This window comes from Methylomonas sp. Uni0009 (assembly GCF_054188105.3).
The window spans coordinates 1,037,043-1,152,385 of sequence record NZ_JBTAFN010000001.1; the positions used below are offsets into that span (position 1 = coordinate 1,037,043).

Below are 115,343 nucleotides of genomic sequence, written 5' to 3' on the forward strand. Positions count from 1 at the left end.
GATGTGCGCACCGGTTTTGCTGTCCAGATTACCGGTCGGTTCGTCAGCAAACAGGATGGTAGGCCGGGTGACAAAGGCCCGCGCTAAAGCCACCCTCTGCTGCTCGCCGCCCGACAATTGCTTGGGGGTATGCGTCAAGCGCTGCGACAAGCCCACTCTATCCAGCAAGGCCCGGGCAGCGGTCGCCGCTTGAGCATGTCCGCTGAGTTCCAGCGGCAGCATCACGTTTTCCAGAGCCGTCAACCCCGGCAGCAGTTGAAAGGACTGAAACACGAAACCGACTAATTCGTTGCGCAAAAGGGCGCGGCCGTCTTCGTCGAGCTTGGTCAGATCGCGACCATTGACGACCACTCGACCGATACTGGGCGTATCCAATCCAGCCAGCAAACTGAGCAGGGTGGATTTACCGGAACCGGACTCGCCGACAATGGCCAGACTCTCGCCCGAATTGATGATTAAATTCACTGAGGACAAGATGTGTAAAATGCCCTCGGAAGTTGGCACCGATTTGCCGAGCTGTTCGGTAACGATAATCGGGGAACTGGTCTTATCAATATGAGTATTCAACATGTATAGCGTGGTCCTTGCCGTAATTCTGGGTTTACTACCAATCAGCGCCATGGCGAAATCGATAGTGGTATTGGGTGACAGTATTAGTGCCGGTTACGGCATCGAAGTTCAGCTTGGCTGGGTGGCTTTGTTGCAAAACAAGCTGACCGACCTGCATAGCGACTATGTTATCAGTAACGAAAGCATCAGCGGCGATACTTCCGCTGGCGGCCTGGCGCGACTGGAGCAAATTTTATCGCGGCATAAACCGGATATTGTGTTGGTGGAATTGGGCGCCAACGATGGCTTACGCGGTTTATCGCCGGCGGAAATGAAAAATAATCTGACCGAAATCACCCGGCGTTCGCAAAACGTCGGCGCCAAAGTGATGCTGCTGGGGATGAAGATTCCGCCCAATTACGGCAAGCGTTATGTCGAGATGTTTTACGAGGTTTTTCCGCAGCTATCCGCGGAATTGAAGATCCCTTACGTGCCGTTTATCCTCGAAGAGGTAGCATTAAACCCGGAGATGATGCAGGCCGACAGCCTGCACCCGAATGAGCTGGCACAACCGGTGATTGCCGAAAAGATTTGGGGATATTTACAAGCGTTGCTGAAATAATAGCCAACAGTCTGCGTTTTAGATAACCAAATTATCAACTTTAGCTATTTACATTGTCCGCGCTTTTCCATTGACCGGACAAATACAATTGCAGATTTTTCTTGAAAGGTTCTACTTTCTCATATTCCCAATAACCATGCAGTTGGCCGAGATTATTGCAAAAGCTACGGATCATGACGATAAGTGGAACATACCAATACAGACCAGGCGCAACTAAACCATCGCCTTGCAGCCTTTTAATAACCGGAGCGATCAAACTTGTGTACATGAAAGTCAGCAAACTCACTGTCGCCAGCCAAAACCAAGGAACGATAAATCCCAATAGAAAAGTCAACATCCAGAGCGCGTGGTTACGCAAATGATAGAAAACGGCTTTTAAATCCGCGTTACCTATCCGCCCGGTTCCTCGTCCATACAAATAGTATTGCTTGGCAAGTTTTTTAAAATTAGGCCTAGGACGCCAGGACACCACAGCATTTTGCGCCAATCCGACCCTACATCCAAGTGCTTTAGCTCTCTGCGCGAACAGCGTATCTTCTGCGGTGTAAAGCCATTCCGGGTAACCGCCTGTCGCTGTCCAAACACTTTTTCGAAATGCCGAATTTCTACCATGAAACACCCGATGTTCTTCATCGGCCGAATTTCCAGAGGTCGATAACGCCCCAGCGAAATATTCGAAAGGATTAATATGTTCGACCTTACGCACACCGGATACCGCACCAAAATCAGGATTTTCCAGTAGCGGTTTTACCAACTCCTCAAGCCAAACGGGATCAGGATGGCAACCTCCGTCGGTCACTGCGATAATGTCAGCACTGGAACGCGCAATTGCCAGATTGCGTCCTCGAGCAATATTGACACCTTTCTCGACAAAAAACTTTATGTTGGAATTCTGATCAGCATATTGTTGCAGAAGCTCCAGAGTCCCGTCAGACGAACCCCCATCAACTATTACGATTTCATCGGGCCGACGGGTCTGAGTTAAAAAAGAATCCAGCAGACTTTTAATACTGCCGCGTTCGTTTAGGACCGTGGAGATGATGCTTACAGTGGTGTTTCGCATGTTATTAAGATCGCCAAATATGAACGTTACAGTTTTAGAAACAACGGGGCAACATCATAGCGGATGATCAAAATAATCGCCATCGATCCCGCTTCGGTACCAATTTTGCAAAATGTTGTCGGCTAGCGGCGGCTCGCGATAGATCCGATAGCGGTTGCCGCGAGACGGCACCGCTTCATAGCCAAGACTGCGGAACAAACTGGTCAATGACGGCGAGGCGACTTCCAGACTGCCCCAACTAATCCCGTTCTCCCGCCAATAAGCAAATAGGTAATACAGCAGTGTTTTCAAGGCCGGCTCATCGTCCAAGGGATAAAACACGTCACGCAATACCGCCATGCTGATAGCGTCCCCAAAGCTTTGCTGATGCCAGATGGCATAAGCGCGCAATTTGCCGGCAGCATCACGCAACGCGAAAAGTCTTAACGGACAGGTCGGAAAATCGAATAAACGCCAATTCAAGTAGCGGCTGCTACGTTCCAGACAAGAGGTGTAGCCGGCTTTGGCTCGCTCCCACAACGCATCAAACTCAGTGTCGCAATGCCAAACCTCCGCGAAGGTAAAACCGCCGCTACGCAATTTGACATTCCGTAAGCGCAAGTTGATGTCAAATAGGCTGCCCAACAAATAACCCAACGGTTTGCCGGCGCGTTTCTCCCAGGAGCCGCGATAACCGACGCGCAAACGATAAAAATCGTTATCGCTGCCGCCGATTTCGGAAAATCCTAATTTTTTATAGGCCTTTTGGGTAATGTTACCGGCAGTGACACTGCCGGTAATCTCGGCAAATTGCCGGCTATGATCGATCAATGCGGTCGCAAGGCCCTTGCCTCTAAAGCTGGAATCGACGCTAGTATTCGCGCAAAAAGCGATAACAGTGGACTGACCATTCAACCACCACGGCTGGGCAAACATTGCCCGAAAGCCAATGGGCCGGCCATCCAAACTAACTCCAACGCCAATTCCCGGCAATCCGGTTTGCCAAGGATTATTGACGATACGCTGTTCGAACCAAAGCGAAACGTATTCCGGATGCTCCTGAAACTCATCGAAATTTTCGACAACGATCCTGATGCAATCGGGAATATCGGCCAGTTGGATAAAGCCGAACTTAAAACGCTCCGTAAAGTCGGACATAAACTTCTCTCGACAAGAATGCTGAAATTATTGGCTAGGCCGAAAACCTATAGCCAAGGCTCACCAGAAATCAGCAGCTATTATCGGCGCAAACATGCTCTAACTCCAAACTACGACGCAGCACTAAATTTAGAGCGCTTGAACCACAGATGAGAACGGTAGCCCGACACGCCTTGGGTCCAGGGCAACTATCCGCAAACCTTAGGAAATGCGATAGCCGCCCAAACCCACGCGATGTCGGGAACGGAACTTAAGAGTTTACAGATTCAAAATTGGCTTTGGTATCCAGCAAATTGCTGCGTTTTTTCAAGCCCAGAACACCCAACATGCCGCTGAGAAAAAACCAGGCCGCCGTAGGTAAGGCGGCTTTCAATTCAGCTGTTTTGCTTTCGTCTATCACTGGCTGGAAAACCGTGCCAAGCAGGCCAAGTAAACCCATTTGCGAAACCATGTCGCCAAGCCCTGCTATGTCGGACAATGCCTGCTGAAATGTTACGACCGCACGGGTCTTGACCCGTGTAAACAGTGTGAGCGCATAGTCCTGCAAGGGCTTATCCGCTAGTGGATTCAATGGTTGCTCCTGATAAGCGCTTGGCAAATCCGGCAAAATCGTTTGGAAGGATTCGAGCGGGTTTAACGTATTTTCGGTCGTAGCTGCTTGCGCAAGCTGTATCCCCCAAAACGATAGACCAATAAAAAATAACGCGGAAAGTAACGGCTTGTTTGTGTCCATATTAAAACCCCAGAATTAATCAATTAGTTAAGAGGTGAAACCCTATTCGCACAAACCGGACCGATTACGGCTGGCAACGGCTTATGGTATAGGCATCCATACACAGGAGGATAGCACTATGCGTGCCAATTGCAAGAGGCTGTTTTATATCAACATTTCCCATCCACCCTTTAAACTTGTTGGTATAGAGGCCACAAAAAGCCAATTAAATGCTGCTAACACAACAACTTAGCGGCTAGCGACTTCATCAAAGTTGCCGTAGCCAATATCGCGAAATTTGCCGGCTTATTCTGTTCGAATCCAGTGGCCGGCAACACCGCCACCACCCAAGCTAAAGGCTAAGCTTCCATCGGCAAGCGGCGGTTTTCCTGTTGAAAGATAGCCATAAATTGTTAGAGTAGTAGACAAGTGACTAAACACTACGACTCGGGAGCATCATGTTACGCAAAATACTGATCGCCAATCGCGGCGAAATTGCTGTCCGAATCATTCGGGCCTGCGCGGAAATGGGCATTCGTTCAGCGGCTATTTATTCGGAAGCCGACCGCTTTGCCTTACACGTCAAAAAAGCTGACGAATCGCATTACATAGGCAGCGAGCCGCTGGCCGGCTATTTAAACATCTACGGCTTGGTGGATTTAGCCTTGCGCACCGGCTGCGACGCCATTCATCCCGGCTACGGTTTCCTGTCAGAAAACGCCCAGTTCGCCAAAGCCTGCCAGGAACGCGGCTTGGTGTTTATCGGCCCCTCCGCCGAAGTGATTCAGCGCATGGGCGACAAAACCGAAGCCCGCAGCGCGATGATAGCCGCCGGCTTACCCGTCACGCCGGGCTCGGACGGTAACCTGGGTAGCGTCGAGCATGCCTTGCAGGTGGCCGAACAAATCGGTTATCCAATCATGCTGAAAGCCACCTCCGGCGGCGGTGGTCGCGGCATCCGGCGTTGCGATAATCCCAACGAATTGCGGCAAAATTATCAGCGGGTGATTTCGGAAGCCACCAAGGCCTTCGGCAGCGCCGATGTGTTTTTGGAAAAATGCGTCGTCAATCCGATTCACATTGAGGTACAGGTACTGGCCGACCACTTCGGCAACACCATCCATCTCTATGAACGCGATTGCTCGGTGCAGCGCCGCAACCAAAAACTGATCGAAATCGCCCCGTCGCCGCAATTGGATGAAGCGCAACGCCAGTATCTGGGCGGCTTGGCAGTGATGGCTGCCAAGGCTGTCGGCTACACCAATGCCGGCACCGTCGAGTTTTTGCTGGATAGCAACGGCCGCTTCTATTTCATGGAAATGAACACCCGGGTGCAAGTCGAGCACACCATCACCGAAACCATCACCGGCGTCGATATTGTTGAGGAACAAATCCGCGTCGCAGCCGGTTTACCGCTGCGTTTCAAACAAGAAGAGATTGTTCGTCGCGGTTACGCCATTCAATTCCGCGTCAATGCCGAAGACCCAAAAAACAATTTCCTGCCAAGCTTCGGCCACATCTCTCGTTATTACGCCCCCGGCGGCCCCGGCGTGCGCACCGACACGGCGATTTATACCGGCTACGAAGTACCGCCCTTTTACGATTCGATGCTGGCTAAAGTGATCGTCAGTGCGATGACCTGGGAGGATGCTATCAATCGCGGCGAGCGAGCCTTGAAAGACATGGGCTTGTTCGGTATCAAAACCACGATCCCTTACTATTTAAAAATTCTCGGTCATCCGGATTTTCGCCGCGGTCGGTTCAACACCGGCTTTGTCGAAGCTAATCCCGACCTGATCAATTATTCCAACAAGCCGCGACCGGAAATTCTGGCCAGCGTGCTGGCGGCGGTTGTCGCCTCTCATACTGGCCTGTAAACCCAAGGAAACCCCATGAGCAAAGTTTACGTAACCGACGTTATCCTCCGCGACGCCCACCAATCACTCATCGCCACCCGCATGCGCACCGAAGACATGCTGCCAGCCTGCGCCATGCTGGACGACATCGGCTATTGGTCTCTGGAATGCTGGGGCGGCGCCACCTTCGACGCCTGTCTGCGCTTTTTAAAGGAAGATCCCTGGGAACGGCTGAGCAAGCTGAAAGCCGCTCTACCCAATACCCGCCTGCAAATGCTGTTGCGAGGCCAAAACCTGCTGGGCTATCGGCATTATTCCGACGATGTGGTGCGCAAGTTTGTCGAAACGGCCGCGCGCAACGGCATGGACGTGTTCCGAATCTTTGATGCACTAAACGACATCCGCAACCTGGAAACCGCTATCGAGGCCACCAAAGCCGCCGGCAAACATGCGCAAGGCACGATTTGTTACACCACCAGTCCGGTGCATGACATCGCCAGTTTCATCACATTGGGTAAAGGCCTAGCCGACTTAGGCTGCGATTCGATTGCCATCAAAGATATGGCCGGTCTGTTGACGCCTTACGTCGCCGGCGAATTGGTCAAAGCGCTGAAAGATGCCGTCGATTTGCCGCTGCACCTGCATTGCCACGCCACCGCCGGCTTGGCGGAAATGTGCCAGCTCAAGGCTATTGAAGCCGGCTGCGAACATGTCGATACGGCTTTATCCTCCTGGGCAGGCGGCACCAGCCATCCACCGACAGAATCCTTGGTTACTGCCTTGCGCGGAACCGAATACGACAGCGGCCTGGACTTGGACAAACTGCAAGCAGTGAATCAATATTTCCTGGACGTTCGAAAAAAATACCGCCGCTTCGAAAGCGAATTTACCGGCATCGACACCCGCGTTCACATCTTTCAAGTACCTGGCGGCATGATCTCCAACCTCGCCAATCAGCTTAAAGAACGCAATGCTCTGGATCGCATGGCCGAGGTATATAAGGAAATTCCCGAAGTCCGCAAGGACCTGGGATATCCGCCGCTGGTCACCCCCACCTCGCAAATTGTCGGCACACAGGCAGTATTGAACGTGCTGACCGGAAAGCGTTATGAAACCATCAGCAACGAGGTAAAACGCTACCTGCACGGCGGTTACGGCAAAGCCCCCGCCCCGGTAAATCCGCAATTGCAGGCCAAAGCGGTAGGCAAGGAGGAAGTCATCGAGTGTCGCCCTGCGGACTTGCTCAAACCGGAATTCGAACATCTGCGTAACGAAATCGCCCATCTGGCCACGAACGACGAAGACGTGTTGAGCTTCGCGATGTTCCCGGAAATCGGCAAACAATTTTTGGAGCTACGCTCCACCGACAGCTTAGTCGCCGAACCCTTGGAGCTGGACGAAGCCCCAGCCTCCGCCGAAGTGAAAAAAGCCCCCACCGAATTCAACGTGGCGCTGCACGGCGAGTCCTATCACGTCAAAGTCACCGGCGCTGGCCCAAAAAACCAGAGCTTGCGGCATTTTTACTTCACCGTGGACGGCATGCCGGAAGAGATCGTCATCGAAACCCTGGACGAAATCGTCTTGGACGGTGGCGCGCAAGGTGCGGTGCAAAGCGCCATCGCCAGCAAGCGCCGCCGGCCTAGCGAGCCCGGCGATGTGGTCACCAGCATGCCCTGCAATATCATTGATGTGTTGGTCAAGGAAGGTCAAAAAGTCAATGCCGGTCAATCTTTGCTGGTGACCGAAGCCATGAAAATGGAAACCGAAATCACAGCGCCGATAGCCGGCATCGTCAAAGCCATTTATGTGGCAAAAGGTGATGCTGTTAATCCTAATGAAGTCCTGGTCGAAATTAATTAGGAGAAAAGCCTAAAGGCGAAAGGTAAAATGGCGCGTTTGCCGTGAGGATGGCTTCCATATATTTGTAGCTGTTTACTTTGGCAAATGAATTCGCCACTACAATTATGCCGGCTGCTCGTCTTTTTAGATTTTTATCTTTCGCCTGATTACTTTGAATCCTAAACCCGTCACCGAAGAATCCATCCGCCACGCCGTCGAGCTATTACGGCAGGGGCAATTGGTCGCCTTTCCGACCGAGACCGTTTACGGACTGGGCGCGGATGCCGCCAATCCCGATGCGGTTGCCAAAATATTTGCCGCGAAAGGCCGGCCGGCCGATCATCCCCTGATCGTGCATATCGCCAGCGCCGCGCAAATCAACGATTGGGCGGAAGCCGTGCCGGAGGCGGCACTAAGGTTGGCCGAACACTTCTGGCCCGGCCCGCTGACCATGATATTGAATAAAAAATCGACCGTACCTGCCGCCGTTACCGGCGGTCAGGATACGGTGGGTTTGCGGGTGCCGGCCAATCCGGTCGCACTGCAATTATTGCAAGCCTTCGGCGGCGGCATCGCGGCGCCGTCGGCCAATCGCTTCGGCCATATCAGCCCCACCCAAGCCGAACATGTCGCGGAAGAACTGGGCGACAGCGTGGGTTGCATTCTGGACGGCGGACCTTGTTCGGTGGGCGTGGAATCGACCATTATCGACCTCAGCGACGGTGTTCCCGCCATCCTCAGACCCGGCCGGATTACCCGCAGCCAACTAAAAGCCGTGCTGCATACCGACATTCGGCTGTCGTCGCAAAGCAAAATTCGGGCGCCGGGCATGATGGCGGTACATTACGCACCTAATACCATGGCCTTGCTGTGCCCGGCCGATACCCTGATCACGATGACAGACGACTTGTGCGCACAAGGCAAACACATCGGCATCCTGGCCTTCAGCACGGAAATCGCCGAAATTCCCTGCCTGCATTTACTCAGATTACCGGCCGATGCCGAGCTTTACGAACCGGCGTTGTACAGCTCGTTACGCGCGTTGGATAATCTGCAGCTCGATACCATCTTGATCGAGCAACCGCCCGACAACGAAGCCTGGGCAGCGGTCAACGACCGCCTGAATAAAGCCACGGTTTAACATGACCGACGAGGAATGGCTGCGCCATGCCATCCGTCTGGCGCAGCGCGCCGAAAGCCAAGACGAAGTGCCGGTCGGCGCGGTGCTGGTTTATGAAGGCCGCTGCATCGCCGAAGGCTGGAACCAACCCATCCAAAGCAACGATCCCACCGCCCACGCGGAAATGGTCGCGCTACGCAAGGCCGGCCAAGTCTTAAACAACTACCGACTGATTGACACCACTCTTTACGTCACCTTGGAACCCTGCGTGATGTGCATGGGCGCCATCGCCCACGCCCGCGTCAAACGTCTGGTATTCGGCGCTTACGATCCCAAACGCGGCGCGGTCTGCCATGCGCTGCAACTCAGCGACGCGGCGTTCTTAAATCATCGCGTGGAATGGACCGGGGGGATTCTGGAGGCGGATTGCGCGGAACTGCTCAGCGATTTTTTCAAGGCCAGACGCCAGCAATCGAAAAACCAATAATACATCCGACCCGAACAATTTGTTCTATTGGCCTATCCGCTAGCGTGTCGAATAGCTGCCTGCCGATTGCCTGGATCCGCTTGCAGTTATTGATGCGTAAAGTACCTTGACAACAACCCTCTTAACTCTTTTATGCTTTGGCGAGCAGGCTTTTTTATTGATTATGCCTGCCTAAACTGTCTTCAACTCTCAATTACACAGCCTGTTTACTTTATTTGCGTCGATTCTGAATGTCTATTCTCAGGCTCTTCGGCTACATTATCCAAATGCCGATGAAACATAAAACGTTGTAGCGTACCGGTATACGTCACACCCGAGTGGTAATCGTAAAGCTCCACTTCAGATTCTTCCTCGGTTTGCAATGGCGCTTTGAGCGTGGCATTTTCATGATGTTCCGCAATAGCGGCACCTGTTAATCCCATACCCAAAACAGCAAATATGGCGAGTTTTATCGTGTTTTTAACTCGTTTCATGATGATCACTCCTATCCAGTAGCAAACGATCCAGGCGTTTTCGAGACTTTGCGATTTGACGATAGTTCCTAAATCCACTGTTGATTAAAAACACACGTAACTGACTCGCTTGAAATTTGCTAAACGCGCTCCCATTTTGCCGACGTAGCGGCTCAGTGGAATTGAATATCCCGCGCTGCCGCCGTTTAAAACAGCATTAATCCGTTCGCACGATTCTGGGTAGGAACCAACAAACCGGAGGCCGACATGCAACATCCCAATCATCCCGATTCGCCCGATGTATTCATTAAACGTGTATTCGCCGCCGGTGCAGTCGCCGCAGCGCTGATAGTGCTTTGGCATTGGCAGCCGGGAGCACCGGCGACCGAACCCGCCCCAGTCAGAACCGTCGCCGCGCGCGGCGACTTGGCAGCGGACGAAAAAAGCACCATCGAATTGTTCGAAAAATCGCGAGATTCGGTGGTTTACATCAGCACCGCCGCGCTGGTACGCAATGTCTGGACTCGCGACGTATTTTCAGTGCCGAAGGGTACCGGTTCCGGATTTATCTGGGACGAAGCCGGCCACGTGGTGACCAATTTCCACGTCATCGCCGGCGCCAATGAAGCCACGGTAAAACTGGCCGACGGCCGCGATTACAAAGCCGCGCTGGTCGGCGCCAGCCAGGTGCATGACATTGCGGTGTTGAAGATCGGCGTCGGCTTCAAACGGCCGCCGCCGGTACCGGTCGGCACCAGCCGCGATCTGAAAGTCGGGCAGAAAGTGTTTGCGATCGGTAACCCATTTGGTTTGGACTGGACTTTGACCGGCGGTATCGTCTCCGCGCTGGACCGCTCCCTGGGCGGTCAGGAAGGTCCGGCCGTCGAACATTTAATTCAAACCGACGCCGCGATTAATCCCGGCAACTCCGGTGGCCCACTACTCGATTCCGCTGGTAGGCTGATCGGCATCAATACGGCAATCTACAGCCCGAGCGGCGCCTCGGCAGGCATCGGCTTCGCGGTGCCGGTGGATACGGTGATGCGGGTGGTGCCGGAACTGATTAAACAAGGCAAATACATCCGCCCGGCCCTGGGTATCGAAATAGACCAACAGATGAACGAGCAATTGGCGGCTTTGACCGGCACGGCCGGCGTCGCGGTATTGCGAGTGCAACCCGGTTCGGCGGCCGAGAAAGCCGGTTTACAAGGCGTATCGATAACTGCCAACGGGATGGTGCCGGGCGACATCATCGTCGCCATTAACGGTAAGGACGTCGATACGCTCTCAAAACTGTTCGCCCGCCTGGACGACCAGAAGGTTGGCGATGTCGTGAAAATCCAGGTCGTCAATAACGGCAATAAGCGGGAAGTCGAAGTAACCTTACAGCCAGGAAATTGATTCTTCGGCATGGCGCCGATCTCGCCATTTCGGGATCGGCTGGTATGCTCGGAAGCTATATTCCTTAAGCAGACCAAGCCATGCCGACCGCCAAATCACCCAGGCTGAACCCGAACAAATTACTGCTCAGCAAATGGACCGCCGTTGCACCGCAACACAAAGAAAAACACTTTATCGTCAGTAAATTACTGCTGCCGGACGACCCTGACGCGCCGTTGGAAATGATCGAACTGGAGGCAGTGTTTAGCAAAAGGGTGCAAATCATGCCGTGGCGGGATTTACGCGACACCAACAGCTGGCGCCAGGGCTGGCATTAAGCGATGAGCTACAACCTGGTCTGGTTCAAGCGCGATCTGCGGGTACACGACCATGCACCGCTGCTTTACGCCAGCCGCAACGCGCCGGTGCTGTGTTTGTTTATGATCGAACCCAATTTGTGGGCGGCCGACGACGTTGCCACGCAACACTACCAATTTTTACGCGAAAGCCTGCTTGATTTGGAACTTGCCTTGCGCAAACGCGGCGGCGGCTTACGTATCGAAGTGGGCGAAGCAGTGCCGGTTTTGCAGCGGCTCTGGCAGGAGGCGCCCTTCCTGGCTTTGTATTCGCATCAGGAAACCGGCAACTGGCTGAGCTTTCAGCGAGACTTGGCGGTGCATCGCTGGTGCCGGTCGCACGGCTTAAAGTGGCATGAGTTTGCGCAATTCGGTGTGGTGCGGCGCTTGCAAAATCGAGACTTGTGGAAAGCGGATTGGGAAGCGCTGATGGCGGAACCCGGCCTGGAACCTCCCGTTTGCGATTGGATAGCGCTACCTGAACCTTTCACCTGGCCCGAGCCCAAATCCCTGGGCTTACTTCAGCCCGACCTGCCGCTGCGACAACTGGGTGGCCGCCGCCAAGGCATCGAAACCTTGCGTGACTTCCTGTTCGACCGTAGCGCTGCCTATCGCGGCGGCATCTCCTCGCCCTTATCCGCACCGACGGCCTGTTCGCGGCTTTCTGCTTATCTGGCCTTCGGCTGTTTGAGTTTGCGGGAGGTCGTGCAAGCCACCCGCCGCCAGTTGGCTGCTTTACCGCGCGGCGATGCCCGTCGTGCCGGTTTGACGGCCTTCATCAGCCGCTTTTATTGGCATTGCCACTTCATGCAAAAGCTGGAAAGCGAACCGGAACTGGAATTTACCAATCTGCATCGCGGCTATGACGGCTTGCGCGAAGCAGATTGGAATCAGGCGCATTTTCAGGCCTTAAGCGCAGGCCAAACGGGTTGGCCGCTGGTCGATGCCTGCGTGGCGATGTTGAATCAAACCGGCTGGCTGAATTTCCGGATGCGGGCGATGCTGGTATCGGTAGCCAGTTATCCTTTGTGGCTGCATTGGCAACCGGTTGGCGCTTGGCTGGCCCGGCAATTTCTGGATTATGAACCGGGCATCCACTGGAGCCAGATGCAAATGCAGGCCGGCACCACCGGCATTAACACCACGCGGGTGTATAACCCGATCAAACAGGCCCGCGACCATGATCCGCACGGCCATTTTGTCAGACATTGGCTACCGGCCTTACGCCGCGTGCCCAAGGAATGGCTGTTCGAACCCTGGCGCATGCCGCTGAAACTGCAACAACAATGCGGCGTGAGGGTCGGAGTGGATATTGCCGAACCGCTGGTCGATCTGGAATCAGCTACCCGGCAGGCTAAAGCCCGACTTTACCAAGTGCGTGGCCGCGCCGACGTGAAAGCCGCCAAGGCTGCTATCGTCGAGAAACACGGCTCGCGAAAGCGGCCAACCCGCCGCCGACCAACCCAAACCGCAGCCGGCGACTGGGTACAAACCCAGCTGGATTTTTAATGCACCAAAAAGCCTTGCTGCCTGCCAAGCTCTGCGCCGTCTGCGGTCGCCCCTTTGTGTGGCGTAAAAAATGGGCAAAAGACTGGGATGCGGTGAAATATTGCTCAGAGCGTTGCCGCCGGCAACGCGGCACGGCCAAAACCGCATGACGACCTTGCGCCTGATTCTGGGCGACCAATTAAATCCGCTGCACAGCTGGTTCGCACAAACCGATGACGAAACGGTTTATACGCTGATGGAAATCCGCCAAGAAACCGATTACGTCTTGCATCATGCACAAAAAATCATCGGTATTTTCGCGGCGATGCGCGATTTTGCTCAGCATTTGTCGGCCCAAGGCCATCGCGTGCATTACCTGCCAATTGACGATAGCGGCAACCGCCAGTCGCTGACTGCCAATTTGGATGCGTTGATTACGCAGTATCGGGTTCAGCATTTGGAATACCAACTCCCCGACGAATGGCGTTTGGATCAACGATTACGCACCTATTGCCAACAGTTGCCCATCAGCAACCGAGCTTGCGACAGCGAGCATTTCTATAGCCAGCGTGCGGAAGCGGCACAACTGTTTGGCACCAAAGCGCATTGGCTGATGGAAATGTTCTATCGGCGCATGCGCGTCAAACACCGGGTGTTACTTGCAGACAATCAGCGCCCGGCCGGTGGGCAATGGAATTACGACCACGACAACCGCAAAGCCTGGCCCGGCACGCCGCAGATACCCACTGACACTAGGCCCCGCCACTACCACACAGCGATTTGGCAAAGCATCGTCGCTGCGGGCGTGAACAGTTTCGGCGCAGCGGACGCCGAGGATTTCCGCTGGTCGCTGAATCGCAACGAAGCCTTGCAGCAACTCGAAGCCTTTATCGCCGAAGGCTTGCCAAGGTTCGGCGATTTTCAGGATGCGATGAGCCGGCGCAGTTGGCGGCTGTTTCATTCGCTGCTGTCGTTTGCTCTAAACACCAAAATGCTCAATCCGCGTGAAGTGGTCGAACGCGCCGAACAGGCGTACCGCCAAGGCCATGCGCCGCTGGCGGCGGCGGAAGGCTTCATCCGGCAGATTCTCGGTTGGCGCGAGTACGTGCGCGGCGTGTATTGGGCAAAGATGCCGGACTATGCCACGCACAATTATTTCGGCCATGACCGACCTTTACCCGCCTGGTTCTGGACCGGCGAAACCCGGATGAATTGCCTGGCGGCTGCCATCGGCCAATCGCTGCAATACGCTTATGCCCATCACATCCAGCGGCTGATGGTAATCGGCAATTTCGCCCTGCTGGCGGGACTGGCGCCGGAAGCCGTGCATCGTTGGTATCTGGGCGTGTATATCGACGCCTTTGAATGGGTGGAATTACCCAACACGCTGGGCATGAGCCAGTTTGCCGACGGCGGCTTACTGGCCACCAAACCTTATGTATCCAGCGCCGCGTACATCGACCGGATGAGCGACTATTGCAAGGGTTGCCACTACGACAAAAAAGCCCGCACTGGCGAGCGAGCCTGTCCATTCAATGCGCTGTACTGGGATTTTTTTATCCGCCATCGCGACAAGCTAAGCCGCAATCCGCGCCTGAGTATGGTCTATCGCAATCTGGATCGGTTTGCGGTTGCTGAGCTTGAGGCGATAGCCCGGCGCGCGGAAACAGTGTTAGAGGATTTGGAAAGGCTTTGAAAACAAAGACTATACCCGATTGCCGCCGCTCGGTTATTCATCGCTATAGGCGTGATATAAACTCTCCTTCTCCCTCCGGGAGAAGGCTAGGATGAGGGGAAAACCATCAATGATCGTTCGAATCCTCTGCGTTGATTAAACCTGCTGGATACTGTTTTTGCAAACTTACCGAATACTTGGAATGATGAATTTAACAATTAAACCGGCCAATCCTCAGGGAAAGGGAGCTGTTGCTGTATTGGACAGTTTGCAGCAAGCCAAAAAGCAGCTGATTGCCCCGGCCAAAAACATTCAGCAAATCAGCAGCGATTTATTTACCTCTCTGTTTGTTCTCAATAGCCAAATTCGGTTTAAACCGACCACGGGACAAGCATATTGGCTGTATTTTAAAGATGAGCAATATCGCCTATCGTTGATTGCCCCGGAACAATGGCTGTCAAGCCAGTCCGGCCGATTCATAGGCACTTGCGAATTACAGCCGGATTTAACCTGGACTTTGGCCTTATCCGAGGCTTGCGCCAATGACGGTGCGTTTATCCAAGAGATTGCGGATCAGCGCCGGCAACTGGAACAGACACTGCAACAAGCCGAAAAAATCGACGATGTATTGCCGGTCTATATGGAAACCCTGCCTTACTATTCCCGAGTACTTGCCGCGACGCTGGCCTATTCGCTGAAGCAATCCATGCAAAAATCGGGTATTTTGGGCTTGAGTTTTCGGCAAGCGGAAAAGTTACTGATAAACCGTATCGATTAAATAATCTCGCAGACGATTCGATCAAAAGATCGTTGATTTTGAGAAGTTAAAGTGGTAAGCGACCCGTTAAGTTAGCTTTATGAATGACAACATTTGAACTCATAACCGCCCGTCAGCGAAGTTAGAAAGATGCAATTCTCACCTCAGCGCCAATTATGTTAATGAAATCTCCGAGAAAAGCCGTATTCAATATCATCAATCAATTCGTTTATAGTTCGATAAATTCTATCCAAAACAGGACTGTCTTCTGAAAGACATTTATGGCTGCTTTTATCAAAGTTTTTTAGAGTAATTGAACGACGAAGGCTCTTAGTTGCCTCACCGAGATCTTCGTCAGATAAAACCTTAAGCCGGGAAATTATCTGCGACAATCGTTGCATTTCACGAACAATATCTTTCGACTTGCTAGAATCAAATTCAGAGCAGTGAAATGTAATAGCGGTCTGTTCCAATTTCTCCAAACGCTCTTTTAATTCTTCTATAGTAGAGCGAGTTTCCTTACGCAGTTCGCGATGATTGTTTTGCCTATTGACAATGAACCAACCGCATATAACAGTAAGCCAAGTAATAGTTTGAAATATGCCATTTATGACGGGAATGTACCACCAAGGTTGTTGTTCAGCCATGGATCTTATTCCCCTCTTTAATCAGTTGCGCCATCTGAACCATGGGTAATATATTCGTTCACTTCTTCGACGATACTGGGATCTGACGAATGAAGTTCGAAAGCCGATTGGACTTGGTCTTCCGTATAACCCTGTCTGACTAATCCACCAAAGGCCTCTTCCAAAAATGAAGAGCCATACCCTCTGGTACCATCCATTTCAATGATGGCCTTTTCTCCATCTTTTAAAATAGGAATCAACCACTCATCTCTAAACCGGGCACCACTAAAAGGCCCATCTTCTGGAACCCTTCCGGCTGGATATCGAGAAAATTGTATTGCTATGTTAATCGTTCGCATAATGATTACCTTACAATTTGGTAATTGGTATTTGCCAAGCAATTAGCGTACCCAAAATTGAATCTTTATAATTTTGTTGAAACTCAAGGCCTGACTGGTAACGATAACACCCACGGTTACTGAGAACAGTGAGAATCCCTTTTTCTGATGCGCTGATAACCTCAAGTAACTGTTTAAGTCCTTTACCACGGTAGCTTTTTCCTGTTCGAGACTTACTATCCGCTATTGCTTCTAAAATGGCTTGACCATCCGTAACTTGTCCAAACATAGTCATAAGTTTTTGCCAAAGATGAGGTTTCTTTATCGGTAAAGTAGCGGGTATGCCAATTCCCAAATCACAAAACACAACAGTTAACATGTCATCTTTTTCTTGAGAAAACATCCACCAATCTGTTGGCTCATCGAAAATATGCAGCCCGTCTTGACGGGGTTCAATATAAGCATGTTGCCTACTATTTGTCATGGCCTCTGTAAGGCCATGGTAAAAACCTTTTGCAATTCCATCGGTCAATTTTCCGTCATAATGCTGCAAAATAGTGTCGTATTCTTCACCAAGAACCTTATTTCCCCAGGCAAACCTCCAATGCACCACGTCACCGTCAGTAGGAATTACTCGTTTTCTACATTTCAGCAGTTCTAGAACACCGATTTGCTCCAGAACCTGCCAAGCTTTTGTGTTTCTCGGTGGTAAACAGCGAATTGGAATTTTATTATTCGTCAACCTAATGATACGTCGTAGCTCGGCTACGAACAACAATGTACCGCCGGTAGACATCGTTTTTGTAGACGAAAAGTCGATCAACACTGGTTGATGTTTCAACAATACAAACGATCTCAATTCGCGTAAAAAGGCGAGGAAAATTGTACGGATTGCTGGTTCGAAAATATTGAACGCGGCAGGAGCAACTAGCCTTTGTGCAGAAAGAGGTATTTTCGTGGGAAAAAGTCTACGAATCGATTCGTTTTTTCGTTTTGCTCTACGTCTTTTCCGCTTCAAAATAAGCTGATGATAGCGTCGAATGAATCGGTACCGCTCCTTGGATAATTTCTTCATACATAGATCAGCCAGCGATGAGTTGGGTTTTGATATTTCTATTCTAACAGTTCGTGACTCAATACTATCAACCCGTTAACTGAAGTTGGTGTCCTTTAAGACCGCTTGATCCATACAGAGCAAGTAGATACTGTTATCCAAGACCAACTCCGGCCGTGCAGTCATAAACGCTATCAGCGTGGCTACCCATTCCACGGCGGGCACTGAAGCCAAAGCACGATGTTGAGCAAATGGGCAACAGCCCCCACACCCCCGGAAAACTCACCCCTCGGACCGCTCCTAACAGCAAGTCGCATTATTGATTTAGCGCTTCTGTCAGCCGCACGTTTTGGATAGCAATTGAGGCTAGGCGGGGCCGCCATGCTCGGTCGAAGACGGCCCACTTGCCCAATTCACCTTAGGCTCCGCCGCTGCCCTGCAATGGCGACCGGTGCAATTCCGCCATCGACTCAAACACGTAAGCCAATAGCGGCTGGTCGATAAACGTGCCAAAGAACAGATAAGGTTCGGCCTGGTTGGCGGCGCGAATTTTGGCATGGGTTTCCGGGTTATCGCCGGCGTAGGCGCGGAACAATTCCAGCCAAGTTCGGGCCAGCTGCTGCATACGCGGATCGCTCGGCGGCGTACCGTCTTCCCTGTGTTGACGTATCGCAGCGATCAGCGGTGGCCACTCGTCGGCGCGCTTGCCATAGTTTTCGCGCATAAAGCTGAATTCATCGGCAGCGAGGTATTTTTCGTAGATCGTCAATTTGGTCTCGATGAACGCGCTTTGAATGTAAGCAACGAGTTCCGGGGTCACGCCGGTTTTGGCTTGCATCGTCGGTTCGCCGACCATCATGGCGTTGAGTTTGACGAGTAGCCGAGGATCGCCTTGGGTGTCGCGTTCCAGCATGCTGATCCATTGCCTTGCCAATTCCTGGGCCTCGGCACTCTCGGGCGCGACCCCGGCCTGCATCGCTTCGTGCACCGCTTGAACCAGTGCCGCCCATTCGCCGGCGGTGGAGGTCTCGTCTATATCCAGTAGCGGCAAGCGCTTCAGGTCGTTGGCGGAAAAATATTTATCGTACATGGTCATCATCTCCAAAGTGGTTAGCCAATAGGCAAGCTCCGGTTCTTCTCCGCGCGCCAATTGCAGTCGCAGACCAGACAAACGCTCGCGCAAGGCTTGGCTTTGCGCGATTTGCCGGTCCAAGGCTTCAATCTGCCGCTCGACGATAGTCGCGAGATTCAGTCCGGAGTTTGCCAAAATGTTTCCGATGTCGGCCAGCGCCAAACCAAATCGCCGTAAGGCTTGAATTTGATGCAATCTGGAAATGTCCGCCCGGTTATACAGCCGGTAGCCGCTATCGGAACGCGCGGAAGGCTTAAGCAATCCAATGCTGTCGTAGTGATGCAGGGTACGGACCGTCAGTCCACAGCGTTTGGCAAGATCGCCCACTTTAAGCAACATGGATTGGCTCCTTCGTTATGCGTGTCGCCAGCATAGAGCGTGACGTTGCGTCAGGGTCAAGCGCCATGGTTAAAATAAAACGATTGGCGCTGGGTTATTGAAATGTTGATGGACGCTTCCGGGGCCTCAAGCCATCACATCCAGTTTCGGCGGCAAGGCCATGCCGTCGAGACGTTTAACGTTGCTCAACACTTTTTCCAGAAAAGCGGTGTCTTCGTGACGGCTTTTCTGAAATTCGATCTGCGCTTCGATCTGGCCCAAATAATCCACCTTCACGTCGCCGGCATCCCCAGCGCCGGAGGAGTTGATGGTGGCGGTGGGAATATAAGGCACGACATCCAGCAAACCGTCCACGCCGGATTTGATCAAGGCGTTGATTTCATTGAGCGAGACCTGGCGCATATTGACGGTCCGCGGCGCTTGGCTTTGATCGGCTACCTCGGTAACTTTAGCGATTATCGGAGACGGCAAAGTTTTTCCGCTGACTGCGCGGCTAGCGGCAAGGTTGGGTCCTACGTTCGAAATATTCATCGCAAACTCCTGGTTTTAAGGTGACTGTCCATCGCACCCAGCAAAATAGGCGCCATTTGTTGAGGATTGGGACTATCGAATTGGCGTCTTTTTACGAGTAACCGTTGTTGGCCGCCGGCAAGAGCCGGCTCAGCAGGGCATGTAACGCCACGGGGTCCAAGGGCTTATGCAGCACCAAGTAACCCTCCTGCTCGGCTTGCGCCAAAGCCGGGGAATTGAATTCGCCGCTGACCATCGCCCCGGCTGCATCCGGGCAGCGTTCCAGCAAGGCTTGCAGCAACTCGAAACCGCTTTCGCCGGAGCGCAGGCGCTGGTCGCAAAAGATGGCCTGCGGTTCGAAGCCGGCATCGAGCAAGGCCAATGCATCGTTGGCGGAGGCGGCGCAAGCCGTTTCCACGCCCCACGAATTCAATAAGGCTTGCCAGGCGTTACGTACTTGCGGTTCGTCGTCGATCACCAGGCAGCGGCCGCTCAGCGCTGCGGCTTGCTCGACCAGTGCGACGGGCTGATCAGCCGCCATAGCCCACCGCTCGTGGCTGGGAGCGGCGGCCGGCAGTCGCAACCAGAAGCGTGAACCGCGGCCTTCCCGCGAACTCAAGCCCTGGCTGGCGCCCATCAAATCGGCGCAACGCGCCACCACCGCCAAGCCTAAGCCGTGACCGGCGTTGTCGATGCGCCAGGCATGTTCGGGACGGAAGAATGGCGAGTAAATCCGTTGTTGGTCATCTTCGGCGATGCCGACCCCGGTATCCCAGACCTCGAACTGCCAGCAAGCACTGCGCGGCCGCACTGCCATCAATACCCCACCGCTTTGGGTATAGCGCAAGGCATTTTGCATCAGGTTGATCATGGACTGGCGCAACAACATGGCATCGGCGGTAACTAAGGCCCGGCCGCCGCTCAACCGCACTCTAAGATCGATTTGCCGTGAGCGGGCTTCTTCCCGGAACAACGTAGCGACATCGTTCATCAGCGGGTCCAGCGCCACGGTTTGCAGATTGACCGGCTGGGCGCCCAGCTCGATCCTGGACAAGTCCAGCAACGAATTGAACATCTGTGTAATCGATTGCACGCTTTGTTGCAGATCTTGCAATGCAGGCTGCAAACTCGGTTCCTGATTGCGGCGAGAAATCGATTCTATTAAAAAGCCCATGGCATGCACCGGCTGGCGCAAGTCGTGGCTGGCCGTGGTCAGGAACTGGTTTTTGGCGCGTAAGGCGGCTTCGGCTTCCTCCTTGGCGCGCCGATAATTCTCGGCCAACTTGGCGCTATCTTCTTCCAACTTTATTTGCTGCAGGAAAAAGCCATGGGCAATTGAGGAGTGCCGGTGTATCGACAAGACGTAACTGACGCACAGAGGCATGATTAAATGCCAATGCTCGGGAAACGCCCATGGGGTCAACAGTGTGCAACCGCCCCAAGCGGCACCGAAAAACCGCTGAAACGCACTGAATACCGGTGATTGGTGGGTGGCGTTAGCCGCCATGATTGCCGCCAAACTCATGTAAAGCAGCAAGGTATATTCGAACGGGACCCGACCGGCGATGATAAGCACCAGCGCCGCCAAGCCGAGCCCATGCGCCAAGGCCATGCGCAGAATGATGGGTAGCCAATGGGCGACTGCCGCATGCGGATCGAGGCTGGCCCTGTCACGCAAGTATTGCCGCTGTTGCAGGCGCACGGCAAGCACGACCAGAAAATACGACACCGTCCACGCCAGCAATCCCAAGACGTCTTGATCGAGTTGATGCTTCCAATACACGAAGGGCAAGCCTACAAACGGGATAATGGTGATCCCGTACACCAACCGGTTATGCGTCATGTCCAGCAATCGAGCTTGGCCGGCCGGGCTGATGTCGGCAAAGCGCAGCGGCATGCTGTCCGTTGAATCGGCCAGTGTGGTTTGCATCAGGAGCCTTCCAGCTTTTTGCCGCGCAGCATGGTAATCACCTCGATCCGGTTGCGGGCCCCCAGCCGCTCCAGAATACCGGTGACGTGCTCCTTGACGGTTTGTTCGGACAGCGACAGGTTCAAAGCGATGCGTTTGTTGGGCAAGCCTTTCAGCATCATCGCCAGCACCTGGCCTTGGCGGGCGGTCAAACCCAGCTCGGCGGCGGTGACCGGCAGTTCCTTGAGCGGCTGATTGCTGCCTGTCACGGCAAATGGACCGCTGTGAAACCAAGTGTCGCCCCGTAACAACGCGGCCACGGCACGGCCGAAAATCTCCGGCGCTTCCTGCTTGTGCAGAAAGCCGTCGGCGCCGGCCTCACGCGCCTTGTCCGACACGGCCGAATTGTCGTCCGCGCTGATTGCCAGCAAACGTGTCGCCGGGTACTGGAGTTTCATTTGCACTAACAACGGCAGCGATGCACCTTCCGGCAGCCAAAAATCCACCACGGCCAACGACGGCGGCTGCGCGGCATCGAGAATCGCCCAAAACTCGGCGATGCTGGATACCGGCCGAGCCTGAACGAAGCCGCAATGCGATAGCAAAAAATCGGCGATACCGCTCGCCGACAGCGGATGGTCGTCGATAACCAACGCGCTAGCCGAATTTGTCACACTCAACTCTCCCTAATGGTCGATAGCCTGGTTCGGCATTTTGCGTCGAACCAGGCTATCGCTAAAACATGCAAAATAATTACATCTTAACAAACCGCCGATGCGCCCCAATACCCTACTACGGTAGGGTTACGCCGCCGCACTGCGCTTCCGATAATGCTGCCCAGGCTCGTCGCCGTTCATCAGGGTTCCGGGCTTTTTCATCCCTGCAAAACGGCTGTTTGGAGAACGCTTTTTGATCTCACTGATTTATTAATCAATAAAAGCAGCCCATGACGAAGATACGGCAAATGGCGAATTTTATAAGGCATTCGATGCCGTTACATCAACCTTAGATTTATCAATTAAAAAGAGGCGACGCTATGAAAACGTACTTTCCATTGTTACTGGTTATGGTTGTTTTAACCCTTGGTGGGCGTGCTTTACGTTTGTGCGGCAATGACAAGGCGAATCCATGAAAAATGTTATGACAATGATTGCCACGTCCATGCTCTGTTCATGCGGTTTTATGACGCCAGCCAAGCAGTATGCGGGCGACACGCTTAGCGCTGACGAGATTGCGGTAATCCAAAGTGTTGTGGGCACCCCTTTTGCCGATGCCTATCACGCGACTATCATCGGCTATACGAAGATCGAAGCCAACGGCGCGGGCGAACAAAAGGAATTTGGCTGGCCGGGTTTTACGGACTACCCCAGCGAGATTCATGTCTTGCCTGGAGAGTACGACATTCAAGTCTATTGCTTTAAAGGATTTTCGAGTCATAGACCCAAGAAAACCCTGGTTTTACAAGCAGGCCAAACCTATTTGCTCAAATGCGATGTCCGAAGCGATCAGGCGTTTATCGGGGTGAGCTCGCGAGCCAACTAGCCAGTTAGGGCGGTTGGATTTTACCCGCCATGGTTAACTCGATCTATTGTTCTTGCCCAGTCGAAACCCATCCTCCGAGACCAACGCGCCGTTTAGCAACACGTTACAAGAATGGCAATAGCTGATGTCAATGATCAAATCGGCGCCACGCAGATTTGCCTTATGCCTGATCGTCTCTCTGTCGATACATCTTGGGATAGTGTTGACGTTGACCGATATAGACCGGCCGAGAAAATCGGCGGACCGTTTGACAGCGCTATCGGTGGAATTCAAGATCCTACGCTTAACGGAACAAGGCAGGCAAAATCAGTTGCCGCTAAGCCCGCCGCCCAGGTTGGCTGGAGGCAGATCAAGGACGCCACCAAAGCCGGCGCCGATTTTGCCGGATCATGGCGACTCTTCGGCGCGGCAAACGAACAACACCGCGCCGCGGAGCGACAAGTCAACGGATCCCGTACATCCGGAGCCTGCCAAACTTGACCTATCCAAGGTACTGGACGATATGCGCCAAGTCGCCCGAGAATCGGCCGAACTTGCAGGGGGGAATAAGTTTGATCGCCGTAAATTGGCGGTTGCCCCGGAAAATCTCAGGGCGCCGGATAGCGGGCCCGTACAAGAATCGGAAACCTATACGCTTCCCAACGGTTACCAGCGCCGATGCGTCGTCAACGCGGATGGCGTAAAGCAATGTATGAGTAAAGAGGCGGATGATGGAAGTATTTGGAACGCTAAGATTTATTTACCGGACTCGCTGCCAGCCGACGCTAAATCCATCGAATTCGCTCGACGTCTACAGCAGGCTGTCGGCAAACATTAGCGCCATCGGTCGGCTCGATGAAGTTGCATGATTTTAGGCATTGAGGGCTAAGCCACTAAGTGCACCCGAGCTAGATGTCGGTTGCATCGCTTGCTTTATCGACCGCCTGACGCGGGACTTTTTTCCGCTTGCGCCTTTTATTCGGTCACCTTGCCATTGCAATACGGTCAATGTAGAGGCGGGCCAATTGCACAGCGCTCGCTAACGTCAACCAGCCGAACAACACGCTTTCTGCAATGCGTTGAATCAGGCCCCTGTAGTCCGCCAGAAAAGGGATGGCCAGCAACACCAGAACCGTCAGTACCAGCACGCCGGAAATTTTCAAAGGGATGGCGATGCGGGAGCCGGGAATACGCCCAAACAGCAGCAAGCCATAACCGCCTCCCAGATATTCAAGCGCACCGAACAGGTTATGAATTTGCTGGCGCCAGGAGCCCATCAGCGGAGAGCCGGGATCGCACGGGAATAGCGCGCAAAAGACATAAGCCGTTCCCACCCAGGAAAACGCCAGTAAGCCCCGGCTTAGCGTGGGGCTCTGCTTGAGCGTGCGGTACTGGCAGGCCAGCGCCAGCCATTGCATCAAGCCCACCGGCAGGAAAAGTCCGTAATTGATTTCGTCCGCCAATGGCGTTCCGAACGCAGCCAATTCGCTAATGGTCTGACGCACGGCGTCGTAGTTGGGGAGCGTTTGGGCGTAGTGCCAGTTACCCCAAGCCAACAGGCCCGAGGAAGCCAGCCCCAGCCATCCGGCAAGACTATTGTTAGGCGATTTCATTTTTCTTGGTTATCCCTGTTAGCGGATTGGATGGCAATAGCCGGCTCAGCAAGGCGTACAAGGCCTCCGGGTCCAAGGGCTTATGCAGTACCAGGTAACCTTCCTGCTCGGCTTGGGCCAGGGCCGGGGAATTGAACTCGCCGCTGATCATCGCCCCGGCGGCGTCCGGGCAGCGTTCCAGCAAGGCTTGCAACAACTCGAAGCCGCTTTCGCCGGCGCGCAGGCGCTGGTCGCAAAAAATGGCCTGAGGTTCGAAGCCGGCATCGAGCAAGGTCAACGCCTCGTTGGCGGACGCGGCGCAAGCCGTTTCCACGCCCCACGAATTCAACAAGGCTTGCCAGGCGTTGCGCACTTGCGGTTCGTCGTCGATCACCAGGCAACGGCCGCTCAGCGTTTCGCCACGGCCGGTCGGCGCAAAATCCCGGTCGCGCGCCACCGCGCGCCGCTCCTCGATGCGCGCGGACGGCAGCCGCAGCCAAAACCGCGAGCCTCGGCCTTCCCGGGAACTCAAACCCTGGCTGGCGCCCATCAAATCCGCGCAGCGCGCCACCACCGCCAAGCCCAAGCCGTGGCCGGCGTTGTCGATGCGCCAGGCATGTTCGGGGCGGAAGAAGGGCGAGTAAATCCGCTGTTGGTCATCTTCGGCGATGCCGACCCCGGTATCCCAGACCTCGAACTGCCAGCCGTCGCGGCAGCGGCGAGCCGCCATCAGTACCCCACCGCTTTGGGTATAACGCAAGGCATTCTGCATCAGGTTGATCATCGACTGGCGCAGCAATAGCGGGTCGGCGCGCACCAAGGCTTTACCGGCGCTGGTGCGCACGCGGAGCTGGATTTGGCGGACGCGGGCTTCTTCCCTGAACAGCGTCGCGACATCGTTCATCAACGGGTCCAAGGCCACGGTTTGTAGATTGACCGGCTGGGCGCCCAGCTCGATCCTGGACAAATCCAACAGCGAGTTGAACATCTGCGTCACCGACTGCACGCTTTGCCGCAAATCCTGCAAGGCGGGACCCAACAGTAAATCCCGGTTGCGGCGGGAAATGGATTCGATCAAAAAGCCCATGGCATGCACCGGCTGGCGCAAGTCGTGGCTGGCCGTGGTCAGGAACTGGTTCTTGGCGCGCAACGCGGCTTCGGCTAGATCCTTGGCGGCGCGGTAGCCTTCTTCCAGGAATATCTGTTGTAAAAAAAACCGGTGCACGAGCACTGCGTGTTTGTAAATCGACAGAATGTAGAGCGCAGTCAGCGGCATCACGTAGGGCCAATGAGCGGGAAATACCCACGGCATTAGCAATGTCGAGACGCCCCAACTGGCAGCGAAGAAACGTTGGAAAGCACTCAGGATAGGCGACTGGTGGGTGGCGTTGCCCGCCACTATCGACGCGCAGGTGACCAGAAACAGCATCGCAAACTCAAAGGGATAGTCGCCGCTGCACATAATCATCACCGGTACCGACAGGCTGAATCCGTAAAGCAGCGCCAACGCATGCACCTTGCGCAGCCAATGGTGCATGGCCCGTTCGGCGCCCAATTGTGCGCAGTCGCGCCGATAGCGGCGGAACAACAGACGGACGGCCAGCGCCACGAATGTAAACACACCTGCCCAAGCCCAAAAGGCGCGAGCGTCCCGGTCGATTTGATGCAGCCAGACAATAAACGGTGCGGCGACCACGGGGATCAAGCCAAAACCGAAGGCGATACGCCCGAAACTCAAGTCCAGTAGGCGTAGTTGACCGTTTGGACTGATGTCCGAGAAGCAAACCGCCCCGTCTTGGCGGGGACAAGAAAAAAGTTTTTCCATTTTGCTCTTCCGATTCTGTTGCCGCCCAGCCTTGGCGCGGTTAGTCAGGTTTTCGTGTCCGGATACTCCTTCGTTAACACGCGGCTTTATAACCTTCCACTAGCCATCGGCACTGCGGCAAAGGAGCACGGAGCGTCGCCTTGAGCTCCGTGTCGCGTATTACTTCAGCATTTGCCCGCCGCCTGCAGCAAAGCGTTGCAACTTGCTTTGTTGGTTTTGCCTACGTCGCTCGATCCCTTGGTGAAATCGGTGCACATGGCGTCCGCTCCGCTTGCCATGCCCCAGGTCGCGAATTTACCAAACCCCGACGGCTCTAAAATCTCACATTTAAAGGTCGCACCGTCGTCAGTTTTAACGGTGTACTGCATGCCGTTATAACCGGCGGGGGCTTCGGTTGCCTGTGAATGGGTGATTTTGAAGTTGCCCATTTCACGGCCAATCGCCATTGATATTTTGCCTTCCGCTTTGTTGCTTCCCTGGGCGGGAGGGTTACTGGCCGTTGTGGCACAGCCGGAAAGGATCAAGAAGAAAGTTACCGTTACAAGTTTTTGCAGCATTTTGATTCTCCAGCGCTCCGATTGATAGAAGCGCTGGGCACAGGAGCGAAAAATATGCCTAACGCAGGTAAGCAAAGGCGCTTTGGTGGCTTCCAGAGGCCAAAGCGCTCAAGATTAACGCGGTGTTATGGGTTGTTTTTTGCAGGCGCAGCCAATTGTCGCGTCTTCAGAATCCCGGCAACCTTGCTACATCCGGGTAACGAGCTGCTTGTCCAAGTTGCAGCTAAGCGTTAGCTCCACAACCGCCATGCGCTTTCAGATTCGAGCCCGCAGGCGCAGCGGAACCAAACCGAGTAAAGCAGAACCAAACAACCAGATGGCGGCGGGTATGGGCACAGCAGCAATCGGATTTAATAGAAAGGCCCGTTGCACGCCATTCGCGGCAATCCCCACCCCAACGATTTGTCCACTATTGTTGACATCGTAAGCGGTCATCAGCGTCCAACCGATATTGGCTGCAATCAGTGTGTTCAAGTCTGTCATGACGCCATTGAGTGTAACGAACGCACGTTTGGATCCACCAAAATTGTCGCCGAAATATCCCACGGCTTGTCCGGCATTATTGATACCCAATGCCTCGCTGCTATAGCCCGACAAACCTATATCAACCATGTGGTCATCAAGCGTTGTAATGAAAGCGTGCTTTTCATTGTTGGTGACATGGGATGTGCCGGCCACCTGGCCGAGGTCGTTGATGGCATAACCTCTGCTGACACCCCAGGCAAAAGCGCCCAGATCCACCATTTGGCCATTACGGGTAATAAAAGCGTGACCTCCATTAGGCGTTTGACTCTCGCCAGTGACCTGACCACTATTGTTGATCGCATTCCCCGCACTCCATTGGCCACCATTCAAAGTTCCCAGATCAGTCAAGCTGCCGTTACCGGCAATAGTGGCTCGTTGGTTGCCCTCGGCATTCCATGCACTGCCGACTATTTGCCCGGCGTCATTGATGCCGTAGGCCACACTGGAATAAGGACTGCCGCTGAAACCACCGATTATTTGCGTGACACCATTACTGTACACAATCCCGCGCCCGGCAGAATTGCCCACCACCACACCGCTTGAATTGATCCCGGTAGGGTTTGCATATCTGGGTACGGACAGCCAGCTCACACTATTGTTTTTGTAAACAAAGCTTTCACCATCCCCCGTAAAACCCAGAACATGCCCGGCATCGCTGATAGCGCGCGCGCCCGAATTGACTAACGGGCTCTCCGGCATTAGATCCACCAACGTATACAAAACACTGGCGTGTGCCGGTAATACCGGCAGCATTAAGCCCAGGGCAAGGCATTTCAGACTGCGTTTCATTGTAAATTCCTCTTGAAATTATCGCTCTAATAGTTGAATTAAAAATACATGTTAACAAAACTTCCTAACGCGCCAACACCCTACTCCGGTAGGGTTCCCTGGCTACACGCACCTTCCGATAATGCTCCTTAAGCTCGGTGCCGCTAGGCAGGTTTACGAGTATTTACATGTCTTCGATAACTAACTTTTTGGAAAAAATAATGAAACATAAAGCTATATGCGCCGGGTTATCCGCGCTCTGCACGCTAGCGACCGGTAGCGCCGAAGCCCAGCTGTTCGACCGCGGCGGCGGCCTGATCTACGATAGTGCGCAAAACGTTACCTGGCTGGCGGACGCCAATTACGCCAAAACCAGCGGCTTCGACGCCGAAGGCAAGATGAGCTGGCAAAACGCCGTGGCCTGGGTGGACGGTCTCAGCTACTCGGACAGCGTGCGCGGCACCACCTACAGCGATTGGCGTTTGCCGACCTTCAACGACCTGGGCGTGCCCGGTTGCGACTATGGATACAGCGGTAGCGATTGCGGATTCAACGTCTCCACGGCCAGTTCGGAGCTCGCGCATCTCTATTACGGCGACTTCGGTAACAAAGGCTCCCTCGATTCGCGTGGCGGGCCGCAATCCGGCTACGGCATCGTCGACGATCCGGCGACGGCCGACGACGAAAGTCTGTTTAGTCATATTCAATCCTTTGGTTACTGGTTAGGCACCAGTTACGGTGGCGACGCCAGCAAAGCCTGGTACCTGAGCACCGCAACCGGCATGCAAAACTACATCAGCAAAGGCACCAATTATTACGTCTGGGCGGTGCGCGACGGCGATGTCGCCGCGGTACCGTTGCCCGGCGCCGCTTGGCTGTTCGGCGCGGGGCTGGCCGGTTTGCTGGCTCGCGGCAAGCGTCGGCAAAATCATCGCCCCCTGTAATTTCCCCAGGAATAACCATCGTGAAACACACCCAGCGCTAATTCAACTGACAGAGGAAGCGGCCAATGAAATTTAGACCATCAATAACGGTCATTTTTCTGCTATGGCTAATCGCGCTAAGCGGCTGCTCCGCCACCATCCCCGCCATAACAACGGCAGAAGTCGCCGGCCGGCAGGTGGAATTTGCACTTAGCAAACACCAGACTGTACCGGTCATCTTCGAAAACGGACTGGGCGGGACTATCGAAGGGTGGGCAGAAATTTATCCCACGATAGCGCGCGATACCACAGCCTTGGTTTACAACCGCGCCGGCTACGGGAATAGCGAAGAGGCTGCCACTGCGAGGGACGGCCGGCATATCGTCGAAGAGTTGCGCGGATTGCTTGTCAACCAAGGCCTAACGCCGCCTTATGTGCTGGTGGGGCATTCGCTGGGCGGGTTGTATATGCAATGGTATGCCCGGCATCATCCAGATGAAGTGGCGGCCTTGATTCTGGTTGATTCCACTCATCCTGCTCAACTCAAAGGCGCCGGGGCAATCGAAAACTGGCCGCTCTGGGTGCGCTGGCTGTTAGATTTGATGACATCGGCAACTGCCAAACAAGAGCTAGCCGCCCTGGACCTGACCGGTGACGAAGTATTGGCTGCCCCGCCCTACAGCGGCGGACCGATCATAGTGCTGAGCGCTGAGCAACCTCTGGAGGATACCTCTGAGCTGGCGCTCGATGCCAATCAAAAACGCAAGGATATTGCACGGCTATATCCGGGGGCAATTCAACGCTGGGTAGATAGCGGTCACGTCATTCCGCTGGAGAAGCCGGAGTCCGTCATTTCCGTAATCCACGAAGTCTTGTTGAGCACACAGCCGAATGACACCAAGCCCAATGCGATACCCTAAGCGGGATTATGCTCAGTAGTCACTCAGCATAGCTTTTGTTTTTTGAATCAATTTGTGCGCCTGTGAGGGGCGCGAACCGGAAGGTTAACCAGACAAAGCATGCTTGAATGGGTTAAGACACCTGAAGGCTGCGAAAATATGCTGCAACCTTCAGGTTTAGAAAACGGCTTGCCTACCAAACACAGAATGCTCGTTTTCTAAAACAGCCTATTGTCTAAGCTTATTTACGCAGGCGCTTATAAGCGTTGATCAAGCCATTGGTGGAGCTGTCGTGGTCTGTGACCATCTCGTCGTTTTTCAGCTGCGGCAGAATCGCCCGCGCTAACACTTTTCCCAATTCCACACCCATTTGATCAAAGGAATTGATATTCCAGATCACGCCTTGTACGAAGATTTTGTGTTCGTAAAACGCGATTAAGGTACCCAAGGTTCTGGGGGTCAGCTTTTTGAATAAAAACGAGTTGGACGGTTTGTTGCCTTCGAAGATTTTGGAGGCAATCAGGGCGTCATCCAGATTAGGTTCATGGCTTAAATCCTCCCTAACCTCCGCCTCGGTTTTACCGCGCATCAGCGCTTCGGCTTGGGCCAGAAAGTTGGAAATCAGAATATCGTGGTGGTCGGGTAAGTCGTATTGGCTTTGCGCGGCCGCCAAGAAATCGCCGGGAATCAGCTTGGTGCCCTGATGGATCAATTGGAAAAAGGCATGCTGACCATTTGTACCGGGTTGGCCCCAGATAATCGGACCGGTGTTGTAATCGACTTTTTCACCGTTGATGGTAGCGCTTTTGCCGTTACTTTCCATGTCGCCCTGCTGGAAATAATCGGCAAAATATTTCAAGGACTGCGCGTACGGCAGAATCGCGTAGGTTTCCGCTTCGAAGAAGTTGTTGTACCAGATGCCCAGCAAGCCCATGATGACCGGGATGTTTTTTTCGAATGGCGCACTGCGGAAATGTTCGTCGGCGATATGCGCGCCCATCAGCAATTCTTCGAAATTGTCCATGCCTATGTATAGGGCAATGGACATGCCGATCACGGACCACAGGGAATAACGGCCACCGACCCAATCCCAAAACTCGAACATGTTCTCCGGGTCTATGCCGAACTCCTTAACCTTTTCGACATTAGTCGAGATCGCCACGAAATGTTTGGAAATATTGGCCGGGTCAACCGCCGCTTTTAAAAACCAGTTACGCGCCGACCGGGCGTTGGTCATCGTTTCCTGAGTCGTAAATGTTTTTGACGAGATCAAAAATAAGGTAGTCTCGGGGTTGAGCGGTTTCAGGGTTTCCACGATGTCGGTTTGATCAACATTCGAAACGAAGTGGGCTTTCAAACCATCTTTACCGTAAGGCGCCAATGCAGTATCGACCATTTTCGGCCCCAAATCGGAACCGCCGATGCCAATGTTGACGATGTCGGTAATAGTCTTGCCGGTGTAGCCGGTCCAGGCGCCGGAACGGACTTGTTCCGTAAATACCCGCATTTTCGCCAACACTTTATTAATTTCCGGCATCACGTCCTTACCGCGAAACAATACCGGCTTGTTGCTGCGATTGCGCAAAGCGGTATGCAAGACAGCGCGTTTTTCCGTGGTATTAATAATGGAACCGGAAAACATGGCTTCGGTCTTGGCGGAAAGCTCCGCGCGGCTTGCCAATTCAATCAACAAAGGCAAAGTTTCTTCGGTAATTAGATTTTTAGAGAAATCGAACAGCAAATCGCCAAATGTCACGGAAAACTTGTCGAAGCGTTGCGGATCTTTATCGAACGCATCCTTCATGCAAAATTTGCCGGCAATCTCGCGGTGATGTTGCTTAACGGCATTCCATTCGGCAGAGTTTATTAATTTGGACATATTGTTGTTATTTAATTAACCGGATAGGGGGATATTTCAGTAGACCTGAACAGGCAGAGGCAATTTAAAGGGATGATTCATAACCCCATTATAAGGATTGTCTTTGATTGCTGACAAAAAAAATTACAGCTTGAATCGATCATCTCAACTACGGCACGATAGCCTTTCTTTGGCTAGGGCGATGTGCTAGAGTTAAGCGCTGTTTTGATCGAAATCAGGCAGTTACGTTCGCCAATGATTTAAACATGTTCATGTATAACCACATGAAAAATAATAAAAACTACAGCATTTATTAACACGGGAAGGGTATTTATGAGAAGCTCTCGCATATTAAGAAACGGTTTACTGGGCTTGTTGGGCCTGATTTTTTCATCATCAGTATTGGCACACGGTGGCGCCGCGGGTACTGATACTGACCAATGTAAGTTCGAACTGGAAAAAGATCACTGGATCCATTACACCGCCTACCAGCCAAACGCATACCCGGCTGAAGAGTTCTGCGGCAATATTCCCGATATCAACACATTGACTCAATTGGTCTTCGACTATCAAGACCAACGCTATCGCGGCATGGCTATCGAATTTGAAGTGACCAAAGAGCCTGAAGGCAAACGGGTTTTCTTCCAAGCAGCCGAAAAACATAAATCAGGCACCGTCATTCTGAACCTGCCACAAGGCGTGCCAGAAGCCGGCAAACATTTGATTCACATCACGCTACTGCAAGATAATGGCGAAAGATTGGATGCACACATGAGCTTTAAAGCCGGTGCGGGTCAACCGACCAGCAAAGGTAGTTATGCCTTGTATGCATTGGTGTTGTTCGCTGGCTTGTACGTCCTTTATCTGTCTAACGCCGGTTTCAAACGCAAAGTTGACGGCATAATTGGTAAAGCGAAAGAAATCTAAGAATTACCCCGCAAGAACCGTTATTCCGCCTATGCTGCGCGGCGGAATAACGTCATTTCCGGCAGCCTTGTCAATCGGAACTATCGCGGCATAATCGACGCTATACACGAAGCCCCTTTGAGGTAATGCAATAATGTTCAAATTCGTATCACTTGCCACACTGGTCTGTGCCTTATCTGTTACTGCGGTGTCCGCAAAAGAAATGCAGGATCACAATCAGATGATGAACCACGGCGACGGTCATTTGATGGATATGGATGGCGGCATGGTCATGGGCCAAAACACCGACACCTTGCCCGGCGGCTGCGACAAAATTGCCGAGACCAAGGAGATTACCGTGCATGCCGGGCACAAATATTCCGAGAAATTCCCCGGCACCATGTTTGCGTTCGATCAGCAGGAGTTTCAATTCGAACCTTGCACCAAACTGACTGTTCATTTCGTCAATGAAGATGAAATCCGTCATCAATGGATGATGCACGGCTTACCCAAATATTTGTACCCCAAAGGCATGTTCCATTTGGAAGTCAGCGGTCCCGGCAAAGTATCCGGCACGCTAATCCTACCGCCGGGCGACAAAACCTACTTAGTGCATTGCGACATTGCGCAGCACATGGAAAAAGGTATGAAAGCCCAATTAAAGGTCGGCAAAGGCAGCGAGGACTTGCCCAGCATTCCTGGGGTAACCGCGGCGATTTTCCCGGATGATTACAGCGGTAGACCCTACGATCCTAAACTCGACGCGCCAGCCCCCAGCACACCCGTGGCAGCCCCAGTAGTGGCAGCGGCACCTGTGCCTGTTGCCGCAGTCGATGATTCGATTGTTTCCGGCACCACCGTAGTCGGTTTGGCTATCGGTTTTATTGCCGCACCTTGGCTGGCAAAACGCTTTAAAGGCATGAGCGCCGGCGAAATTGTTGCTACCGTACTGGAGCAAGTCGCTCACGCTGTTGGCTATGTCATGCAACTGATCGGCAAGCTGATCAAAATGTTATCCGGCAAAAACGTCATCGCCTTACCGGACAAATAAAGACTAAGCAAAAAGCCCCTGAAACAGCTGTTTCAGGGGCTTTTTTATGGGCTAAACAAATGCAGTTAGAATCGCTCGGCCCTCTGGGATTATTTATCAGTGCTTTCATTTCGTCCACCGTCGCCCCCGGCGGTTCGGAAGCGGTACTGGCCTATCTGGTTAACAGCCAACAACATTCCGTCAGCCAGTTAGTAGCCATCGCCACTATCGGCAACACCTTGGGTGCCATGACCACCTGGTGGCTGGGCCTATGGGCTGCCAAAAAATATCCTGCCGAAGCTTTAGCCAAGCAACATCAAAAATCGCTAAATACCGTGCGTCGCTGGGGCAGTTGGGCCTTGCTGTTTTCCTGGCTGCCGCTGGTGGGCGATGGCCTGTGTTTTGCCGGCGGCTGGCTGCGCCTTTCGATACTATCCTCGCTGTTGGCGATTTTTTTAGGTAAAGTGTTGCGCTATATCGCCGTTGCCTACGCTTTTGTCTAAGTCATGAGTTTCTTTTCCTTACCGCACTTCCCCGCCGCCAATACAGTCGCTGAGCACAATAAACGCGATTATCAGATTGCCGCATTTACCTTTGTCACCACCACCATCTGTTTGACGATGGATGGCTTCGCGCCGCAATTCATGCAATATGTGCTGGCGTTTTTCGGCTGGCTGTTTTTGATAGCTTGGTTGCGCGGCGAATGCAAATATGTGCGCACCCAGGTGGCCGTGGCGGTAACCTTTGCGGTGATCGGCGAGTATTTCGCGTCCGTGTACATGAAAGGCTATATCTACCGCTTCGGCAATGTTCCGGCTTACGTACCGGCCGGGCACGGACTGGTGTATCTCACCGCCGTCGCATTGGGCCGCTCCGGACTATTTCAGCAACACGCCCGCCGCATTGCGGTTTTGGTTGTGGCGGCTTGCAGCACCTGGGTGGCATGGGGGTTGAGCGGCCTCGGGCGATTGGACATCATCGGCGCGGTGCTGTTTGTGGTGTTCTTGGGCTACTTGTTCAAAGGCCGCTCGCCGATGGTTTATCTGGGTGCGTTCTTCATCACCTCCTGGCTGGAAATCGTCGGCACCAGCGCCGGGACCTGGGCCTGGGCCGAGATTGATCCCGCCTCGCACCTGCCGCAAGGCAACCCGCCTAGCGGTGTAGCGGCTTGGTATTGCTTAGTCGATGCGGTGGCTATTGCCGGGGCGGGGCCGGTACTGCAGGCCTTCACCAAAACAGCAATGGTGTTGCAGCGGCAAAGGGCTTGACCGTTGCAGGCTGAGTCGAGCGAAACGATACCCCGCAAAACGCCTTCAATGCTGGGTTTCGCGCTGCTCAACCCAGCCTACATTATTCCACATGCCGGATCGCGTTCAAGCGCACCCGGTCACCCACCCGAATCAAACCCCCGGCCAAAATTCGCGCCGTCATCCCACCATGTCCGCGTAGCGCGTTATAACTCCCCATCCCCAATTCCGCCGCCATTTTTGAGCACGGATCGCAAGGCCCGGTGACTTGAATAATCACCTCATCGCCCACAGCCCATTCCAACATCACATCAGGAAACGGCGAACGCATACCGATAAGATTTAGTCCCGAAACCACTAGATTGCGCCGTAGCCGAGTCGGCTGCAATTCCGCGAGTCCGCACCAGTTGGCGACGATCGGTAAATGCTCGGCTTGAAACAAGGTCAGTTCGCGTTTTGCCGATTGCCGTCCGGAACGGGCTCCGTTGGCCCGGCGATCTCCCAATAACCCCTGCCCCGGCTCAGCCCGCACCTCGGCAACCGAAACAGCCGGTTTACCTCGCTCGGGACGCAGGATGATAGCTTCGATCCGGCCTTCCGAAGCGAATTGTTGAGTGAGATCGCGGAGAGTCATAATTGAACGTAGTGTTAGGACGATTTAATCTGAGGCGTAAAAGCGTAGCGTAATCGCTCTAATATGAAAAACTTCATTACCCCGGTGTCGAGCTTGCTAGTCGACGCTACGAGCCATTAGCCCTTTCAAGCTTGTGTATAATTCATAGCAGATAGACTCAGTTGGGAGCTATCGAGCCATTCGGAACGAACGGCTTCTCAAATATCAGCAAAGGATAATGACAATTCTATGAATAAATTTCTTGCCGCCACCCTTTTTGTCGCTAGCAACCTATTGGCTGGCTGCGTCGCAACCGGCGTCTATCAACCGCCGCAAGCGCCGCAAACCTTGGATTATTCTCGTGAAGTGAATGCAGATTTCGACTCAACTTGGTCAACAATCACTAATGTCGCCGGCGCCACCTTCTTCAATATCAAAAACTTTGACAAGGGTAGCGGCTTGATGACTCTCGAATACGACAATATCCGTGGCAATATCGGCGCTTATGTCAATTGCGGAGAATTTGTAAGTAATCAAAGCGCCCAAAAGACTATCCATCCCGATCCCAAATCGGTTATTAACTATATGACGATAAGCGACCTGATTATGCATCTTTCGGGCAGAGCCAATGTGATGGCTCGTCCAGTGGCAGATAACAAGACCCAGGTTCAGATCAACAGCCAATACACTTTGGTAATCGACAAAAAAATCGGCGACAAAGTCGAGCGGGTCGGCGTATGGAATTTCAGCTCCCGCGAACCGGACACACAAAAAGCCGATGTCAGTTATCGCCCAACCAATGTCACATGTCAGTCCTCTAACAAACTTGAAAACGACTTTTTAACCGAAGTTTCCGCGCGCCTGCCTTCGACCGCAAGGCCAGAACCGGTTGCCGAGCCATCGGCGCCAAGCAAGAAAAAACGATCACGCAAATAATTTGCAAGTCCAGGCTGCGGGGTTTTCCGCAGCCTAATTCCTACCTAAACAAAAAATACTGCTTTTCGGCGCTCACCCGTATTTTGCTAACGTCGAAAAACCTTCCCCGCCGGATTTCTCCAAATGTTCGCCGCCCGCCCGCCGGAAGTTTCCGGTTAAATCTTAGTCGCCAGTCGTTTTGCGGTTAAAATACACCCCTAATTTAAACCCAAGCGCATTCAACAGAGAACATGGAAAAAACCTATTCCCCGCACGCAATCGAACAACGCTGGTATCAACTTTGGGAAGATAGCGGCTACTTCGCCGCCAAACAAGAGGGCGAGTCGTATTGCATTATGATTCCGCCGCCCAACGTTACCGGCAGCTTGCACATGGGGCATGCGTTTCAAGACACCATCATGGATGCGCTTACCCGTTATCACCGGATGAAAGGTTACAACACGCTGTGGCAACCGGGCACCGATCATGCCGGCATCGCCACGCAAATGGTGGTGGAACGCATCATCAACGCCGACGGTAAAACCCGCCACGACTTGGGCCGCGAGGCGTTTATCGAGAAAGTCTGGGAATGGAAGGAAGAGTCCGGCGGCACCATCACCCGCCAGTTGCGGCGCATGGGTTCGTCGCTGGATTGGGAAAAAGAACGCTTTACCATGGACGATGGCATGTCGGACGCTGTACAGGAAGTGTTCATCAAGTTATACGAAGAAGGCCTGATCTATCGCGGCAAGCGTCTGGTGAACTGGGACCCGGTGTTACACACCGCCGTTTCCGACCTGGAAGTGCTGTCGGAAGAAGAAAACGGCTCGATGTGGTATATGCGTTACCCGTTGACCAACGGCACCGGCCATTTATTGGTGGCGACCACCCGTCCGGAAACCCTGCTCGGCGACGCGGCGGTGGCGATCCATCCCGACGACGAGCGTTACAAACATCTGCTCGGCGAATTCGTCGAATTGCCCCTGACCGGCCGCCGCATTCCCATCATTGCCGACGAATATGTCGATCCGGAATTCGGTACCGGCTGCGTGAAAATCACGCCGGCCCACGATTTCAATGACTACGAAGTGTGGTCGCGGCATAAACAAATATCCGCCATCGCCGACCTACCGCATGGCGGCTTGATCAACATCTTTACCGTCGATGCGGCGATACGCGGCAACGATGATGGCTTTACCATTATTCCTGACGCCTATATTGGCCTGGACCGCTTCGAAGCGCGCAAGAAAATCGTTGCCGATTTGGACGCACAAGGCCTACTGGAAAAAATCGCCGACCATAAATTGATGGTGCCGCGCGGCGACCGTACCGGCGCGGTGATCGAGCCTTTGTTGACCAACCAGTGGTACGTCAAAATCGCCCCGTTGGCCAAGCCGGCCATCGAAGCGGTGGAAACCGGCGCCATCAAATTCGTGCCGGACAACTGGAAAAACACTTATTTTGAGTGGATGCGCAACATCCAGGATTGGTGCATCTCCCGGCAAATCTGGTGGGGCCATCGGATTCCGGCTTGGTACGACGACCAGGGCAATACCTATGTCGGCCATAACGAAGCCGAGATCCGCGCCACGCACGGACTGGCTGCCGATTATCCGCTCAAGCAAGACGAAGACGTGCTGGACACCTGGTTCTCGTCGGCGCTATGGCCGTTCTCGACGCTGGGTTGGCCGGAGCAAACCCCGGAATTGGCGAAACATTACCCGACCAGCGTATTGGTCACCGGCTTCGACATCATTTTCTTCTGGGTGGCCAGGATGATCATGATGGGCCTGAAATTCCAGGGCGAAGTACCGTTTAAGGAAGTGTACATTCACGGTCTGGTCCGCGACGCGGAAGGCCAGAAAATGTCTAAATCCAAAGGTAACGTGCTAGACCCTATCGACATCATCGACGGCATCGATTTGGAAGCCTTGGTAGCCAAACGGGTGTCCGGCATGATGCAGCCGCATCTGGCCAAAAAAATCGAACAAGTCACCCGCAAGCAATTCCCGGACGGCATTCAATCGTTCGGCACTGACGCGCTACGTTTTACCTTTGCGTCGCTGGCTTCGACCGGCCGCGACATTCGCTTTGACTTGCAGCGTACCGAAGGCTATCGCAACTTCTGCAACAAATTGTGGAACGCCGCCCGTTACGTGCTGATGAACACCGAAGATCAGGATAACGGCATCGATTGCGCGGAATGCACCTACAGTCAAGCCGACTTGTGGATTCTGTCGCGTTTGAATCGCACCATCGCTACGACTACCGATGCGATCAACAGCTATCGATTCGATTTGGCCGCGCAAGCCATCTACGAATTCACCTGGAACGAATACTGCGACTGGTATCTGGAGCTGGCGAAAATCTCGCTGCAAAGCGACGACGAAACCTTGCAACGCGGCACGCGCCAAACTTTATTGAAAGTACTGGAAACCGTGTTGCGTTTGGCGCATCCGATCATGCCCTTCATCACCGAGGAAATCTGGCAGCGGGTTGGGCCTCTGGCTGGGGTGACTGCCGCAACCATCATGCTGCAGCCCTACCCGGAAAGTGATGGCGCCGCCATCAACACCGACGCGGAAACCAAAATCCAATGGACGATGGACTTCATCCTTGGCATCCGCCGCATTCGTGGCGAGATGAATATCGCCCCCGGTAAGCCGCTGAATGTGTTACTGCAAAACGGCAGCGACACCGATCAAGCTTATTTGAAAGACAGCGAAAGTTATCTGCTGAAACTGGGCCGCCTGGAAAGCATTACCTGGCTGGCGGCGGACGACGACGCGCCGGAATCGGCGATTGCTCTGGTCGGCGACATGAAAATCCTGATCCCGATGGCCGGTTTGATCGACAAAGACGCCGAATTGGCCCGGCTGGAAAAAGAAATCCAGCGCATCGAAAAAGAACTGCCGCGTATCGAGGGCAAATTGAGCAATGCCGCCTTCGTCGACAAAGCTCCGCCGGAAGTCATCGACAAAGAGCGCGAGAAACGGGCCGGTTTACAATCATCATTGACGAATCTGAAGGAACAGTACGCCAAGATCAAAGCCCTGTAGTGTAAGCCATGAATCCGGCTCCCCCACAAAAGCCACCGCAAACTCTGGACGAATGGACAGAGCTGCTGCGCGTGCAGGAAATGCCGATTTTCTCCAACACCGCGCATAATATCTACGCGGCGTTGGACGACAGGCACAAGGGGGCCATCGAGCTGGCGACGGTAATTCTGCAAGACCCCAACCTCACCGCCAAGCTGCTTAAGGTGGGCAGCAGCCCTTACTACAATCCATCGAAACAAAAGATGAGCACCGTATCGCGCGCCATCGTGGTATTGGGCGCGGAGGTGATCAGAGAGCTGACGCTGGCTTGCTCGTTTTTCGAAGCCATGCTGTCGTCCACCAACAAGGACAGGGCTAATCGAGAAATTGCGTTAGCCTTGCATGCCGCCGTGCAGGCCAAGGATTTGGCGCTCAGCATGGGAGATACCTCGCCCGAGGAAGTGTTTGTCGCAGCGCTACTGCACAATATCGGCCACATTGCCTTCTGGTGCTCCGGCAATCCGCAATCCAAAAAAGTCCATGAGCAAATCGAAAAAAGCGGGCTGAACAATCGCGAAGCCGAGAAAAAAATACTGGGCTTCACCTTGCAAGACTTGGGCAAAAAGCTCAGTAAATCCTGGAGCCTGGGCGGCCTGATAGAAGACGCCATCGCCAAGCCGGATTCCGCGGAAAAACGGGTGCAAATGGTGCAACTAGGGCATCAGATTTGCTTGGCTCTAAAAGCCGGCCGCGACTCAGACGCCATGCGGGCTTGTCTGCAGAAAGTCGCCGCATTCACCGGCCTGCCAACGGAAATCCTGAAAACAAAAATAGACAAAAATACCTCGGAAGCCGTGCATATCGCCCGCCAGTTTGGCGCCAACGATGCCTCCAAATTCATCAGCACCGAAGCCATCATCGCCAAATTCGAAGACGCTGAAGAGGAAAAGGCCGACAAGAAACAGCTGCAATTTCAAATTTTGCAAGACATCAGCAGCCATATCAGCGGTCAAATCGATCTCAACGGCCTGTTTGAAATGGTGCTGGAAGGCATACATCGCGGCGTGGAAATGGACAGAACTTTGTTCATGCTGCTCAGTCCAGATAAACAGACGCTAAACGAAAAATTTTCCTTAGGCTGGCATAAAATCGGGCTTGACCAAAAAATCCGTATTTACAATTCCGAAGCCTCCGCGAACTTACTGTTTCACGCCTTGCAACAGCAAGAAGGCGTCTGGCTGTTTCCCCAGCAGCATCGCGAGCTTTACACGCCGCAAATCCGCCAGCATATCGGCGAATACGAGTGCTTTGTTTTCCCGGTTTATGCGGAGAAAAAGACCGTGGGCCTCATTTATTGCGACCATTCTATTCATGGACTACCCTTAACGCGCGAGGACTTCACCGCAGCCAAGCACTTTGCCAAACAAGCGCATATCGGCTTAACCCTATACTGCATGAAAAACCACTAATCCATGACAGACTATCAGCTTGCCAATCTTCAGGTTTTTCTCGTCGAACCGTCACATACTCAGCAGCAAATCATCTCCCATTTTTTACATGCTTGCGATATCAACGACATTACCTGCCTAAATACCGGCGCGGAGTTGTTCGAGCGTTTACAGCACTCCCGGCCCGATCTGATTATCAGCTCGATGTATTTGCCCGACATGACCGGCGTGGAGTTGGTAACCTCGCTTCGCAAACACGACGAATCCTACGAAATGGCTTTTTTGCTGATTTCCAGCGAGACCAATATCAAATATCTGGAACCGATCCGCCAGGCCGGCGCCATCGCCATATTACCCAAGCCGTTTACCCGTCAGGCCCTGGAAACCGCCCTGCATTCCACGCTGGAGTATGTTCGCCCGGAAAAACTTAACCTCACCCATCTGGACATAGAGGACCTAAGCGTGCTGCTGGTGGACGACAGCGAATTCTCGTTGAAATACTTGACCCGGGTTTTCGAAAATATTGGCGTTGGGCAAATTGTGACCGCTCATGACGGCAAACAAGGGCTGCAAATGTTCAATCAGCAGTATTTCGATCTGGTAGTCACCGACTACAACATGCCGCAGATGGATGGCCTACAACTGGTCGATCACATTCGCAACCATTCCGAACGCGGCTCGGTACCTATTCTGATGGTTACCAGCGAGCAAAATGAAAGCCGCCTGGCGGCCATCGAAAAATCCGAAGTCTCCGCCATACTAGACAAGCCCTTCGAAGCCACTTCAATCAAGCGCCTTCTGATTAATTTGCTCAATTGAGCTAATCTTGTGTGGCGAGCGAATACCCCACAATATGCACGGCTATGAGAATCCCGGATCGAACCAATGTCCGATGCGGCCACGATCAAGCTCATCCGGTTTTCGCGCAAAATATGCCAGGACTGACCACCAATAGCCCCAAATTAAGGTACGGAATATGAAGCCGACTATCACGCCTAACAATAACGAAAAAAAACTCGCGGACGATGATTTTATCGTTTCCAAGACCGACACCTCGGGGCGGATCACTTACGCTAATCGCATTTTTATGGAAATCGCCGGCTATCCGGAACACCAATTGCTGGGCATACAGCACAACATCATCCGACACCCGGACATGCCGCGCGGCGTGTTCAGATTTATGTGGAATACCTTAAAAGCCGGTGACGAGTTTTTCGGATTTGCCAAAAATCTATGCCGGGATGGCGGATTTTATTGGGTATTTGCCAACATTACGCCGGATTATGACAAGGACGGTAAATTGCAGGGTTACTATTCGGTGCGCCGTAATCCGCCCCGTAACGCACTGGGGGTCATCATACCGATTTATCAGGAAATGTTGGCCATCGAGAAACGCCATTCAGTCAAAGATGCCCCGGATAAATCGCTGGAATACCTATTTGACGTGGTTCAGCAATCCGGCGCTAAAAATTACAACAGCCTGGTGCTAAGCCTTTACAAGCCCAACGGAGTATAAGCCATGAATTCAAATGCCAATATTCCGTTTTTAAGAACCAAGCTGAATTATGCGGTGGCAGCCGTTATATTTTTTACTGTTGCGGCATTCGTCTACACGCTTATCACGCATGGCTTTTCCTGGCTCATGCTTGGCTTGCTGCTGCCGTTGCCGATGATAGCTCTGGATGCCTGGCACGCCGGCAAACAATGCCTGCTGGTATTAGAGCGTATAGAAGAAGTGCTGAGACACACAAATCAAGGCCAACTCTATCATCGCGTCACCAAAACGAGAGGCATGGGCGAAGTCGGCAAAATAGCCTGGGAGCTCAATGAGACCTTGGACATCATGGAGTCTTACTTCAAAGAAATGAACTCCTGTTTCCAGCACGCAGCCGAAGGCAATTATGACCGTTATGCCTTGGTTGACGGCTTTCCGGGCATACTGAAAAAGTCGGCGAAGAATATGAACGACGCCATCAAATTAATGGATGAAAACGACAAATTGACGATAAAGCGGCGTTTATCGGCCGGTCTGCATGCGCTCAACACCAACAATCTGCTCAACAATCTGAAAGGCAATCAGAGCGACTTGCTCAATATCACCGAGCAAATGCAGAAAGTAGAAAATATTGCTGTGGAAACGGGTGAGAACGCCAACGCCAGCCTATCCGCCGTCGAAACCATCAGCAACTCCCTGTCCGACATCAATGCCAATGTACATTCGGTGTCGGATGTGATCGGTGCGCTGATTAACGACAGCAAAAAAATTACTGAATCCTTATCGATGATTACCGGAATTGCCGATCAAACCAACCTGCTGGCCTTAAACGCCTCCATAGAAGCGGCACGCGCCGGCGAGCATGGACGGGGCTTCGCGGTAGTCGCGGACGAAGTCAAAAATCTCTCCGAGCATACCAAGAACGCCGCTTTGGAAGTCTCCAGAACATTAAAATCGTTTAATAAACGGGTCGAACAAATGCAAATCGAGGCAGAAAGTTCGTCATCGCTGTCGCAAGAGATACTGGCTCAGGTCAACTCCTTCCGCCAGCAGTTTTCCAATCTCTCGCAGTCGGCAAAAATTTCGGTCGATTACATTTCTTATGCAAAAGACAAATCCTTCGGCGTCCTGGCCAAACTGGATCATGTGGTTTACAAACAAAACGGCTATGTGGCGATAGAAACCTTCAGCGAGTGTCCGCATCACCAAGCCATCATGGTAGACAACCATAATTGCCGGTTAGGAAAGTGGTATTACGAAGGACTGGGCTATGAAAAATTCCGCTCGACCAGCGCTTACGCCAAATTGAATCAGCCGCATGCCGAGGTGCATAGGACGACGCAAAAGGCTTATGAAGTCTCTCGATCCAAATGGGTGGATGATCCAGGCATGCTTGATGAGATCATTCGGCAAATGCAACTGGCCGAGGCCGCCAGCGCTGAGGTGATGCAGTATATCGACGCGATGGTGGAAGAAAGGCATAAAAACATATAGTTCACCGCTTTACAGAATCGCCGTAGCGCAAGTCGCTTCGGTGCAAAGCGCAGCAATATGCACTGAGCTGCCTAACTTCCCAAATATTCCACCGTCACTTCCGCTAATCCGTGCATACCGATCTGTTCCGCCGCGCCCTGGGACAGATCGATAAGTCGATTAGCCTTGAATGGCCCCCTGTCGTTGATCACCACATCCACAAAACGGCCGTTACGCAGATTGGTAACCCGAACTTTAGAGGGAATCGGCAGCGTTTTATGCGCCGCCGTCATGCCGCGCGGATCGAAGCGGTCGCCATTGGCCGTAAAATTACCGGATTCTGCGCCATACCAGGAAGCCAAGCCCTGCGCTTTGTACCCTAGCGCGCTGTGCAGCGGGGAATAAGTTTTACCTTTGACTTTATAGGATTTGGTGTAAGTCGTCTTAGTCGTACCGGTCAGCACGGCTTGATCGTCAGTGCGTTGCAGCGTCGGAACACTGGAACAGGCACTAAGTAGACTAATAAACATCAGCGGCATAACTGTATGCCATCGCCGCACGTTGAGGCTAAATCGGCTTGAAAAAACCGATACCGTGTTTAAGAACATAACTGTTTCTCCGCGTGGAAGACTGCTTAAACAAGCAGTCTTCAATGGATAGAGTTGAAAAATTCAGACGAGATTGCCGAGCCGGTTTATCCTGACGGATTGCTCAGTTAACTACCCGATGGCCGCGTTGGCGTAAGCAGTTGTTGTAGGCGTTTTTATAGCGGTCTTCGGATTGAATACCTTGTTTGGATGCACCGCCGATACCGCCGGCAGCCGCACCGATAGCCGCGCCTTTTCCAGGGCTGCCGAGCACTGCGCCCAAAGCGGCGCCGCCGGCCGCGCCAATCAGGCCGCCAACGCCGGCGCCTATTGCGGCTTCTTTCGCAGTGCCCCCGGACGCTTGCGATGCCAATTGCTGGCACTCATGCATATCCTGATTCAAGCGGTAAGAATTTGGGTTATTGTAAGCATCGACGGTTGGCGTCCAGCCGGTTTGCGAAGCGCAAGCCGATACCAACAGACAAGCGACAGTAACTGAACAGACTGTTAGCTTCGTCATTATCTATTCATCCCATTGCCAATCCACGAACCGGCCGCAGCACCGATACCGGCCGCCAATGGGTCACCGCGACCCATTTCATAACCCATCGCACTACCCACCAAACCGCCGACCAAACCTTGTGGAGAACGTTGGTCGTACCCGCCGTATCTAACTGGCGGGGGTGGCGGCGGCGCGTAATAGCGCTGTTGCATGGGCACATATTCCACTACTCGCTCGGGCACATACACCCGCTCCACAGGGTAAGCAGGGTAATACTCGCGTCCATAACCGTGACCGTGATGGTGGTGCCGATGATGACGATGCTCGCCCCAATCGTCATCGGCCAAAGCCGCTGACGAAAACAACAAACCGATCAACATGATTTTTGTCACTCTGAACATATATGACTCCTTGTTGGGAAATTATTCAGTTGCGGCAAATTCTAGGGAGACTGGCTTAAAACAGAATTAAGGGCAGATTATGATCGGATTAAGAATCTCGCCGCGCTGATTAGCCCGTTAAGCAACGAAATCAGCAATTATCTGGGCATATCCTTGACCGACCTTGACGGCCCTGATTCGTCATTAAACAGAACGGGCGAAACTGCATTCGCGGTGGGTTGTAAAATACTTAGCGTTGTTTTTGGACCGTTTCAACTTACGTTTGAAGTTGAAAGTCTACCGAACGTACCTTTGGGTTTCTCGTCAGAACAGCGAAGCCTACTCTTCCGACACCACCATCTTCCTGAACCCAAACCACTCATCCAAAACCTGGTGCACATCGTCAATGCCGACTTTGTTCAATGCGGAAAACAATTGCAAAGTCACTACAATATCCGCCTGACTCAAATCCCGTTGCACCTGCAATAACGTAGTCTTGGCCGCGCCGAATTTCAGCTTGTCGGATTTAGTCAACAGAATGTGCAAGGGCAATTTGCGATGTTCGCACCATTCAACCATTTGCCAATCGAAATCGGTGAGCGGGTGCCGAATGTCCATGACCTGGACGATGCCGCACAGGGCTTGGCGGTCGTGTAAGTAGCTTTCCATCATCTGCCGCCAATCTTTTTTGATGGCCTCAGGGACTTTGGCGTAGCCGTAACCGGGTAGATCGACCAGTTTGCGTTGGGCGTCGATTTCAAAAAAATTCAGCAATTGGGTACGGCCGGGGGTTTTACTGACGCGGGCCAGGGCATTTTGTTGCACCAGCGTATTGATCGCGCTGGATTTACCGGCATTGGAACGGCCGGCGAAAGCGATTTCCATGCCTTGGTCGGGCGGTGCGTCTTTCAGTTTGGGAGCGCTGTTGATGAACTTGGCCTGGTGGTAGATGGGATTCATCACAGTCTCGCTTAGTGTTTATAAATCGGTTAGAATCCGGGCATTATAACGTCCGGCGGCTGACATCAGCTTGCTTTATGTCGATCAACCTTCCTGAGCAGGGGCCCATAATGATAAAAAAATTGCTGACTGTTTCCATCTCTTTGTTGTTGGCAACTGCTGCCGGCCATGTAAACGCGCAAGGTAATGCCAGCGCCAGCGCCGGAAAAACCAAAGCCGCCAGTTGCGCGGGCTGCCACGGCGAAGACGGTAACAGCACGATGCCGGCGTTTCCGAAATTGGCGGGACAGCATCAAACTTATTTGGTTAAGCAATTACAAGCGTTCAAGAGCGGCGCGCGCTTGGCCCCGATGATGGCGCCATTAGCGGCGGGCCTTGACGAGCAAACAATTCAAGAGCTTGCCAGTTATTATGCTGGCAACAAAATTTCCACCAATCCGGCGCCCAAACTGCCGGCGAATGACGACGACGATGCGCCCGCAAAAACCCCTGAGCAAGAAAAAGCCGCGCTGGATGCCTTAATTACGCAAGGTAGCGACTTATACCGTAACGGCAATATCAGCCGCGAAGTGTCGGCATGCGTGGCATGCCACGGCCCTTATGCCGAAGGCAATAAACCGGCCTCATTCCCGTCCTTACATTCGCAGCACGCCGATTATCTGATTAAAAGTCTGACTGATTTCAAAACCGGTGCCCGTAGCAACAACCGGGAGAACATGATGCACATGATCGCCACCAAAATGACTGACGAGGATATTAAAGCGGTTGCTTATTACATCTCCACGATGAAATAAGCCTTCGTTATCCGGCGGAGTTGCTGCTCTGCCGGATTTGACCAGTCCTTGATTCACAAGGATTAAATTCTCTTCCTCGTTCTTGTCGCAACCTGCCTTCCTCGTTCTGAAAGCCCTCTTCCTGAAGGCCGGCGCGGAAGCGTTGCCTTGAAAACTGGACAAGGTCAGCTCCGCAACAGATTGGGTTAGATTACAGAACTGCGTTTGCTTGAATGTTACGGAGTAAGGGCTTGACGAGGCTCGGACCAGTCATTGACTGGGTGAATGCGTTCGATTTTTTTTGTCAAATTGTTTACGCATCTGCGTGTAAACATGGTTTTTTATCGGGAATACATTATTACGGAGAACGTTGATGTTAAAAATAATCGCATTGTTGGGACTGTTGGGCTTTTCTTCGCTGGTAAATGCAGAAGGCGGTTACGAAGCCATAACGCCGGCACAGCCGGTACAAAATCCGGACAAGATCGAAGTGATCGAGTTTTTTTGGTACGGCTGCCCGCATTGCTATAGCCTGGAACCGTCTATGGTGGAATGGCTGAAAACCAAACCCGCCAATGTTGAGTTTATCCGTCAGCCGGCGGTATTCAGCGATCTGTGGGGCAAGCATGCCAAGGCCTATTTTACGGCCGAAGCTTTAGGCATTTTGGATAAAGTCCACGCCGATCTGTTCGATGCGATTCAGAACAAAAAACAAAAATTAGTCAGCGAAGACGAACTGGCTAAGTTTTTTGCCGATCATGGCGTTAAGGACGAGGATTTTCGCAGTGCTTTTAACTCGTTTTTGGTCGATGCCAAGCTGCGTCAAGCCGAATCTACCGGTCCTCGTTACGGTATCAGTGGCGTACCTGCGCTGATTGTCAACGGCAAATACAAAGTCACCGCTCAATCGGCCAAATCTCAAGCCAACATGTTGACCGTAGTCAATCAATTGATCGCACAAGAAAGCCAGAAAAAATAAACGCCCCACTAACGAATTGCCGCACAAGGACGTGAGGGACGAATGCTAATTGTAGGATATTCTTCACAAATTCAACGATAGTCTATAATCAAGCGACTAAGAATTTAAGAATTAGGGCACGTTTCATGGTTTTTTTTAAAAACAAGGATGAGGGTCCGGACAGGTGGAAGGAAAAATACCTCAAGCTGTTGGACGACCAGGAACACACTGAAAAACAATACAAAGCCAACGAAGAGTTGTTGTGCAAAACTATCGTCCGTTTTGCGCTGGCCGTTAAAGGCCTGAACCGGCAACTTGATCCTCACTTAAACCGTATTCGCAATTTATTAAAAAGCGGCCTGCAAAGTCAGCAATTGCAGAAAGAGCTATCGGCTTTTTCTAATGCGCTGATAATGCTGGAAGAATCGCCTGAGCCTTCGCTCATGGACGCTTCATTGCTGTTCGAGTTTCTTGGCAAACAATATCCCCAACACTCGGATCAGCTTGATGAGATTCGCGAAAAATACGAAAACCGCCTGTTCAGTAACAATCAGGCCTTTTATCTGGCACTGTTGGAGCTTATAGAGGGCAACAAGCCGCTTGCCAACATGGACTTGGCCTTGGAGCTAACCGGAGCGGATGCTAAAGCCATCAATATTCAACTGGTTCGTTTGTTGGACAATGCGGAAATTCCGTTGGTTTTTGCCGAAGACGCCGAAAAGATCAAAAACCGGCTGCATGCCGATCAAGCCTTAGGGCCTATTTTTGACGATACGGTTGCATTGCTGTTGGCGATAAAAAAACATTTGGAATCCGAACAGCAGGAGATGGCGGCATTTTTGTCGAAATTGACCGAGCAATTAACCGAGTTAGGCGTAAAAGCGACCGGCGTTAACGCCGCCAACGAAATAAGGGTTAAAAAACGCAATCTGCTGGATCAGGCCGTATCCGAGCAAATTATGGAGCTACGCGAAAAGTCGGAGAACGCGACGCAGCTTGAGCCGCTGAAGCAAATTGTCAGCAGTCGATTAACCACTATCACGCAACAGATCCAAGCACACAATCTCCAGGAACAGCAGGAACGCGATAAAACCCAACGGGACATGCAGATCCTGTCGCAAAGGCTACGGGAAATGGAGTCCGAATCCTCTGAGTTGCGCTCGAAACTGGATCTGGCCCAACATCGAGCGACCCGCGATCCGTTGACTAATCTACCCAATCGGTTGGCGTTCGAGGATCGATTGGCGGATGAGATGGCGCGTTGCCGACGGCATAAATCGCCGATGACACTAATGGTTTGGGACGTGGATCTGTTTAAGAGCATCAACGACACTTATGGCCATAAAAGCGGGGATAAGGCCCTGATTGTGATAGCCGAATTATTACTCAAACACTGCCGGGAAACCGATTTCGTGGCGCGTTTCGGCGGCGAGGAGTTTGTGATGATATTACCCGGCGCTGATGCCAAATCCGCCTTGGTGATCGCGGAAAAGCTTCGAAAAACCCTGGAAAACAGTAGCTTCAATGCCAATGGCAACAAAGTGTCGATCACCTTATCCTGCGGAATGAGCCAATTTATCGATGGCGACACTAACGAATCGATTTTCAATCGAGCCGACTCAGGTTTGTACCGCGCCAAACAAACCGGCCGTAACCGCTGCGTTGTCGTTTAACCAAGTCTGATTCATGGCAACTGCTAACCCTTATTCCGCACCGCTCGATAACGAAAAGTTTTTATACAAGCTCGTTATTCAGCTGCTGATTTTTTGCCAAGGCAGCCACAAGTTGTTGGAGCCCCATCTTCTGGCAATAGGTGCAAAATTGCGCAGCGGCGCGAATGCGCAGGAACTACTGCCTGAGTTGCAAGCGGTTTCTAAAACTTTGTTACACATTTCCAAGCAAGCCAAGCAGAATGTGAGCGTCGGGGAAGACGATGCTACTGAGTCACAACACAACTATTTGCTGGAGCGTTTGGATGAACTGCTTGGCGAAACTGAGGTGCCTTTACGTTTTCAGCAGCAGACGTCGCTATTAAAGCAACGGGTCAGAGCTAATCTCAGCGAGGATTCGTATAAGAAAGTCATCGACTCAGCGATTACATTGTTGCTGAACATCAAGGATTACAGCGCCTCCGAGCAGAAAGGTATCGATGTATTTCTCGGCGATTTAAGCGAGAGGCTGGACGAGCTCGGCCAAGACGTAGAAACCGCCGGGCAAGCTAATCGCGCATTGATTGATGATCGCGAGATTATGAACACCGAAATTCACAGGCAAGTCGGCAATCTAAAGGACTCGACACAGGCGGCTGAAGAACTCGATTTGCTGAAGAACCAGACAGCCGAGCATCTTGATCGTTTGCTGGAGCGGTTACTTGAGCATAAACAAATAGAGGATGAAAGGCAGCGGGATGCGCAAGAAAAAATTGAGTCAATGACGCAAAAATTACAGGAGCTGGAAACTGAGACCGAGACCCTGCGCGTTAAACTTAAAATAGAGCACGACAAAGCCCTGAGCGATTCCTTGACCGGATTGCCGAATCGTCTGGCATATAACAATCGTGCGGAAATGGAATTGAAACGTTGGAAGCGTTATAAAGCGCCGCTAGCGCTGATCATTTGGGATATTGATTTTTTCAAGCAAATCAATGACACCTACGGCCACAAGTCCGGCGATAAAACCCTGGCTTTGGTGGCTCAGCTATTGTTGAACAACTGCCGGGAAACGGACTTCGTTGCCCGTTACGGCGGCGAGGAATTTGTCATGCTGATGCCCAACACTAGTGCGCTTCAGGCGCTGGAAATGGCGGAAAACACCCGCAAGATGATTAAAAGCTGCGGATTTAATTCTAACGGCGAAAATATCAATCTAACTCTGAGCTGCGGTATCAGTGAGTTTATAGACGGCGACATGCATGACGATGTGTTCGTGCGAGCCGATCAGGCGCTCTATCAGTCCAAACAAGGTGGGCGCAATCGCTGTACGGTGTTCGAACGATAATCTTTACGAGTCCCCACTTTTTTGGCGGCTCTTTTAGAACACTGACTATCTAGCGCAAAAAGTTAGTCTTTTAGCATCGCCTCTACAAACGCACTCCCCACAACGGAGCAATCTGTTCGCTTACTCTCAGCCAAATAAAAATGGATAGCTAACCGATCTGAACGGTGTATTGGCTGTCAGGCAACGGTCGAATATGCCGATTGCCTCATCGCAGGAGATGATCTCCTGCTGACTGTCCAGGATATAGTGGGCTAAATTAAGGATACATTTCCAGTGGCGACGATTGTCGATAAAGCGAAAAGCCTGAAGCAACAATTCCTGCATTTTCTCTTCCCGCTGACTTTTTGACGCGATGAAGTGATCCAGGTAACTGAGCGCCTTTTCCAGATCGCTGCAGCCGCCGTAGTTATGTAAGGCATTGAAACTTATTAGATTGATATTAAAAACTTCGTCATCGCGAATGGACACGTATTTGGCTTCCGCCAAAGGCCCAACCAATAAGTTGACAACATCCGCTTCGTAAGCGCGTTGACAGGCGTGCTGCTGACTATCGTCGGATAAGTCGTTAAAGCTTTCCACGACAGCAATCGGCAAGTTTTGGATTAAGTTACCGTCTACCACTTTCGCAAAAAAATCGTCGTAAGCGTTAACGGGCCGTTTGACATGTATTTCAAAAAATACCGGAGGTAATTGTTTTTGGCGATTGCCAAGATGGATAGCCGCGGCATGACCGGCTTCATGAAAAGCTGTGCGCCAATTGAGTTCGTTAGGGTGCACGAAAGTTGACGTAGTTGAATAGTAGTTTCGTTCCATAGACAGCAACCTCATCCAGAAAAAAGATGCGGCCCAAGGGCCGCATTGAGGAAGGATATTAAAACTCTTTACCCTTTAGGAGAGGGAGCGCATACATAAGAGTTGCATACAGTTTAATGCTGGAAGCGCGTTTTGAAAATGTGACAAATTGACGCGCGGCAAACTGTCACTCAATATAACAACCACTTTTCGGGTTGAAAAACAGGTATTACGGCGTCATACCCGTTAACGTAAAACTTAAGCGTCCTGTTTACTGCGATGCTTAGTCCAGAACGGCAAGGACAGCATAAGCAAACAAGCCAGCCAGCCAAGCAATTGTTGGTTGTACAAGGTGTAGCTCAGCGCAAAGGGTAGGCCTTCTGAAAAGCCAGGGTGAGCTTGAATGAAATCCCGACCATCCATAAAGGCTTTGGCTTCCCCGAGTATCAGCGCGATAGCGCCAAAACTCAGTAAATAAGCCAAGAACCGATCACGGCGGCTTTGCAAGCTCCCGCCAATTAGACTGTCAAACGCCAAAATTCGGCCATTGAATTTGCGCTCCTTCAGCCATAAGCAAGCAATCAAACCGATCACCCCAATAGCCGGAATAGCAAACTGCTCGATCGGAAAGCTCAAATAGCGCCCATTCATGGCCAGTCCGTAGGTTTTATAAAGCGCCAGCAATATAAAGATTAGATAACCGGCTCTCAAGCTATTGGCCAACTTAATGCTGCCTGGTTTATCGATCAAAATATCGCTACCACGTTCAAGCAGCAGCGCGCCGAGAATCGTATTCGCGATCACCAGCGCTACGGTATAAAGCCTTTGCCAAGTGCTGTAACTGGTGTACCAGAGAAAATCGGCCAATGTCACCAGGCAAACGCTGAAGACTTGCGCCAGGGTGAAAAACGCCAACATGCGGATCAGCGAGGCTTGCTCCAGCTTTTTGGAATACCTCGCGATTGCCAACAGCCAGATCAGCGTGGCGACGGCAAAGCGGACCGGCCAATTGGGTGCTTCGTTGACCGGGCCGGTCAACGGAAATACCGGTTCGCGATCCGCCGAGAACAAGCCCCAATTGGCCCCCACCACGCCTTCCAGTTCACTTTTCCAAGGTTGGTTAAAGGCTTCGACGATGTTGTAATCAAAGCCGTGGCGATTGGCGACCTGGATCATGCCGCGAATGAATTTGGCTTCGTTGACGACACCAGGAATGGCCATGCCGCGCTGTCTGCCGGCGCTGGGCCAACCGGATTCACCTATCAATATAGGTTTGCCGGGCGCGATGCCACGGGCTTCGTCTTCCACCTGTTTGACAATTTTTTCCAGATGCTGCGAGGCATTCTCCACCGAAATGGGTTCATCCTCCCAATAAGGCAGGATGTGAATGGTGATGAAGTCCACTTCGTTGATCAGTTTGGGGTACTTCATATACATCGACCACACGTCGGCATAAGACACGGGTTGCTTGACCGCTTTCTTCACCTCGCGGATATAGCCGATTAGCCTGTCGACATCCATGTCGCCGCGCAATAGCACTTCGTTGCCGACAATCACTCGTTTCACCACGTCGGGGTTTTCATTGGCCGATTTGATCAACGCATTAACTTCATTACTGTTGTCTTTGTAACCGTAACCCAGCCAGGCGCCCTGGATCATCTTCAATCCGTGTTTGCGAGCTAACGCCGGAGTGGGTTGCTGGCCGCCAAGGCTGGAGTAAGTGCGGATGCTTTCCGTTTTGTCGGCCAGCAGACGCAAGTCTTCATCGATATGTTCCGGCAACGGGAATTTTTCTTCCAGCGGACTAAAGCCCTCCCGAAACGGCGCAAAGGACAGGCTCATCAACTTGCCGGAGGGCACGTCCGTGCCAGCGTCTTGCGGCTGATTGTTCAACCAGGCAAAACTGCCGTGAACTAAAAAAATGAAAATCAAACAAAGCGTTACTCTGATGCTGGGCATAATCTGACTGAGGGGTCTGTTGCAAAAATGACGCGGATTGACTGGCAATAATCGCTCGTCATGGAATTATAAGGCATTAGCCGCCTTCCAGAATTACATCGTTTGGCAGCTAAGTAATAACGGTCAGGATTGTCGCGAGTTCATTAAATATTTACTGTACTTTACCCATGGGTTCTGGTTACAGTATCTGGCTTTTCTGATATTCGGAAACCTTATTAAGGCTTCCGTCAATTCGTCTGTTTTATGAGGTTTTGTATGCATAAAAAGGTTATCCCCATTCTGTGTGGCGCCATGCTGCTTCCGGCGTCGCAATGGGCTATGGCGGCGGTAGACAAACTACCGGCGACCAATAGCGTCAAGATGGGTGCGGCAGAGGAAGTTTGTTCCGAATTTACCGATGCCAAGTGGCGTGATGCGCAAGTGATCGACGGAGTCGAAATACAAGAATCACGGATGTGTAACCCCGATAATCCTGCTGAAATCGCTGCTTTTGTTAAAGGCACCAATAATATTTCAATGTCTACCTTAATGGAGACTCAGCTCGCTGCCGATGCCATTACGCTCGGCGAAGATATGGACGGCGACGGCGACCCCGACCACTATATTATCAAGCTGGAAATTGCCGAATTGAACGGCCATTCTCCGGACATGAAAGACCCCACCACCACCTTTGACATTGCCCCAGGTATTCAACCGACTTTCTGGGTCTACGCGCCGAAAACCCGGGATATGTCTACCTTGAGCTTGTACGAGCCAGTGGCCAATCCTTTACTGCGCGCGCCATCGCCAACTATCCGGGTCGAACAAGGCGATATTGTGTGGTTGGTGCTGGAAAATAGCCATTACTTTCCGCACTCAATCCACTTGCATGGCGTGGATCATCCTTACATGGATCATAGCGGCGAAGGCAACGATGGCGTCGGCCAAACCGGCCAGATGGATGTTTTGCCTGGCCAGAGCAAAACGTATGTGATCAAACCGCGCCAACCCGGCACTATGTATTACCACTGCCACGTACAGCCACACACCCACATTCCGATGGGTTTGCAAGGCATGTTTGTGGTCGAGGAAAATCGCCCCAACAACTGGGTACAGGTTTTCAACGTCGGCAATGGACAGGTTCGCCATCCATCGGTAGCGATCAAAGAAAAATATGCGGCCGAGTACGATCTGCACTATCAATCGGTTGATAAGGAATTGCATGAAATGGTGCGTTCCGCCAATGATCCGCGGATTATTGCCCGGCGCATGAATCAGGAATATGACATTACTGATGCTAGCCCCGATTATTTCATGCTGAATGGTCGTTCATTCCCTTATACATTGCGGGAATCACTGATCCTGATGGAAGAAAATAAAAAGGTGAAGCTGCGGATATTGAACGGTCATGAAGAAGCATTTGCGATGCATATTCATGGCCACAAGCCTATGGTGACGCATTACGATGGTGTCGATAACGGCCCGAACTCCTATATCAAACGCGACGTACATGGCATGGTACCCGCCCAGCGCATCGATCTGGAATTAAGCGGTGTTGACGATGGCTTGAACAGTTTTGGTCAAGGCGTCTGGATGTTTCACGACCACGTCGAGAAATCCTTCACTACTAATGGTATCGGCGAGGGCGGAGACATCAGTTTGGTGGTGTACAAAGGTTTTTCCGATGAGAAAGGCATCCCCAAAGTCCATGGCATGAGCCTAGCGCCTTACTTCACCAGAGAATTCTGGCAGGGTAAATATCCTGCCTGGCAGGATTACGATGCCTGGAAAAGCTTAGGCTTGCCGGATATCAGCAATAAAAAGCAAGTGGCTTTTGTGCCGCCACCGCCTCCCCCGCTGAATACGGGCGACGCCGCTGCGAAAGCGGAAGCAGCCGGAAATCAGCCGTCTTTTATTGGGCAATTGCTGTATGGCTTGATACTAGGCGGCTTGAGTTATGTCGGCTTTGCCAATCGCCAGCGGATCATGGCGATGTTCAAAAAGTAAGCGCCAACTGCTCTGCGTCAGACCAACGCCGCTGTCGAGCTAAAGCCTCGGCAGCGGCGTTTTGTTACAGGCTCGCGTGTAACTCCGCATCGTGTCCTGAGTTGTGACGGTGATACAAAGAAAGCTTGTATTGTTATGATCTGAGCAAATTGTTCACCATCCTGCGCCATCTCAAATCCGGCAAAATTTGCGCCCTACTGCCGTTGATCTCAGTTGGCACGTCTCCCCTTCCTGTCATTTGACCGGGACCATCAGCTATTTAGTATCGGATTGATCTTGCCATTTTCCCCACGGCAAACAACTCGGCAACCCAGCCAACAACCGGACAATCACAATCCGGATTTGGGTGTTAGAATGCTCAGCCATTGATGTTAAGGGGACATTGCCGACCAAAGTTTGGCGACGTGTTCCGCAAGTAGGCGCTCGGATATCTAAGTAAAGAGGAAATTATGCGTAACTGGAAACTGTTGCCGGCGATCACTTTAGCAACCCTGGCGACTGCTATTGTGCTATATGTCGCGTTCTACTTCGTGTTTCTCGATTTTTTCGTGGATCTATGGTGGTTCCGTTCGCTGGAATTCGAAGCTTACTTTTGGTTGAAATTACTCTATCGATTTATTTTTTCCGGTGCGGTTACTGCATTTTTCTTTGCTGTTTTTCTGTTTCACTTCTGGATTGCCTCTCGCTACCTGGGCCTGAACCCGCCCGATGAAATATTGATGGATGATTCCAAGCGTCGGCGTTTTCAACGCTTTGCCGATGTGTTCATGAGTGGTTCGGCTCGTATCTATACTCCCATTTCACTGCTACTCGCCGTAGTTATTGCTGTGCCGTTCTATTTGCAATGGGAGCAGGCGCTGCTGTTTTTCTTCGGCAGCGCATCTGGCATCGTCGATCCGGTATATGGTAACGACGTCAGCTTCTACATGTTTTCCTATCCGATTTACATGCTGATTCAGAAGGAGTTGTTAACCACAGCGGTTATTGTGTTTTTGGCGACCGGCGTGCTGTATTGGATGGAGCATGAATTTGTCCCCAATCAAAGCAAGGAATTTCCACTGGGTGCGAAGATCCATTTGACGGTGCTGTTTGCATTCGTAGTGCTGTTTGTGATCTGGGGATTTTTACTGGAACGCTTCGCCTTGTTATATTCCGGGGGTAACGAACCGGTGTTTTTTGGCCCCGGCTTTGTCGAATTGCGTTACAAGTTGCCAATGATTTGGCTTGAGGTCTTGTTCTTTTTGGCCATTGCCATATCGGTAGTTTTTTACGCGCTGTCGGAGAGGCATCGCAGTAAAACGCCGATTATCGTTGCCTCATTGGGGTTTTTAGCCGTTTGGGGCCTGCAAGGCTCTCACACCCTACCTGAGTTGATTGAAAAATTTATCGTCAAACCTAATTTTACCCGCACCGAAGGTGATTCGATTCGGCATAACATTGATGCCACCATGGCGGCATTCGATTTAAACAATATTAAAACCGTCGATTTCCAGGTCAATCTGGACGCCACCAAAGATATAGAAGCTTGGTCAACCAAAAAACATTTCGAAAATATTCCGGTATGGGATCGCGAATTTCTGATTGACAGCTATATGCAGTTACAAGGCATTCGGCCTTATTATGGCTTTCCGACTGTCGATGAAGACCGTTATTTTATTAACGGACATCATCAACAGGTCAATCTGGCAGCCCGTGAAGTCAATATCGATAAATTACCCAAGGAGGCGCAAAACTGGGAAAACACCCATTTGCGCTATACCCATGGCTACGGCGCGGTCATCTCGCCGGCCGCTCAGGATGCCGGCATTCCTATCGTTTGGTACTTGCGCGATTTGAACATGACTTCGGATGTTGGGTTTTCCGTGAAGTACCCCGACATTTATTACGGTCAGGAAAAATATCGCTACGCGATAGTACCGAACAACTTGGCTGTGACCGACATTTCCGGCTCTGCGCCAGGCGAATCGCTGGATTATCAGGGTATCTCCGGCATACCGATCCCGTCGCTGTTCAGAAAAATGTTGTTCGCGTTTTACCTGAAAGACGAAAAAATATTCTTCTCGCCAAACATATCCGCGCAAAGCAAGTTATTGTTGCGTCGTAATATCGACGAGCGAATCACCGCGCTGACACCGTTTTTACACCTGGATAAAGATCCGTATTTGGTTGTTGACAAGGATCGCTTCTATTGGATACAGGACGCCTATACCTTATCCAATTATTACCCTGTCTCCAAACCGGCAGCTGACGATTATCTGGACGGCCAGCACAAGTTCAATTACATCCGTAATTCGGTCAAAATTGTGGTCGATGCCTATGACGGCAGCGTCGATTACTATATTTCCGACCCAAAAGATCCGATCATCAACGCTTACAACCGCGCGTATCCCGGCGTTTTCAAAAGTTTGCGGGAAATGCCCGACGAGCTAATGCAGCATCTGCGTTATCCGCGTGATTTGTACTATATGCAAATGAAAATTTACGCTAAATATCATCAAAACAGCCCGGAGTTGTTTTATGAGCAGGCGGAAACCTGGCAGTTCGCTTCCGTGGATGGTCAGCCGGTATTACCGTATTTCATTACGATGGACTTTGATCGTTGTAACGATTTGGAGGAGTTTGTGATGATTAATCCGATGACCCCGATACACAGAGATAATTTAAGTATGGTTGGCATTGCCGGTACAGTTGACGATAAAAGCTGCGACCACACTTACAAGCCGGGTATCACTATTTTCAAATTCCCGAAGGCTGTACAGGTTAACGGACCGTCGCAAGTCAATGCGCTGATCGATCAAAACCCGGAAATCGCCTCGCAGTTTACCCTATGGAATCAACAAGGCTCGGAAGTTAAAAAAGGCCGGATGGTGATACTGACGATGGGTAATTCGATTTTATATGTACAGCCTATTTATATGCTGGCGACCAAAACCAAGATGCCTGAGCTGGCGCGGGTAATTGTTTCGATAGGCAATCAGGTGGTGATGGACAAAACCCTGCAGGCGGCCTTCAGTCGTTTGAAGGATTTGTTTATTAAAGGCGCAGCTGGGCCTGTTTCAGGCGTTTCGGCAGCTGAAAGCAAATAGGCTATCGGAGCTTTTCAGGGGCAATATCTGCGCATCAATGCAGCAGCATGGAGCACAGCCGGTCTTCCAGCTCCATGCGTTCCGCCAGCCGTTCGCCAAGCATGGATAAATCCTGAGCCAAATTCGCGGTATTAAATTTACGCCTGCCATCGTCGTAAGTGTCGCTGAAAGTAACGGCCGACGCGGTAATGCTGGAGAATGCCGGATATATCTTTTCCGCGTGAGACAACGCTGAACTTTGATGCTGCTTCTCAGCAATTAGATGCTCGTAGATGCTGAAGTGACCAAAGGATATGTAATCTATCAGCAGTTGCGAAAACTCAGACAACATTGGCCTGATTGCGTTCTCGCTGGAGAATGGCTTCATTTCGGCGAGTTGACAATACAAAGCCCAGACGGCAGAGCGCTCCTCCTGCAATGCTGTCACCAGGTGTAAGTTATTTGAACTGGTGTTGTTAGCTACGGAATTCATTTCAATCACGGCACGTCTCCCTTTGAAAATTGACGAATCTTAAATTTATGTGAATTATCATGAATATTCAACAATTGATTAAAATATAAGGGAATTTTTCTTAAAAACTGTGATTGACTTTGCACCATCAACTTTTATCTTTGTCGCATTGCCCTGTGAGGCCAAACCGTTAATTCAGGCATGGCGACTAAAAAAACTACCACAAAAGCAGCCCTTTGCGATTTACAAAAACGCCGACATCGTTTTGGTGATTAGCGGTGTAGGCAAAATCGCCATGGCTGGCGCGGTGGCTTATACGCTGGCGCATTTTCCCGAGGCAACCCAACCTATCCTGCTCAATTTCGGCATCGCCGGACATCGCCACCAGGCGCTAGGCAGTTGCTTTTTGGCCGATAAAATCACCGACGCCGAAACCCAACGCCGTTTTTATCCGCAACTGGCTTTCGATGCCCCTTGCCCCACCCTGCCGCTAATTACTTTATCCCGAGCCGATGTCGAGTACAACGACGAGAATCTGCGCGATATGGAGGCTGCGGCGTTTTACGAAATAGCCGTTAAATTCAGTTCCAGCGAGTTGATTCACTGTTTAAAAGTGGTTTCGGATAATGCCGAATCGGCACTGGAGAAAATCAATGAGGAGTTGGTGATGGCTTGGGTGCAGGCGCGTATTGCTGACGTCGAAGGTATGATCGCCGTGCTGACTACACTCAGAGGATCGCTGCCAACATCGGAAAGTGCGTTATACAAACAGCTGCTTGAACAGTTTCATTTCACGGCGACCAACGCCGCTAAATTGCACACACTGGTGAATCGTTGGCAAGCATTAAACCACGCGACCATGCTCAATTTAGCTGGGACAAAATTTGAAAATGCTAGGGCGTTATTAGCTTGGTTGGAAACCCAGCTAGAGAAGCATCAGTATTATTTGTAGCTATTGCCGGAGATGGCAATGAACGGGGAGGAATGAAAAAATACGGGGTGCCCCGAAAGACACCCCGGGACAGAATTAAAGCATTTTTTTCAAAGCTTCAACGCCTTCTTTGCCGGCAGCTAAATGTTGTTTGGCTTCTTGCAAGTTAGCGGCTTTAGCGGCAGTAATGGCTGCTTTCAAATGGCCTCTAGCTTTATCGGCATATCTGGCAACCTTGTCGTTTGCGTTGAGTTCTTTGATAAAACCAGCCGCTTTTTGGATCAAATCGACAACGGCAGCATCTTCAGCACCATTGTTGATTGCTGCCTCGGCAGCTGTAATACGCGCTACAACTTCATTGATTACATCGGTAGGTTTGTAAGCAGTTCTACCTGGATCAGATTCAGCAACGGCAGCTGTTGAAAAAGAACCCATGGCAGCAGCTAAAGAGAACGCGATAACAGCACTTTTTAAAATTTTCATGTATTGAACCTCACAGTTATTTTTATAAGAACATATAGCTGCTAACCCAACCGCTTTAACCACTACATGTTGGGCCGGGATAATAGCACAGTTCATTCTGTTTGCTAGCCTGTTTATAGCGGTTTTTATGGTTTTTTCGGTGGCGAAAAAATGCCGCTGCGGCCTTATTCGACGCTGACTAGCAGCTTGTCCAGCCATGCGCTGGGCAGCAGCCGTTTCAGCCAGGCAAACAAATGCGTGGGTACCGTCACCCGGTAGCGAATTTTCGGCCGATTCGACTCCAATGCATGCGCCACTTTTTCAGCGACTGCACTAGCCGGTAACGTGAAAGGTGCCGCCGGGCCGGGTTTTTGTAGCCTTGCTTCCATCGCTTTATAAGTTTCTTTGTGAAAACTATGCTCGGCATCGATATGCTTTTGATACAAAGCAAAGGCATTTTCCCGGAAACGGCTTGCTATCGGTCCCGGTTCGATCAACACAATATGAATGCCGGTACCACGCAATTCCAGGCGCAAGGTGTCCGCCAAGCCTTCCAGTGCAAATTTGCTGGCGTTATAGGCGCCGCGAAACTTCATCGCCACGAACCCCAGTACCGAGCTGTTATAGATCACCCGGCCATGGCCTTGTTTGCGCATCAGCGGTAATAGCAGATTGGTCAATTCGTGGGTGCCGAACAGATTGGTTTCGAATTGGTGGCGCAGCACATCCCTGCTCAAATCTTCCACGGCGCCGGGCTGGCCGAAGGCACCGTTGTTGAACAGTGCATCGATCTTGCCGTCGGTCAGCGCGATTAATTCGTTGACCGCGCGTTGAATGCTCGGCGAATCCGCCAAATCAAGTTGCAGACATTCGAAGCCGTCACCACGCAAACGCTCTACATCCTCAGGCTTACGCGCGGAGCAAATCACCCGATGGCCGCGCTGTTTCAAAAACAGAGCGGTGTGATAACCGATGCCGGAAGAGCAGCCGGTGATAAACAGCGTTTTGCCGACCATCATGGTTGAACGAGATCAGCCTCGTTGAACAAAAAGGTTTTGCCGCTGCTGCAATTTATCAGAAAATTTAGCTGGTCCGGTTTGCTCTTCCCAGTGAGTTCATCGGTTTCGATGCGTTGACACTCGCCGCTGGCTAAAGCTTTTTGTGCGGCCAGCCTGCGGAATTTTTCGACATCCGGCAGGCGCGTTTCGAAGGGTTTGACTTGCGCGGGTAGTTTTTCCGGGTCGTAAGGTGGAATGGCGAATGCGGAAAATTGCATGGGGTTTTGCTTGATCAGAGTCTGTGTCATTTCACTCTGAACTCGGGCATCTTGTTTATTTTTGGCGATGGCGTCGAGTTTGGCCTGGTGCTCGGCTTGTTCCTGCGCAGACTGCTGTTTTTTCAATTCGGCTTCTGCGGCTTGCTGCCTTTCCAGCGCATTTAAATCAACACTGCTGCCGGTTTTGGTATTCATTTGCACCGCTTTGTGCTCCACCGTGCAGGGTGAAGATTGATAATTGGTGTGGCCGCTGGCATCAGTGCATTTAAATACCCCAGCCCAACTATCCGCGGACAGGCACAGGGCAAAAACGAAGAACAGATTTTTCATTGGATTCCTGTTGATTAAACGCCGAAGTAAAACTATTACTCAGCTCGCGATCAGTGTAAATAAATTTTTTCTGTTGCCCAGTGCCAGCCTGGCATCGCGCAAAAAATCGGTGGTTTTTGCCGGCCATTAATTTCCGGAAGTGAGCTCGACGGCGAAGTGTATCAGTCTTTTCAGCAATATCCAGCCGCTTAAAACGCAGATGCAGCCATGTTCGCCGCGAAAGCACTTGAGCGAAATACCAACTGCTTTTTCCCGAAATCCTTGGGCGATAAAGCCCCTTATCTCAAACTGCACACGCAGACGGCTAAAGGCATACAGCGCCGCGAGCTTATCTGGCATTTACAAAACCGTGTAGCTGGGTGGTAGCCGCGCAGCTCTTCTCATGGTGATCGGCCAGCCATTTTGTCGCACCTCTAAAGCTCTCGGCTGCCTCCATCACGACTCATGAAACAGCGCCATGACAGTCGTATTCATCAAGCCGGCAAGTTATACTGCCCGCCAATTTTCGACCTCAGAGCGCTATGCAACCCTACCTGGATCTTCTCGCCGACATCATGAGTAACGGCATCGACAAAAGTGACCGCACCGGCACCGGTACTCGCTCATTGTTTGGCCGGCAGATGCGATACAACCTAGCGGACGGATTTCCTCTGCTGACGACCAAGAAGCTACATTTCAAATCCATTGCGTATGAATTGTTGTGGTTTTTACGCGGCGATACCAATATCCAATATTTAAACGATCACGGCGTAACGATTTGGGATGAGTGGGCCACGCCAGACGGCGAGCTGGGGCCTGTATATGGTGCGCAATGGCGTAAATGGCTGGGGCCGAATGGCGAGAGTTACGATCAGATGCAGATTTTGTTGGACGGTTTAAAAAATAAACCGGATTCGCGCCGACACATCGTCAGCGGCTGGAATGTGGCATTTTTGCCGGATGAAACCGTTGGTCCGCGCGAGAATGCCGCAGCCGGGCGAATGGCCCTGCCACCGTGCCATGTGTTGTATCAGTTCTATGTCGCTAACGGCAAATTGTCCTGCATGATGACGCAGCGCAGCGCCGATTGCTTTTTAGGGGTGCCTTACAATCAAGCCAGTGTGGCCTTGTTAACGCATATGCTGGCACAGCAATGCGACTTAGAAGTCGGTGAGTTAATCATGTCGTTCGGTGACGTGCATATCTATCGCAACCATTTTGAGCAAGTTGCATTGCAACTTAGCCGGCAACCCTTGACACCGCCGCGGCTGGAATTAAAACGCCGGCCGGAATCGCTATTCTCGTATGAATTTGCCGACTTTGAACTGCTGGGTTATCAGGCACATCGGCATATCGCCGGTGCGGTTTCAGTTTAGGGAAGTAGATAGAGACGCTGAATTTGCGTCTCTATCTATTTGATCGAAAATGGATCTATTGATTAGCGGTTAAGAATCTACTTGTTGCCGGCCTTGATGTGGTCAACGGCTTCTTCTGCCGCTTTGGTAGCGACATCGGCGTGGCCCATTTTGCCGTGCTCAATCGCACTTTCCAACGATTTTACCCCGGCATCGAGATGAGTTTTAGATTCGCCCTTTGCAACTTCGGCACCTTTCTTGGCATGGGTTAAGGCCGCTTCGGCATGCTCCACCAAGACGGGGCTATGGCCGGCTTTGCCGTGGGTGACAGCCTGTTCGGCATGCTTCAAGGCTTCGGTAGCATGTTCTTCGGCGAATACACCGGCACTCGCGAGCAGTAATGCACTAATGGTAATGGCAGTAAATGTTTTCATAATTCCCCCGAATTGAATTGTTGTGGTTTTCCGCACCCATTCTGAGTGCTAGCTAGTGACTTGATGCGCGCGAGTTTGGTTCCAAATTAAATGCGACAATTTAGTTGACTCGTTACTTAGTTCCTTTAGTGAACAAGTAACGACGCCACCAATATTTGCCTTGCAAGCCGGGAGAATCCTGGAAAGCTTGGCTTTGTATCCCTTTTTGAGCATGAATAACGAAAAACGCCTACAGATATTCCAGCGCTTGGCCGAAGCCACGCCGAATCCGACCACCGAACTGAATTTCACTACCCCGTTCGAATTATTGGTGGCGGTGGTATTGTCGGCGCAAGCGACCGATAAGGGCGTCAACAAGGCGACTGCCAAATTGTTTCCCGTGGCCAACACGCCGCAAGCGATCCTGGCTTTGGGTGAAGACGGTTTGAAGGAGCACATCAAAACCATCGGCTTATTCAACAGCAAGGCGGCAAATGTCATAAAACTTTGTCAGACTTTGCTGGAAAAGCATGGCGGCGAAGTGCCGCGCGAACGGGAAGCGTTGGAGGCGCTGGCCGGGGTGGGCCGCAAAACGGCGAATGTGATTTTAAACACCGCATTTGGGGAGCCGACCATCGCCGTAGATACGCATATTTTCCGGGTCGCCAATCGCATCGGCCTGGCGCCGGGCAAAAATGTCCTGGAAGTGGAGCGCAAATTGGAAAAAACCGTGCCCAAGCAATACAAGAAAGACGCGCACCATCTGCTGATTCTACACGGCCGGTATATTTGTGTGGCCAGGAAGCCGCGTTGCGGCGCTTGCTGCATCGCCGATGTCTGTGAATTTAAGGCAAAGAATTTAGACTGAATATGCAATAATCAGAGTAGAGCAATAAGGATTACGCATCAGTCGTAAGCCCCGGTAGTAATGTGCCGGAGCACCATAAATAAAAATTAAACGAGAGGATAAACGCATGAAAAAATTTAATAAATCTCCGCTGGCCGCTGCGATGGGCGGTGCGCTTTTGTCCGGCATGGCTGTCAACGCGCAGGCCGATGCCAACCCATTCGCCGTTTCCGAGTTGTCTAGCGGCTATATGCAAGTTGCGACGTCGCATGCAGAGCATTCAAACGGCAAAATCAGTCAGGGCGCGTGTGGCTCTAATGCAATGGACGGCAATGGCATCAAAAAAAGTGAAACCAAAAAAGCTGAAGCGAAAAAAACCGAAGGCTCATGCGGCGAAGGCATGTGCGGCGGCATGATGAGTGGCGGCAAAATGAAAAAAGGCATGGAAAGCGCTTGTGGCGCGATGATGAAGGGTAAGGAAGGCGCTTGCGGCATGGGCATGATGACCGGCGGCGGCATGATGAGTATGGGCAGCATGGGTGGCATGGATCACGGCGCCGACAAGCCTAAGAAAGCCGAAGAAGGCAGTTGCGGTGCCATGATGGGTGGTGACAAAAAAGCCGGCGAACATAGCTGCGGCGCCATGATGAAAAACGAAGAAGGTAGTTGCGGGAGCAAAATGGATGCAGACAAAGCAGCCAGCCATTAATTTCGATTCATCGCCAATAGACCGACACTATGGATTTTAATGATTTACAGCAGCTGGTTATCGATTACGGCTATTTAGCCTTGTTTATCGGTACGTATCTGGAAGGTGAAACCATTCTGGTCATCGCCGGCTTTTTAGCGCACGGCGGCTATTTGCAATTGGAATGGGTGATGCTGACGGCGTTTTTGGGTACCTTTGCCGGCGACCAGACCTTTTTCTATCTGGGCCGTTGGAAAGGCATCGCCTTTCTGGAGAAACGTCCGCTCTGGCATAGCAAAACCGACAAGGTTTTCGATTTGCTGCACAAGCATCAGATCCCGGTGATATTGGGATTTCGCTTTCTCTACGGCGTACGTAACGTCACGCCGTTTGTGATCGGGGCCAGCAAGATTCATCCCTTGAAGTTTTTCTTGCTGAATTTTCTCGGCGCCGGGATTTGGGCGATAGCCGTCGGTTATCTGGGCTACACCTTCGGCCAATTTGCCGAGTCCATCATGGGTCAGGTCAAAAAATACGAAATGTATATCCTGGGCGTATTGGTGGCGATTGGTTTAGCCTTATTCTGGCGTTCTACCCACAAACCGGAAACACCGGACGCACCGGAAGAGTAAGTCATGGATAGCGTTCGCAATCTCGTTCACGGTGCCGGCTTAGGCTTACGGCGTTCGTTTTTGAGCGAGATTGTCGAGTCGCCGCTGGCCCATGTCGGCTTTTACGAAGTGGCGCCGGAAAACTGGATGACCATCGGTGGCAAGTTCGGCAAGCTGTTTCGCGCCATGACCGAGCGTTTTGATTTTGTCTGTCATGGCCTGTCGCTGTCGATAGGTAGCAGCGATCCTCTCGACGAGCAATTCGTGCAAGATTTGAAAGTGTTCATGCGCGAGCACGGGATCAAATTCTACAGCGAACACCTTAGCTATTGCAGCCATGGCGGGCATTTATACGACTTGATGCCGATGCCATTCACCGAAGATGCTGTCAAGCATGTTGCCGCGCGTATTCGCAGGGTGCAGAACATTCTGGAACAGCGCATAGCCATCGAAAACATTTCTTATTACGCCGCGCCGGGCCAGGAAATGGCCGAGATCGATTTTTTCAACGCGGTAGTCACTGAAGCCGACTGCGATGTGCTGATCGACATCAACAATATCTACGTTAACAGTGTCAATCATAGTTACGATGCCGAGACCTTTCTGCGGGCCATGCCTGCCGAGCGCATCGCTTACGCACACATTGCCGGTCATTATGTGGAAGCAGAGGATTTTCTGGTCGATACCCACGGCGCGCCGGTGATCGATCCGGTCTGGACTTTGCTGGGTAAAGCTTACGCGCTTTTCGGCGTATTCCCTACCCTGCTGGAGCGGGACTTCAACATTCCCTCATTGCTTGAATTAAGCAAAGAAGTCGACACGATCCAAACCATTCAGCAGCATTATGCGGCTCAGCGGCAAAAACAGGTGGCCTGATGGCTAGCGGTTTTCAGGCTACCCAAGGCCAATTTGCCGCTTATATTCGCGATCCGGAAAACAATCCACCGCCGGCAGATGTCGAGCCACGGCGCATGGCGATGTATCGGGAGTTATTTTTCAATAATATCGACAGTTTTATTGCCAGTAATTTTCCGGTATTGCGAGCGATTCTGAATGATGCGCAATGGCTGGAACTAACCCAGGATTTTTTTACCCGGCATCGCTGCGAAACGCCCTATTTCTCGGAAATTGCCGAAGAGTTTTTGGCCTATCTGCAAAACGAACGACACAATCCGGACGATTATCCATTTCTGTTGGAATTGGCACATTACGAATGGGTGGAAATGGCTTTGTCGATTGCCAAGGACACACCAATATCGGGTGACAGCGATTTTCTGGATAAGTTGTTGCCGCGCAGCATCGCGTTATCGCCCTTGGCCTGGCCGCTGCTTTACCGTTATCCGGTACAGGCAATAGGCCCCGGCTTTTTACCGCTGGAACCGCCGGAGCAAACCACTTGCTTGATCGTTTACCGCGACAATCTCGACTGCGTGCATTTTCTGAAAACCACCGGATTGACCATACGCTTGCTGCAAATTTTGCAGGATGAAGGGCCGATGACGGGCGAGCAGTGCTTGCAAGCAGTTGCCACGGAATTCCCGCAACTGGATAGCCAAGCCTTAATGGCCAACGGCCCGCCGATGCTGCGAGAACTGGCTGAGAAAGGGATTCTTATTCCGGCTGTTGCCGCTTAAAGCTATGCACCCAGACTAGTCCGTCCTCGTTCCACTCCATGCCGCTGTGCATTTTCAATATTAAATCCTTATACATTGCCAGATTCGGATAACCCTCCGCCCGGGCGTCCGCGTCGCTCATATCGCCTATTCTTTGGCGCTCCACGCTAGTTACTTCAAATACGACGTCTTCCAATACAAAGGTTTCGCCGGGGTAGGCATATAAACCGTCGCGGCGTTGCTGGGTTTTGTCGCCGGCCAGCGTTGCCGCCACTAATTTGGGGTGTCGGACCAAACGGTCGATGCTGCAAGATTTTTCGGGATATTCAGTCATGAAAGCGGATGTCCTTGTAGTACGGGATAAAACAGCTTGGCACTTTAAAAGCCTTAAACACGCATTGCAAGCGACTTCCGTTAGCAGTTTCGCAAATTAATCATCAGTTGTGGGACTAACCCTACAATTTGTCGGTAGCTTTCTAGATAAACCGAAATTTCCTGCCTATACTTTTTTCCACATTGAATTTCCAGGCCACTGAACCGAAATGATCGGCGGCAGAGGGCTGCGAAATCAAAAAAAAACCAGGGAGATTACGCCAAAATGTCTATATTCCAATTTGCGGTAATGATTTGCGTTGCATTGATGTCGGCAGGAATAGCCGCTTGGGTGACCAAAAAACGCTGTGTTGCCGCTACGCAAAATACCTTGACTGACATGGCCCCCGCCTTATCGGTAGCCGAAATAGAAAACTATATTTCCGGTCTGGATCGGTTTGCCGAGCAAGTCACGCCGGTATGGGCAGCACAAATCGATTCGACCCGGCAACAAATCGAGCAGGCGATTACGTTGTTGACTCAACGCTTTGCCGGGATTACCAATAATCTGGAAGCGGCTTTAAGATCCTCCCATTCCACTCTCGGTGGCAACGGCGAAGAAGTATTCGTAAACAGCAACACCAATTTGCAAAAAGTGGTGAGCTCCATGGATGCGGCATTGCAGGAAAATTTGGCGGTTTTGCAGAAAATTCGCTCCTTGGCAGGCTTTATTGATGAACTTAAGCAGATGGCCAAGGAAGTAGCGCGAATTGCCGAACAAACCAATCTGATTGCCTTGAACGCCGCTATCGAAGCGGCTCGGGCCGGCGAAGCCGGCCGCGGTTTTGCCGTGGTGGCGGACGAGGTTAGAAAGCTATCCAACTTGTCCGGTGAAACCGGTAAGCAAATCGGCTCCAAAGTCGAGCAAGTTAGCTCTGCTATTCAAACCGCCTTGCTAGCGGTGGAAAAAAGCGCGCAAAACGAGGCCGAAGCGGTCTCCGCTTGTAACAGCAATATTCAATCGGTAATGGATAACCTGCATGACGTGTTTACCAAATTGCAGGGCTATTCAAGCAACTTAAGCCATTCGGCGCAGGCCATAAAAGGTGAGATAGACGAATCCTTGGTGCATTTTCAATTTCAAGACCGGATCGGCCAAATTCTGCAACACGTCAAAGACAGCATTGCCGATTTCCCCAAACAGCTCAATCGCAGTCATGCCGGCGGTGTATTTGCGTTGCGGCCGATAGATGCAGACCACATTTTAAGCGGCTTGACCAGCACCTACACCATGGAATCCGAACACCACGCCCATGGTCATGGCAATCGGGCCGTTGAACCTCAAACACAAGAGATTACTTTTTTCTAGGATATTAAGCATATGGCAAAAACGATATTGGTAGTAGACGATGCGGCGTCGGTCCGTCAGGTAGTAGGTATTGCGCTGAAAGGCGCCGGTTATGAAGTAATAGAAGCGTGCGACGGCAAGGATGGGCTAAGTAAGCTCAACGGCCAGAAAATTCACCTCATCATATCCGATGTCAATATGCCGAATATGGACGGCATTACCTTCGTGAAGGAACTTAAACAGCTGCCGGCCTATAAATTTACCCCGGTCATTATGCTGACCACCGAATCCCAGGAAGGCAAAAAGCAGGAGGGCCAAGCTGCGGGCGCCAAAGCCTGGGTGGTCAAACCGTTTCAGCCGGCGCAAATGTTAGCGGCCGTTTCCAAGTTAATTTTGCCTTGATCGGAGTATGAACAGCGGTCGTTCATCCCGTTTCCGCCGATTCATATAAGTACCTCTGTCTATGTCTATGTCTATGTCTATGTCTATGTCTATGTCTATGTCTATGTCTATGTCTATGTCTATGTCTATGTCTATGTCTATGTCTATGTCTATGTCTATGTCTATGTCTATGTCTATGTCTAGCGAGATCGTCCATGCCCAGCCTAACCATTAAAGACGAATTAACCATCTACAACGCGGCAGATCAGAAATCCAATCTGCTGATGTTTCTAACGGCTGGGGACGATTTGGAGATCAATCTTGCCAACGTCACCGAAATCGATACTGCCGGCCTACAGTTGTTGATTCTAATTAAACGCGAAGCCGCGCATTTGGGTAAGAGCTTGCGTTTCGTGATGCACAGCAAACCGGTGTTGGATGTGCTGGAACTAGCAAATCTGACGGGTACTTTTGGCGATCAGGTCGTGCTGACCCAAAACTAAGGAGTATGCGAAATGAGTTTTGATGACCAAATGCGGGATGCTCTGAAGACTTTTGTGATTGAAAGTCTGGAGTTGTTGCAAGACATGGAAGACGGCTTACTCGGTCTGGAAGACGATCAGGAGCCATCCGAACGAATTAACGCCATCTTCCGAGCCGCACATACTATCAAGGGTTCGGCGGGATTGTTCGGACTGGATCACATCGTTGCCTTCACCCATGTGGTGGAAAGCGTGCTCGACACCTTGCGCGACGGAAAGTTGAGCGTTTCACCGGAACTGGTCGCCATTCTGCTACCTTGCTGCGACCATATGATTGAGCTGATTCAAGCAGTGGCCGACGGCGAAGTAGACGCCAACCCGGCGATGACCAATGCAGAACGACAATTGCTGGATGGCTTGGAGTCTTTTTTGAAGCCTGAGCCCAAGCAGGCGATGACTACCGTGCAACAAGCTGGCGAACCGCTCGAAGCCAGCGGTGGCGGCGTAATCGACAGCGGCAATTGGCATTTGTTTATTCAATTCGGCGAAAACTGTCTACGCGACGGTATGGATCCCTTGTCTTTCATCCGCTATTTGGCAACGCTAGGCGAGATTATGTCGCTGACTACTTTCAGTCATGCGATGCCGGATGCCGAAAGCATGGATCCAGAGAGCAGTTATCTGGGTTTTGAAATTGTCCTAAAAAGCGACGCAGACAAAGCCGCTATCGAAAGCGTGTTCGATTTTGTTCGCGAAGGCAGTTACATCCACATTTTGCCGCTGGAAGACAAAATCCCCTACTACGTCGAACTGATCAATTCGCTGGGCGAAGACAATGCCCAACTCGGCGAGCTATTGCTGAAAAGCGGGGTCATTACCCAACGTGAACTACAAGAAGGCCTCAACGCGCAGCAGGCGCAAGTCCCGCAACCGAATACCCGCCTCGGCGAAATCTTGGTCGATCAACAAGTGGTACAGCAGCCGTTGGTGAATGCGGCACTGGAAAAGCAGCAGCAGATTAAAGACAACAAGGCCCGAGAAAACCAAACCATACGGGTCGACGCCGAGCGCTTGGACAAACTCATCGATGTGATAGGCGAACTGGTTATTTCGGGTGCGGGTGTCAATCTGCGTGCCTTACATACCAGCGATTCCGCGCTATTGGAAGCCACCAGCGAAATGATGCGCTTGGTCGAAGAAGTGCGCGACGGTGCATTGCAACTGCGGATGGTGGCGATAGGCGCCACATTCAGCCGCTTCCAGCGAGTGGTGCGCGATGTCGGCAAAGAACTGGGCAAAGATATTGCCTTGGTCATTACCGGCGGCGACACCGAGGTGGATAAATCGGTTGTCGAAAAAATCGGCGATCCGCTGATGCACTTAGTCCGCAACGCCATGGACCACGGTATCGAGTCTGCCGAAGTCCGCGCCGCGCGCGGCAAACCCAGTCGCGGTGAGCTCAGGTTAAACGCCTACCACGAGTCGGGCAGCATCGCCATAGAAGTTAGCGATGATGGCGGTGGTCTGGATCGTGATCGAATTTTGGCAAAAGCCATCGAAAAAGGTTTGGTGCAAGCCGACGCCAAACTAAGCGACCATGAAATTTATAGCTTGATTTTCGAACCCGGCTTTTCAACCGCCAGCCAAATTTCCAATCTGTCCGGGCGCGGTGTGGGCATGGATGTGGTCAAACGAAACGTGACCGATTTACGCGGCGACATCGAAGTTGAAAGCAGGCCGGGTCAAGGTTCCACTATCCGCATTCGTTTACCACTGACATTAGCCATCATTGATGGGTTTTTGGTGGGTGTAGGTAAATCGTCATACGTGATTCCTCTTGACCGGGTTGTCGAGTGTCTGGAGTTGTCCGGCGATTTGATTGACAGGGATTACATGGATTTGCGCGGCGAAGTGCTGCCTTTTATCCGCTTGCGCGATCTGTTCAACATCAGCGGAGATCAACCGCGCAGACCTAATGTCGTCGTGGTGCATGCAGCGGGTGTCAAGACGGGGCTAGTCGTTGATCGCTTAATCGGCGAGTTTCAGACGGTTATCAAGCCGCTTGGCAAATTATTCGGCCATGTAGAGGGGCTGGGTGGATCCACGATCTTGGGCAGTGGCGAAGTGGCGTTAATTTTGGATGTACCCGTATTGGTTAGCGCCTTTGAGCACAAGCTTCAGGGCAATATGCACGTGGCACAGGCTTGAGCCAAATTGGAAAAAAGCCAATTACACACTAAGGAAAATAGTCATGAGAAATAATCAACCCGTTACTGACGTCGAATTACATTTTTCCGAAGAAGACATTCTCACCTCTACCACCGATTTGAGTGGCTATATCACCAGTGTCAGCCCGGCTTTCATCAAACTGAGTGGCTTCACGGAATCGGAACTGCTGGGGCAGCCGCACAACATTGTGCGCCACCCGGATATGCCGGAAGAGGCCTATGAATGGATGTGGCGAACCATTTCCGCCGGTTGCACTTGGCGCGGATTGGTAAAAAACCGTTCCAAAAATGGCGATTTCTATTGGGTGGAAGCCAATGTCGCGCCAATTTACAACGAAGGCCAGATGATTGGTTACCGGTCTATCCGCTTCAAGCCAGCACGCAGCGAAGTTGATGCGGCGGCAGCGCTATATGCCCATATCAAAGCCGGTCGCGTTAAAAATCCCTTTAAAGAGGGAAAGATTTCTAGTGTATTTAGCAAAATTAAGCTCTGGCAAAAGTTTGTTGCCTTAGTGGTTCTGGCTATTGCTATGTTCGCAGTGCCAACCTACTTTTTGATAAATGACAATATCGCAGACAAGGATTTCGCATTAAAGGAAAAACAAGGTGTCGATTACTCTACGGAGACCATCAAACTGATGCAACTGGTGGTAGAGCACCGTGGCTTGAACGCGATGGTAATCGCCGGCAACACACAGGAAGCGAGCCGCCGGGAGGCGAAACGCAACGAAGTCAATCAGCAAATCGCCGGTATCTCCGCATTGGACGGACGGTTGGAGGAATTAAAGCTGACTTTGGCCTGGCAAGCGCTCAGGGAAAAATGGCAAGAGCTGGCGGCTTCGGCTAGCAAATTTGATGCACAAACCAATCTTGCAAAGCATGGCGAATTCATTAGGCAATTGCACGCTTTTAACCGCAAAGTGGCTGATGCTTCGGGACTAGGATTGGATCCGGAAGCCGATACCTATTACGCCCAAGTGTTGGCAATCAGTTTATTTCCTGAGCTGTCCGAACAATTGGGTATGCTCAGAGGCGTGGGTTCGCCGATTTTGCAGCGAAAAACCGTGACTGTTGCAGAAGCCGCTTACCTGCGAGCATTAATCGCGAATGCTGAAGAAACCCTGGCGATGATCGACGAGAATATTCCCAAAATCGGCAGCATGAACCCCGCACTCCGCACGGATTTGCAAAAAGCCACCGCCTTAGCCAAGCAAGCACTGACCTTGACTGAAACGGAAATTTTACAACGCGGGCAACTTGAGCTTGCCGGCAGCGATTATTTCAACAGCTTGACGCAGGCTATCCAACAAAACTTCTCGTTAGCAGGAGGATTTAGCAAGTTGCTATATGCCGGTTTGGATGCCCGTTTGGCGCGATTAGGCGGCACTATCAACACTACGATGATAGTCGTGTCCTTGTTCTTGTTGGGTTTCCTGGCAATGAGTTGGTACATCGTCATGGGGGTGCTCCGCCCTGTCAATGCCATGATTCATGCCATGACCTTGTTCGGGCGCGGCCAAATGCCGCAAAACGATAGCCATAACTACGGCTTAGAATTCAATCAACTGAATGAGGGTGTCAAAGCCGCAGTATTTTCCGTGCAATCTTTGATTGCCGATGCCGTCATGCTGTCCCACTCAGCCGTTGAAGGACAGCTGTCCACCCGTGCAGATGCGACTAAACATCAGGGTGATTATCGGAAAATCGTCGTAGGCGTTAACGACACGCTGGAAGCCGTGATCGGCCCTTTGAACGTGGCTGCCGAGTACGTCGATAACATCTCCAAAGGCGCGATCCCCGCAAAAATCACCGACACCTACAACGGCGATTTCAACACCATCAAAAACAACCTGAACAACTGTATCGACGCGATCAGCAGCATGGTGGCCGAAGCCGCTGCGCTGGAAAAAGCCGCCATCGAAGGCCGCTTAGCCACCCGCGCCGACGCCAGCCAATACCAAGGCGATTACCGCAAGATTGTCGAAGGCGTCAACAACACCCTGGATGCCGTGATTGGACCTTTGAATGTCGCGGCCGAGTACGTGGATAACATCTCCAAAGGCGCGATCCCCGCCAAAATCACCGACACCTACAACGGTGATTTCAACACCATCAAAAACAATCTGAACAACTGTATCGACGCGATTTCCAACATGGTGGCCGAAGCCGCTGCGTTGGAAAAAGCCGCCATCGAAGGCCGCTTAGCCACCCGTGCCGACGCCAGCCAATACCAAGGCGATTACCGCAAGATTGTCGAAGGCGTCAACAACACCCTGGATGCGGTGATCGGACCTTTGAACGTCGCTGCCGATTACGTGGACAACATCTCGCGCGGGGCGATTCCGGCGAAAATCACCGACACCTACAATGGCGATTTCAACACCATCAAGAACAACCTGAACAACTGTATCGACGCGATCAGCAGCATGGTGGCCGAAGCCGCTGCCTTGGAAAAAGCCGCCATCGAAGGCCGCTTAGCCACCCGCGCCGACGCCAGCCAATACCAAGGTGATTACCGCAAGATTGTCGAAGGCGTCAACAACACCCTGGATGCTGTGATCGGACCTTTGAACGTGGCGGCCGACTACGTCGACAACATCTCTAAAGGCGCGATCCCCGCCAAAATCACCGACACCTACAACGGTGATTTCAATGTCATCAAAAACAATCTGAACACCTGTATTGATGCGGTGAACGCCTTGGTGGCCGATGCCAATATGTTATCGACCGCTGCCGTCGAAGGGCGTTTGGCCACCCGCGCGGATGCCACTAAGCACCAAGGCGATTTCCGCAAAATCGTCGAAGGGGTCAACAGCACGCTGGATGCGGTAATCGGGCCCTTGAACGTGGCCGCCGAGTACGTGGACAACATCTCGCGCGGGGCGATTCCGGCGAAAATCACCGACCACTACAACGGTGACTTCAACACCATCAAAAACAACCTGAACAACTGTATCGATGCGATTTCCAGCATGGTGGCCGAAGCGGTGGCCTTGGAAAAAGCCGCTATCGAAGGCCGCTTAGCCACCCGCGCCGACGCCAGCCAGTACCAAGGTGACTACCGGAAAATCGTCCAAGGCGTCAATAACACGCTGGATGCGGTGATCGGGCCTTTGAACGTGGCGGCCGAGTACGTGGACAACATCTCTAAAGGCGCGATCCCCGCCAAAATCACCGACACCTACAACGGCGATTTCAATGTCATCAAAAACAATCTGAACACCTGTATTGATGCGGTGAACGCCTTGGTGGCCGATGCCAATATGTTATCGACCGCTGCCGTCGAAGGGCGTTTGGCCACCCGCGCGGATGCCACTAAGCACCAAGGCGATTTCCGTAAGATTGTCGAGGGGGTGAACCTGACCCTGAATGCGGTGATCGGCCCGTTGAATGTGGCGGCTGACTATGTCGATAACATTTCCAAAGGCCACATTCCCGCCAAAATCACCGACACCTACAACGGTGATTTCAACACCATTAAAAACAACCTCAACACCTGTATCGATGCGGTCAATACGCTGGTGGCCGACGCCAATATGCTGGCCACCGCTGCGGTTGAGGGGCGCCTGCAAACCCGTGCCGACGCCAGCAAACACCAAGGCGACTTCCGCAAAATCGTCGAAGGCGTCAACGACACCCTGGATGGGGTGATCTTGCCGCTGAATGAAGCGGTCGAAGTACTGGCATTGGTTGAACAAGGCGACCTAACCCGCAACGTGACCGGTAACTACCAAGGCCAGTTGGGTGAATTTAAAGACACCGTGAATAACACCGTCGCCAAACTCTCCCAAACCATCGCCGAGGTGATTTCCGCCGCGGATCAACTGGGTAATGCCTCCGAACAGATCAGTTCCACTTCCCAATCGCTGTCGCAAGCTGCCAGCGAACAAGCAGGCAGTGTCGAGATCACCAGTGCCAGCATCGAGGAAATGGCGGCCAGCATCAACCAGAATGCCGACAATGCCAAAGTCACCGACGGCATGGCCAGCAAAGCCGCTACCGAAGCCAGCCAAGGCGGTGAAGCGGTGAAACAGACCGTTGACGCTATGCGCGAGATTGCCAAAAAAATCGGCATCATTGACGACATTGCCTACCAGACCAACATGTTGGCATTGAACGCCGCCATCGAAGCGGCGCGCGCCGGCGATCACGGCAAAGGCTTTGCGGTGGTGGCGGCAGAAGTGCGCAAGCTGGCCGAGCGCAGCCAAGTGGCGGCGCAGGAGATTGGCGAGTTAGCGGAAAACAGCGTCGAGACTGCGGAAAGTGCGGGCAAGCTGCTGGATGAAATCGTACCCAGCATAGCCAGAACCTCCGACTTGGTGCAGGAGATTGCCGCCGCCTCCCAAGAACAATCCGCCGGTGTCAGCCAAGTTAACAATGCCATGAACCAGATGAACCAGATTACTCAGCAGAATGCATCCGCCAGCGAACAGTTGGCGGCTACTGCGGAAGAAATGATGGGGCAAACGGAACAACTACAAAGTTTGATGAGCTTTTTCAAAATCACCTCTTCCGGACATGCTGCTAGCCGCTCTGCAACCCAGGCAACATCGCGTCGGTTAGAAAGTGCGAAACAGGCAAGTGCGAAAACCACAGAGGATGACGCCATCGACTTGGATGCAGCCATTCAAGCGCACAGCGAGTGGAAGGTGAAACTGCGCCGGGGTATCAGCCAACACGAGCACATGGATGCCGTCACCATTGGTCGGGACGATTGCTGCAAGTTGGGTAAATGGTTGCACGGTGGCGGTCAAAAGCAATACAAACATTTGTCCGGTTTTCAGGACTGTCTGCATAAACATGCGCAGTTTCATCGCGAAGCCGGAAAAGTGGCCGAGGTGATTAATAGTGGCCAATATGAAACCGCCGAGTCCTTGTTAGATGCGGGCAGCGCGTTTGCATTGGCCTCCAGCCAAGTCAGTGTTGCCATTGTGACGTTAAAAAAACAAGCACATTTATAAAATCGGAGCCATCTCAAGCTGGTTTTTATGAGCTAGAAAAAGCTGGTATCAACTTTTATTAACCCTGCCCTCAAATATCGTCGCTCCCGTGTAAGCGCAAACCCAGTTTTCACGCTGGACTTCAGCTTACGCGGGAATCACGGAATCAGGGAGTTTAAAGGCCTGGTTGATAATCTACTGGCGACTAAAAGGGAAGTTGGCAGCGTGGCGACTTGAAGTCCGCGCTTTTAGAGGATGCGGTACTTACGGAGCGCGTGAGCGAATCAAAATTTTAAATTGCATGAGGGTTAAAAAAATGACAGTCACACAACGTTTGTTGTTATTAATCGGTTCCGCTGTGTTGGGTTTGGCTGGTTTGGCCGGCTTCAACTATGTGCAGATCGACAAAGTGTATACCGCCACCAACTTCAATACTATCAATACCTTGCCTAGTGTGTTGTTGCTTAACGATATTGTTGGAGAGATATCTGGAGTCCGCGCGCACGTCTGGCAGCATTTAACGGAAACCGACGATACCGCCATGGCCGGCGTCGAACAAGAAATCGACGAAAAACGCGCGAATATCGATAAGCTTTTGAGCGACTATGAAAAGCTTTTGACCGATGATGAGGACAAAAAACTGTTACAGGACGATAAAGCTAGTTTGGCGGAATACGACAAATTACGGCTCAAAATTCGTGATTTATCCAGGCAGAATAAAAATGCCGAAGCCCGCATTGTGATGATGGGCAATCAGCCTGTGGTTGATAAGCTGTTGGATGCGTTCAAAAATCATAGCGAATATAACCAGCGTCTGGGTAAAAACTCATCGAACGAAGCCGTTTCGATTCAGTCCAGCGCCATTACCATTTCCGTCATTATTACAGCGCTAACGATACTGGCTATCGGCACCTTGGGTTTTTTCATTGCCCGAACCCTGACACGGCAATTGGGTGGCGAACCGGATTTTGTTGCGGATTTGGCTTATAAAATCTCGCAAGGGGATTTGACCACCGTTATTCAACTCAAAGCCGGCGATAACAGCAGTGTTATGGCCAATATGAAGCAGTTGAGCGATAACATCAAAGCGCTATTAGCCGAGATGGATCATATGGCCGCAGAACATGAAAAAGGCGATATTGATGTAGTGGTTGATCAACAAAAATTCCACGGTAGTTTCAAGACCGTCGCCAAAGGCGTTAACGACATGGTTAACGGTCATATTGCTGTGAAAAAAATGGCCATAAAGTGTTTCATGGAGTTTGGCAAAGGTAATCTCGAAGCCGATGTTGAAAAATTGCCTGGCAAAAAGCGATTTATCAATGAAACCATAGATTTAGTTCGCGATAACATCAAGGCTCTAGTAAATGATGCCGCCATGCTGTCGCAAGCAGCCGTCGAAGGCCGCCTGTCAACCCGCGCGGATGCCACGAAACACCAAGGCGACTTCCGCAAGATTGTCGAAGGCGTCAACAACACCCTGGATGCCGTGATTGGACCTTTGAATGTCGCGGCCGAGTACGTGGATAACATCTCCAAAGGCGCGATCCCCGCCAAAATCACCGACACCTACAACGGTGATTTCAACACCATCAAAAACAATCTGAACAACTGTATCGACGCGATTTCCAACATGGTGGCCGAAGCCGCTGCGTTGGAAAAAGCCGCCATCGAAGGCCGCTTAGCCACCCGTGCCGACGCCAGCCAATACCAAGGCGATTACCGCAAGATTGTCGAAGGCGTCAACAACACCCTGGATGCGGTGATCGGACCTTTGAACGTCGCTGCCGATTACGTGGACAACATCTCGCGCGGGGCGATTCCGGCGAAAATCACCGACACCTACAATGGCGATTTCAACACCATCAAGAACAACCTGAACAACTGTATCGACGCGATCAGCAGCATGGTGGCCGAAGCCGCTGCCTTGGAAAAAGCCGCCATCGAAGGCCGCTTAGCCACCCGCGCCGACGCCAGCCAATACCAAGGTGATTACCGCAAGATTGTCGAAGGCGTCAACAACACCCTGGATGCTGTGATCGGACCTTTGAACGTGGCGGCCGACTACGTCGACAACATCTCTAAAGGCGCGATCCCCGCCAAAATCACCGACACCTACAACGGTGATTTCAATGTCATCAAAAACAATCTGAACACCTGTATTGATGCGGTGAACGCCTTGGTGGCCGATGCCAATATGTTATCGACCGCTGCCGTCGAAGGGCGTTTGGCCACCCGCGCGGATGCCACTAAGCACCAAGGCGATTTCCGCAAAATCGTCGAAGGGGTCAACAGCACGCTGGATGCGGTAATCGGGCCCTTGAACGTGGCCGCCGAGTACGTGGACAACATCTCGCGCGGGGCGATTCCGGCGAAAATCACCGACCACTACAACGGTGACTTCAACACCATCAAAAACAACCTGAACAACTGTATCGATGCGATTTCCAGCATGGTGGCCGAAGCGGTGGCCTTGGAAAAAGCCGCTATCGAAGGCCGCTTAGCCACCCGCGCCGACGCCAGCCAGTACCAAGGTGACTACCGGAAAATCGTCCAAGGCGTCAATAACACGCTGGATGCGGTGATCGGGCCTTTGAACGTGGCGGCCGAGTACGTGGACAACATCTCTAAAGGCGCGATCCCCGCCAAAATCACCGACACCTACAACGGCGATTTCAATGTCATCAAAAACAATCTGAACACCTGTATTGATGCGGTGAACGCCTTGGTGGCCGATGCCAATATGTTATCGACCGCTGCCGTCGAAGGGCGTTTGGCCACCCGCGCGGATGCCACTAAGCACCAAGGCGATTTCCGTAAGATTGTCGAGGGGGTGAACCTGACCCTGAATGCGGTGATCGGCCCGTTGAATGTGGCGGCTGACTATGTCGATAACATTTCCAAAGGCCACATTCCCGCCAAAATCACCGACACCTACAACGGTGATTTCAACACCATTAAAAACAACCTCAACACCTGTATCGATGCGGTCAATACGCTGGTGGCCGACGCCAATATGCTGGCCACCGCTGCGGTTGAGGGGCGCCTGCAAACCCGTGCCGACGCCAGCAAACACCAAGGCGACTTCCGCAAAATCGTCGAAGGCGTCAACGACACCCTGGATGGGGTGATCTTGCCGCTGAATGAAGCGGTCGAAGTACTGGCATTGGTTGAACAAGGCGACCTAACCCGCAACGTGACCGGTAACTACCAAGGCCAGTTGGGTGAATTTAAAGACACCGTGAATAACACCGTCGCCAAACTCTCCCAAACCATCGCCGAGGTGATTTCCGCCGCGGATCAACTGGGTAATGCCTCCGAACAGATCAGTTCCACTTCCCAATCGCTGTCGCAAGCTGCCAGCGAACAAGCAGGCAGTGTCGAGATCACCAGTGCCAGCATCGAGGAAATGGCGGCCAGCATCAACCAGAATGCCGACAATGCCAAAGTCACCGACGGCATGGCCAGCAAAGCCGCTACCGAAGCCAGCCAAGGCGGTGAAGCGGTGAAACAGACCGTTGACGCCATGCGCGAGATTGCCAAAAAAATCGGCATCATCGACGACATTGCCTATCAAACCAACATGTTGGCATTGAACGCCGCCATCGAAGCGGCGCGCGCCGGCGATCACGGCAAAGGCTTTGCGGTGGTGGCGGCGGAAGTGCGCAAGCTGGCCGAGCGCAGTCAAGTGGCAGCGCAGGAGATTGGCGAGTTGGCCGAAAACAGCGTCGAGACAGCGGAAAGTGCGGGCAAACTGCTGGATGAAATTGTCCCCAGCATTGCCAGAACCTCCGACTTGGTGCAAGAGATTGCCGCGGCATCCCAAGAACAATCCGCCGGTGTCAGCCAAGTCAACAATGCCATGAACCAGATGAATCAGATTACTCAGCAGAATGCATCCGCCAGCGAACAGTTGGCGGCTACTGCGGAAGAAATGACCAGTCAGGCTGAACAACTGCAATCGCTGATGAGCTTTTTTAGACTCGACGACAGCGGTCGAAAAGCGACGATCACAGCTGAAGTCAAATCAGCAAAAAAGGCTGTCAAAATCAAGCCCGTCGTTCAGGCAAGTGCGAATATTGATCATGACTTCGATTTAAACCAGTTCGAACGTTTCTAGGAGCGGGCCATGACAGGACTTGCAACAACTCAAGAAAAGCTACCCGCCGCGCAGAGCAAACAGACTGCGCTGGCGGGTCAATACCTAACCTTTACGCTTGGGGGAGAACTTTACGCACTGGGCATTTTGAGTAGTAAGGAAATCATCGATTACGGCAATCTTACCGAAGTCCCCATGATGCCGGTGTTTGTGCGCGGCGTGATTAATCTGCGCGGTAGCGTGGTGCCGGTGGTGGATTTGCTGGCGCGCTTTGGCAAGGGATCGACGCCTGTGGCCAAGCGCACCGGTATCGTTATTGTCGAAACCGCCAGCGAAACTGAAGATGGCGTATCCCAGGATTTGGGGATTATCGTGGACGCCGTCAACGAAGTGGTTGAAATCGGTGAACAGGATATAGAGCCGCCGCCCAGTTTTGGGGCGGGGATTCGGCCTGACTTTATTAACGGCATGGCCAAACGGAATGGCCGCTTTGTTATTTTGTTGAACGTCAGCAAGGTGCTTTCGGTGGATGAAATGGCGGCTTTGAGTAAAGTTCGCCAAGACCGTCAAGCATTGCCGGATACAATCAACGCTTGATCGTTCCAAGACTTGAGGCGTTTAAATTTATCGACATGTTGGTTAACCCACAAATAGGAGTTTAGAGTGTCGTCAATCCATCGTGTCGGCGCGCCGATATTGCATAAGCAAGAGTTTGCCTGGATCAGGGACTATCTTTACAAGCACGCCGGTATTGTCCTAAACGATAGTAAGCAGGCTATGGTAATGGGACGTTTGGAGAAGCGTTTGCGTCATCATGGTATCGATAGCTATGGCGAGTATTTTCGGCAATTCGGTAAGCCGGGGTTCGAAAATGAAACGACGATGGCTATCGATTTGCTGACTACCAATGAAACCTATTTTTTCCGCGAATCCAAGCATTTCGATTTTGTAGTTGAAAAAATTTTACCGCAACACTCAGCGGCAAAACCGTTTCGAGTTTGGAGCGCGGCCAGCTCCAGCGGTGAGGAAGCTTACACGCTGGCAATGCTGTTGGCGGAATATTTGAGATCCCGGCAATGGGATATTGTCGGGACCGATATTTCCACACGAATTCTGGAAAAAGCCCGGCGTGGTTTGTACCCCAGCAATGCCGCCGAAAAAATCCCTCAAATCTTGCTGAAAAAGTATTGCCTGAAAGGGACTGGTCAGTATGACGGTTTTTTGCTGGTTGCTCCTGAGCTACGCAGCCACGTTAAGTTCGAATATGCCAATTTGATAGGAACGTTGCCGGACCTGGGTACCTTCGACGTGATTTTTTTACGTAACGTAATGATTTACTTCGATATGGAAACCAAGCAACGCCTGCTGGACAAAATTGTTAAATACCTGCGGCCCGGCGGCTATTTTTTTATCAGTCATTCCGAATCTTTAAGCGGTATGAAAACCGAGCTGCAAACCATCATGCCGTCGGTTTATCGCAAAGCTTTGGATTAATTGGGCTGTAGCGAGCTAGTCCGGCATTCGCGTCTAACTACCTGCTTAACAAACTGCTTCAAGTGCGTGCCTCCCTCATACTTAAAATCGTCATTTCGGCAGCGAACACCACAATCCAGGTCGCACATGGATACAGCGAAGTTTACCTTCCATAGCGCTAAATGGCGAGCATGACGGGCTTTCTTTGGTTTAGCTGAGGCCTGTTATTGATCAGGAAACTTTATTCTCCACCGCCGACTCGTTCATAATCGCGCTTTTATTTTCTGGGGCGGCCAATATGCGTTATTTACACACTATGGTTCGGGTAAAGGATCTTACCGAATCACTGGATTTTTATTGCAATAAGCTAGGTTTGCTTGAAGTGCGGCGCATGGAAAGCGAAACCGGACGTTTTACCTTGGTGTATCTGGCTGCACCTGGCGACCGGCAAACCGCTGAAGCGGTTGACGCGCCATTGCTGGAGCTGACTTACAACTGGGATACCGAGGACTACGGCGGTGGCCGTAATTTTGGACATTTAGCCTTCGAGGTAGACGATATTTATGCGGTATGCCAAGACTTAATGGCGAAAGGGGTCACGATTAACCGGCCGCCGCGTGATGGTCATATGGCATTTCTGCGCTCACCCGACCAAATTTCTATCGAATTGTTACAAAAAGGCCAGGCATTGCCGCCGCAAGAGCCGTGGGCCTCCACGCCCAATGTTGGCGTTTGGTAAGGTCTGTCGAATTGTTACCGCTGAGTCTTTATATCCATTTTCCGTGGTGCATCCAGAAGTGCCCGTATTGCGACTTCAACTCCCACGCCGTTAAACACCCAATTCCCGAACAGGCTTATATCGACGCCTTGCTGACCGACCTGCGCGCTGATCTGGAATTGCTGGGCGGGCAGCGGAAAATCAACAGTATATTTATGGGGGGCGGCACACCCAGCTTGTTTTCCCCGGAAGCCTTAGGTCGTTTGTTGGCCGGTGTCAGGCAGTCAGTGCCTGTTGCCGAACATTGCGAAATCACTTTGGAAGCCAATCCCGGCACCTTCGAAAGCGCAAAATTTCATGAGTTTCGGGCATTGGGGATTAATCGCCTGTCGATAGGCATTCAAAGCTTTCAGGACCGGCATTTGCGGACATTAGGGCGGGTGCATTCCGCCGCCGAAGCCAAGGCCGCGGTGGAAATTGCCGTTACGGCCGGGTTCGATAATTTCAACCTGGATTTGATGTTCGGCTTACCGGATCAAAGCGAGCGCGAGGCCTTAGATGATGTGGAAACAGCAATCAGCTTGGCCCCAACCCATATTTCCTTTTACCAACTGACGCTGGAACCCAATACGTATTTTTATAAATTTCCGCCGAAATTGCCGGAAGACGACCTGATATTTGCCGCTCAAAAGCGCTGTCAGCGGCTATTGGCGGAGAACGGCTTTCAGCAGTACGAAGTGTCTGCGTATGCAAAACCCGGCAAGCAATCCCGGCATAATCGCAATTACTGGCAATTTGGCGATTATCTGGGGATAGGCGCCGGCGCGCACGGCAAAATCAGCCTTGCCTTGCCGGATAAGATTATGCGCACGGTTAAGCCGAGAAGCCCGGAACAGTATTTATCGCAACCCGGTCGATCACAATACGAAGCGATTGAGGTCGCACAATTGCCGTTAGAGTTTCTGATGAACCAGTTGCGAGTAAAAACGGGCTTTAGCCTGAAGGATTTTGAACGGACCACCGGATTGGCGGCAAACAGCTTGGAGCCTAATTTATCGCGCTGTGTGGCTGAAGGCCTGTTGTGTCGGGATGGCTTGGTCTATCGCTGTAGCGAAAAAGGTTGGGATTTTCTGGACGTGGTCCTAGAAAAATTCATCGATTAAATACGCGCGGGTATAATTGCTCTCATTTTAGATTTGTAACACTCCACGATGCTCGATTACCAAAAACAGTTTATCCAGTACGCTTTGGATTGCGGCGTATTAAAATTTGGCGAATTTCATTTAAAGTCCGGACGTGTCAGTCCTTATTTCTTTAATACCGGCCTATTCAACAGCGGCGCTCAGCTGGATAAATTGGGGCAATTTTATGCGCAGACGCTGATTAGCGCCGGTGTCGAGGTAGATGTATTGTACGGACCGGCCTATAAAGGCATCCCGTTGGTCAGCACCACCTCGATTGCCTATTCCCGCTTGCAACGCGACATTCCGTTTGCGTTTAACCGCAAAGAAGCCAAGGATCATGGCGAGGGCGGCGTATTGGTCGGCGCGCCCTTGCAAGGCAAAGTCTGGATTCTGGATGATGTGATTACCGCAGGTACGTCGGTGCGTGAATCAGTGGAAATCATCAGTGCCGCCGGCGCGACGGTTGCGGGTGTCGTGATAGCGCTGGATCGTCAGGAAAAAGGTCAGAACGAATTGTCGGCCGTGCAGGAAGTGTCGACACAATTCGGTATTCCGGTGCTGGCGATAATCTGCTTGGCGGACATCATCGAATTTATTTCCCAACAGAGCGGTTCGGCGGATAAGTTGGCCATTATTCAAGCCTATCGACAGCAGTACGGAATTTGAGTATCCATGCGTGCCCGAGGCTTTTGCTTATGGATTATTGGTCTACACTTAGCCGTTACAATTTGCCCCTTATATTGAGTACAGTCGGAACAAAGGCGAGCCATGAGAAATCTGGAATTTAAAGAACAGTTGCACGAATACACGCAGTGGCGCGAACAACTGATTCAGGGTATCGAATTGTATCGGGACTGGCGTAACCGTTATCGCTTCAGTGACCCGCAAAGCACAGATACCTTGCTGAATATATTGCAAGGCTTGCAAAATGATCGCGTCACCTTGGCGTTTGTAGCGGAGTTTTCCCGAGGTAAAACCGAACTGATCAACTCGCTGTTTTTTGCGGAAACCGGCGTGCGCTTGTTGCCGTCTTCGCCGGGCCGGACCACGATGTCGCCCACCGAGCTATTCTGGGATGAAAAAGGCGGCAGTTACATTCGGCTGCTCAACATTGAGAGCCGCTTGGAAGATATATCTTTGATGGATTACAAGCGCAATCCGGATCGTTGGACGCAAATCGAGCTGAATTGCGAATCGCCTACGCAAATGCAGGAAGCGTTTAGAGAGTTGGTTGCCACGAAGAAGGTTTCTCGGGAAATGGCCGATAAACTGGGCCTGTGGAACGAACGCGAAGCGGCCGAGCAAGGCATTATCAATCCGGAAACCGTGGAAGTGCCATGTTGGCGACATGCGATGATCAGCTTTCCGCATCCTTTGTTAAAAGAAGGTTTGTGCATTCTGGATACGCCGGGCCTAAATGCCTTGGGTACCGAGCCGGAGTTAACCTTGAGCATGTTGCCCAGCGCTCAAGCCATTATTTTCGTGTTGGCGGCCGATACCGGCGTGACCAAAAGTGACCTGGAAATGTGGAAAAGCCACGTTTGTAGCTCCAGAGGTAACCGCCGCCAGGGCTTAGCGGTGGTGATGAATAAAATCGACTCGATGTGGGACGATTTGGCCGGCGAGACTGGCTACGAAGCTTCGATCCAAAAGCAAATCGACACCTGTGCCATGATTCTGAATCTGGAGAAGGAAGTTATTTTCCCGGTCTCCGCGAAGCAAGCTTTATTGGCTAAGGTGAAGGGCGACGATGCTTTGCTGCAAAAAAGCCGTCTCAATCTGTTGGAAAGCTATCTGTCGGACGACATTCTCGATCAGCGCCGCGATATTCTAAAGGGTGTTGTCGATAAAGAAATCGGGTTTTTGGTCAGCGAGTCGGTCAAGTTGATGGAATCAAAAATCGCTAACGCCCAAAAGCAGCTCGACGAATTCAAACAAGTCGATTTCGAGAACCAGGAATTGACCGGCAAATTGATGGCCGAAACCCGCGACCGGCAAAATGCCTATATGGCTAATATCGAAAACTTTCAGGCCAGCCGTAAAGTGTTTGCGGTGCAGGCCAAGATGTTGATCGATTCGTTTGCCAAAGAAAAAATCGACGACATTATCCGCCGTACCAAGGAGGATATGAGCAAAAGCCTGACGACTTACGGCATGAAACAGAATATGCGTAGGTTGTTTGACGAGTTGCGGGATCTGCTGCAAGACTCGGTGGATATGACCGAAGAAACCCGGCGCTTGATTAAAGCGATTCATAAGAAGTTTCAGGATGAATACGGTTTTAAGGAAATTGAGCCACAATTGTTTTCGATAAAACAACATCAGTTTGAGCTGGAGCAGATTTTTGAAGAAGGCGAAGCGTTTCGCAATAGCGCTAAAACTACGATGACTGAGCAAAGCATAGTGGTTAACAAGCTTTATGGTACGTTGATAGCCAAAGCAAGGAATATTCTGCAGCAAGCCCAACGGGATGCGGTTACCTGGAGTAATAGCGTACTGTCGCCGCTTATGCACCAGATCAAAGATCACAAAAAGCAAATCGAAAGCCGCTTGATCATGCTCAGGAAAATCAATGAATCCAAAGGTAATGTCAATGAAAGCATTGCGCAGTTGGAGGGCGAATTGGGGCCACTACAAGTCCAGTATCATGAGTTGCTAGAGATACTTAAAGCCGTGCATCTGGAAATTAAAACCGATTAGTGCCGATTTTTGCTCCGTTGTCGCAGGTTACGGCAACCCTTTTGTTGTTTGCCCCGCAGGACTTTCAGCGCTAGAACTCAGCAATTCGTTAAAGCGGCACCAGTCAAAAAATGGCCCGGGGTCGGTTTTTCGGCCTGGGGCAATATCGCTATGACCGGCAATACGCTGGCTCGACAGTTTCGGATAATTCGCCAGTAGCGTTCTACACACATCGGCAAGGCACCGATATTGAGCGTCAGTGTAAGCCACGCTGATAGCCCCCTCCAGCTCTATACCAATAGAAAAATCGTTACAGCGTTCCCTGTCTTGATATTTTGACACGCCTGCATGCCAAGCCCTGCGGTTGAACGGCACATATTGCCGAATGCTGCCATCCCGGCGAATCAATAAATGCGCGGACACCTTAAGTTGGTGTATGTCTTGGAAGTAAGGATGGTCGTTTGGGTTCAGGCAGTTGCAAAACAATTGGTCGATATAGTCGCCCGCGAATTGCTCAGGCGGCAGGCTGATGCAATGGATAACCAATAAGGAAACATCTTCGGGGTCCGGTCTGTCGTCGCAGTTCGGCGAAGCGACCTGGCAGGCGCTACTCAAGTAGTGATCGCGAATTATCATGATTTTCAAGCTTTGTCAGTGATGCGGTATTTTATAAGCTTTGCCACCCCCCCTATACTTTTACTTGCCTCACATTGGTCAGAGTTTGGCACGGCTGTCACCGCATGCGGTTTATAATTACTCTCCCTGTTCATCGTCCATCACACGCCCATGCAACCAAATTCCACAGAAATCGCGCTTTATCTGGCTGAAGATATCGGTAGCGGCGATATTACCGCCAGCATCGTCTCAGCCGATACTCAAGCCAATGCCGCAGTGATAACTCGCGAACCCATGGTGCTGTGCGGTAGAGCTTGGTTCGATGAGGTGTTTCGACAATTAAGCCCCCAGGTAATGGTCGATTGGCAATGCAGTGAAGGCGAACGTGTCGCAGCGAACACCGTACTTTGCAAGTTGCGCGGTCCGGCTCGGGCCTTGCTGACGGGCGAGCGCACGGCGTTGAATCTGCTGCAAACCTTATCCGCGACGGCGACCATCGCCCGCCGCTATGCGGATGCCGTGGCGGGTACAGGCTGTAAGGTATTAGATACCCGTAAAACCCTGCCCGGTTTACGTTTGGCGCAAAAATATGCAGTCAAATGCGGAGGCTGTTTCAATCATCGCATCGGTTTATTCGACGCCATCTTGATCAAGGAAAACCATATTATCGCGGCCGGCTCAATTGCCAACGCGGTCAAGCTGGCCAGAGACTATGGGAATGTGCCGGTCGAAGTGGAGGTGGAAACTCTTGACGAGTTTGCCCAAGCATTTGCCGCGAAACCGGATCGCATCATGCTGGATAATTTTTCACTCACCGATATGCGCACAGCGGTACAACAAAACCAGGGACTACTCGAACTGGAAGCATCGGGCAATATTACTTTGGACAATATCCGAACCGTGGCCGAAACCGGGGTGGACTTTATCTCGATAGGCGCGTTAACGAAGAATGTTGCTGCAGTCGATCTGTCGATGCGCATTGAGATGCGCATCGATTAAGCTCATGCTGGTGCGCTCAGTTGACAGCGTTCAGCATCTCGTTTTCGTATAAGCGTAGTTTTTTCCAGTTGGCGAATTTGCTGTCGTCGAACGGCGCATCGTGGTCGATCGCATGCTCGTAGCAGCTCCGAAATAGGCGCGCAGTGCGAAAGGCATGCAATTCGTCGTCGGCGGTTACCGTGTCTACATTGCCCACTTGGAAGGTTTTATTCCGGGACTTTCCATCTTTCACCCAAAACACCGTATAGCAAAGATAACTTTTGTCTTTGCGGTGATCGAACTTGATGGTTCTGGACACACCGGTTACGCCGGTAGTCGTTTTGTTTTTGGGTGGTTTCAGGAAGCGAGTCTTGCTGCCTTTTAATACCACCAGCATCTGATCGCGCCAAGTAATCGCGGCTTTCAGCGACTTGGTTTTGCTGCCCCAGAGCTTGTGAGAAAAATAACGGCTGCTCTCCTTGCCACGCCGAACAATACGAACTTGAAAACCGAAAGTATCGGGTTCTGTAATGTGTTTTACTTTTGCCATTTGACGTACCCTAAAAAATTCACCAAAGGTCTGCATAGTGAATTTAAGCATCGCGAAGCACGCAGACCGCCTGTTAATTGTGTAAGCTATGGATTACAAATTAGCGCGAAATCGACCGTCTTGCAAGCGGAATTTAAGGGGATTATTGGGCAAATACCAACTAAATTCGTGTAGAATAAGCGCCAGCCTTCTCGCAGAGGCGCAAACATGCTCTTAACCTTTTGTTTTATAAAAAATTTTGGAGAAAATTGATGAGCGTTTTAGTAGGTAAGCAAGCCCCTGACTTTACAGTTCCTGCGGTATTAGGCGATGGTCAAATTGTTGATTCATTCAGTTTCTCAGCGGCCACTAGCGGCAAATACGCAGTACTTTTCTTTTACCCATTGGATTTTACATTCGTTTGCCCAAGCGAATTGATTGCCTTGGATCATCGGATCGACGAATTTAAAAGCCGCGGTGTTGAAGTGATTGGTGTTTCTATTGACTCACACTTTACCCACAACGCTTGGCGTAACACTCCTGTTAACCAAGGCGGTATCGGTCCTGTCCGTTATACTCTGGCTGCCGACCTGAAACACACTATTGCCCAAGATTACGACGTAGAGTCCGCTGGTGGCGTGGCTTTCCGCGGTAGTTTCTTGATCGACAAAGCCGGTGTCGTCCGCCATCAAGTTGTCAACGACTTGCCACTGGGTCGTAACTTTGACGAAATGCTGCGCATGGTTGACGCGCTGCAATTCCACGAAGAGCATGGCGAAGTTTGCCCAGCCGGTTGGAACAAAGGTGATGCGGGTATGAATGCCAACCCAGCGGGCGTGGCTGAATATCTGAGCAAAAATGCTGACAAACTGTAAGCATTAGCTTTACTCTGAGACAAGGCGCATTATCTAGACAATGCGCCTTTTTTATTGCCTGAATTTTCTCTGTTTCTCGCCCCATGACTGCGAATTCAGTGTGGCGCTAATTCCATTAATCGCCGCTCGGCATTTTTTATATCCGTTACCGCTATGGTTTAAATAGCCCACTAAACGGGTTTTTTGAACCAAGTCATTGGTCTTAACCCTCCCCCTTGCCTATTGTGACTAAGTTAGTGCGCACTGGTGTACATGGCATGTTTCTCGCTGACGACAAACAAGTTTGGAAAGTTCTTTCCGGATTAAAGTCCCACGCTTTGTTCTACGACTGATCAAACAATGATTGACGAACGTTTGCGCTCCACTTGGCTAAGCGCAAAAAGAACGGATTTACAAAAATGCAGAGCACAAGGCACAGTAATATTGATACGATATTATGTAGGCGGTAGTTAACCCCCATTTACTTAAGGGAGATCGTTCTTTTGAACATTGTGCAACTTTCCGGCCTTCACCGTAAAAATGGCATCCACATAAAAATAATAATTCATGCGCATCAATTTCATAGTTTCGATACTCGTAGCAAGCTTTTTAATCGGTTGCTCCGCCCCACCCGACAAGCACCCGGCAAATCAAAAAGCCTCCAACACGTCTGCTGAAGAACTTAAGACAACAGACAATGACTAACATGCTGGGTTGATTTCAATTCCAGCCGAATCAAGGCCTTATATCAGCGTGGCCACGGTCACGCCGCAAAATTTCTCGGCGATGGTGCAAGCGCCGTCGCATGTCGAATTTAGAACCAAAGCCTTATCCGCGGTGAGCGCGGTGGTGACCGGACGGCTGAAAAAAATCAATGTACAGGTCGGTGACCGCGTCAAAGCAGGCACACCGATTGCCGTTCTGGAAAGTGCTGACGCCGCCAAGATGCGAGCAGAGGTTGCAGAATCGAAAGCCGAGCTGCAACGTGCCGAAGACCGTATGCGTCGCCAGGACATCATGCAAAAAAGCGGTGTGGGCCTAGCAGTGGAGCGCGCGGAAGCCGATGTGCAATTGCGCGAAGCGCGTGCCGACTATCAGCGCAGCCAGCAAGCCTTGCGGATGATAGGGGATGGTACGGATCAAGCGGTGGTATTGCGCGCGTCCGAAGATGGCGTGGTTTTGCAAATTAAGTCCTCAGTGGGTTCGGCGTTGGCAGCCGGCGAAACCATCATCGAAATCGGCGAGCCGCAGTCCTTGTGGATCGTTGCCGATGTATTCGATAACGATTTGCCGCTGATCCAAAAAGGTGCCAAAGCGACATTACAGATCAGCGCCTTGTCCGAACCGGTAACCGGCCGGGTAGTGGCGGTCAGCGCGGCGATGCAATCCGATTTGCGCCGAGGCGCGGTGTATATCGAATTCGACAACCCCAATCTAGTGTTAAAACCGGGTATGTTTGCCAAAGGCCTGATTGAGGCCGCCGGCCCGCATCGTATCGTTTTACCCACTACCGCAGTGGTGATTCGAGACAAGAAGCACACCATGGTTTACGTGGAAACCGGCGATGGCTGCTTCGAGCCAAGGCAGGTTTTGATAGGACAGGCACGCGACGGCCAGGTGCCGGTGCTGGATGGGCTTAAAGATGGCGAAAAAGTGGTGGTTTCCGGCGCGTTGCTGCTCGATTCCTCCGCATCCATGCTGCTGTAATCGGGGGGACTAATGCTGCGCCCCTTGATTGAACATTGCGTTCACCGCCGTCTGGTCGTGATTACCGTGGCGGTGATCATCGCTATTTTCGGTATCCATGCATTTATGGAAACACCTATAGAAGCCTACCCGGATGTGACCAATACCCAGGTGACCGTCATTACCTTGATGCCCGGCTATGCCCCGGAAGAAGTCGAGCGACAAGTCACTGTGCCCTTGGAAAGGGTATTGAACGGCACGCCGAATATGCTGCAGATGCGCAGCCAAAGCCTGTTCGGCTTGTCTTTGGTGACCATCACTTTTGAAGACCACATCGACAGTTTTCATTCCCGTACCGAAATATCTCAGCGCATCTCCGGCGCGGAATTACCCAGCAGCGTCACGCCGGTATTGGCGCCGGACTACACGCCTTTGGGCGAAATCTATAAATTTACCCTGACCAGCGACCGGCATTCGCTCTACGAACTGCGTTCGGAAATGGAATGGAACGTGTCGCGAAAATTGCGCCAAGTGCCAGGGGTTGCGGATGTACTGACCTTCGGCGGTTACTACAAGGAATTTCATATCCAAATCGATCCGACTCGCGTCGAGTCGGTAGGCTTGACGCTGGAAGACATCGGCCTGGCCGTGGAAAAGTCCAACAAAAATGTCGGCGCCGGATTTTTGAGTTATGGAGATCAGGAAATGGTGGTGCGCGGCGTAGGCAACCTGGTGACCGCGGACGATATCAAAAAAATTGTATTGAAAAATCACGAAGGTACGCCCGTCACCGTCGGCGATGTCGGCCGCCTGGTGCAATCCTACACGCCACGGCGTGGCACGGTGGGTTTGGACGAACACAAAGACGTGGTGGAAGGTATCGTACTGCTGCGGCGCGGCCAGAACCCGTCGCGAGTGTTGGATGCCTTGCACGAGAAAGTCGCGGAATTAAATGGCGGCATTTTGCCGGTTGGGATGAAAATCGTGCCGTTTCTGGATCGTTCGGAATTGGTTAGTAGCACGCTGCATACCGTGTTCGACTACTTGCTGCACGGCTTTGCACTGGTGGTGGGCGTGGTTTGGTTGTTTCTGCGCAGTATTCGCGGCTCGTTAATTGTCGCGACGGTGATTCCGTTGTCGTTGCTGGTGGCTTTCTTAGGTTTGTACCAGCTCGGCATGCCGGCCAATTTGATTTCGATGGGTGCGATTGATTTCGGCATTATTCTCGATGGCGCGGTAGTGCTGATGGAAAACGTCATGCACCAGGCTCAACACCGCAAGCCAAAGTCGCGGAGGGAAATGCTGCACCTGATTGCCGATGCAGCGGTAGATGTAGCCAAGCCAGCGTTTTTTGCAATGTTGATTATCATCGCCGCGTTGATTCCGGTGTTTACACTGGAGCGCGTGGAAGGCCGGATATTTCGGCCGCTGGCGATGACCTATAGTTTTGCGTTATCTGGCGGCTTAATCTTTGCGCTGCTATTGGTGCCGGCCTTGTGCGCCACCTTCATTCAGCCCAAACATGCCTTGGTCGCAGAACCCAAGTTTTTGGAACGTTTACGGGACTGGTATTCCCGTTTATTGGCGCAGGTGCTGAGTAAAAGGCTGATGGCTTTAAGCTTTGCCGGCGTCTTGCTGTTTGCCGGCGGCTTGGCCGGTGCCGGACTGGGTACCGAGTTCCTGCCGGAACTGGACGAAGGCGACATCCATGTATTTGTGGAAATGCCGCCGAGTATTTCGCTGGATAAAGGTCAGGAAATTCTATTGGATATGCGTCAGCGCTTGATGAAATTTCCAGAGGTGCTGGGCATTTTAAGCCAGCAAGGCCGTTCCGAGGACGGCACCGACAACGAAGGCGTGAACATGAGCGAAACCTTCGTACATCTCAAGCATCATGAGCAATGGCGACCGGGCTGGCATAAAGAAAAGCTGGTCGATGCGATGCGGACTTCTCTGGAAGAAATACCGGGCGTGCGATTCAATTTCTCACAACCGATCAAGGACAACGTCGAGGAAGCAGTGAGCGGCGTGCGCGGCAAAGTGGTCTTGAAAATCTACGGCCCCGATCTGGAAAAAATGCGCACCACGCTGGAAGATATCAAACTCTTGCTGGCCAAGGTGGATGGGGTGATTGATTTGGATCTTTACCGTGAATCGCGGGTGCCGCAACTGCAGATCAAGCTGGACCGTGCCGCCTTGGCCCGCAACAGTTTTGACGTGGATAGAGTGCAAGACACTATTGAAATCGGCATGGCAGGCCGGATAGTCTCCGAATTGTGGCAAGGGGAGCGGCCGGTGCCGATACGCTTGATCTTGCCGGAGAACGAACGCGGCGACATCGAAAAAATCGGCAATCTGAACGTGGTCAACCCTTCCGGTGCTTATATTCCCTTGCGGGATTTGACCACTATCGATATTGCGCAAGGCCGCACCTCCATTGAACGTGAAGCCAATAGCCGTTACATGGCCTTGAAGTTTAACGTGGAAGGCCGCGATTTAGGCTCGGTCGTACATGAAACCATGGAACTGGTCGCCGCTAATATCAAAGTGCCGGAAGACCATTTCCTGAGCTGGGGCGGCGAGTTCGAAAATCAACAACGGGCGATGGCCAGATTGGGCGTGGTGGTGCCGATCGCGGTATTGATCGTGTTAGGCTTGTTGTACAGTGCCTTGCAATCCGGGCGTAGCGCGGCAGCAATTTTGATCGCCACACCGTTTGCGATGACTGGCGGCGTGTTTGCGCTGATGGTCACTAATATTCCGCTGTCGGTGAGTGCGGCCATTGGCTTTATCGCTCTGTTGGGCCAAGTCTGTCTGATGGGCTTGCTGGTGCTGAGCGCGACCGAGGAAATGCGCCGCGGCGGCATGGAGTTATTGGCGGCGATCAAGGAGGGCGCGACGCAACGTTTGCGTCCGGTATTGATGGCCTCGCTGTTGGCTTTGCTGGGTTTGTTGCCGATGGCCTTTTCCACCAGCATCGGTAGCGAAACCCAGCGGCCGTTTGCGGTGGTGATCGTCGGCGGGATGTTGACCACCTTTTTGGTGGCGATGTTTATTTTGCCGGTGATTTATTCTTTCGTGACCAGCAAACAAATCCTCACGCCCGAAGAGGCCGACGAATTATTGGATAGCCAAGTATGAATCCCAAAGCCAGCCTGATTTTGCTGATTTCCTTGTTAGCCAGCCCGTTTAGCTATGCCGATTCCGAGACGGCAAGCCAAGCTTTGCCGGAAACGGTGACGATTCGGGATTTGCTGCAAATCGTCCGCGAGAAAAGCCCCAGATATGCATTAGCTCGTAGCCAAATCGAAGCAGCCGAAGCAGAGGTGGTTGCGGCAGATGTATTGCCCAATCCCAAAATCAGTTACGGCCGTTTCGATCAAGCTGGTGGACGCCGCAATACCCAGTTCGACGGTCCGTCACAACAAAACATCACCGTCGAAGTGCCGATGCTGCTGGCGGGACAGCGCGGCGCGCGCAAGGATAGCGCCGAACGGCAGCTCGATGTCGCGGCAGCTCGCGTCGAGGTTGACTATAACCAGTTGATTCGCGAATCCTGGCGGCTGTTTGCGCAATTACTGGCCAATCAGCAGCGGGTGTCGGTGCTGGATGAGGCCCGGTTGGAATTGGAGCGCTTGCAAACCATCATCTCCGGCAAACAAAACGCCGGCACCGCCAGTCAATACGATGTGCTGCGCATCACTCAGGAAGTGAAGAGCCTAAATACCCGTCTGGAAAATGCCCAAACCAATATGACCAGCACCATTGGCGAACTGGCGAGTTTGCTGGGCTTCCCCAACTGGAAGCCGCAAGCCAGCGGTACGCTGGAGCCGATTGGCGTGTCGGCGGACGTGGATAAGTTATGGCAACAAGCCGAGCAGCATAATCCAGACCTGGAAACGGCGCGCCGGGAAATGATCGCGGCGGACTCCGGATTGGAAAAAGCTGAGCGGGAACGCTGGCCGGTACCGTCATTAATGTTCGGTACGGCTTTCACCGATAAACCGTATGGCAACACCACATTCGCCGGGGTATCGATCGATCTGCCGATTTTTGATCGCGGTCAAGGCGGCATGGCCCGTGCGGCAGCCGAAGTGCATGCCAGCCAATTAAAGCGCGAATTGCTGATGTCAGCCACTCGCCAAGAATTGGAACGCGCGGTCGATGTGCTGGCAAGACGGCGGGCGACGCTAGCAAAGGCCGAAAAAGAAGTGGTAGCGCCGTTACCCACTTTAAAGCAAATGGCCGAAGATGCCTATCGTTTAGGGCAAACCGGTCTTATTGAGTTATTGGATTCATCGCGCACCCGTACCGAAATCAAGTTGAATCATTTAGAGTTGATTCAAAATGAAATCGAAGCAGAATTGGATGTCATGAATGCCTCGGGCTTGTTGGCGGTTTATTTCGAAAACCCGGCATGACGCTGCCGGTTTTGCATGCTTATCGGGTTCTATCAAGCTTGCGGTAGCCTATGGCTTCGCTGAGGTGGGAGATTTCGATATTCTTTGAATTCGCCAGATCGGCAATCGTGCGCGCCAGCTTCAAAATCCGGTGGTAAGCCCGGTGCGACAGGCCGAATTTTTCCAGCGCTTGTTCCAACAACTGATGACCGGCTTCGGACAAGGTGCAGATAACCTTCACCTCGGCGGCGCTTAGTCCGGCATTGGCTTTGCCTTGGCGGCGGTAAGCAATGTCGCGGGCTGCGACGACGCGCTGCCGAATCGTTTCGCTGGTTTCTTCACCCGCCGCCGAGCCTTTCCTCAGTACCTCCAGCGCAACGCGCGGCACTTCCATATGCATGTCTATCCTGTCCAGCAAAGGCCCGGAGACCCTAGCGCGATAGCGGGCCACTTGTTCGGAGGTGCAGCGGCAACGGCCGGAAGCATCGCCTAAATAGCCGCAGGGACACGGATTCATCGCCGCGATCAACTGAAAACTGGCCGGAAAATCGGCTTGGCGGTTGGCACGCGAAATCGTGATATGGCCGGTTTCCAAGGGTTCGCGCAGCACTTCCAGGACCTTTCTATCGAACTCCGGCAGTTCGTCCAAAAATAGCGCGCCGTTGTGCGACAAGGATATTTCGCCGGGCTTAGGGTTGCTGCCACCTGTAAACCAGATCGCTTTATGCGACTATTTTGATTTATAGGGGTGTAAAATGCGACTCGTGAATTCATGGCTAAAAATTGAAAAATCATCCGGAGCTGTTCGGCGCATTCCAACGAATGTGCGAAGCCTTACCGGGAACGTTAACGGACAGGAGTTCGAGTCCTCTCTCGAACGAGACCTGCTGTTGCTCGTTCATTGGGACTACGGCGTAGATTGGTACCAGAGTCAGCCAGTCAAAATCGATTACCTAGATGCGTTAGGTGAGCGAAGGAGCTACACACCAGATTTGTTAGTAACTTATCGAACTGATGGTGCTCATGGAATCGAACAGGGAGGCGCTCGTAGACCATTATTGTGCGAAGTTAAATATCGTAGTGATTTACGGAAACAGAAGGACTTGCTTAAGCCAAAGTTTAAAGCCGCACGCGCTTACGCCAAAAGTCAAAACTATGAATTCCGGGTACTCACCGAGCGAGAGATCAGGACTGATTACCTAAAAAACGTTCAATTTTTATGGTCTTATCGCCACGCCTATTTCCATGAGCATCACTATGAGAAGTTAATAGAGGTTTTGGAAGAGTTAGGCGAAACCAGCATATCAAAATTACTAGAGGTTTGTTATTCGTCCAGAGAACTACGGGGTGAAGCTTTATGGACACTTTGGTGCATGATTTCTCGATTATGGGTGAAATGCGATTTAACAATTCCTTTATCAATGCAGTCTGTGATATGGGTTGTGAGTGATGAGTAAGCTTGCAAGACTACGAATTCTTCCGGGTGCAGTTGTTTATTTTGAATCGGTACGTTACCAGGTAATTGATTTAGTAAGCGCCACTTATCTAATGGTTAAAAATGATGAAGGCAAAACCAAAACGGTTAAAGCCAGCGACGTAGTTCCAGATCTGAAACAGCCAGTAGCGCCCCTGCCGGATTTAGGAATAATCGGCGCTGACAAATGGGAGAGAGCACTTGAAATCTATTCCGCTATAGAGCCGCTACTTGCATTAGGCAACAACGGGCGCACTAGGGCAGATGTAAAAAAGGTTGCTGATGCAGTGGATAGGAATATTGCTACCGTGTATCGCTGGATCGACGATTACGAGTCAACGGGGCTGCTTTCATCTTTAATCAGAAAAGCCCGAAAAGATACTGGTTCCAAGCGGCTTAACCCTCAGGTGGAAGAAATTATCCAACAGGTGATCAACGAGCTATATATGGACCCTCAGCGCCGAACCATCACCAAGATTGCAAAAGAGGCACGCAAAAGATGCAAACAAAAAGGTCTTCAAGAACCAGACCCTGAGACCGTAAGCAATAGGATATTGGAAATTAGCGAAGAGCAACGGATGCGCCGCCGTCGCGGTTCTAAAGCGGCGGCAGAACATTTTGATCCTATACAGGGCTCGTTTCCTGGCGCAGATTTCCCCTTGGCGGTTGTCCAAATTGACCATACGCCCATGGACGTTATCTTAGTCGATGACGTGAGTCGATTACCTATTATTCGACCCTTTCTAACGATCGCTACCGATGTGTATAGCAAAATGTGCGTCGGCTATTACATGTCGCTCAACCATCCCGGCGCACTCGCGACTGGAATGTGCCTGTCCAGAGCTATCTTAGGAAAAGAGTCGTTGCTAATGGCGCTCGGATTGGATGATATGTCATGGCCGTGTTGGGGAGTAATGACCCGCATTCACTCGGATAATGCAAAAGAATTTCGGGGCAATCTTCTGGGATTAGCAGCGAAGCAATACGGCATTATCGTCGAACGACGCCCCAGAGGAAGACCCCACTATGGAGGACATGTCGAACGGGCTTTTCGTACATTTATGCACGAGGTACATAACGAGCTTCCCGGTACAACGTTCTCAAGCGTCAACGAGAAATTGGAATATGACTCGGAAGGCAAAGCTGTAATGACATTCGATGCCCTTGAAAAGTGGTTTACGCTTTTTCTGCTAGGTGTGTACCATCAATCTCCACACGCCGGAAATGATGGCCTGCCGCCAATTGTAAAATGGGATAGGGGCATTTATGGAACAGACAATGGAATTGGTACAGGAATTCCTATGCGGGTTCCTGATGAAGAGCGGCTGCGATTAGATTTTATGCCGATCATTACGCCTATGCCGACAGTTCAACGATATGGAATCCAATTCAACAGCGTCCAGTATTGGTGTGATGCGCTTAGATATTTCATTAGTGACGAAGATTCCAAGCTAGGTACTGGCAAGGCGAGGTACGTTTGCCGATATGACCCCCGCAACCTCAGCAAGATATGGATGTTCGACCCTAAATCTGAGAAATATATCGAGGTTCCCTATAGAGATTTATCTCGCCCTCCAATTAGTTTGTGGGAGCTCAAAGAAGCCAAACGTCAACTTAAGAAGGAGTCCATAGCGTCGACGAACGAGGAATTGATATTCAAAACTGTCGATAGGATGCGTGCTTTGGTTGCGGATGAAGCTCAGCAAACGAAGGCGGCTAGGGTGAAACGACAAAAACAAAAACAGTGGGGTTCGGCATCCAAAGCTTCCTCAGAAAATTCAAAAACGTCCAACAAGGAATCTCCACAGACGGAAAGCTTTCCAGAGTTTGAAGAGTTTATCCCGTTTGATGGGATCAGGGAGGCTGAATGAGCGGGAATAATAGGCGACTGTCCCAACGGGCGGTGGAATTATTGAACTCGTCTGACGAGGAGCGACTTACCCACATCGATAAGCCTTTTTTTATTCCGTATCAAAGGGCCTCCGAGTTATTGGCCGAGATGGAAGATTTATTAGAGCATCCCAAAGTTAACCGAATGCCTAACTTCTTAATCGTAGGCCGGTCAGATAATGGCAAAACCGAAGTTTTGAGAGAGTTTTTAAAGCGTCACCCGGCAGAAGATCGTTGCGGATATGACACGGCGTATGCGCCGGTTATTTATATTCAATCACCACCGGGGCCGAGCGAGCATATTTTTCTAAATAACTTATTGATGTTATTGGGGGCAGTAGTCAAACCGAATGATTCTTCCGACCGAAAATTGTTGCAGTTGCTGGCAATACTACCCAGACTCCAGACAAAAATACTGATGGTCGATGAGTTAAATGCGCTACTGGCGGGTAGCGCAACAAAGCAACGATTTATGCTCAATATGTTGAAGTTTATCAGTAATGAATTACAAATCTGCATTGTCGCTGCGGGCACGTTGGAGGCAGAACACGCCATTCGTAGCGACGCTCAGTTGCAAAGCCGTTTTCCTTTACGGACGTTACCTCGCTGGCAACAAGGCGAGGACTTTCGAAGATTACTTTACAATTTTGAATATATTCTTCCCTTGAAATTGCCGTCAGAAATATATAAAGGCGAAATAGCAAGTAAACTATATGGTCTTAGCGAAGGCGTTATCGGTGAGGTCGCGAAAATATTACGCAGTGCGGCGAAACAGGCCATAAAAAATGGCGAAGAGCGCATCAGCATGGAAGTTATTACAAGCTGCCCCTATGTTTCTCGTAAGGGAAATATCGATATCGAGTTGCTATGACATGTTATCCGGACTCAGTGGTGCGTTATTACCGGTACATCTTCAGCCCAAAGACGACGAATTGCTCAGCTCATGGATTATTCGATTAGCACATGCGCATGGTATTAAGATCCAGACAATGTCAGCCATGTTGTTTGGGCAAAATACAAACATCTGGAATAGGGACTTAGATCAGCTTGCACCGTTGGAAGATTTGAAAATATTATCGACGGTTTCCGGGGCATCATTAGATCGTATTGAACAAACTACGCTACGAAGTTTAGAGGGAACCCTTTTCGAACGTCACACGCCAAACGGCATGTGTCGATGGATAATTCCAATCGGTATTTTTCATCGCTCCCGGCGCCGACCTGGGCTTATGTTTTGCCCCAAATGCCTCCAAGAAGATATCGAGCCCTTTTTTCGACGGACATGGCGCTTGGCTTTTGCGACTTTGTGTACAAAGCATCGTTGCTATCTTTTGGATACCTGCCCGAATTGCAAATCGCCACTGGCCCCGCATCGCTCGGACATGCAATCGAGAGCTGTGTTTCCAGTGGCCGGGCTTAATGTTTGTTGCTGGAAATGTGGCTTTGATTATCGAAACCCAATAGCGTTATTGCATTCAGTACCAGAAGAGTCGATCGTGACTTTCCAGGCCAAACTGGAAAATGCAATAAAAAATGGCTTTACTCAGTGGGCCGACAATCAAAACATGCATTCCCTTTCGTACTTTGAAGGCTTGAGAGCCTTGATTGCCGGTATTACATCAAAACAGACACTGGAGCGACTAAATAAATCGAAATTAATCGATACGACTAGTTTGGTTGGCTGGCCAAAAAATGGATTGGAAATTGCTGATTTATCAGAACGTCGAGCAGTATTTGCCGTGTTAGCTGAAATCTTATATGAGTGGCCGGAAAGGCTTGTTGCTCTAATCACCGAATGTAAGTTGAGGTATTGTGATTTGAAGGGCGATGCCGAACACTTATCGTTCTGGTATGACAATGTAATTCAGCGCGAAGCAGGGGCTGCATGCATAGCAACTAGCCACGACGAGCGTCAGTCGATTATCGACGTTGTGACAACTCGACAAGGCACGTTTAGCGCATTAAAAGCCAAAAAATTATTTGGACGAAAATTATGTGTGCCACCCGCACAACCAATTTCAGATGAAATATACGAGGCAGTGCTGACGAGCATAGATAAGCAAATCGAAGGCGTTCTCGATGAGACGGCCCGGGCTTGTTTGATCCGGGATAAACTGATGTTCGTAGCAGGCCGAATCTTTAAACTTAGTCAAGACGAACTAGCGAACTTCACACTAGAACAAATACGGAGGATTAGCCCAGAAAATGATGTCTTTAACGGTTACGGATTTGCCACTACCCCCGCACAAATTAGAGGGCAACTTGAGTGGTATTGGAACGAAATAAGACCTATACTTCAGCCGTTAGATCATGTTCGCCAGGTATTTACGTCTTCGATAACCAAACGAGGATTGCGTCGAAGCGCCATAGGTCTTCGGTTCAGAGAGGCCATAACCTCTGCTGGTTTGGATCAAAAAAATGTATGTTACGGGATTTGGAAGCGTTAGATTGATTTACTCGAAATTTCCTGCGAAGGCAGCGTGAAACACAATGGCATAATTTCTCGATTTGTAATGATTGCTTTAATCCTGGCCGTTCACTATCAAGGGGCTGCGCATCCAGGAAAAGTAGACACTGAAGGATGTCACACTAATCGGAAAACAGGGCAATATTATTGCCATTCATCTCAAGCCGCCCAATCGCCTAGATCAAACGCCAAAGCGTTCAAATCATATCAGCAACGCTATTTATTACAAAAACATCCGGCATCAGCTATCTTGATCTTTCGGACAAATTCAGAAGGATATGAACGGTACTGCACTTAATCTTAAGAAATTTCGTAACCTAAAGCATTCTGAAGATTTATTGAGTTTGGATTGGTTTGGTGGGATTTCGCCCAATAGCGATGAAACAGACAACCCACTCATCGAATGTTTTTTTACGCCAACCACCCCGGGTACTTTTCAAAGAGCGTATATAGGTCAAATCCGTGCTGGTATTGCAGTGGGTTATCTTCCATCCCTTTTTCTAGGTCAGTTTTTTAGAAATGGTAAGCATGTGCCATTAAGTCAGTGGCAGCAATCAGAAACCATTACCTTTGAGTTAGATACATCAGATTTGGAAGCGGTGAAAGACGCTACTCTCCATGACGCGAATTTGGCAGATCAATCAAAACTACTAGCAAGCCATTTTAGCGATATTAGAAAACGATCGGGAATCAAATTACTTAATGGTCTTCTAGTTAAGTCAGATAGAGAGAGTGCTGCACGATTTATTCTGAAAAATGGACCAACTCCAATGTCGGCAATAATTCACGATATGGAGTTAATTAGATTTTATTTTACTAATTCGGCTTTTTCCAGCAAGCAAATTTTTAATGGTGCTTTTCAAAAAGAAGAGTTATACGTGCGCGTTTTTAATAGAATCCATGAGCACCCTTGGTTTGATACGTCCAACAAGTCAGGACGGTTTGTATACCGACATGGATATAAACAAGCTGATGCTCCAATACTTGGAAGAATTCTTTTCGAACCGAATGGATTAGCGTTAAAAGCTGTCCAAAGAGTTTTTAAACAGATCACGGTCGATCGGATCAATTATTCTGATGGATGGCTTGGCTTTCCAAGAACTGATTTTCCGTTTAATGGGAAAACGCGGCTCAAACTCAAAGGCCGTAGACTAAAAACACAAGATGGTTTTATTTTTTTGGCGTGTCAGATTATCGGTTGCTCTGGCCCGTTTCCGTTCGCAAATTTGAGCTACAGTGACGAAATATGTCCTGGGGGAGCACCTCCGCCAGAAAATGCTCCAGTAGCCTTTCCTGGGGCAAATACGCTTGTCCATGGCCCCGCCAACGATGATCCCCAAGATCAGCATGGAGAAAGTGTTAGCGATGAACCGCCACTAAGTAATGCTATTCAAATAACCTCCGAACTTGATTATCGAGAATTTGAGGGGCTTCGTGGTGTAAAACTGAAGCATGAAAAATTGCGGGATAGTACCCACCAATCAGAATTTAAGAATCAGGAATATGACGATAGTTTAGTGAATGCCAGTACAGGTGGCGGTGTGTCAGGCAATAGCTCCGCCGTTGGTCAAGAGTTTTCAACACAACAACGGCCTCAATCGACTGTCTCCCCGGATTTGGAGACCTTTGTCAAAATTATTAATGATCTTAGAAAGATAAGGCCAACCTGGAAGATAAAAACTATTTGCGTTGGCAACGGAATGGAAGAAGAGGGAGAATGGTTTTCCTTTTTTCCGAAAGTGCCCTGTAAACAACGTAAGCGCATGATGCGACAGTTTTCATTTATGGATAAAGATAAGTTTATCCGTAGAAAATTTCTATGTGTTGAGATAAATGTAGATAAAAGATATTTATATATCTTTGAAGCGCAACGAAGGCTGAGAGATACGCCCCCGGCGGATGAAAAATCCTCTCCATATAAAGAGGATTTGCCTATATTACTACTTCGCGGAATAGGATATGAGGAAGTTTTAGGGGATGACTTTATTGAAATCCTTAAGTTGACCGTCAAAAATGAGACCTGGCCAGACGGTAGCGACCTAACGCATTTTGTTAAGGACTATACCGTTCACGGAATGGGGGCGCAATCGGTGCATGCGGTAGTGGTCAGGATTCTTGAGCTCATAGACCGTAATTTGTTATGAGATAAAATTTGGCAAAATTGTATTTATGCCAAAATATTAAGAAATAACATGAAAGAATCACCTAATGTGCCAAATAAAAGTAAAAAACAGATTCTCAACGTAGATGTATCTTGACTCAATTACTTGGCAGAATCACGCCTGAAAACAGACATTCTGAATTTAGTTGGGGTAAACAAGTTGGAAAAGAAGTTATTGAATAACCTGAGATGCCAGATATTTACCAGAAATAGGCTTGTGCTGGGTCGCAGCATAAATGTCCATGGCAATAGAGGCGAATTGTCTTAATCGATGCTACCCGTCGGTCAACGCACATCCCATTACCAAAAATATCATTCAATATTAAGTGCCCCCGACTTGAGGTGAGCATTGGCTACACCTTTGCCCCCCATAAGTTTTGAATACCCCCTAAAAGAGCACTCGCCAGACGATTGGTTCACTCCGTTTTGATTTAAATAGTTGATAGGTAACGCCGCTTCCCAGTGGGAATCTTTTATTCTCGCTTTAAGCGGTTCAGAAAGAATCCATCTATTTGGGATTATCGAATCAGAAGATAGGGAACTATAAGTTCTCACTTGAACTCAACAGAGAATGCACAAGTTATTGATATTTATATCAATATCAACATGGCACATTCAATGCATTTTACATCTTCGTCGGGCTACCACGGCCACGGCCAACAAAATGGGTACGGGCAGGCTACTTGGACGTACCCAAAAACTAATAACCAATTCAGGAGATGTTTATGTCATCGTTAAAAGACCAACTAACCACCCGTATCGCGGCCTATGATCATTGGGCCTCTCGTCGTCAATATGGGCCAGATGGTCACAACGACCGTAGTCTATGGGTTCTTGCTTGTATGGACGAGCGTCTGCCGGTTGATGAAGCCCTCGGAATCAAGGTGGATTCGCCGGTCGGCGGTGGTGATGCTCACTGTTTCCGTAATGCGGGTGGGATTGTTACCGATGATGCAATTCGTTCAGCGATGCTGACATGCAATTTCTTTGGGACCAAGGAAATTGTTATCGTTCAACACACTCAATGCGGCATGCTTTCCGCTAACGCGAACGATTTGGAAAAGATGCTTCGTGCTAGAGGAGTCGATATTGATTCATTAACGCTGGACCCGACTTTGTCAGAGCTTAAACTCGATAAAGGCGCTTTCGCTAAATGGATTGGCATGATGGATGATGTTGACGAAACCTGCATTAAAACTGTTGAAACATTCCGTAACCATCCATTAATTCCGAAAGATGTCTTGATTAGCGGTTGGGTATGGGAAGTCGAAACTCGCCGTCTGCGTGCTCCAACTTTTGATGCGCAAAAACGAGCTCGCACGGATGTCACTGCTGCTCAATTCGGTGTTACCGCCAAGCAGCCTTCTCGCTGGTCAGCCTAACCCTGATCGGGAAAACAACTGATCTGCTTCAATCTCGGAGCACTTTCCCGGGCGCAAGCCCGGGATCGATCAAAACCCATGCGTACTTTTTTTGCGCCTTAAACATTGGAGTTAATGTTCTATGCCAACTTATGATTACCATTGCGAAAACTGCGGCTCTGATTTGGAATTTCGCCATTCCGTCAACAGTAATGCGCCCGAATGCCCCCAGTGCGGCAGCATCATGGAAAAAAGAATTTTATCGGCGCCTGCCGTTCACGGTTACATGGCTGTAGGCAGAAACCAAGCAATGGCTTCGCTTCAACGCCCGCTCGACGAGGCTAGTCATCGTCATGGCCCAGGATGTGGATGTTGCGGGGGCCATCATCACGCATCTAGCAGCACGACATCCTCTTCATCTGCCGCTTGATGCGGCGTCTGGATCGCATCACTGGTTAGAGAATAATTCAGGCCAACCTCCCATGAGCACACTCGTTTGGATCATCATTTTCACCCTAACTGGAGGCCTGCTCAGCGTCGGCGCGGCAGGCTTATTTTTACTGATTCCAAATCGCTACCACCCACGAATCTTACCTCATGGGCTCAGTTTCGCCGTTGGGGCCTTGTTGAGCGTCGCTTTTCTGGATCTCCTGCCGGATGCACTACGCACTGCCGGCGAAAAACATGCACAAAGCTTAATGGCCACGGTTTTGGCAGGCATTATCGGTTTCTTCCTGTTGGAAAAATTGCTGCTATGGCGACACTGTCATACTGGCAATTGCGTTGCTCATAACAGGGGACGTTCCCATCGGTCGGCTGGCACCCTGATTATCTTGGGCGACGCCATCCACAACTTTGTCGATGGCGTCCTTATCGCGGCGGCTTTCCTTACGGATATACATCTGGGGATCATTACCAGCATCGCAGTAACGGCTCATGAGATCCCCCAGGAAATAGGTGACTTTGCTATTCTGATTGAAAGCGGTTACAGCCGTGCCAACGCATTACGCTATAACCTGATGTCCAGTCTATCCACACTGGTCGGGGGAATGCTGGCCTATTTCAGTCTGGCAAACCTGCATGAAATGTTACCCTACATTTTGGCCTTGGCGGCATCAAGCTTTTTATACGTTGCCATAGCCGATCTTATCCCTAGTCTCCATCAACGTAGCGCTATTGCAAAACAACCGGCATTTCAGCAAATTGGCCTCATAACGTTCAGTATTTTTCTGGTGTATTGGATTCACGGACAAGCCGAGGCTTTCCATGATCGACAAGGGGCGGTTGAGACTAAAACGACACGACCGCTAGAAACTGGGCCAGTATTGGAAGCAAAAATAGCCCATGCTCCACTGTGCGGGAATGAAAAATACAATATTTGATGGCAATGAAATATTTCTTTATTTTTCCGATTTTAATTTGTTCAACTTTAACGCCTTGTGCAGCCATGCCGACTTCAGACGAGGTTTTAAAGCTCATTGGCCTGCATAGCGATCAACTATCAAAATTAAAAAGTGGAGAACCCATCTCACAAGAAATAAGCGAAGGAAACGAAAAGGAATTGGCGACCATTACTGCAATTTACCTAGAATACCCTTTGCAGTCGGTGACTGAATTTATTAGGAACAATTATATTTCCGTCATGCATGGCGACGTTTTGGCCCATGGCAACATTCCGGATAATGCGAGCACAGATACATTTAAAGCGTTTTATTTTCAAGAAGCGCAAACCTCCGAAGCGTTGGCCTTATTAAACGCCGAGCCTGGCGATCACCTTAATTTGTCCGCAAGTGAAATAGAAGAGTTATCTGAAATCCGAAAAAAGCAGCACGACGCTAAGCAGCAGGATCTTCTCCTTTCGGTATCCAAAGTCTATCAAAAAATACTGTACAACCGCTGGCGTCAGTACAAAGATCATGGCATCGATGGTATTTCGGATTATTCCAGAGAAGATGAAAACGTCAAACCAGGCCTGGAATTAAAAGGTGCCTTGAAAAGTTGCAAAGTTTTATCAGGCTTATTTGCCGATTTATTCAATGATTTAAGAAATTACCCTAATCATTTTTCTTTAGGCGTTGAAGAAAGTTACTACTGGTTAAATCAAGCGCTAGAAGATAGACCGACCGCTATATTGGGACATCATGTTTTTCAAGAAACCAGTTTGGGGTCTATCGTTGTTGATAGGCAGTTCTATGTTAGTCATTCTTATAATACTACCCACGATATATTAGGTGCGTTGCCTTACTTGAACGGAACCTTGATCTTTCATGCAGTGCGCACATCTACCGATCAGGTTTTAGGCGCAGGCTCGATAATACGACATAATTTGGGGCGAAAATTTCTAAAAGCAGAGTTGCTCCACCGATTATTGAAGCTCAAACAGTCCGTAGAACGCGATCAAAGAACTGAAGATAGCAGATTTCAAACAAACCTTTGGTTCTTGATGGATTATCATCATAGAAAGACGGATGCGTCGGTCAAGCCCATTTAAGCCCATAAAGTTAAAATACCATCTTTTAGATTAGTAGTTCAGGCACAAACCCAGGAGCTTAATTTATGTCCGACACCTTATTGCCCGAGCTAAGTGCCATATCTTTCTTACAGATGTTTATTACCCAAAGCGTCAAGCTGGCAGGGCAATACAACAGTGAAAGAGGAACAGCCAACCACATCCAGGACTTAGGGTTGACTGCTAGCAGTTATCTTGAAGCCCATGCTCGCCGTCAGTTGGGACTGCCCGGTAAAATCACCCCCGAACAATATGTGTCGATCATTACACATATTAAGAAACAAATTGGCGGTAGCTTCTCCCAGGTTCCAAGCGATTCGATAGGCTGCGTATGCGTGGAAAATTTCAATTGCCCATTCGGCGAGCGCGTTAAGGAGGCACCGGAGCTATGTCGCACCACCGCTTCGGTGTTCGGTGGCATTGCAGCCCGAAATTTTGGTTACGCAAAAGTAGTGCTCAACAAGCGCATCGCCACCGGCGATGGGAAGTGTGAAGTTACGATCTACACCGATCGTGAAGCCGCCCAGATTGAAGAAGGTGACGAATATTTCAACGAGGGCGGCATGATTGTTTCGCGTTCAGCCATTGCCGAGGTCGCTGCACGCGTTTCGGAAAAAATGGCTCGAACATGGAATCCTAAGGCTGTTTCGGGTCAGAAGCGCGGCTTGGATCGGTCGGAGCTAATCGCCGAATCAGAAGTGATGCGCGAAGCATTGCAAGCGGTTGAATTGGTTGCCCCCACCTCGGCCAATGTTCTGATTAACGGTGAGACCGGTGTTGGCAAAGAAGTCATCGCGCGGGCCATCCACGCACTCAGTGATCGGAGCGCACAGAAATTTGTCGCGGTTAATTGTGGTGCCATTCCGGAAAGCCTGCTGGAAAGCGCCTTATTCGGCCACGAAAAAGGCGCTTTTACCGGAGCGCATGATCTCAGGCGCGGATTTTTTGAACGAGCAGAAGGGGGGACTCTTTTTCTCGACGAAATTGATAGCTTGCCGCTCCTTTCTCAAGCCAATCTTCTTCGTGTACTCCAGGAAGGGGAATTCGAGCGCGTCGGCGGTGCGCAGGTTCTACACAGCAACGTTCGTATCATAACCGCCTCGAATCGCCCCTTGCTGGAACTTGTCGATCAAGGGCGATTCCGCAAGGATCTGTATTACCGGCTTAACGTCGTTACTATCCGCATATCACCTTTGAGGGAACGCCGCGAAGATATTACTGCATTGGTCAATTATTTGTTGAAACAAATAGCCCATCGTTACGGTAAGCCCCCGAAAGTTTTGAGTAACGAGGCTTGGCAACAGATCATGGCCTATGAATGGCCGGGAAACGTTAGGGAGTTAGAGAATGTTCTCGAACGCGCATTTTTGTTTTCACCCGGACAAATCATTACCAAGGTCGGCGTAGATGTAACTCCTAACAGCGATGTTTCGACGGACGAAAGTAACCTTCGCGGCAAAAAACGGTTCGCCGCTAGCCAGGTAGAAACTAAGACCTTACAAGACGCCTTAGTCAAACATAACGGCAATGTCACTGCGGTGGCTAGTGAGATTGGCATAAGCCGCCGCGCTGTACATCAGAAGTTAAAGCACTACAATATCGATGCGGGAGTTTTTCGGAAGTGACCGATTGTCACTATCATCCACGACATCCTTTACCGGCTCACGATTGGGCAAGGAGTACTGAAAAAATCAGGAGATAATCAGTCCTTCCGAGCATTATTTCTATGGCGTTTTAAGAATTTTCTCTCCTGCCAGCTGACGGTAACGGCACGCTTCACAGCGCCTATAATTTTGCCTCTAGCACCAGATTGGTCGGCGTCGTAGCGGCGCGTCTGACTTGACCGAAACCAGCGGCGTTCAGCACTTCAGTGAGCCGTTTCTGTCCGGCCTGGGCACCTAAGCCAAGACCGACTTCTTGCGATTTGGACGCTGGCACGCAAACCATGGTCGAGAACGAATAATAGATTTGCCCCAATGGATGAAAATTCTCCTCCAGACTATCGCCAGCAAATGGTTCGACCAGCATGAAAGTTCCGCCTTTAGCCAGTGTACCGGCGACATGTGTAGCCGCGCCGATGGGGTCGCCCATGTCGTGAAGGGCATCGAAGATGGTCACCAAGTCATAGTTTTTGCCCGGATATTCCTTCGCCGTCACTACCTCAAAAATAGTGTTGCTTGAGACGCCGGCATCACGCGCTCGTTCACGGGCATGTTCGATCGAGGGTTCGTGAAAATCGAAGCCGTGGAAGGTTGTGTTGGGAAACGCCTTAGCCATCAGGATTGTCGAAGAGCCGTGGCCGCAGCCAACATCGGCGACGCGGGCGCCGGCTTCGAGTTTTTCTCGCACACCGTCTAGCGCCGGCAGCCAGTGGTCGATCAAGTTCATCGCATACATCGGCCGGAAAAAGCGCTCAGTGCCACAGAACAGACAAGGGCTGTGGTCACGCCAAGGCAATCCTTTGCCGGAACGGAAAACCTCGGTCAACTTGGGCTCGTCAACATACACCGACATCACCGCCTGAAAAAATCCCTGCATGCAGGCTGGATGACCTTCGGCGGCAAAAATGACTGATTGTTCCGGCGACAGTGAAAACTTTCTGGACGCGGCATCGTAATTGACGTAGCCAGCGGCGGCATTGGCGCAAAGCCATTCACGCAGATAGCGTTCGTCCATGCCGGTATTGTCGGCCAGATCCTGGCTGCTGGCCGGACTAATTTCCAGTAGCGCGCTGTATAAATCGAGCTTGTCGCCAATATACGCCATCAACAGCCCCATGGAACCGGCGACGTCATTCATCACTTTGCCTTGGAGTTGTTCCAACTTGCCGGTATCGACTTCATTCAAATGCAATGTCATGTATTGTCCTGCGGATGTGTAGTGTCAGGCACCTCAAATTCACTGAATCCGAGGTGTGTCCAGAATGCCGAAGTGTCTTCTTATCGCAGAACTTAGCGCCTATTTACTACTGCTGACTGTCGCCTTGTTTTTGACCATCAGGTTTGGCGGCGGACCAACAGGATCAAAATTTTTCAGTAACGGGACATCATCTTTGTTGACCCATAACACGTCCATATTGTACGAACCTTGAGGCCCCCAGCCGCCAAAAAACTTTTTGCCATCCGGTGTGAATGACCAGCACATGTCTTCACCGGCGGTGTTGATGGTGTCGCCGAGGTTCAATGGCTCTTGCCATTCACCCTTGGTATTTTGGTGAGAAATCCATTCATCATGGCCTCCACGCGAGCCCATGTCGGTGCGTGTGCTGGTGATGATCAGGCTTTTGCCGTCCTTCGACAACCCTGTCCAATGCAAATGGTCGCGGTACGGAGAGTTGATTCTCGATCCCAGGCTTTGCGGTTTTTGCCATTTACCGTTTTTCTTTTCGACCTTCCAAATATCGCTGTCTTGGGTCACGCCAGGTTGCTGATAACTGAAATAGATCAGACTATCCGAGGCGATGATTGGGCAATGTTCTTCACCTGTCGGAGTGTTTAAATGAGGTAACTCGGGTACATCATTCCAACTTTTGGCTTGTTGCCATACCCCATTGATTTTTTGTACCACATACAGATCGCCAGTTGAAAAATTACCGGGTTGATAGCGGGTAAAATAAATCGCGTTGCCGTCGTCGGACAGACTGGGTTCCAGTTCCCACGCTTCAGTATTAATGTTCGGGCCGACTTTGGGGTCGATGTCCGGCCCCAAATGAATCGGCGTTTGCCAAACACCATTGACGTTGTGCGCCATCCAGATGTCAAAGCTGTAAGGATTGCCTTTTGACTCGATGCTGCCAGGACGCGTGGAAACGAACAACACCGTTTTGCCGTCGGCACTGTAGGTCATTTCGAATTCAGCTGCGTCCGAGTTGATCGGTGCACCTATGCTTTTGGCCAACGAAGGCGCTTGGGCGTTTGCGCCGGATGGCATATCCATGCCGGGCATCGCATACGATGCACTCTGTCCTAACAGCAGCGCCAACCCAACGAAACGAAGATTGAGCTTCATAGATTTTATTTTCATAACGTGTGTCTCATAGGTTTTTCTGGATCGATCAAAAGTGAATGTTGTTGTTTGCTGAGATCAAACCTTGGGCTTTTCTGTTTCGAAAAGAATCGCTTGCATCGGATAGCGCGTCGGACTGGAACCGAACTCCTTTTTGAAGGCATCCGACAGTTCTTTTACGATTTCCTCGGGATCGACATCACCTCGATCTCTGATTTCAAAGATCACTGGCGTGTACACCAAAGCCCGCGCAAAGGCCGTTACATCAAGAATATCGTAGACGTGACGCTGTACAGAGATGACAATCGGATCAAAGCCAATTTGAATCAACTGTTCCTTGAGCGGATCGATTTGATGACAGGAAACCGGATCGAATAAAAACTGAGGAGTATCCGACGGAAAATATTGTTTGAGCACTTCAAAGCTCAAGCTCGCAAAGGGATTGTAGCGTTCGGAGTCCCACACTCGGAATAGGTATCGACCGCCCGGCTTCAAGGTTCGGTAAACCTCACGAAACCCTTTATCCCGGTCGAAAAACATGATGCCAAATTGGCAAATTACAGCATCAAAGGCCTCGTCATCAAACGGTAATGCCGTGGCGTCGGCGTTTTGGAACACAACTTGTTCGCCGGGCTGAAACTTTTGCCGCGCTACATCCATCATCGAGTCGCTAATGTCGATGGCGGTCAAGCGAGCTTCTTTCTTTAACAAGGTGCGCAAGTGACGCGTGACGATGCCAGTGCCGGCAGCGATTTCCAGCACGTCGGTCGGCGTTTGTTCGGCGATGCGTCTTGCGGTATCAGCGCCGTAATGCTCGAACAGTACAGGACCAAGATCGTGATCATACGGTATGACAACCTCATCAACGTAACCAGACATAGTCATTTTCCTTTGCAATCAATAACGGTAATTTTTAAAAAGATAACCAGTAGCACTGCGGCCCTTTACCTTCGACTTATTGCAGAGAGGATCTCCGCCTAACAGAGCCCGATATTCGCATTATCTTCAACCACATACAGGAATCTGACCAGCGTCCCACGCTCGGCATGATCCTTGAACCAACCATTCTCGGCCATACGAGCTTCGCACAGGAAGGCGTTGCCTTCTGCCGCAAAATCGGATTGAAGTTTGCAGGAGAATTCGTAATTTTTGATCCAGTGATTGCGAATATTCGGAGTGAAGTCGTGCTGAACATAGCGGAATGACAATGTCTGTAGAGCCTGATCCACACGCGTATGGCCGGCCAAAAGAATCGTATCGGAATCATGCTCTTCTTTGGCCTGAAACGCTGCGATAATCATACGACCGCCAGGCCGCAGCCGGGCGTTGAGTTTGGCCAGCGTCCTGTTGTAATCTCCCATGAAGTAGATCGAATCAATGGCCAGGATGACATCGTAATCGCAACCAGGCAATTCGTCATGAATCAAGTCCACCGCCTGGAAATTCAATGCGGCGGCTTTATCCCGGGTTCTTTCCTGTGCCTGGGCAATGGCGGCATCGGCATAATCAAGACCCAAAATGTTGCAGCCCGATTTTTCGTGCAGGTATTCTGTAATGTGGCCGTTGGAACACCCGATTTCCAGCACCTTCTCGCCGGGCTTAAGCAATGAGGCTAGAAAATCCATCTCGTCGGTGTCCATCATGCCGTGCTGGCACAAGTCGACGCCATAAACAGCTTCGCAAAAACGTGAGTGGGTCGGACTTTCTGCGGCACGCCGGAAGTATTCGTTGTACCAGGCCTTGGAAAACATTTCCGCCTGCCCCATGTCGACCGTGTGATTCATCAGTTCGTTCATGCTTTGTTCCATAGTCATATTCCTTAGATTAAATCGAAGAGACCAATTAGTTAACTGCCTACCCCAGAATAGACAGATAAATTGTACGGAAAATAACTCAAATCTGAAACGTATTACCAATCTCTAATTTAGCATGATGGATATGCATCTTTGCATGCCAAGGTAAATTGGTACTCGTCAGTCATGATCAAGCGAATATTTTGCTTAATCGGAAATTTCGTTAGGTAAAACAACGTTAAAACCGAAACACTGCCGAAAACTGGAAACGCAGCGAATCTCCCATTACTAACGACCGTTAAGCTCACTCGCGGCATACGCAAGCTAAAAGCCTCGCTGTTGAGAATTAATCCGGCAAGCGATTCTGTAAAACGTATGAAACATTGCACTTTTACTTTGGCCGCTTACCGATTTTGAAAGGATTGGACTAACAAATATAGTGCTCGGCCTTAGACTCTTCTCGATAGTTTTTTCATGCAATCGGTTGGCGTTAGGCGAATGGTCTGGGCCGTGTCAAACTCTTAGGGGACATAAGGTTTACCATCCCATTCCTTGTTCTTGAAAGGATTTTTCATAATTTCGCCGTGTGTTGGAAACAATAAATCGGCTTTTCGGAGCAACGCTTTGCGATACTTGTCTAAACTGGCCTGATCTTCGCCCACGGGATCGACGACAGGTGTCAAATTGTTATGCCACCACATATGGGTGATGAGCATGACACCGTCGTCGGTATCCACTAAAAGGCTGCTATCTTCTTCGGTGTGACCTGGGGTCCTGACGACCGTTACACCAGGAAGAATCTCGAAA

104 protein-coding genes and 1 pseudogene (2 of these 105 cut by a window edge) are annotated in these 115,343 nt (G+C 51.1%); 66 read left to right on the forward strand and 39 right to left on the reverse strand.

Going from position 1 to position 115,343, the window contains the following annotated elements; translation table 11 throughout:
* A protein-coding gene (locus ACWAU0_RS04890) for an ABC transporter ATP-binding protein (protein ID WP_458138465.1) crosses the window boundary here: on the reverse strand, positions 1 to 570 show its 5' portion. 123 nt of this gene lie to the left of the window's left edge; the window shows 570 of its 693 coding nt (coding positions 1-570); the start codon lies at positions 568 to 570; its stop codon lies beyond the left edge, outside the window.
* On the opposite strand from ACWAU0_RS04890, the gene ACWAU0_RS04895 reads away from it, so the two are divergent.
* On the forward strand, positions 569 to 1,171 hold the full coding sequence (locus tag ACWAU0_RS04895) for an arylesterase (protein WP_458138466.1): 603 nt from the start codon (positions 569 to 571) through the stop codon (positions 1,169 to 1,171). The genes ACWAU0_RS04890 and ACWAU0_RS04895 overlap by 2 nt on opposite strands.
* Positions 1,172 to 1,211: 40 nt before the next feature.
* Here ACWAU0_RS04895 and ACWAU0_RS04900 read toward each other — a convergent pair whose 3' ends face one another.
* The 3 genes from ACWAU0_RS04900 to ACWAU0_RS04910 all read right to left on the reverse strand — a co-directional run bounded on the left by ACWAU0_RS04900 (position 1,212) and on the right by ACWAU0_RS04910 (position 4,104).
* Positions 1,212 to 2,234, reverse strand: coding sequence for a glycosyltransferase (locus ACWAU0_RS04900; RefSeq protein ID WP_458138467.1), 1,023 nt, complete (start codon positions 2,232 to 2,234; stop codon positions 1,212 to 1,214).
* A 54-nt stretch (positions 2,235 to 2,288) separates the two neighbouring features.
* Positions 2,289 to 3,371: a GNAT family N-acetyltransferase gene (locus tag ACWAU0_RS04905; protein ID WP_458138468.1), complete on the reverse strand. Its 1,083-nt coding sequence runs from the start codon at positions 3,369 to 3,371 to the stop codon at positions 2,289 to 2,291.
* Positions 3,372 to 3,621: 250 nt separating this feature from the next.
* On the reverse strand, positions 3,622 to 4,104 hold the full coding sequence (locus ACWAU0_RS04910; protein ID WP_458138469.1) for a hypothetical protein: 483 nt from the start codon (positions 4,102 to 4,104) through the stop codon (positions 3,622 to 3,624).
* A 437-nt stretch (positions 4,105 to 4,541) separates the two neighbouring features.
* On the opposite strand from ACWAU0_RS04910, the gene ACWAU0_RS04915 reads away from it, so the two are divergent.
* The 4 genes from ACWAU0_RS04915 (at position 4,542) to tadA (ending at position 9,385) form a co-directional block, all read left to right on the forward strand.
* The gene (locus ACWAU0_RS04915; protein ID WP_458138470.1) at positions 4,542 to 5,960 is read left to right on the forward strand and encodes an acetyl-CoA carboxylase biotin carboxylase subunit; all 1,419 of its coding nucleotides are present in this window, start codon (positions 4,542 to 4,544) and stop codon (positions 5,958 to 5,960) included.
* A gap of 15 nt (positions 5,961 to 5,975) precedes the next feature.
* The gene (oadA, locus tag ACWAU0_RS04920) at positions 5,976 to 7,799 is read left to right on the forward strand and encodes a sodium-extruding oxaloacetate decarboxylase subunit alpha (protein ID WP_458138471.1); all 1,824 of its coding nucleotides are present in this window, start codon (positions 5,976 to 5,978) and stop codon (positions 7,797 to 7,799) included.
* Between the two features lie 151 nt (positions 7,800 to 7,950).
* Complete coding sequence (locus tag ACWAU0_RS04925) at positions 7,951 to 8,919, forward strand: L-threonylcarbamoyladenylate synthase (protein WP_458138472.1); 969 nt, start codon at positions 7,951 to 7,953, stop codon at positions 8,917 to 8,919.
* A 1-nt stretch (position 8,920) separates the two neighbouring features.
* Positions 8,921 to 9,385 (forward strand): tRNA adenosine(34) deaminase TadA, encoded by a 465-nt coding sequence (gene tadA, locus ACWAU0_RS04930; protein ID WP_458138473.1) that lies wholly within the window; start codon positions 8,921 to 8,923, stop codon positions 9,383 to 9,385.
* Between the two features lie 206 nt (positions 9,386 to 9,591).
* On the opposite strand, the gene ACWAU0_RS04935 is transcribed toward tadA, so the two are convergent.
* Positions 9,592 to 9,858 carry a hypothetical protein gene (locus tag ACWAU0_RS04935; RefSeq protein ID WP_458138474.1) on the reverse strand — a complete coding sequence of 89 codons (267 nt, stop codon included), beginning with the start codon at positions 9,856 to 9,858 and terminating at the stop codon, positions 9,592 to 9,594.
* A 246-nt stretch (positions 9,859 to 10,104) separates the two neighbouring features.
* Here ACWAU0_RS04935 and ACWAU0_RS04940 point away from each other — a divergent pair, with 246 nt between their 5' ends.
* From ACWAU0_RS04940 to ACWAU0_RS04965, 6 genes are all read left to right on the forward strand, one after another.
* Entirely contained in the window at positions 10,105 to 11,238 is a 1,134-nt protein-coding gene (locus tag ACWAU0_RS04940) for a S1C family serine protease (protein WP_458138475.1), read from the forward strand.
* A gap of 80 nt (positions 11,239 to 11,318) precedes the next feature.
* Positions 11,319 to 11,555: a TIGR02450 family Trp-rich protein gene (locus ACWAU0_RS04945; RefSeq protein ID WP_033158533.1), complete on the forward strand. Its 237-nt coding sequence runs from the start codon at positions 11,319 to 11,321 to the stop codon at positions 11,553 to 11,555.
* Positions 11,556 to 11,558: 3 nt separating this feature from the next.
* Positions 11,559 to 13,082 (forward strand): FAD-binding domain-containing protein, encoded by a 1,524-nt coding sequence (locus ACWAU0_RS04950; protein WP_458138476.1) that lies wholly within the window; start codon positions 11,559 to 11,561, stop codon positions 13,080 to 13,082.
* Entirely contained in the window at positions 13,082 to 13,231 is a 150-nt protein-coding gene (locus ACWAU0_RS04955) for a DUF2256 domain-containing protein (protein ID WP_458138478.1), read from the forward strand. Before ACWAU0_RS04950 ends, ACWAU0_RS04955 begins: the two co-directional genes overlap by 1 nt.
* Positions 13,195 to 14,757 (forward strand): cryptochrome/photolyase family protein, encoded by a 1,563-nt coding sequence (locus ACWAU0_RS04960; protein WP_458139199.1) that lies wholly within the window; start codon positions 13,195 to 13,197, stop codon positions 14,755 to 14,757. Before ACWAU0_RS04955 ends, ACWAU0_RS04960 begins: the two co-directional genes overlap by 37 nt.
* A gap of 181 nt (positions 14,758 to 14,938) precedes the next feature.
* Positions 14,939 to 15,514, forward strand: a complete 576-nt coding sequence (locus tag ACWAU0_RS04965; RefSeq protein WP_458138479.1) for a DUF2452 domain-containing protein — start codon at positions 14,939 to 14,941, stop codon at positions 15,512 to 15,514.
* A gap of 158 nt (positions 15,515 to 15,672) precedes the next feature.
* Here the strand turns inward: ACWAU0_RS04965 and ACWAU0_RS04970 are convergent, their stop codons facing one another.
* The 7 genes from ACWAU0_RS04970 to ACWAU0_RS05000 form a co-directional block, all read right to left on the reverse strand.
* Complete coding sequence (locus ACWAU0_RS04970) at positions 15,673 to 16,140, reverse strand: hypothetical protein (RefSeq protein WP_458138480.1); 468 nt, start codon at positions 16,138 to 16,140, stop codon at positions 15,673 to 15,675.
* 17 nt (positions 16,141 to 16,157) lie between these two features.
* Complete coding sequence (locus ACWAU0_RS04975; protein WP_171696771.1) at positions 16,158 to 16,478, reverse strand: STAS-like domain-containing protein; 321 nt, start codon at positions 16,476 to 16,478, stop codon at positions 16,158 to 16,160.
* Positions 16,479 to 16,488: 10 nt separating this feature from the next.
* Positions 16,489 to 17,532 carry a hypothetical protein gene (locus ACWAU0_RS04980; RefSeq protein WP_171696772.1) on the reverse strand — a complete coding sequence of 348 codons (1,044 nt, stop codon included), beginning with the start codon at positions 17,530 to 17,532 and terminating at the stop codon, positions 16,489 to 16,491.
* A gap of 397 nt (positions 17,533 to 17,929) precedes the next feature.
* Positions 17,930 to 18,982, reverse strand: coding sequence for a MerR family transcriptional regulator (locus tag ACWAU0_RS04985; protein ID WP_458138481.1), 1,053 nt, complete (start codon positions 18,980 to 18,982; stop codon positions 17,930 to 17,932).
* Between the two features lie 126 nt (positions 18,983 to 19,108).
* Positions 19,109 to 19,513, reverse strand: a complete 405-nt coding sequence (locus ACWAU0_RS04990) for a hypothetical protein (RefSeq protein ID WP_458138482.1) — start codon at positions 19,511 to 19,513, stop codon at positions 19,109 to 19,111.
* A gap of 91 nt (positions 19,514 to 19,604) precedes the next feature.
* A complete protein-coding gene (locus ACWAU0_RS04995; protein WP_458138483.1) occupies positions 19,605 to 21,422 on the reverse strand; it encodes a sensor histidine kinase in 1,818 nt (605 codons plus the stop codon).
* Complete coding sequence (locus tag ACWAU0_RS05000; RefSeq protein WP_458138484.1) at positions 21,422 to 22,075, reverse strand: LuxR C-terminal-related transcriptional regulator; 654 nt, start codon at positions 22,073 to 22,075, stop codon at positions 21,422 to 21,424. Before ACWAU0_RS05000 ends, ACWAU0_RS04995 begins: the two co-directional genes overlap by 1 nt.
* A 454-nt stretch (positions 22,076 to 22,529) precedes the next feature.
* Between ACWAU0_RS05000 and ACWAU0_RS05005 the strand changes: the two genes are divergently transcribed.
* Both ACWAU0_RS05005 and ACWAU0_RS05010 read left to right on the forward strand, forming a co-directional pair.
* On the forward strand, positions 22,530 to 22,943 hold the full coding sequence (locus tag ACWAU0_RS05005) for a hypothetical protein (RefSeq protein ID WP_033158525.1): 414 nt from the start codon (positions 22,530 to 22,532) through the stop codon (positions 22,941 to 22,943).
* Positions 22,944 to 23,067: 124 nt separating this feature from the next.
* Positions 23,068 to 23,760 (forward strand): hypothetical protein, encoded by a 693-nt coding sequence (locus tag ACWAU0_RS05010; RefSeq protein WP_415879706.1) that lies wholly within the window; start codon positions 23,068 to 23,070, stop codon positions 23,758 to 23,760.
* Between the two features lie 145 nt (positions 23,761 to 23,905).
* Here the strand turns inward: ACWAU0_RS05010 and ACWAU0_RS05015 are convergent, their stop codons facing one another.
* From ACWAU0_RS05015 to ACWAU0_RS05030, 4 genes are all read right to left on the reverse strand, one after another.
* On the reverse strand, positions 23,906 to 24,535 hold the full coding sequence (locus ACWAU0_RS05015; protein ID WP_458138485.1) for a DUF998 domain-containing protein: 630 nt from the start codon (positions 24,533 to 24,535) through the stop codon (positions 23,906 to 23,908).
* Positions 24,522 to 26,339, reverse strand: coding sequence for a sensor histidine kinase (locus ACWAU0_RS05020; RefSeq protein WP_458138486.1), 1,818 nt, complete (start codon positions 26,337 to 26,339; stop codon positions 24,522 to 24,524). Before ACWAU0_RS05020 ends, ACWAU0_RS05015 begins: the two co-directional genes overlap by 14 nt.
* Before the next feature lie 164 nt (positions 26,340 to 26,503).
* The gene (locus ACWAU0_RS05025) at positions 26,504 to 26,896 is read right to left on the reverse strand and encodes a hypothetical protein (RefSeq protein ID WP_319960143.1); all 393 of its coding nucleotides are present in this window, start codon (positions 26,894 to 26,896) and stop codon (positions 26,504 to 26,506) included.
* Between the two features lie 255 nt (positions 26,897 to 27,151).
* A complete protein-coding gene (locus ACWAU0_RS05030) occupies positions 27,152 to 28,210 on the reverse strand; it encodes a hypothetical protein (RefSeq protein ID WP_458138488.1) in 1,059 nt (352 codons plus the stop codon).
* A gap of 200 nt (positions 28,211 to 28,410) precedes the next feature.
* Between ACWAU0_RS05030 and ACWAU0_RS05035 the strand changes: the two genes are divergently transcribed.
* Together ACWAU0_RS05035 and ACWAU0_RS05040 are read left to right on the forward strand one after the other, a co-directional pair.
* Positions 28,411 to 29,133 (forward strand): Lcl domain-containing protein, encoded by a 723-nt coding sequence (locus tag ACWAU0_RS05035; RefSeq protein ID WP_171696781.1) that lies wholly within the window; start codon positions 28,411 to 28,413, stop codon positions 29,131 to 29,133.
* 65 nt (positions 29,134 to 29,198) lie between these two features.
* A complete protein-coding gene (locus tag ACWAU0_RS05040) occupies positions 29,199 to 30,032 on the forward strand; it encodes an alpha/beta fold hydrolase (RefSeq protein WP_458138489.1) in 834 nt (277 codons plus the stop codon).
* Between the two features lie 220 nt (positions 30,033 to 30,252).
* On the opposite strand, the gene pgi is transcribed toward ACWAU0_RS05040, so the two are convergent.
* Complete coding sequence (pgi, locus tag ACWAU0_RS05045; protein ID WP_171696783.1) at positions 30,253 to 31,890, reverse strand: glucose-6-phosphate isomerase; 1,638 nt, start codon at positions 31,888 to 31,890, stop codon at positions 30,253 to 30,255.
* Between the two features lie 312 nt (positions 31,891 to 32,202).
* Between pgi and ACWAU0_RS05050 the strand changes: the two genes are divergently transcribed.
* The 4 genes from ACWAU0_RS05050 to ACWAU0_RS05065 all read left to right on the forward strand — a co-directional run bounded on the left by ACWAU0_RS05050 (position 32,203) and on the right by ACWAU0_RS05065 (position 35,073).
* Complete coding sequence (locus tag ACWAU0_RS05050) at positions 32,203 to 32,796, forward strand: hypothetical protein (protein ID WP_415879691.1); 594 nt, start codon at positions 32,203 to 32,205, stop codon at positions 32,794 to 32,796.
* Between the two features lie 133 nt (positions 32,797 to 32,929).
* On the forward strand, positions 32,930 to 33,826 hold the full coding sequence (locus ACWAU0_RS05055; RefSeq protein ID WP_415879690.1) for a copper oxidase: 897 nt from the start codon (positions 32,930 to 32,932) through the stop codon (positions 33,824 to 33,826).
* 59 nt (positions 33,827 to 33,885) lie between these two features.
* Positions 33,886 to 34,308 (forward strand): YqaA family protein, encoded by a 423-nt coding sequence (locus ACWAU0_RS05060; protein WP_415879689.1) that lies wholly within the window; start codon positions 33,886 to 33,888, stop codon positions 34,306 to 34,308.
* Between the two features lie 3 nt (positions 34,309 to 34,311).
* Complete coding sequence (locus ACWAU0_RS05065; RefSeq protein ID WP_415879688.1) at positions 34,312 to 35,073, forward strand: hypothetical protein; 762 nt, start codon at positions 34,312 to 34,314, stop codon at positions 35,071 to 35,073.
* Positions 35,074 to 35,155: 82 nt separating this feature from the next.
* On the opposite strand, the gene ACWAU0_RS05070 is transcribed toward ACWAU0_RS05065, so the two are convergent.
* Positions 35,156 to 35,686, reverse strand: coding sequence for an MOSC domain-containing protein (locus ACWAU0_RS05070; protein WP_171696788.1), 531 nt, complete (start codon positions 35,684 to 35,686; stop codon positions 35,156 to 35,158).
* Positions 35,687 to 36,013: 327 nt separating this feature from the next.
* On the opposite strand from ACWAU0_RS05070, the gene ACWAU0_RS05075 reads away from it, so the two are divergent.
* The 6 genes from ACWAU0_RS05075 to ACWAU0_RS05100 all read left to right on the forward strand — a co-directional run bounded on the left by ACWAU0_RS05075 (position 36,014) and on the right by ACWAU0_RS05100 (position 44,055).
* The gene (locus ACWAU0_RS05075) at positions 36,014 to 36,601 is read left to right on the forward strand and encodes a hypothetical protein (protein ID WP_171696789.1); all 588 of its coding nucleotides are present in this window, start codon (positions 36,014 to 36,016) and stop codon (positions 36,599 to 36,601) included.
* 230 nt (positions 36,602 to 36,831) lie between these two features.
* Positions 36,832 to 39,639: a valine--tRNA ligase gene (locus ACWAU0_RS05080; RefSeq protein WP_458138493.1), complete on the forward strand. Its 2,808-nt coding sequence runs from the start codon at positions 36,832 to 36,834 to the stop codon at positions 39,637 to 39,639.
* An 8-nt stretch (positions 39,640 to 39,647) separates the two neighbouring features.
* Positions 39,648 to 41,087: an HDOD domain-containing protein gene (locus ACWAU0_RS05085; protein ID WP_458138494.1), complete on the forward strand. Its 1,440-nt coding sequence runs from the start codon at positions 39,648 to 39,650 to the stop codon at positions 41,085 to 41,087.
* Positions 41,088 to 41,090: 3 nt separating this feature from the next.
* Positions 41,091 to 41,885 (forward strand): response regulator, encoded by a 795-nt coding sequence (locus ACWAU0_RS05090; RefSeq protein WP_033158512.1) that lies wholly within the window; start codon positions 41,091 to 41,093, stop codon positions 41,883 to 41,885.
* Positions 41,886 to 42,042: 157 nt separating this feature from the next.
* A complete protein-coding gene (locus tag ACWAU0_RS05095; protein WP_171696795.1) occupies positions 42,043 to 42,582 on the forward strand; it encodes a PAS domain-containing protein in 540 nt (179 codons plus the stop codon).
* A 3-nt stretch (positions 42,583 to 42,585) separates the two neighbouring features.
* A complete protein-coding gene (locus ACWAU0_RS05100) occupies positions 42,586 to 44,055 on the forward strand; it encodes a methyl-accepting chemotaxis protein (RefSeq protein ID WP_458138496.1) in 1,470 nt (489 codons plus the stop codon).
* 71 nt (positions 44,056 to 44,126) lie between these two features.
* Here ACWAU0_RS05100 and ACWAU0_RS05105 read toward each other — a convergent pair whose 3' ends face one another.
* From ACWAU0_RS05105 to yihA, 4 genes are all read right to left on the reverse strand, one after another.
* Entirely contained in the window at positions 44,127 to 44,642 is a 516-nt protein-coding gene (locus ACWAU0_RS05105) for a septal ring lytic transglycosylase RlpA family protein (RefSeq protein ID WP_171696796.1), read from the reverse strand.
* 103 nt (positions 44,643 to 44,745) lie between these two features.
* Positions 44,746 to 45,141, reverse strand: a complete 396-nt coding sequence (locus tag ACWAU0_RS05110; protein WP_033158508.1) for a glycine zipper family protein — start codon at positions 45,139 to 45,141, stop codon at positions 44,746 to 44,748.
* Positions 45,141 to 45,524 (reverse strand): hypothetical protein, encoded by a 384-nt coding sequence (locus ACWAU0_RS05115; protein WP_033158507.1) that lies wholly within the window; start codon positions 45,522 to 45,524, stop codon positions 45,141 to 45,143. Before ACWAU0_RS05115 ends, ACWAU0_RS05110 begins: the two co-directional genes overlap by 1 nt.
* A 318-nt stretch (positions 45,525 to 45,842) precedes the next feature.
* Positions 45,843 to 46,463 carry a ribosome biogenesis GTP-binding protein YihA/YsxC gene (yihA, locus tag ACWAU0_RS05120; RefSeq protein WP_033158506.1) on the reverse strand — a complete coding sequence of 207 codons (621 nt, stop codon included), beginning with the start codon at positions 46,461 to 46,463 and terminating at the stop codon, positions 45,843 to 45,845.
* Positions 46,464 to 46,573: 110 nt separating this feature from the next.
* Here yihA and ACWAU0_RS05125 point away from each other — a divergent pair, with 110 nt between their 5' ends.
* The 4 genes from ACWAU0_RS05125 to ACWAU0_RS05140 all read left to right on the forward strand — a co-directional run bounded on the left by ACWAU0_RS05125 (position 46,574) and on the right by ACWAU0_RS05140 (position 51,191).
* Positions 46,574 to 47,257: a c-type cytochrome gene (locus tag ACWAU0_RS05125; RefSeq protein ID WP_033158505.1), complete on the forward strand. Its 684-nt coding sequence runs from the start codon at positions 46,574 to 46,576 to the stop codon at positions 47,255 to 47,257.
* A gap of 352 nt (positions 47,258 to 47,609) precedes the next feature.
* Positions 47,610 to 48,215, forward strand: coding sequence for a thiol:disulfide interchange protein DsbA/DsbL (locus tag ACWAU0_RS05130; protein ID WP_033158503.1), 606 nt, complete (start codon positions 47,610 to 47,612; stop codon positions 48,213 to 48,215).
* A gap of 125 nt (positions 48,216 to 48,340) precedes the next feature.
* Positions 48,341 to 49,867 carry a GGDEF domain-containing protein gene (locus tag ACWAU0_RS05135; protein WP_033158502.1) on the forward strand — a complete coding sequence of 509 codons (1,527 nt, stop codon included), beginning with the start codon at positions 48,341 to 48,343 and terminating at the stop codon, positions 49,865 to 49,867.
* Positions 49,868 to 49,880: 13 nt separating this feature from the next.
* The gene (locus tag ACWAU0_RS05140; protein WP_171696802.1) at positions 49,881 to 51,191 is read left to right on the forward strand and encodes a GGDEF domain-containing protein; all 1,311 of its coding nucleotides are present in this window, start codon (positions 49,881 to 49,883) and stop codon (positions 51,189 to 51,191) included.
* A gap of 126 nt (positions 51,192 to 51,317) precedes the next feature.
* Here ACWAU0_RS05140 and ACWAU0_RS05145 read toward each other — a convergent pair whose 3' ends face one another.
* Positions 51,318 to 52,004 carry a hypothetical protein gene (locus ACWAU0_RS05145; RefSeq protein ID WP_458138500.1) on the reverse strand — a complete coding sequence of 229 codons (687 nt, stop codon included), beginning with the start codon at positions 52,002 to 52,004 and terminating at the stop codon, positions 51,318 to 51,320.
* 237 nt (positions 52,005 to 52,241) lie between these two features.
* Positions 52,242 to 53,942 (reverse strand): glycoside hydrolase family 17 protein, encoded by a 1,701-nt coding sequence (locus tag ACWAU0_RS05150; protein WP_458138501.1) that lies wholly within the window; start codon positions 53,940 to 53,942, stop codon positions 52,242 to 52,244.
* A gap of 255 nt (positions 53,943 to 54,197) precedes the next feature.
* On the opposite strand from ACWAU0_RS05150, the gene ACWAU0_RS05155 reads away from it, so the two are divergent.
* Both ACWAU0_RS05155 and ACWAU0_RS05160 read left to right on the forward strand, forming a co-directional pair.
* Positions 54,198 to 55,928: a multicopper oxidase domain-containing protein gene (locus ACWAU0_RS05155; RefSeq protein WP_458138503.1), complete on the forward strand. Its 1,731-nt coding sequence runs from the start codon at positions 54,198 to 54,200 to the stop codon at positions 55,926 to 55,928.
* Between the two features lie 449 nt (positions 55,929 to 56,377).
* On the forward strand, positions 56,378 to 59,014 hold the full coding sequence (locus tag ACWAU0_RS05160; RefSeq protein WP_458138505.1) for a UPF0182 family protein: 2,637 nt from the start codon (positions 56,378 to 56,380) through the stop codon (positions 59,012 to 59,014).
* A 34-nt stretch (positions 59,015 to 59,048) separates the two neighbouring features.
* On the opposite strand, the gene ACWAU0_RS05165 is transcribed toward ACWAU0_RS05160, so the two are convergent.
* Positions 59,049 to 59,486 carry an Rsd/AlgQ family anti-sigma factor gene (locus tag ACWAU0_RS05165; RefSeq protein ID WP_458139200.1) on the reverse strand — a complete coding sequence of 146 codons (438 nt, stop codon included), beginning with the start codon at positions 59,484 to 59,486 and terminating at the stop codon, positions 59,049 to 59,051.
* A 109-nt stretch (positions 59,487 to 59,595) separates the two neighbouring features.
* On the opposite strand from ACWAU0_RS05165, the gene ACWAU0_RS05170 reads away from it, so the two are divergent.
* Complete coding sequence (locus ACWAU0_RS05170) at positions 59,596 to 60,417, forward strand: 5'-methylthioadenosine/S-adenosylhomocysteine nucleosidase family protein (protein ID WP_458138506.1); 822 nt, start codon at positions 59,596 to 59,598, stop codon at positions 60,415 to 60,417.
* Positions 60,418 to 60,492: 75 nt separating this feature from the next.
* Here the strand turns inward: ACWAU0_RS05170 and ACWAU0_RS05175 are convergent, their stop codons facing one another.
* The 4 genes from ACWAU0_RS05175 to ACWAU0_RS05190 all read right to left on the reverse strand — a co-directional run bounded on the left by ACWAU0_RS05175 (position 60,493) and on the right by ACWAU0_RS05190 (position 62,803).
* The gene (locus ACWAU0_RS05175) at positions 60,493 to 60,879 is read right to left on the reverse strand and encodes a hypothetical protein (protein ID WP_033158495.1); all 387 of its coding nucleotides are present in this window, start codon (positions 60,877 to 60,879) and stop codon (positions 60,493 to 60,495) included.
* Positions 60,880 to 61,043: 164 nt separating this feature from the next.
* Complete coding sequence (locus ACWAU0_RS05180; protein ID WP_458138508.1) at positions 61,044 to 61,877, reverse strand: SDR family oxidoreductase; 834 nt, start codon at positions 61,875 to 61,877, stop codon at positions 61,044 to 61,046.
* Positions 61,874 to 62,464, reverse strand: coding sequence for a DUF4124 domain-containing protein (locus tag ACWAU0_RS05185; protein ID WP_033158493.1), 591 nt, complete (start codon positions 62,462 to 62,464; stop codon positions 61,874 to 61,876). The genes ACWAU0_RS05180 and ACWAU0_RS05185 overlap by 4 nt, the downstream gene beginning before the upstream one ends.
* Before the next feature lie 126 nt (positions 62,465 to 62,590).
* Entirely contained in the window at positions 62,591 to 62,803 is a 213-nt protein-coding gene (locus ACWAU0_RS05190; RefSeq protein ID WP_458138510.1) for a hypothetical protein, read from the reverse strand.
* Between the two features lie 182 nt (positions 62,804 to 62,985).
* Between ACWAU0_RS05190 and ACWAU0_RS05195 the strand changes: the two genes are divergently transcribed.
* The gene (locus ACWAU0_RS05195; protein WP_458138512.1) at positions 62,986 to 63,819 is read left to right on the forward strand and encodes a thymidylate synthase; all 834 of its coding nucleotides are present in this window, start codon (positions 62,986 to 62,988) and stop codon (positions 63,817 to 63,819) included.
* Between the two features lie 77 nt (positions 63,820 to 63,896).
* On the opposite strand, the gene smbP is transcribed toward ACWAU0_RS05195, so the two are convergent.
* Positions 63,897 to 64,232, reverse strand: coding sequence for a small metal-binding protein SmbP (gene smbP / locus ACWAU0_RS05200; protein ID WP_033158490.1), 336 nt, complete (start codon positions 64,230 to 64,232; stop codon positions 63,897 to 63,899).
* Positions 64,233 to 64,443: 211 nt separating this feature from the next.
* Here smbP and nth point away from each other — a divergent pair, with 211 nt between their 5' ends.
* The 5 genes from nth to ACWAU0_RS05225 all read left to right on the forward strand — a co-directional run bounded on the left by nth (position 64,444) and on the right by ACWAU0_RS05225 (position 67,991).
* On the forward strand, positions 64,444 to 65,079 hold the full coding sequence (gene nth / locus ACWAU0_RS05205; RefSeq protein WP_033158489.1) for an endonuclease III: 636 nt from the start codon (positions 64,444 to 64,446) through the stop codon (positions 65,077 to 65,079).
* A gap of 106 nt (positions 65,080 to 65,185) precedes the next feature.
* Positions 65,186 to 65,767 carry a hypothetical protein gene (locus ACWAU0_RS05210; protein WP_033158488.1) on the forward strand — a complete coding sequence of 194 codons (582 nt, stop codon included), beginning with the start codon at positions 65,186 to 65,188 and terminating at the stop codon, positions 65,765 to 65,767.
* 29 nt (positions 65,768 to 65,796) lie between these two features.
* On the forward strand, positions 65,797 to 66,378 hold the full coding sequence (locus tag ACWAU0_RS05215; protein ID WP_101051455.1) for a DedA family protein: 582 nt from the start codon (positions 65,797 to 65,799) through the stop codon (positions 66,376 to 66,378).
* Between the two features lie 3 nt (positions 66,379 to 66,381).
* On the forward strand, positions 66,382 to 67,233 hold the full coding sequence (locus tag ACWAU0_RS05220) for an HvfB family MNIO-type RiPP peptide maturase (RefSeq protein ID WP_458138513.1): 852 nt from the start codon (positions 66,382 to 66,384) through the stop codon (positions 67,231 to 67,233).
* A complete protein-coding gene (locus ACWAU0_RS05225) occupies positions 67,233 to 67,991 on the forward strand; it encodes an HvfC family RiPP maturation protein (protein ID WP_458138515.1) in 759 nt (252 codons plus the stop codon). The genes ACWAU0_RS05220 and ACWAU0_RS05225 overlap by 1 nt, the downstream gene beginning before the upstream one ends.
* On the opposite strand, the gene ACWAU0_RS05230 is transcribed toward ACWAU0_RS05225, so the two are convergent.
* Positions 67,969 to 68,304: an ASCH domain-containing protein gene (locus ACWAU0_RS05230; protein ID WP_033158484.1), complete on the reverse strand. Its 336-nt coding sequence runs from the start codon at positions 68,302 to 68,304 to the stop codon at positions 67,969 to 67,971. The genes ACWAU0_RS05225 and ACWAU0_RS05230 overlap by 23 nt on opposite strands.
* 264 nt (positions 68,305 to 68,568) lie before the next feature.
* Here ACWAU0_RS05230 and ACWAU0_RS05235 point away from each other — a divergent pair, with 264 nt between their 5' ends.
* The 12 genes from ACWAU0_RS05235 (at position 68,569) to ACWAU0_RS05290 (ending at position 87,835) form a co-directional block, all read left to right on the forward strand.
* On the forward strand, positions 68,569 to 69,651 hold the full coding sequence (locus ACWAU0_RS05235) for a methyl-accepting chemotaxis protein (RefSeq protein ID WP_458138517.1): 1,083 nt from the start codon (positions 68,569 to 68,571) through the stop codon (positions 69,649 to 69,651).
* A gap of 12 nt (positions 69,652 to 69,663) precedes the next feature.
* On the forward strand, positions 69,664 to 70,032 hold the full coding sequence (locus tag ACWAU0_RS05240; RefSeq protein WP_020484376.1) for a response regulator: 369 nt from the start codon (positions 69,664 to 69,666) through the stop codon (positions 70,030 to 70,032).
* Between the two features lie 194 nt (positions 70,033 to 70,226).
* Entirely contained in the window at positions 70,227 to 70,514 is a 288-nt protein-coding gene (locus ACWAU0_RS05245) for an STAS domain-containing protein (protein WP_445367242.1), read from the forward strand.
* A gap of 12 nt (positions 70,515 to 70,526) precedes the next feature.
* The gene (locus tag ACWAU0_RS05250) at positions 70,527 to 72,701 is read left to right on the forward strand and encodes a chemotaxis protein CheA (protein WP_458138519.1); all 2,175 of its coding nucleotides are present in this window, start codon (positions 70,527 to 70,529) and stop codon (positions 72,699 to 72,701) included.
* Between the two features lie 43 nt (positions 72,702 to 72,744).
* Complete coding sequence (locus ACWAU0_RS05255) at positions 72,745 to 77,682, forward strand: methyl-accepting chemotaxis protein (RefSeq protein WP_458138520.1); 4,938 nt, start codon at positions 72,745 to 72,747, stop codon at positions 77,680 to 77,682.
* Positions 77,683 to 77,977: 295 nt separating this feature from the next.
* The gene (locus tag ACWAU0_RS05260; protein ID WP_458138522.1) at positions 77,978 to 81,781 is read left to right on the forward strand and encodes a methyl-accepting chemotaxis protein; all 3,804 of its coding nucleotides are present in this window, start codon (positions 77,978 to 77,980) and stop codon (positions 81,779 to 81,781) included.
* A gap of 9 nt (positions 81,782 to 81,790) precedes the next feature.
* The gene (locus ACWAU0_RS05265; RefSeq protein ID WP_033158168.1) at positions 81,791 to 82,357 is read left to right on the forward strand and encodes a chemotaxis protein CheW; all 567 of its coding nucleotides are present in this window, start codon (positions 81,791 to 81,793) and stop codon (positions 82,355 to 82,357) included.
* A gap of 66 nt (positions 82,358 to 82,423) precedes the next feature.
* Positions 82,424 to 83,254 carry a CheR family methyltransferase gene (locus ACWAU0_RS05270; RefSeq protein ID WP_084153383.1) on the forward strand — a complete coding sequence of 277 codons (831 nt, stop codon included), beginning with the start codon at positions 82,424 to 82,426 and terminating at the stop codon, positions 83,252 to 83,254.
* 277 nt (positions 83,255 to 83,531) lie between these two features.
* Positions 83,532 to 83,972 carry a VOC family protein gene (locus tag ACWAU0_RS05275; protein ID WP_033158169.1) on the forward strand — a complete coding sequence of 147 codons (441 nt, stop codon included), beginning with the start codon at positions 83,532 to 83,534 and terminating at the stop codon, positions 83,970 to 83,972.
* Positions 83,939 to 85,114 carry a radical SAM family heme chaperone HemW gene (gene hemW / locus ACWAU0_RS05280; protein WP_225892973.1) on the forward strand — a complete coding sequence of 392 codons (1,176 nt, stop codon included), beginning with the start codon at positions 83,939 to 83,941 and terminating at the stop codon, positions 85,112 to 85,114. Before ACWAU0_RS05275 ends, hemW begins: the two co-directional genes overlap by 34 nt.
* A gap of 48 nt (positions 85,115 to 85,162) precedes the next feature.
* Complete coding sequence (gene pyrE, locus ACWAU0_RS05285) at positions 85,163 to 85,801, forward strand: orotate phosphoribosyltransferase (protein WP_033158171.1); 639 nt, start codon at positions 85,163 to 85,165, stop codon at positions 85,799 to 85,801.
* Between the two features lie 102 nt (positions 85,802 to 85,903).
* A complete protein-coding gene (locus ACWAU0_RS05290; protein WP_458138525.1) occupies positions 85,904 to 87,835 on the forward strand; it encodes a dynamin family protein in 1,932 nt (643 codons plus the stop codon).
* 27 nt (positions 87,836 to 87,862) lie between these two features.
* Here ACWAU0_RS05290 and ampD read toward each other — a convergent pair whose 3' ends face one another.
* On the reverse strand, positions 87,863 to 88,450 hold the full coding sequence (gene ampD / locus ACWAU0_RS05295; RefSeq protein WP_458139201.1) for a 1,6-anhydro-N-acetylmuramyl-L-alanine amidase AmpD: 588 nt from the start codon (positions 88,448 to 88,450) through the stop codon (positions 87,863 to 87,865).
* A gap of 150 nt (positions 88,451 to 88,600) precedes the next feature.
* Between ampD and nadC the strand changes: the two genes are divergently transcribed.
* The gene (gene nadC / locus ACWAU0_RS05300; protein ID WP_458138527.1) at positions 88,601 to 89,428 is read left to right on the forward strand and encodes a carboxylating nicotinate-nucleotide diphosphorylase; all 828 of its coding nucleotides are present in this window, start codon (positions 88,601 to 88,603) and stop codon (positions 89,426 to 89,428) included.
* Positions 89,429 to 89,444: 16 nt separating this feature from the next.
* On the opposite strand, the gene ACWAU0_RS05305 is transcribed toward nadC, so the two are convergent.
* Entirely contained in the window at positions 89,445 to 89,957 is a 513-nt protein-coding gene (locus tag ACWAU0_RS05305; RefSeq protein WP_020484362.1) for a hypothetical protein, read from the reverse strand.
* Positions 89,958 to 90,178: 221 nt separating this feature from the next.
* Between ACWAU0_RS05305 and ACWAU0_RS05310 the strand changes: the two genes are divergently transcribed.
* The 4 genes from ACWAU0_RS05310 (at position 90,179) to ACWAU0_RS05325 (ending at position 96,897) form a co-directional block, all read left to right on the forward strand.
* Positions 90,179 to 90,811, forward strand: coding sequence for a peroxiredoxin (locus ACWAU0_RS05310; protein ID WP_503428543.1), 633 nt, complete (start codon positions 90,179 to 90,181; stop codon positions 90,809 to 90,811).
* 732 nt (positions 90,812 to 91,543) lie between these two features.
* Entirely contained in the window at positions 91,544 to 92,497 is a 954-nt protein-coding gene (locus ACWAU0_RS05315) for an efflux RND transporter periplasmic adaptor subunit (RefSeq protein WP_523070761.1), read from the forward strand.
* A gap of 12 nt (positions 92,498 to 92,509) precedes the next feature.
* A complete protein-coding gene (locus ACWAU0_RS05320) occupies positions 92,510 to 95,617 on the forward strand; it encodes an efflux RND transporter permease subunit (RefSeq protein WP_458138531.1) in 3,108 nt (1,035 codons plus the stop codon).
* Entirely contained in the window at positions 95,614 to 96,897 is a 1,284-nt protein-coding gene (locus tag ACWAU0_RS05325; RefSeq protein ID WP_458138533.1) for a TolC family protein, read from the forward strand. Before ACWAU0_RS05320 ends, ACWAU0_RS05325 begins: the two co-directional genes overlap by 4 nt.
* A gap of 19 nt (positions 96,898 to 96,916) precedes the next feature.
* Here the strand turns inward: ACWAU0_RS05325 and ACWAU0_RS05330 are convergent.
* Positions 96,917 to 97,582, reverse strand: a pseudogene (locus ACWAU0_RS05330) (ATP-binding protein); the annotation flags it as partial.
* Between the two features lie 49 nt (positions 97,583 to 97,631).
* Between ACWAU0_RS05330 and ACWAU0_RS05335 the strand changes: the two are divergent.
* The 11 genes from ACWAU0_RS05335 to ACWAU0_RS05385 all read left to right on the forward strand — a co-directional run bounded on the left by ACWAU0_RS05335 (position 97,632) and on the right by ACWAU0_RS05385 (position 110,363).
* Positions 97,632 to 98,333, forward strand: a complete 702-nt coding sequence (locus ACWAU0_RS05335) for a TnsA endonuclease N-terminal domain-containing protein (protein ID WP_427551337.1) — start codon at positions 97,632 to 97,634, stop codon at positions 98,331 to 98,333.
* The gene (locus ACWAU0_RS05340) at positions 98,326 to 100,221 is read left to right on the forward strand and encodes a TnsB C-terminal domain-containing protein (RefSeq protein WP_427551334.1); all 1,896 of its coding nucleotides are present in this window, start codon (positions 98,326 to 98,328) and stop codon (positions 100,219 to 100,221) included. The genes ACWAU0_RS05335 and ACWAU0_RS05340 overlap by 8 nt, the downstream gene beginning before the upstream one ends.
* A complete protein-coding gene (locus ACWAU0_RS05345) occupies positions 100,218 to 101,111 on the forward strand; it encodes a TniB family NTP-binding protein (RefSeq protein ID WP_427551333.1) in 894 nt (297 codons plus the stop codon). Before ACWAU0_RS05340 ends, ACWAU0_RS05345 begins: the two co-directional genes overlap by 4 nt.
* A gap of 1 nt (position 101,112) precedes the next feature.
* On the forward strand, positions 101,113 to 102,687 hold the full coding sequence (locus ACWAU0_RS05350; protein ID WP_427551332.1) for a TniQ family protein: 1,575 nt from the start codon (positions 101,113 to 101,115) through the stop codon (positions 102,685 to 102,687).
* Between the two features lie 66 nt (positions 102,688 to 102,753).
* Positions 102,754 to 103,005: a YHYH domain-containing protein gene (locus tag ACWAU0_RS05355; RefSeq protein ID WP_458139202.1), complete on the forward strand. Its 252-nt coding sequence runs from the start codon at positions 102,754 to 102,756 to the stop codon at positions 103,003 to 103,005.
* Complete coding sequence (locus ACWAU0_RS05360) at positions 102,986 to 104,851, forward strand: hypothetical protein (RefSeq protein WP_458138536.1); 1,866 nt, start codon at positions 102,986 to 102,988, stop codon at positions 104,849 to 104,851. Before ACWAU0_RS05355 ends, ACWAU0_RS05360 begins: the two co-directional genes overlap by 20 nt.
* 742 nt (positions 104,852 to 105,593) lie before the next feature.
* Positions 105,594 to 106,250 carry a beta-class carbonic anhydrase gene (locus tag ACWAU0_RS05365; RefSeq protein WP_064028266.1) on the forward strand — a complete coding sequence of 219 codons (657 nt, stop codon included), beginning with the start codon at positions 105,594 to 105,596 and terminating at the stop codon, positions 106,248 to 106,250.
* A 121-nt stretch (positions 106,251 to 106,371) separates the two neighbouring features.
* Complete coding sequence (locus ACWAU0_RS05370; RefSeq protein WP_427551328.1) at positions 106,372 to 106,659, forward strand: FmdB family zinc ribbon protein; 288 nt, start codon at positions 106,372 to 106,374, stop codon at positions 106,657 to 106,659.
* Positions 106,583 to 107,611, forward strand: a complete 1,029-nt coding sequence (locus ACWAU0_RS05375) for a ZIP family metal transporter (protein ID WP_458138539.1) — start codon at positions 106,583 to 106,585, stop codon at positions 107,609 to 107,611. Before ACWAU0_RS05370 ends, ACWAU0_RS05375 begins: the two co-directional genes overlap by 77 nt.
* 65 nt (positions 107,612 to 107,676) lie before the next feature.
* Entirely contained in the window at positions 107,677 to 108,720 is a 1,044-nt protein-coding gene (locus ACWAU0_RS05380; protein WP_523070762.1) for a hypothetical protein, read from the forward strand.
* 65 nt (positions 108,721 to 108,785) lie between these two features.
* Positions 108,786 to 110,363, forward strand: coding sequence for a sigma 54-interacting transcriptional regulator (locus ACWAU0_RS05385; RefSeq protein WP_458138543.1), 1,578 nt, complete (start codon positions 108,786 to 108,788; stop codon positions 110,361 to 110,363).
* A gap of 160 nt (positions 110,364 to 110,523) precedes the next feature.
* Here ACWAU0_RS05385 and ACWAU0_RS05390 read toward each other — a convergent pair whose 3' ends face one another.
* The 5 genes from ACWAU0_RS05390 to ACWAU0_RS05410 form a co-directional block, all read right to left on the reverse strand.
* Positions 110,524 to 111,597 (reverse strand): class I SAM-dependent methyltransferase, encoded by a 1,074-nt coding sequence (locus ACWAU0_RS05390; protein ID WP_458138545.1) that lies wholly within the window; start codon positions 111,595 to 111,597, stop codon positions 110,524 to 110,526.
* A gap of 99 nt (positions 111,598 to 111,696) precedes the next feature.
* Positions 111,697 to 112,761, reverse strand: coding sequence for a TolB family protein (locus ACWAU0_RS05395; protein WP_458138546.1), 1,065 nt, complete (start codon positions 112,759 to 112,761; stop codon positions 111,697 to 111,699).
* Between the two features lie 60 nt (positions 112,762 to 112,821).
* Positions 112,822 to 113,622, reverse strand: coding sequence for a class I SAM-dependent methyltransferase (locus tag ACWAU0_RS05400; protein ID WP_202054400.1), 801 nt, complete (start codon positions 113,620 to 113,622; stop codon positions 112,822 to 112,824).
* 98 nt (positions 113,623 to 113,720) lie between these two features.
* A complete protein-coding gene (locus ACWAU0_RS05405) occupies positions 113,721 to 114,539 on the reverse strand; it encodes a class I SAM-dependent methyltransferase (protein ID WP_458138548.1) in 819 nt (272 codons plus the stop codon).
* A gap of 518 nt (positions 114,540 to 115,057) precedes the next feature.
* Positions 115,058 to 115,343 carry the end of an MBL fold metallo-hydrolase gene (locus tag ACWAU0_RS05410; RefSeq protein WP_458138550.1) on the reverse strand. 452 nt of this gene lie beyond the right edge of the window, so only the last 286 of its 738 coding nucleotides appear in the window; the start codon falls outside the window, past its right edge; it ends in the stop codon at positions 115,058 to 115,060.

Bases quoted from the DNA above. Each gene is read 5' to 3' on its own strand.
- ACWAU0_RS05195 (WP_458138512.1), top strand. From the start codon at position 62,986: ATGCAACCCTACCTGGATCTTCTCGCCGACATCATGAGTAACGGCATC.
- ACWAU0_RS04910 (WP_458138469.1), bottom strand. From the start codon at position 4,104: ATGGACACAAACAAGCCGTTACTTTCCGCGTTATTTTTTATTGGTCTA.
- ACWAU0_RS05010 (WP_415879706.1), top strand. From the start codon at position 23,068: ATGTCAATGATCAAATCGGCGCCACGCAGATTTGCCTTATGCCTGATC.
- ACWAU0_RS05260 (WP_458138522.1), top strand. From the start codon at position 77,978: ATGACAGTCACACAACGTTTGTTGTTATTAATCGGTTCCGCTGTGTTG.
- ACWAU0_RS05400 (WP_202054400.1), bottom strand. From the start codon at position 113,622: ATGTCTGGTTACGTTGATGAGGTTGTCATACCGTATGATCACGATCTT.
- ACWAU0_RS04985 (WP_458138481.1), bottom strand. From the start codon at position 18,982: ATGTTGCTTAAAGTGGGCGATCTTGCCAAACGCTGTGGACTGACGGTC.
- ACWAU0_RS04935 (WP_458138474.1), bottom strand. From the start codon at position 9,858: ATGAAACGAGTTAAAAACACGATAAAACTCGCCATATTTGCTGTTTTG.
- ACWAU0_RS05190 (WP_458138510.1), bottom strand. From the start codon at position 62,803: ATGCCAGATAAGCTCGCGGCGCTGTATGCCTTTAGCCGTCTGCGTGTG.
- ACWAU0_RS05115 (WP_033158507.1), bottom strand. From the start codon at position 45,524: ATGTTCAGAGTGACAAAAATCATGTTGATCGGTTTGTTGTTTTCGTCA.
- ACWAU0_RS04965 (WP_458138479.1), top strand. From the start codon at position 14,939: ATGATGAATTTAACAATTAAACCGGCCAATCCTCAGGGAAAGGGAGCT.
- ACWAU0_RS04955 (WP_458138478.1), top strand. From the start codon at position 13,082: ATGCACCAAAAAGCCTTGCTGCCTGCCAAGCTCTGCGCCGTCTGCGGT.
- ampD (WP_458139201.1), bottom strand. From the start codon at position 88,450: ATGATAATTCGCGATCACTACTTGAGTAGCGCCTGCCAGGTCGCTTCG.
- ACWAU0_RS05150 (WP_458138501.1), bottom strand. From the start codon at position 53,942: ATGCCCAGCATCAGAGTAACGCTTTGTTTGATTTTCATTTTTTTAGTT.
- ACWAU0_RS05100 (WP_458138496.1), top strand. From the start codon at position 42,586: ATGAATTCAAATGCCAATATTCCGTTTTTAAGAACCAAGCTGAATTAT.
- smbP (WP_033158490.1), bottom strand. From the start codon at position 64,232: ATGAAAACATTTACTGCCATTACCATTAGTGCATTACTGCTCGCGAGT.
- ACWAU0_RS05265 (WP_033158168.1), top strand. From the start codon at position 81,791: ATGACAGGACTTGCAACAACTCAAGAAAAGCTACCCGCCGCGCAGAGC.
- ACWAU0_RS05165 (WP_458139200.1), bottom strand. From the start codon at position 59,486: ATGAATTCCGTAGCTAACAACACCAGTTCAAATAACTTACACCTGGTG.
- ACWAU0_RS05405 (WP_458138548.1), bottom strand. From the start codon at position 114,539: ATGAACGAACTGATGAATCACACGGTCGACATGGGGCAGGCGGAAATG.
- ACWAU0_RS05380 (WP_523070762.1), top strand. From the start codon at position 107,677: ATGCCGACTTCAGACGAGGTTTTAAAGCTCATTGGCCTGCATAGCGAT.
- nadC (WP_458138527.1), top strand. From the start codon at position 88,601: ATGCAACCAAATTCCACAGAAATCGCGCTTTATCTGGCTGAAGATATC.
- ACWAU0_RS05185 (WP_033158493.1), bottom strand. From the start codon at position 62,464: ATGAAAAATCTGTTCTTCGTTTTTGCCCTGTGCCTGTCCGCGGATAGT.
- ACWAU0_RS05325 (WP_458138533.1), top strand. From the start codon at position 95,614: ATGAATCCCAAAGCCAGCCTGATTTTGCTGATTTCCTTGTTAGCCAGC.
- ACWAU0_RS05395 (WP_458138546.1), bottom strand. From the start codon at position 112,761: ATGAAAATAAAATCTATGAAGCTCAATCTTCGTTTCGTTGGGTTGGCG.
- ACWAU0_RS05180 (WP_458138508.1), bottom strand. From the start codon at position 61,877: ATGATGGTCGGCAAAACGCTGTTTATCACCGGCTGCTCTTCCGGCATC.
- ACWAU0_RS05005 (WP_033158525.1), top strand. From the start codon at position 22,530: ATGAAAAATGTTATGACAATGATTGCCACGTCCATGCTCTGTTCATGC.
- pgi (WP_171696783.1), bottom strand. From the start codon at position 31,890: ATGTCCAAATTAATAAACTCTGCCGAATGGAATGCCGTTAAGCAACAT.
- ACWAU0_RS05210 (WP_033158488.1), top strand. From the start codon at position 65,186: ATGAAAAAATTTAATAAATCTCCGCTGGCCGCTGCGATGGGCGGTGCG.
- ACWAU0_RS04950 (WP_458138476.1), top strand. From the start codon at position 11,559: ATGAGCTACAACCTGGTCTGGTTCAAGCGCGATCTGCGGGTACACGAC.
- ACWAU0_RS04900 (WP_458138467.1), bottom strand. From the start codon at position 2,234: ATGCGAAACACCACTGTAAGCATCATCTCCACGGTCCTAAACGAACGC.
- ACWAU0_RS04940 (WP_458138475.1), top strand. From the start codon at position 10,105: ATGCAACATCCCAATCATCCCGATTCGCCCGATGTATTCATTAAACGT.
- ACWAU0_RS05255 (WP_458138520.1), top strand. From the start codon at position 72,745: ATGAGAAATAATCAACCCGTTACTGACGTCGAATTACATTTTTCCGAA.
- ACWAU0_RS05375 (WP_458138539.1), top strand. From the start codon at position 106,583: ATGGCCCAGGATGTGGATGTTGCGGGGGCCATCATCACGCATCTAGCA.
- ACWAU0_RS05235 (WP_458138517.1), top strand. From the start codon at position 68,569: ATGTCTATATTCCAATTTGCGGTAATGATTTGCGTTGCATTGATGTCG.
- ACWAU0_RS05040 (WP_458138489.1), top strand. From the start codon at position 29,199: ATGAAATTTAGACCATCAATAACGGTCATTTTTCTGCTATGGCTAATC.
- ACWAU0_RS05390 (WP_458138545.1), bottom strand. From the start codon at position 111,597: ATGACATTGCATTTGAATGAAGTCGATACCGGCAAGTTGGAACAACTC.
- ACWAU0_RS05365 (WP_064028266.1), top strand. From the start codon at position 105,594: ATGTCATCGTTAAAAGACCAACTAACCACCCGTATCGCGGCCTATGAT.
- pyrE (WP_033158171.1), top strand. From the start codon at position 85,163: ATGCTCGATTACCAAAAACAGTTTATCCAGTACGCTTTGGATTGCGGC.
- ACWAU0_RS05015 (WP_458138485.1), bottom strand. From the start codon at position 24,535: ATGAAATCGCCTAACAATAGTCTTGCCGGATGGCTGGGGCTGGCTTCC.
- ACWAU0_RS05080 (WP_458138493.1), top strand. From the start codon at position 36,832: ATGGAAAAAACCTATTCCCCGCACGCAATCGAACAACGCTGGTATCAA.
- ACWAU0_RS05020 (WP_458138486.1), bottom strand. From the start codon at position 26,339: ATGGAAAAACTTTTTTCTTGTCCCCGCCAAGACGGGGCGGTTTGCTTC.
- ACWAU0_RS04945 (WP_033158533.1), top strand. From the start codon at position 11,319: ATGCCGACCGCCAAATCACCCAGGCTGAACCCGAACAAATTACTGCTC.
- ACWAU0_RS05335 (WP_427551337.1), top strand. From the start codon at position 97,632: ATGCGACTCGTGAATTCATGGCTAAAAATTGAAAAATCATCCGGAGCT.
- ACWAU0_RS04895 (WP_458138466.1), top strand. From the start codon at position 569: ATGTATAGCGTGGTCCTTGCCGTAATTCTGGGTTTACTACCAATCAGC.
- ACWAU0_RS05250 (WP_458138519.1), top strand. From the start codon at position 70,527: ATGAGTTTTGATGACCAAATGCGGGATGCTCTGAAGACTTTTGTGATT.
- ACWAU0_RS05215 (WP_101051455.1), top strand. From the start codon at position 65,797: ATGGATTTTAATGATTTACAGCAGCTGGTTATCGATTACGGCTATTTA.
- ACWAU0_RS05155 (WP_458138503.1), top strand. From the start codon at position 54,198: ATGCATAAAAAGGTTATCCCCATTCTGTGTGGCGCCATGCTGCTTCCG.
- ACWAU0_RS05105 (WP_171696796.1), bottom strand. From the start codon at position 44,642: ATGTTCTTAAACACGGTATCGGTTTTTTCAAGCCGATTTAGCCTCAAC.
- ACWAU0_RS05290 (WP_458138525.1), top strand. From the start codon at position 85,904: ATGAGAAATCTGGAATTTAAAGAACAGTTGCACGAATACACGCAGTGG.
- ACWAU0_RS05230 (WP_033158484.1), bottom strand. From the start codon at position 68,304: ATGACTGAATATCCCGAAAAATCTTGCAGCATCGACCGTTTGGTCCGA.
- ACWAU0_RS05025 (WP_319960143.1), bottom strand. From the start codon at position 26,896: ATGCTGCAAAAACTTGTAACGGTAACTTTCTTCTTGATCCTTTCCGGC.
- ACWAU0_RS05350 (WP_427551332.1), top strand. From the start codon at position 101,113: ATGTTATCCGGACTCAGTGGTGCGTTATTACCGGTACATCTTCAGCCC.
- ACWAU0_RS05145 (WP_458138500.1), bottom strand. From the start codon at position 52,004: ATGGAACGAAACTACTATTCAACTACGTCAACTTTCGTGCACCCTAAC.
- ACWAU0_RS04905 (WP_458138468.1), bottom strand. From the start codon at position 3,371: ATGTCCGACTTTACGGAGCGTTTTAAGTTCGGCTTTATCCAACTGGCC.
- tadA (WP_458138473.1), top strand. From the start codon at position 8,921: ATGACCGACGAGGAATGGCTGCGCCATGCCATCCGTCTGGCGCAGCGC.
- ACWAU0_RS05345 (WP_427551333.1), top strand. From the start codon at position 100,218: ATGAGCGGGAATAATAGGCGACTGTCCCAACGGGCGGTGGAATTATTG.
- ACWAU0_RS05160 (WP_458138505.1), top strand. From the start codon at position 56,378: ATGCGTAACTGGAAACTGTTGCCGGCGATCACTTTAGCAACCCTGGCG.
- ACWAU0_RS05065 (WP_415879688.1), top strand. From the start codon at position 34,312: ATGAGTTTCTTTTCCTTACCGCACTTCCCCGCCGCCAATACAGTCGCT.
- ACWAU0_RS04980 (WP_171696772.1), bottom strand. From the start codon at position 17,532: ATGAAGAAATTATCCAAGGAGCGGTACCGATTCATTCGACGCTATCAT.
- ACWAU0_RS05275 (WP_033158169.1), top strand. From the start codon at position 83,532: ATGCGTTATTTACACACTATGGTTCGGGTAAAGGATCTTACCGAATCA.
- ACWAU0_RS05360 (WP_458138536.1), top strand. From the start codon at position 102,986: ATGAACGGTACTGCACTTAATCTTAAGAAATTTCGTAACCTAAAGCAT.
- ACWAU0_RS05385 (WP_458138543.1), top strand. From the start codon at position 108,786: ATGTCCGACACCTTATTGCCCGAGCTAAGTGCCATATCTTTCTTACAG.
- ACWAU0_RS05135 (WP_033158502.1), top strand. From the start codon at position 48,341: ATGGTTTTTTTTAAAAACAAGGATGAGGGTCCGGACAGGTGGAAGGAA.
- ACWAU0_RS05220 (WP_458138513.1), top strand. From the start codon at position 66,382: ATGGATAGCGTTCGCAATCTCGTTCACGGTGCCGGCTTAGGCTTACGG.
- oadA (WP_458138471.1), top strand. From the start codon at position 5,976: ATGAGCAAAGTTTACGTAACCGACGTTATCCTCCGCGACGCCCACCAA.
- ACWAU0_RS05035 (WP_171696781.1), top strand. From the start codon at position 28,411: ATGAAACATAAAGCTATATGCGCCGGGTTATCCGCGCTCTGCACGCTA.
- ACWAU0_RS05030 (WP_458138488.1), bottom strand. From the start codon at position 28,210: ATGAAACGCAGTCTGAAATGCCTTGCCCTGGGCTTAATGCTGCCGGTA.
- ACWAU0_RS04915 (WP_458138470.1), top strand. From the start codon at position 4,542: ATGTTACGCAAAATACTGATCGCCAATCGCGGCGAAATTGCTGTCCGA.
- ACWAU0_RS05320 (WP_458138531.1), top strand. From the start codon at position 92,510: ATGCTGCGCCCCTTGATTGAACATTGCGTTCACCGCCGTCTGGTCGTG.
- ACWAU0_RS05110 (WP_033158508.1), bottom strand. From the start codon at position 45,141: ATGACGAAGCTAACAGTCTGTTCAGTTACTGTCGCTTGTCTGTTGGTA.
- ACWAU0_RS05245 (WP_445367242.1), top strand. From the start codon at position 70,227: ATGCCCAGCCTAACCATTAAAGACGAATTAACCATCTACAACGCGGCA.
- ACWAU0_RS04975 (WP_171696771.1), bottom strand. From the start codon at position 16,478: ATGCGAACGATTAACATAGCAATACAATTTTCTCGATATCCAGCCGGA.
- ACWAU0_RS04995 (WP_458138483.1), bottom strand. From the start codon at position 21,422: ATGCAAACCACACTGGCCGATTCAACGGACAGCATGCCGCTGCGCTTT.
- ACWAU0_RS05240 (WP_020484376.1), top strand. From the start codon at position 69,664: ATGGCAAAAACGATATTGGTAGTAGACGATGCGGCGTCGGTCCGTCAG.
- ACWAU0_RS04990 (WP_458138482.1), bottom strand. From the start codon at position 19,513: ATGAATATTTCGAACGTAGGACCCAACCTTGCCGCTAGCCGCGCAGTC.
- ACWAU0_RS05125 (WP_033158505.1), top strand. From the start codon at position 46,574: ATGATAAAAAAATTGCTGACTGTTTCCATCTCTTTGTTGTTGGCAACT.
- ACWAU0_RS05060 (WP_415879689.1), top strand. From the start codon at position 33,886: ATGCAGTTAGAATCGCTCGGCCCTCTGGGATTATTTATCAGTGCTTTC.
- ACWAU0_RS05340 (WP_427551334.1), top strand. From the start codon at position 98,326: ATGAGTAAGCTTGCAAGACTACGAATTCTTCCGGGTGCAGTTGTTTAT.
- ACWAU0_RS05355 (WP_458139202.1), top strand. From the start codon at position 102,754: ATGATTGCTTTAATCCTGGCCGTTCACTATCAAGGGGCTGCGCATCCA.
- ACWAU0_RS05090 (WP_033158512.1), top strand. From the start codon at position 41,091: ATGACAGACTATCAGCTTGCCAATCTTCAGGTTTTTCTCGTCGAACCG.
- yihA (WP_033158506.1), bottom strand. From the start codon at position 46,463: ATGAATCCCATCTACCACCAGGCCAAGTTCATCAACAGCGCTCCCAAA.
- ACWAU0_RS05085 (WP_458138494.1), top strand. From the start codon at position 39,648: ATGAATCCGGCTCCCCCACAAAAGCCACCGCAAACTCTGGACGAATGG.
- ACWAU0_RS05050 (WP_415879691.1), top strand. From the start codon at position 32,203: ATGAGAAGCTCTCGCATATTAAGAAACGGTTTACTGGGCTTGTTGGGC.
- ACWAU0_RS05370 (WP_427551328.1), top strand. From the start codon at position 106,372: ATGCCAACTTATGATTACCATTGCGAAAACTGCGGCTCTGATTTGGAA.
- ACWAU0_RS05175 (WP_033158495.1), bottom strand. From the start codon at position 60,879: ATGAAAATTTTAAAAAGTGCTGTTATCGCGTTCTCTTTAGCTGCTGCC.
- nth (WP_033158489.1), top strand. From the start codon at position 64,444: ATGAATAACGAAAAACGCCTACAGATATTCCAGCGCTTGGCCGAAGCC.
- ACWAU0_RS05055 (WP_415879690.1), top strand. From the start codon at position 32,930: ATGTTCAAATTCGTATCACTTGCCACACTGGTCTGTGCCTTATCTGTT.
- ACWAU0_RS05225 (WP_458138515.1), top strand. From the start codon at position 67,233: ATGGCTAGCGGTTTTCAGGCTACCCAAGGCCAATTTGCCGCTTATATT.
- ACWAU0_RS05095 (WP_171696795.1), top strand. From the start codon at position 42,043: ATGAAGCCGACTATCACGCCTAACAATAACGAAAAAAAACTCGCGGAC.
- ACWAU0_RS05140 (WP_171696802.1), top strand. From the start codon at position 49,881: ATGGCAACTGCTAACCCTTATTCCGCACCGCTCGATAACGAAAAGTTT.
- ACWAU0_RS04970 (WP_458138480.1), bottom strand. From the start codon at position 16,140: ATGGCTGAACAACAACCTTGGTGGTACATTCCCGTCATAAATGGCATA.
- ACWAU0_RS05130 (WP_033158503.1), top strand. From the start codon at position 47,610: ATGTTAAAAATAATCGCATTGTTGGGACTGTTGGGCTTTTCTTCGCTG.
- ACWAU0_RS05305 (WP_020484362.1), bottom strand. From the start codon at position 89,957: ATGGCAAAAGTAAAACACATTACAGAACCCGATACTTTCGGTTTTCAA.
- ACWAU0_RS05070 (WP_171696788.1), bottom strand. From the start codon at position 35,686: ATGACTCTCCGCGATCTCACTCAACAATTCGCTTCGGAAGGCCGGATC.